The following is a 115,343-nucleotide window of genomic DNA, read 5'->3' on the forward strand; positions in this document are numbered from 1 at the left end:
GACATCGCCAGGACGACCGGTATTGGATTCGCCAAACATCAGCGTGTCACGAATTTCAGAGATGTTTTTACCTTCGCGTAGCAAAGAAAAATACCAGCTACCGTCCACCGTATCACCGTAGAGGCAAGCGCCAATCAGCTTGTCATCTTTAAGCACTAGTTTTTTGTAAACGCCACCTATCGGGTCGGACAAAATAATTTCTTCGGTATCTTTGCCACCCATAAATTCACCAGCAGAAAACAAATCAATGCCAGTGACTTTGAGTTTGGTAGAGGTGACGGACCCCTGATAACGACCAATGCCAAAGTTGGCTAAATGCGTCGCACATACTTTGGCCATTTCAAACAGAGGTGCAACTAAACCGTACACCGTACCGCGATGATTGACACATTCACCGACGGAATAAATCCTTGGATCGTAGGTTTGCATGGTGTCATTGACGATGATGCCCCGGTTGCAATAAATACCTGCGGATTCTGCTAATGCGGTGTTGGGGCGAATCCCAACTGCCATCACAATCAACTGTGCGGGAATTTCTAGACCATCCGAGAAGCGAATCGCTTTGGCGTGACCATGTTCGTCGCCGATAATCGCTTCTGTATTTTTTTCTAATAAGAAGTTGAGGCCGCGATCTTCCAGTGATTTTCTTAGCATGCCACCGGCGACTGGATCTAATTGTCTGTCCATCAACCAACCTGGCAAATGCACAACGGAGACATCCATGCCGCGCAACTTCAGACCATTCGCCGCTTCTAATCCCAGCAAGCCGCCGCCGATCACTACCGCATGTTGATGCTGGGTCGCCGCCTCTATCATGGTGTTAGTGTCGTGGATGTCACGATAGGCAATCACTCCTTTTAAATCTTTGCCCGGCACTGGCAACATAAATGGCGTGGAGCCAGTTGCCAGTAATAAGCGATCGTATTCGGTCTGAGTACCATCCTCGGCAATCACCAGACGTTTTACCCGATCAATCTTGACGATCTTTTTACCCAGATGCAGAGTGATATTGTTTTGCTCGTACCAGTCCACATCATTGAGCATGATGTCTTGTATCGTCTGTTCACCTGCCAGAACGGGGGACAATAATATCCGGTTGTAATTGGCATACGGCTCTGCGCCGAATACGGTAATGTCATACAGATCAGGTGCGATCTTCAGTAATTCTTCTAGGGTGCGGACGCCGGCCATACCGTTGCCTACCATCACCAACTTAAGCTTTTTCATTCATTACTCCTCAAATCACTGTCTGCCAGCGGACACAGAACATCTGTCTCTATGTCAGTTTTGTATTAGTTTTAAGCTGCATCTTTTGATGGATGCGATTGCCTGTGATACAAAAACTCCAACACGGCACTGCGATATTCGGCGTACTGCGGATTTTGCGATAGCTCTACCCGTTCGCGTGGCCGGTCTAATTTCACACTGAGAATTTCACCAATGGTCGCTGCCGGACCGTTGGTCATCATCACGATACGATCAGACAGCAAGACTGCCTCGTCCACATCATGCGTCACCATCACGACCGTGGATTGGGTTTTGGCGACAATCTTCAACAGTTCGTCTTGTAAGTGGGCGCGGGTGAGTGCATCGAGTGCGCCGAAAGGCTCATCCATCAGTAAAACTTTGGGCTCGATGGCGAGGGCGCGGGCGATACCGACGCGTTGCTTCATCCCGCCGGAGATTTCATTCGGACGCTTTTTTTCTGCATGGGTTAAACCAACCAGTGCCAGTGCTTGCATGGTGCGTTTTTGTAGTTTGGTTTTATTTTCGGCTGCGCCAAAAACCCGCTCGACTGCCAGATAAATATTTTCATAGCAGGTCAACCAAGGGAGCAAAGAATGGTTTTGAAATACCACCCCACGCTCTGGTGAAGGCCCAGAAATTTCTCTGTGTGCACAAAGCAAAGTACCGGATGTGGCGACAGTTAAACCAGCAATCAAATTGAGCAAAGTGGATTTACCGCAACCAGAGTGACCAATCAGGGTAATAAATTCGCCTTTGCGGACTTTGAGATTAATGTCACGCAGCGCATGGAAACTACCTTTTTTGGTATTGAACATCATCTCGACTTGATTAACTTCAATATATTTTTGATCGCCCGCAGGGTCTTTAGATTGTTCTTCTATCGTGAGGAGTTCGGATGCGGTCATGACGATACCTCTTCATAAGTGAAAGCACGAGCAATAGCGACTAAAATTTGTTCCAAAACCAAACCGACTAAACCAATCACAACAATCGCAATGATGATGTGGGGAACGTTGAGATTATTCCATTCATCCCAGACCCAGAATCCGATACCGACGCCGCCAGTCAACATCTCTGCTGCAACAATGACGAGCCAGGCAGTACCAATCGCAAGACGCACACCTGTCAACATATAGGGCAATACCGAGGGGAATAAAATCTTGGTGATAATCTTCCATTCAGATAAGTTAAGTACCCGCGCTACGTTCATATAATCTTGTGGTACTCGCTGTACACCAATCGCCGTGTTGATAATCATCGGCCAGATGGAGCAGATAAAAATAGACCAGATTGCAGCAGGGTCAGCCGACTTAAATACCAGCAAACCGATAGGCAACCATGCCAAAGGTGAGACCGGTTTTAACAAGCTGATGATAGGATTAAACATGCCCGATAAAAACCGGAATCGGCCGATCATAAAACCCAACGGTATGCCGACGACGGCCGCCAGACCAAAGCCTAGAGCGACGCGTTTGAGGGACGCATAAATATTCCAACCTATGCCTTGATCGTTTGGTCCGTTGCGATAAAACGGGTCTGAAAAAAGATGGATAGCCTCTTGCAAAGTGACCCATGGGGATGGGAAGGAGGTCGTTTTAAATGCGATGATTTCCCATACCAGCACTAAAAAACCAATACCAAGTAATGGTGGCAAAACACTGAGAAAAAATGGCCGCATGGAGCGTTGTTTTGAGGCCTTCTTTTCAGGTTTTTCTTTGCTCCCTGTATTTTCTATGCTCGGCATGGCGGTAACCTCTTTTACTTCATCAGCAAACTTTGCGGTGGATACTTGCTCTACGTTTGTCGTATCGCTCACAACACCATTAACGCCCTGGACCAGTGTGCTCATGACGACTCCTATGCTTTAATCTTGAACGCTGCGGCATAGGCTGCTGGATTTTTCCCATCCCATACAGTGCCGTCGATCAGCTTGCTACTACGCATCGCCTCTTTTGGCACACTGACTTTTGCCATCGCCGCCGCATCTTTATAAATATCGATACGATTCACTGCTTTGGCAACCGCCAGATAATCAGGATCGGTCTTCAGCAAACCCCAGCGTTTATGCTGCGTCAGGAACCACATGCCATCGGACAGATAAGGGAAATTGACCACGCCATCATTAAAAAATTTCATGTAGTTAGGATCGTCCCAGGTTTTGCCCAAACCATTTTGATAGCGACCTAAAATACGCTGATTGATCACATCGACTGAGGTGTTGACATAAGACTTATCTGCGATCGTTTCTGCCATCTTATTTTTGTTGGTCAGTGAGGCGTCGATCCAGCGACCAGCTTCTAGAATAGCGGCGGTCATCGCTCTGGCAGTATTCGGATTTTTTTGCACAAACTCAGCAGTGGTGCCCAACACTTTTTCTGGATGATCTTTCCAGATGTCTTGTGTGGTCGCAGCAGTGATGCCAATGCCATCCGCAATTGCGCGATGGTTCCATGGCTCGCCAACGCAATAGCCATCCATATTGCCGACACGCATATTGGCAACCATTTGCGGCGGCGGTACGGTGATGACTTTGGCATCCTTCATCGGATTGATGCCATAGGTCGCTAGCCAGTAATACAACCACATCGCATGCGTACCGGTCGGGAAAGTCTGCGCGAAGGTGTATTCGCGTTTATCCATTTGCATTAGCTTGGCGAGGCCGGGGCCATCAACTGCGCCTTTATCTGCCAGCTTTTTGGACAGGGTGATTGCCTGACCATTATTGTTTAAGGTCATGAGGACATTCATGTCTTTTTTGGTACCACTGACACCCATTTGCACGCCATAAATCAAGCCATACAAACAATGTGCCGCATCGAGTTCGCCATTGACTAATTTGTCACGTACGCTAGCCCAGGAGGATTCTTTGCTCGGTATGATTTTGATGCCGTATTTTTTATCAAAGCCCAGCACCGATGCCATGACCACCGAAGCGCAATCAGTAAGTGGGATGAAGCCAATACGGACTTCTTCTTTTTCCGGCTTGTCGGAACCTGCTGCCCACACACCGCCTGTCGATAAACCCATCATGCTAGCTCCTGCAAGTAAGCTGGCACTTTGCACAACGCTACGACGCTTGAGATTGATTGCCTGATCATCGTGACCGCCTTCATTATTGTCGGAATGAGTTATTGCGTCGCTACTTGCTTGCTTGATTGCCTGCTTTCGTACCTGCTTCGGTGTTTTGTGATTCGACATAATTGTGCTCCAGCATAAAAAATCGGGACAAAAAAAAGGCGCCTGACCAGCAAACTCAAAAGAGTTGCATGGAAAGACACCTTTGTCTGATACGAACCGACCGCCGTTAGCCTGATTCGCAATTGCGCCATCGTTGGCGCTTGCTATTCCTAATGCAAATGCCGTGCCATGGTTTTTTTCAGGATTTTTCTACATTTAAAGCGTTTAAAATATTCTTTTACCAATAAAAATTGATTTAAATTCGCTGACTGCACGTAAATGCGGCACTTAATTTGTGCGGCGCACTATTTTTGTACGCATCAAAATCAGCCCAGAAGATCGGCGACATCCAACATACGCTGCGCCAGATCGACCAGTTTCAGGTTTTTTTCCATCGCTTGCTTGCGCAGTTTTTGATACGCATCGTTCTCTGACAAATGGTAGCGCTCCATCAACAAACCTTTGGCGCGTTCGATGGTTTTGCGCTCTGCCAGCTTCGCCTTGGTATCCGACAGCTCGGAACGCAACTTTTGATCCGCATTGAAGCGCGCCATCGCAACATCCAGCACTGGCTTAATACGTTCGGCATGCAAGCCAGCGACGACATAGGCAGAAACGCCCGCTTCCATCGCGGCAGCCATATTGGATTGATTGCCGTCCTCGGTGAACAAGACGATGGGTCTGGGCGCGTCGCGGGTCGCCAGCACCATGTGTTCCAGCACATCGCGTGAGTCGGATTCTGCATCAATAATGATCATGTCGGGCTGTAACTGCGCGATGCGATCTATCATGTAGAAATCGCCTGGAATAGAGGCAATGATGTTATAGCCAGCTTGCAGTAAGCCAATGCGCAAGGCTCGTGAGCGCGCCAACTGCGCCTGTACCTGCGGGTCTTGCTCATCCTCATGCAAGACGACCGTGTTCACCACCACAATCTTGAGGCTGGGTGGGGTTGCACCAGAATCTGTAGGCTTACGGTTGGTCATCTGATCCCAATGCTTGCTGGTAGTATTGCTAGTAGTCGCTATAATTCTGGTCTTGCGCGAAATTGGCATGTTCTGTTGAACACACTTGTTGGGAACAGACATGCAAGAATCGCTCCACTCTGTTACAAATTACCAGAAAAAAATCTATGATCGTTCTTGGCATTGAATCTTCTTGTGACGAAACCGGTCTCGCTTTGTATGACACCGAGCACGGTTTATTGTCGCATGCCTTGCACTCACAAATTGCGATGCATCAAGAATACGGCGGTGTGGTGCCAGAGCTGGCATCGCGTGATCATATTCGTCGCGCCATTCCTTTGTTAGAAGAGGTGCTGAGTGATGCCGGGTTGTCACGTGACCAGATTGACGCGATTGCCTATACCCAAGGCCCTGGTCTGGCAGGTGCTTTATTAGTAGGCGCATCGGTTGCTTGCGGACTTGGCCTAGCCTTGGATAAGCCAGTCTTAGGTATACATCACCTTGAAGGACACCTGCTGTCGCCTCTATTGGCGAGTAAGCCGCCGGAATTTCCATTTATTGCTTTGCTGGTATCCGGTGGTCATACGCAATTGATGCGGGTAGATGGTGTAGGCCAGTATCAGTTATTGGGAGAAACGCTGGACGATGCCGCCGGCGAAGCTTTCGACAAATCTGCCAAGCTGCTTGGTTTAACTTATCCAGGCGGCCCTGCGATTTCGCGTTTAGCCGAATCTGGCGATCCATTGGCGTATAAATTCCCACGTCCGATGTTGCACTCCAAAGATTTAAACTTCAGTTTTTCCGGCTTGAAGACAGCCGTACTGACCGTCGTCAAAAATCACCCTAACTCGGTCAATGGATTGCTTGGTGATCAAGACAAAGCCAATATTGCACGTGGTTTTGTGGATGCTTTGGTGGATGTACTGGTAGCAAAATGCGTCACTGCGATGAAAGAGCATGGGATGAAACGGCTGGTGATTGCCGGCGGCGTCGGTGCTAACTCACAGCTACGCAGCGCACTCAATGCCGCCGCACAGAAAAAACGCTTTCAGGTTTTTTATCCAGAGCTGGAATTCTGTACCGACAACGGCGCGATGATCGCTTTTGCGGGTGCCATGAGGCTCAAAAAAAATCCCGCTCTGGCGCAGCGGGACTATAGTTTTAATGTACGGCCTCGATGGCCTTTGCATGGGCTGGCTGCGGCTTAATTCAGCTGGTTGCACTCAATCTGCCGAATGTATAAAGCATAGCCTTACTCAAAAATGGTTATTTGTAGATACCACAACCGATGATGACGTTTTCGTATTTTTCGACATACATCGACTTAGATTCTATTTGTTTACTAATAGGATTCAAGAATCGGTAGTCTTGCCATCCGCTGCCCTTTTTCTTAGCGATCTCAATCCTGTCCTTAATGAAGGATTTTCCATCTTCGTCCTTGAGTTCTATCATGTCTTTCCCGACCATTTTAGGATTCAAGTGCGCCAAATTTTTTCCCGCCATATCGTAGACGACGACATAGAGATCTTTGTCTGAATACTGCCCATCACGCTTATTGATTTCTGCAACGGTGGCGTCAACGCTGGTTTTTTTCATCGCTGCAATCACCTTTTGCACCATCGCTTTTGCTTCTGTTGCAGTACCATGCTCCGCAGCAGAGGCTGAGTTCAATAGTAGAAAAAAAGAGGCTGCAACTAAGGTGATTGTGGACGAAGCAAATTTCTTAATCATAGTATGTCTCCTGAATGAAAGAAAAAGCAAAAACTACAAATGGCTTAGGCTGCATTGTTAGTATGTCCTAGCTTTTTTATTATCAGACATATCAAGTGCAATGGCGAGGCAAACTTTTCGTCACAGCACGGAGATGACACATCAACAATCAGGCTTTGAAGAAATTTTCTGTGGCGAGATAGGATCAGGTCTTTTTACTACCTAGGCGACTTTCTTTACCGTTAATCAAATTCAGGATATTTTGATAGTGACGGTACACCAATAAAGCGCTCATCACTACAACAGCAGCAAGTTTGATATTCAAGCCAAACATCAAGAAACAATAAAACGGTGCAAACACTGAGGCAATTAAAGCCGCAAGGGACGAATACCGGAACGCAAACGCGATAATTACCCAGGTCGCCAAAGTCGCCAGACCCAACCAAGGATTCAGCGCCAGCAACACACCCAACGCTGTTGCCACACCTTTGCCACCGACAAATTTAAAAAATACCGGCCAAAGGTGTCCGATGAAAACCGCAATTGCGACCAGCGCAACCGCGTTATCATCCAATCCAAATGACGGCCCCAGTTTGATCGCCAACCAAACGGCTAACCAACCTTTAAATCCATCACCCAATAAAGTCAAAATTGCCGCGGCCTTATTACCGCTGCGCAGCACATTAGTAGCACCGGGATTTTTTGATCCATAAGTACGAGGATCAGCAAGCCCAAACGCATGACTGACAACCACCGCAAACGACACGGATCCGATAAGGTAAGCGGCAATCACCGCGAGCAAAGTAGGCATGCAATTCTTTCTTTTGTTCTATTTAAATTAAATATACTCAATACAGTATATTTTAACGTCCAATAATTATCTGGACAATATAGGGTATTTTTACTGATACTCCCCTAACATAGCTAATACAAGCTTTAATCCTCTAACGCGCATTGCACAGAAATCGCCTGCAACAACTCCACCAATAACTGCGGTGCAATTCCCACCAGATACCCGCGCCGGCCGCCGTTGATATAAATTTTTTCCAGCGTCAATATACCCTGCTCTACATACACAGGCATCTGCTTTTTTGTAGCAAATGGAGAAGTGCCTCCGACCAGATAGCCTGAATGCTTTTGCGCAATCTCTGGCTTACAGGGTTCAACTGACTTGCAGCCGATCTGACGCGCCAGATTTTTGGTCGATACCTTGCAGTCGCCATGCATAAGCACAATCAAAGGCTTAGCGGCGTCGTCTTGCATGACCAAGGTTTTGACGACCGCATGCTCATCAACACCCAATTCGCGTGCAGATACAGCGGTACCGCCATGCTCCTCATAGGCATAGGGGTGTTCAGAAAAAACCGCCTTGTGTTTGCGCAGGAACTGCGTGGCCTGCGTCTCGGATACGTGTTCTTTTTTTGCCAAAATAGTCTCTGTCTGTCATACCAAAATCAGAATTAAATTATATCTGGATGATGCTATTGCTCAACAATATTGCCACTAAGTTTATCCCCGTGGATGATGCAACGCATGCAGCTTCTTCAAACGCTCTTTCGCTACATGCGTATAAATTTGGGTAGTTGAGATATCCGAATGCCCCAGCAGCAATTGTACAACCCTCAAATCGGCGCCATGGTTGAGCAGATGGGTGGCGAATGCGTGACGTAAAGTGTGTGGGGATAAGGGTGCCAGTATGCCCGCTTGCGCTGCGTATTTTTTGATCAGTATCCAAAACATCTGGCGTGTCATTGCGCCACCGCGGGCGGTGACGAACAACGCATCGTCTACTTGCTCGTTAAGGATTTGGGCTCTGGCTTCGCTGAGATAACGTTCTATCCACAGTCTGGCGACTTCTCCAAATGGCACTAATCTGGTTTTATTGCCTTTGCCGGTGATGCGCAATACGCCGTCATTTAAGCTCACCTCGATAGATCGTAAGGACACCAGCTCTGTCACGCGCAAACCACAGGCATATAAGACTTCCAGCATCGTCCGGTCGCGCAAACCATAGGTGGTGCTATCGTCTGGCGCTTGCAACAAAGCAACTACCTGTGCCTCGCTTAAAGTATGTGGCAAACGGGTCGCTTGTTTAGCCGATTTAAGACGGGTACAGGGATTCGTGCTGACTAGATTTTGGCGAAACGCAAGTTGATAAAAACGTTTCAGAACAGTGACTCGGCGGTTGGCAGAAGTCGCCTTCGACACCATGTATTTCTGCGCGACATAGCTTGAAATATGATTGTCGTCTGCCTGGTACAAATGCTTTTGATGCTTACTGTATAACCACTCGGCAAAAAAACGCAGATCGCGTCGATAGGCTTCTAAAGAATTTTTCGCGAGACCATCTTCCAACCAGAGAGTGTCGCAAAACTGATCGATTTGTTCTTGTATTTGTGCAGGCAAAACGATAGCAACCGGGGGTTCAGTGGCCGATTCAACTTTTACCGTTCTCACTTCCACAAAGTCTCCTGAGTTGATTTGGTAAAGGTATCTGACACGCCCTCATGTGCCAGCAACCAGCGCTTTACACCCAGATGGAATCCTGTCTCATCATCATGGTGTGCAAAGCCTCCCAAACCACCTGCGGCAGTCACCCGATGGCATGGAATAATCAAAGGATACCAGTTCGCACCGCAAGCTTGTCCAACGGCGCGCGGTGCTGATTGGATATGTTTCGCAATCTGACCATAAGTTCTGATCTCACCACGTGGAATGCTTGATATTGCTTGCCAGACCTTAGTCTGAAACGGACTACCAACAGGTTTTAGGGGAAGATTAAATTTAAAATCGGCTTGTGCAAAATAACGGGTAATTTCCTGTGCGGCATTATCTGCGGTCTTATCGGTCGCCGATTTTTCTGCGAAGCGAGGTGGGAGATAGACCAGTTCGCAGATCATCTGCGACTCGGTACGAATGCCGATTGCGCCGAACGGAGCATGCACAATAGCGGAGAATAATCCGGTTTCTCTGTCGTCTTGCATCGTAATCCCAGGCAAAAAATAATCAAAAAGAAAAACAATTAGGCCAAAGAAAAAAGGCGCATCAGGGATGCGCCTTTAAAACATCTTTCGCGTTTCGGGCTGTTTAGCGCTAGCTCACTCTTTTAGCACTCAGCTTGTAGTAAAACGCGTGTCTCCTCAGTGTGTACGGCATGGATACCGTTTTTTGCACTACCGCCTTGTAAATTCGTTCTCTTTATTTTTTTTGATAACTTTTAATCTGCCAAGAATATAGCACTTAATTTGCACACATTCAAACCGAATTTAAAAAGAAGCTGCACAAAAATGGGGCGTTGTTGCATATAAGTATAAATACTGAGATTGCATAAAATTATGCTGGACATCACAAATTTATTCCTCTTCATTTTTCTAAAAACCGTATTAAGCAATGCTCAATACGGTTTTATCCAACATTTATTTGTACACAAGCTGCGGTAACCAAGTAGAAATTTGCGGCACGTAAGTAATTAACAATAAGAAACCAATCATCGTTAACAACCAAGGCATCACCGCTATCGTCAGCTCAGTAATCCCCATTTTGGTGATTCCAGATGCCACATAAAGATTAAGCCCGACCGGTGGATGACACATACCGACCTCCATATTCACCACCATAATGATGCCAAAATGAACTGGATCTATCCCTAATTTCGTAGCAACAGGGAATAAGATCGGTGCCATGATCAGCACAATCGACGATGGCTCCATCACATTACCCGCCATCAGCAACAGCACATTGACCACCAACAAGAAGCTGATCATGCCGAAACCTTTGTCCATGATCCATCCCGCCATCGCCTGCGGAATATTCTCACTAGTCATCAAAAATGAGAACAGTACTGCGTTAGTGATGATGTACAACAACATGGCAGACATAGCGGCAGAATCTAGCAACACTTTTGGCACCTTGGCCAGACTCATATCTTTGTACACAAAGACCGCTACGACAAACGTATACATAGCTGAGACGGCAGCCGCCTCGGTCGGCGTAAACATCCCGGTATAAATGCCGCCCATCACGATCACGATTAATAACAAACCCCATGCACTTTTACGGAAATAACCCCAACGTTCTTTCCAGCTGGCTTTTGGCATACGCGGATAATTATGCTTACGCGCCAAAAACCAAGTCGTCAATCCAAGACAAATTGCCAGTAACAATCCCGGAATTACTCCCGCCATAAATAATTGGCCGACCGAAGTATTGGTAGATACCGAGTACATCACCATCACAATCGACGGCGGGATCAAAATACCCAATGCGCCCGAGGTTGTGATGACACCAGCGCCAAAACCTTTTGGATAACCTTGTTTGACCATCGCAGGCAAAATAATGGAGCCGATCGCCACCACAGTGGCGGGGGAAGATCCAGATACCGCAGCAAACAAAGCGCAAGCCATCACACCCGCCAATGCCAGGCCACCATGCCAATGACCGACCATAGAGGCGGCAAAATTAATCATGCGCCGCGCTACCCCTCCATGAGTCAGGAAGTTACCCGCCAAAATAAAAAACGGGATCGCCATAATTTCAAACTTCTCGATTCCTGTAAAAAGCTTCAGCGCGACTGACTCAATCGGAACTGTGGTCATCGTGAACAAAAAGGTCAATACTGTTAAGCCCAAAGAAATCGAGATCGGCATTCCAGTCAACATAAGCACTAACAACAGGACGAAAATAATGGCGGCGTTCATGCTTTCACCTCTTCTTCCAAACCTTCAACATGCGAATGATCATGCTTCGGCAACTCACCTGTTTTCACGAAAGTCCATGCAACTTGTAAAAAACGAAATGACATGAGGGAAGAACCTAAGGGAATCGCCAAATAGACGATCCACATCGGCACCTCCAGATCGGATGAAGTTTGATCGGTGTGCGCCAGTGACCAGACAAATTTACTACCAAGTACAGCAACAATCGCAGTAAATAAAGCGCCAGACAATAATCCAAGAACGACAAACTTATTTCGCCAAGGCGTATTCATTTTGTTGATCAAGACATCAACGCCGACGTGAATACCTGTGCGGACTCCATATGCAGCACCAAATTTCGCCATCCAGACAAACATATAAATGGTCAGCTCTTGTGCCCAGCTAAGGTTAATTTTAATCAATGCGTCCTGCACAACCGGGATGGGGAAGCCGGACGCATAACGATGCAAGACCGCGATAAAAGTGATGAGCGTAGCGGCGCCCATCAGAAAGGCAATTAGCCATTCTTCTAAGTGATCTAAAAATTTCATAGTCCCTCTGAGGAGTGAGAGTAAAGAAAAAGGGCAATACCTGTCTGTAAAAAGTAGGGATTACAGATGCGCTAGACAAATACCTTAATGGCGGACTAACAGGTTCTATCTAGCTAAGGTAAGGGAATGATAAAAGTCAAAATATCCAACTGATCTCAAAGGCGATCTCAGAAAATTCAGTTGGTAATTTCAATGGCAATTTATTTGCCTTCGCCCGTCGACAATTTACGAATCGACGCAATTAACTCTTTACCAATCCTCGGTTCCATCTCCGTCTGCACTGGCAGTAAGGCTTTGCGCCACTCTGCTTTTTCTTGCGGTGTCAGCTCATAAATTGTGGTCTTACCCGTTTTGCGAATCGCATCTAATGCACGACCGTTTTCCTGATCGGCAATCGCGTTTGCATAGGCAGTCGCGCCTTTCATTGCAGAATCTAGCTCGGTACGGATATCTGCCGGCAAGCTATCCCAGAATTTTTTATTAACGATCACGGCATACCCAAGATAACCATGATTTGATACGGTTACATGCTTTTGTACTTCATGCATTTTTTGGGTGTACATATTGGATGGCGGATTTTCAGTGCCATCGACTACGCCAGTTTGTAAGGCTTGATAAACTTCAGAAAACGCCAGTACTTGTGGATTTGCACCCAAAGCACGCATCTGCGCATCTAATACTTTAGAGGACTGAATGCGCATCTTCAAACCCTTGAAATCAGCCGGCGCATGCAGCGGCTTATTGGCTGACATAATTTTAAAACCGTTATCCCAAAATGCCAGACCAGTGATCCCTTTTGGTTCTAATTTCTGTAACAGGCTTTTACCGATAGGGCCTTCGGTCACTTGATGCAATACATCTTTAAACGGAAAAATATACGGCAGATCAAACACCTCAAATTCTTTTACACCCAATGGACCGAATTTTGCCAGCGACGGTGCAAGCATTTGTACTGCGCCTAATTGCAGAGCTTCCAGTTCTTCTTTATCTTTGTACAAAGTACTGTTTGGATATAGCTCGACCTTGACACGGCCTTTGGTATTTTTTTCGGCAAGCTCTTTAAAACGTTCTGCTGCCTTGCCTTTTGGTGTATCACTGGCTACAACGTGACTAAATTTGATGACGATGGGGGTTTGTGCAAATGCGGCACCACTAACGACGGATGCCGTGAGCAAGCAGCACAATAGGGATGTGAGTTTCATGTTTGTCTCCTGATCATTGTTTTAAATATTTTTTGAAAAACTTTTTTAGTCCTGCGAGTATTCGCGGCAACATTAAACTATGCAACTGTGGTTAACCACAATGAGACAGGGCTGACAGGTAGCGACAACACCTAGTAAATTGAAATGCGTCAAAATTCATCGGAATACATCGGAATACATCGCAGTACGTCCTAAATAAGCGCGCGCAACTAAACCTAAGCCTAACCAGGCAAAGTAGACTACCGGACATGAAGACTTTTGTTAAACCTAGAGCGTGGCCCAATCAAAAATGGCGCTGGCTACTGCCTATCCTGCTGGTGAGTTTATTCGTCACTATTTTGATCTGGCTGCCATGGCAGGCGCAAAGAATGGAAACTAATGAGCGTCAAGAGCAACTGATTGCGGATACCTTGTGGGTAGAGCAAACGATACAGTTCCAATTGGGCAGGGATGAAGAAGTATTGCATCAGATCGGTACTGATATTAATGCTGGCAAATTGTCGCAAGCGCAAGCGCTTGATCGTTTCAGACACGTTATAAAAAGTAATAAAGAAATCAAAAGCATCATCTGGTTTGATAGTAAAGATCAGATCGTCATCTCGACATCAGATGTTGGCTTACCCGACAAGCGTAGCTTCATTTTTGAACATACGAAGTCTGGTCCGGCAGATGTTAAATTAGCCGTCGATGCCAAAACACGTTGCCTGCCACCGGTACAAGGTGCAGGGAAATCCGGCATGTCTACACTGAGTTGCCAGATTCCGATGATTGCAGAAAATCAAAGAACAGGTAGCTTGGTCGTGACCTATTTTCTATCAGGTATCTTAGATGAAATGGTGCCGTGGTGGTTTGCACAAGATAACGAAATTTCCTTAATTGATAGCGACGATAAAGTCTTTGCAAGACGCGCCGCTGGCGGCCCAGGAAAAAATGTCTACACCCATAATCGCCCGTTAGATTTACCAAACGTGACACTGATTTTGCGTACTAATAGTAATAAGAGTGAACCTAAATTACTCTCCAATTTATTGGTGCTGTCCGTCATCTTGCTGTCGTTTGGTCTGATCTGGAGTTTGCTAGCCCTATGGCGTGACATTAATCGTCGGCTAGCGGCAGAAGATGCTTTGCGCCAGCAAGTCGCGTTCAGAACAGCGATGGAAAACTCGCTCGTTACTGGCTTGCGCGCACGCGATATGGCGGGTCGACTTACTTACGTCAATCCTGCATTTTGCAAGATGGTGGAACATCCGGCAGAAGACATCGTCGGCAGATTGCCACCGATGCCGTATTGGGCACCAGAAGCGTTTGAAGAATATCGCCATCGTTTTACTCAATTGCTAGCAGGTACGGTGCCGTCAGAAGGATTTGAAACGATTTATCAACGCGCCAGTGGTGAGCGTTTTCCCGTGCTGATTTACGAGTCCCGGCTAGTGGATGAGAACGGTGTGCAGACCGGTTGGATGAGTTCTATTCTGGATATTTCTGAACTCAAACGTGCTCAGGAACTGACACGGCAACAACAAGAGATGCTGCACGCCAGTGCTCGCTTAGCGACTATGGGTGAAATCGCATCAATCCTTGCGCACGAGCTGAATCAGCCATTGGCAGCAATCTCCAGCTACACCACGGGCGCTATCAATTTGCTGCAATCGCCACAAGAGAATAATCAAAATAATCCGCAAATAAACTCAACGGCACCTGATCAGACGCCACTGCAATCACTGCTCTTAAGCGCATTAGAAAAAGCCAACGCGCAAGCACAACGTGCAGGTCACATCATCCATAGCGTGCACGATTTTGTGAAGAAACGAGAATCCAGCCGCGAGCCGGTCAGTATTGCCACGCTGTTGCAAAGCGTGATGCCACTGGTGGAATTACAAGCGCAAGCCTCGTATGTCAACATTCAGTACACCATCGCGGAGCCCTTGCCGATGGTGCAAGCGGATCGGATTTTGCTAGAGCAGGTCATACTCAATCTGACGCGAAATGCCATTGAGGCGATGGAGCATTCGCCACCTGAACGCAGTATTTTGCGCATCGTTGCGCGGACAGAACATGGCAATGACAAGCCTGATGTCAGCACTACCGATGTCACGAGTCACAGCACGAATCACGTCACGAACAACATCATTCATAACGTCACTCCGGGTCACTATATTGCGATAGAAGTGATCGATCAGGGTCATGGTATTTCTGCCGAAGTGGCGGCACAATTGTTTTCACCATTTTTCTCTACCAAGCCTAGCGGCATGGGTATGGGCTTAAAAATCTGCCGTACCGCGATCGAATTCCACGGCGGCGTGCTTAGCCATCATGACAATCCCGCTGGTGGTACTATCTTTAGATTTTTATTGCCCATTTAAAGAGAGCGTTCACGCTCCTCAATCGTCTACTGGAGACTGCATGCTTCATATTATCGATGACGAAGAAGTCATCAGAGATGCCCTGTCATGGTTAGCCCGCTCCAGAAATATTGTGGCGACCAGCTACGACAGTGCAGAAAAATTCTTGGCAGCGCTGGATCATCCCCTGCAATACGATCCGCAAGGCGACTGCATCTTGCTTGATGTGCGGATGCCGGGCATCAGCGGCACAACCTTATTTGACATGCTGACCGTACGCCAAGTGACCCGGCGCTTACCCGTCATATTTTTGACTGGGCATGGTGATGTGCCAATGGCGGTCGATACGCTGAAACGCGGTGCCTTCGATTTTTTTGAAAAACCGTTTAACGATAATAAGTTAATGGACAGAGTGCAGGAAGCTTTGGCGCAATCAAGAGAAGCTATCGCAGAAGCCGCCGTGCACGAACGCCTGGCAAGACTGTCCGCGCGCGAACGTGCAGTCCTGGATTTGATCTTGCTCGGAAAAATGAATAAAGTGATCGCCGACCAGTTAGGCATCAGCATGCGCACAGTCGAAGTCCACCGGGCGCATATTTTTGACAAAATGCAAGTCAAAACCGCGGTGGAATTAGCTGGCTTACTGAAATAAGCGACGCTCTTAATTTTGAAATAAGGGGAGTATGCTTAATTTTAGCCTGATTGACCAGTGATTATATGGACAACTAAAAATACACCACCCTAGTATTTAATAAATAGTCTTTAAGACTTATTTACTACGAACCAACTCAGAACTGACTGCAAACTAACTACCAACGTCAGTAGCATCAGCAGAGGCAAGCGCAATTCCATGCTGATACAAAGCCCAGCGGACATGCTCTCTGACCATCTCAGACGGATGCGTCAAGCGTGCTTGCAAAGCACTGACGATGGTCTTATCGCCACGTAAAGAATCGGCAGCATTACCCAAACCCACGGCCAGATTACGCAACCAGCGCTCATGCCCAATACGGCGGATCGCACTACCCTCCAGGTAGCGCATAAACTGCGGCTCAGTCCAGGCAAACAAGCTCACCATGCTGGCGCTGTCCAGACCATTTCTCACCTCAAAATCATCCACGCTCGCCTTTTGAGCAAACTTATTCCAGGGACAAAATAGCTGGCAGTCATCGCAACCATAAACACGATTGCCGATCAACGGGCGCAATTCCACTGGAATACTACCGTGCAGTTCTATCGTTAAATAAGAGATACAACGACGGGCATCTAATTCATATGGCGCGATAATCGCCTGGGTCGGACAAACACTGATGCAAGAGCTACATTGCCCGCAATGGTCACTGACCGGCGCATCCACCGGCAAAGGAATATCCACCAAAATCTCCCCCAGAAAAAACATCGATCCGGCTTCACGACTCAATAGCAAAGTGTGTTTTCCACGCCAGCCCATACCTGCTTTTTCTGCCAGAGCCACTTCCATCACGGGAGCAGAATCAGTAAACACGCGATAACCCAATGCCCCGATGCTGGCTTCAATCCGCTCCGCCAATTGCTGCAAACGATTACGCAATACTTTGTGATAATCACGGCCACGCGCATAGACCGAAATCACGGCGGTATCGGCACCATGGGATTTTTCTTTGACGCGCCAATCGCCGTCACCACTTTTGGGTAAATAATTCATGCGAGCAGAAATCACCCGCACCGTACCTGGCACCAGCTCAGCCGGGCGCGCGCGCTTCATGCCGTGCGATGCCATATACGCCATCTGGCCGTGATAACCGGCATCGAGCCAGGCTTGCAAACCCGGCTCGGCCTGCGACAAATCAACGTCGGCGATCCCCAACTCGGCAAAGCCCAGCTCTTTGCCCCAAGCTTTGATCTGATCTGCCAACGCAGACAAATCGGCTAAATCATGCATAAGTGAGACCCGGCGCGGTATGATGGCGACTGCACTGATGGTGACTGCGCTAATGGTAAATACAATGCGAGCCTGAGATAATGGTGGCAGGCAGCAAAGCCATCTGAATTAGAACTTACGCAAAATTGTCCCAGCAAGGCATAGCAATGTCGACAGCACTCTTGCACGACTAGGAGCTGCAACGTAGCGGGAGCAGCTTTGCGTAAATCCTGTGAATTGAAAAATTGAAATTTCATGTTTAGTCTTACAGCAAATGTCTCATTATAAAACGACCCTCGCGGATGAAGCCGCAACACAAGCTCTGGGCAAACGTCTGGCATTGCACCTGCAAGCCGGGCTGAGTATTTATTTACACGGTGATCTGGGTGCAGGTAAAACCGCCCTGACCCGCGCCATGCTGCATGCAGCAGGACATCAAGGCCATGTCAAAAGTCCTACCTATAACCTGGTCGAAACTTATACCGTGCAATTGCATGGGCAAGCGGTGAATATTCTGCATTTTGATCTGTATCGGATGACTAGCCCAGAAGAATTTTTAGAAGCTGGCTTCCGCGAAGAATTCAATGACAGCACAATTTGCATAGTCGAATGGCCAGAAAAAGCCGATGGCATCTTGCCACCCGCCGATTTGAACATCTTTTTAAGCGTCGCAGGCGAGGGGCGTAAGGTAGAATTGCAAGCCTTGTCTGACAAAGGTAATGCATGTTTAGCAAAATTGAATTTCGCTCCCAATCTGTAAGCCAAAATGATGCGCTATTAGACACAGCTGAGGGCGCAACTACTATAAGCGCAAATAAAGGCGTAAAAACCCGGCGCACCTTCCTCAAGGCGGGGAGCACACTACTCATTTCCATCGCCGTCCCCAGCCTTATCCCGAATATTGCTCAGGCAGCCCAAATTTTGGCAGTACGCGTCTGGCCTGCTGACGACTATACCCGCGTCACGCTGGAAAATGACAGCGACTTAAAGACCAGCCATTTCATCGTCAAAAATCCAGAGCGTCTGGTCGTAGATATTGAAGGGATAGAACTCAACCCTACCCTCAAAGAGTTAGTCGCAAAAATTCAATCTAACGACCCCTACATCAAACAAGTACGGGTAGGACAAAATCGCCCTAATGTCGTCAGGCTGGTGTTTGATCTGAAAGAAGAAGTCAATCCACAAGTATTTACGTTACAGCCCGTCGGCAATTACAAACATCGCTTAGTGTTTGATCTGTACCCATCCAACCCACCCGATCCTATCGCGGTAATGATAGAAAAAGGCAACTGGAACACTGAACTACCAAAAGATCTGACGCCATCTAAACCCGAAAGTCCGGGATTGAAACCTGAAATCAAGCCCGAACTAAAGTTTGGGAATAAACAAGAAAATAAAACTGATCCGGCAAACTCCGAAACAAATAAAGTACCAGAAAAAAATTCAGGTCTAACCCGTATGATCACGATCGCAATTGATCCGGGTCATGGTGGCGAGGACCCCGGTGCGATCGGGCGTGGCGGCAGTCGGGAAAAAGATGTCGTACTGTCGATTGCCAAGCGTTTAAAAGCAAAAATTGAGCAACAACCCAATATGCGCGTGATGCTGACACGCGATGCGGATTTTTTTGTGCCACTGAATATGCGGGTACAAAAAGCCCGCGCCGTGCAGGCCGATTTATTTATGTCCGTACATGCAGATGCGTTTGTTAATTCCAGCGCGCGCGGCTCCTCCGTATTTGCGCTATCAGAAAAAGGAGCCAGCTCCACTGCGGCACGCTGGATGGCAAACAAAGAAAATTCGGCAGATCTGATTGGCGGCGTGAATATTAAAACTCATGACAGACAACTGGCCAGCGTCTTATTGGACTTATCCACGACGGCGCAAATCAACGACAGTCTGAAGTTGGGTAAAGTCGTGCTGAATGAGATCAAAGGCATTAACGACTTACATAAAGGCTCGGTCGAACAGGCGGGCTTTGCGGTACTCAAAGCGCCAGACATCCCCAGCATTCTGATCGAGACAGCGTTTATCTCTAATCCGGAAGAAGAAGCTAAACTGACCGATGATGCTTATCAGGATCAAATGGCAGATGCGATTGTCAAAGGGATAAAAAAGTATTTTGCCAAGAACCCGCCGCTGGCGAAGAACAGATTGACTTAGTATTGGATTAGTTTTAAACGTCGGACTGAATTTAAGCTAAAGAAATTTAAGCTTAAGAATCGTCACTAACGGCAAGGATTTCAGCGTCCGAATCACAGCCAATCCCGGATGCAATCCAGCGTCGTATTACTCGCTGGATTATTTTTTCTGTCCCAGTTTGCCAACTCAGCGGTACGCATTTTAAAACGTATCTCAGCCAACGCAAATAATCCCTTGGCTGCACCAGCAAACCGCAGCGATAAATTTTCTCATTATCTTGCCACTGCAAAGCACGGCAAGCACCATGCCACTGCCATAAAAAAACCCTGGCCACTGGACAGGGTTCTGCTGCACAACACACACCACAACCATTACAAGCTTGACCCAGCGCCGGCTTAACCGGCGCTTGCTGCTTAAGCCAAATAGTGTGCTGCGCTTTATTCATTCACCTTAGCCGAGGTCAACTTAGCTAACCACTGAGAAATTACTTTTTCAAAAATCGCTTACCTAATTTCCAAAGAGCACCCAAAACAATAGGGAAAACAGCCGCACCAACACCGATTAATACAATCAAATTAAGGTGGTCACGGACAAAAGGAATATTCCCAAAAAAGTAACCGCTCAACACCACCGAGAACACCCAAAACAAAGCACCGATGACGTTATATATCTGAAATGTTCTGTGCGTCATGTCCGACACACCCGCCACAAATGGCGCAAACGTACGCACTAAGGGGATAAAGCGCGCCAGCACTACTGTTTTACCGCCATGCTTTTCATAAAATTCATGCGTTTTTTTGATGGCATTTCTATCTATCCACCGGAAATCTCGCTCTAACACTTTATGGCCGATTAAACTACCTATCCAATAATTTAATGAATTGCCACTGATCGATGCCGTGATGAGCAACACCATCAATAGCGCCAGATCCATGTCCCCGCGAGCACAGAAGGTGCCGGCAATAAACAGGAGCGAGTCGCCTGGCAAAAATGGAAAAATAACGAAGGCAGTTTCACAGAAAATAATCGCAAATAAAACCACATACACCAAGGTGCCATATTGCGCGATAAACAATCCTAATGATTTATCGACATGCAAAATCATGTCTAACAACTTTACAAAATCCATAAGTCTCCCGGGTAGAGGCGCAATCATACACCAACAGATCGCAGAATCTAGTACTTAGCACAGGTATAATCTGCGGATGAACGCGACACCAAATATATCCCCTGCATCACCCTCACCCCGCCCTATTTTGGCGCTACCCGATCAACTGATATCGCAAATCGCTGCGGGTGAAGTTGTGGAGCGACCATCGGCTGTGGTAAAAGAATTACTAGAAAACGCTCTGGATGCTGGCTCTACCAGCATCCAGATCCGCTTAGAAGAAGGCGGCGTCAAACGGATAGCGATTAGCGACAATGGACGCGGGATTCCCGCCGATCAATTGCCACTTGCAGTAGCACGCCATGCCACCTCAAAAATTGCCTCGTTAACCGATCTGGAGAATGTGGCAACCCTGGGGTTTCGCGGTGAGGCACTTGCCTCGATTGCCTCGGTCGCTTTGTTGACATTAACGACGCGCACAGCAGAAGCACCGCATGCCTGGCAAATTGAGAATGGCAAAATCTCACCCGCGTCTGGCGCGCAAGGGACGACTGTGGATGTGCAGGATTTGTATTACAACACGCCTGCGCGCCGCAAGTTTCTTAAATCTGAACAGACAGAATTTGGTCATTGCGCCGAGATCGTCCGCAGAATTGCGCTGGCATGTCCCGATGTGACATTTTCACTATCGCATAATGGCAAAGCCGTTGATCACTGGAACATCAGCGCGATTGATAAACGCAGTGCCCATATTCTTGGTGACGCTTTCGCCAATGCCCGACTGGCACTGGATGAGAGCGCTGGCCCTCTGCGCCTACACGGCTTTGCAGGTCTGCCGACAGCTTCCAAAGCCAGAGCTGATGCCCAATATTTTTATGTCAATGGCCGCTTTGTCCGCGATAAATTATTAACACATGCAGTACGCGCTGCGTATCAGGATGTATTGCACGGCGACCGCTACCCGTCTTATGTATTAGCGTTAGATTTAGACCCTGCACTTGTCGATGTCAACGTACATCCATCCAAAATTGAAGTCCGCTTCCGCGATGGCCGTGCTGTACATCAGTTTGTATTCCATGCGGTTAGTCGTGCATTGGCACAAACTTCGGCAACATCGTTTGGTACAGTGCCAGCCCCTGCCACTGCAATGGGATCAACCAATACCGGTAGCGGAAAAATCCCCTGGACGAGTGGCGAGCAAACATCATTTAGCCAACAATTTAGTCAGGAATTCAGCGCTAAGCCAAGAGAATTTAATGGCTACGCTTTTGAGTCACAAAACAATCCGCAAGGCGGCGTTGCACAGACAACGCAAAGCTATGGGGCGCTGTTTGCACGCGACCTCAATCCTATGGGCGATGCGCTCACGCAGACAAACGCTGCCAGCTTTGCGGGCAGCGAGTTACCCAATGATGAGCATCCGCTAGGCTTCGCATTAGCGCAGCTACATGGTGTTTATGTGCTGGCACAAAATAGCAAGGGTCTGGTGCTGGTGGACATGCATGCAGCACACGAGCGAATTTTGTACGAACAACTAAAAAATGCGCTGGATGAAAACAGCATGCCAGTACAACCGCTGCTCATCCCTATTACTTTTTATGCCGACGGGATTGAAGTCGGCACGGTGGAAGAGCATCAGGCAGTTTTACAATCACTGGGTTTTGATATCGCTGCGATCTCGCCAACCACCCTAGCCGTGCGTGCTGTGCCAGCGCTGCTCAAGAATGCTGACGCGCAATCACTGGCACGCGATGTATTACGTGAAGTCAGAGAATTTGGCGGATCACGAGTGCTAATTGACCGTCGCAACGAATTGCTCGGCACTCTGGCCTGCCACACCGCCGTGCGCGCCAATCGTAATCTGACGGTGATGGAAATGAATGCACTGCTACGCCAGATGGAACTCACTGAACGCGCCGATCAATGCAACCATGGTCGTCCAACCTGGGTACAGATGGGTTTGAATGACCTGGACAAAATGTTTTTGCGCGGTCAATAAAAAATGAACATAAGTTGAAAAATAAATTGAATAAAATAAATTGAACAGCCGCCCCAAAGTCATCGCCATCATGGGTCCAACTGCGTCTGGCAAAACTGCCGCCGCGCTGGAAATCGCACGCCATATTCCATCAGAAATTATCTCCGTCGATTCCGCATTGGTATTCCGCGAAATGGATATCGGCACAGCAAAACCAAGCGCAGCAGAACTCGCCTCCGCACCGCATCACCTGATCAACATCATCGATCCCAGCGAAGCCTACTCAGTCGCCCAATTTTTAACCGACACCAAACGTTTAGTAGAAGATATCCACGCACGAGGCAAATTACCGCTGCTAGTTGGCGGCACCATGATGTACTTCAAAGCACTGGTCAACGGCCTGGATGATCTGCCCGCGGCAAACCCGGCAATCCGCGCAGAACTGGATGCCGAAGCTGCACGCGACGGCACACCAGCATTGCACACACGGCTCGCCGCACTAGACCCGATTACCGCCGCCCGATTAAAACCAAACGATACACAACGCATCCAACGCGCACTAGAAATCATCGCACTGACCGGCCAGGCAATGTCCTCATTACTAGCGCTACAACCCAAAAGCGAAATGCCATTTGACATGCTATCGCTGTCGCTAGAACCCTCCGACCGGGCCGTTTTACATCAACGTATCGCCCGACGCTTCGACATCATGCTGGAGCAAGGCTTTTTGGACGAAGTCCGCACACTACGCCAGCGCGGCGACCTCAACCCAGACATGACATCCATGCGCTGCGTAGGTTACCGCCAAGCCTGGGAACATCTGGACGGCATCATCGACTACCCAGAACTACGCGAACGCGGCATCATCGCTACCCGCCAGTTAGCCAAACGCCAGCTCACCTGGCTAAGGTCAATTCCAGAACGCATTGTGATTGATTGTCTAGGACAAAATCCGACAGCAGCCATACTAGAGCAAGCAATTTCTTATCAAAATTCCTAATCTAAAAAGCAAAAGAGCCGCAGCAACTGCGGAAAATCAGATTTTAATATTGACACCCCCAAGTCGAAATGGCATAATTTCGGGCTTCTTGGTGATATAGCTCAGTTGGTTAGAGCACAGCACTCATAATGCTGGGGTCGGTGGTTCAAGTCCACCTATCACCACCAGATACACGTTCAAAGAGCTTCTTTAACGTCTTAAAACCCGCTTCTAGCCTTGTGCTGATGCGGGTTTTTTGTTTTCTGAGTGTTTTTAACGTCCTTTGACATCCAATTTGGGAATTGGATGCGTCAACTATTTGTACTATTTGTCCCAAACGAAGTCGGACACGCAGAATGCCAAAAATTTCAGGCAACAGGCAGCTAATAGCACACCAGCATCGCGCATGACCAAGCACGCTCTACCCAAGCAGACGACATACTGCAACACTTGGAGCAGCAAGAGTCCGAATACAAACTCTAGGGCAGCCTGAACGAACTGATAGGCTCCGCCGACGGTAAAAAAATCCGCAACTGCGCCCAACAAGTCAAGCTAGACGTATCGCTACGCCAACCGCCACCTCCACAAACTATCGCGCCGCTACCGTCTGCAACTGATCAACAACAAGCTTGCGCTGATGGTGATAGACCAAGACATGGGCGATGAACAACGCTGGGTCCATTTACTCTCCTGCGGCGAATCCTTGCTCGTCTCATTAGCGCTAGACCTAGCATCGTTATCCTCCAACCACGTCCGCGTCTATTCGCTATTCACAGAAGAAAGGTCTGGCAGCTTCGACGCAGCCACCCAGCCCGTAGCGATGGATATACTACATAGCCTACAAGCCATGGGCCGCAAAGTCGGAGTAATCTCCATGTGCAGGAGATGATTGAGAAGATCGCTACGTGGATTTTGGTGCAGAGAACGGTTAGGAGTATGAATCTGGTGAGCATTGGATAATGTATTTCTTAAAAATTATTTAAATATAGTTTTGTCATGTATAGTTCTTAGCAGAAAAATTCCTATTATCTAAAAACTGAAATGTCAGAACTTGGTGCTGTTTTCAAAAATAACTTTTAATAATTTAGAGGGTCTGAAGAAAATGGATGAAGACGCAAAAGAATTTGCCAAACGCAAAGAAATCTCGACAGTAGCTCTAAATATCAGGGAACACGACGAATCCAATAATCGCACTGATAGTGAGGACCGTACAGGGTATTCAAGGGATTACGCGAGAGTTTTGTATTCATCCTCTTTCAGACGATTGCAAGGAAAAATGCAATTGTTAGGTATTGACGAAACAAGATTCAATCGTAACCGCCTTACCCATAGTTTAGAAGTAGCGCAGATTGCACGTGGATTGGCTACCTCATTGAAGTTAAGTGAAACTATAGTTTCCGAGACCTGCGCTTTAATTCACGATATTGGCAATCCACCTTTTGGTCATTCGGGGGAACGGGTTTTAAATGATTTGACACAGAGCGTTGGTGGCTATGAAGGGAACGCACAAGCGTTCAGAATTATTCGATCTTTAGAAAAAAAACATCCAAATTGCGCTGGGCTAAATTTGACAATTCGAACGCTTTGGGGAACGGTAAAATATTTCAATTCTAGAGAACAGAACAAAAAAAAATTCCTTTATCCCGATGACTATAGCTATTTAAGCGCGAAGTTAAATGAGTTTAGTATTAGCGACAAGAAAAGCATCGATGCCGAAATAATGGATTTGGCAGATGAAATCGCTTATGCGGCTCATGATTTAGAAGATGCATTGAGTTCAAATTTGTTAGTAATTGGAGAATTAATTCATGAATTTTCTATCGATGATGATTTCAAAGACGCATCAGAAAAAATTAAACAAATAGTAAAAGAAGTTCAAAGAATTGCTGGTAACTCGAACCAACTGAGCACTTCGGAAGAGTACTCTATTGTCTTTAAAAAAGAACTTACTTCAAGAATTGTAAACGAGCTGATTCAAGATATTGGTTTGGTGGAAGAAGTGAATGGGAAAAGTGAACTTGGATATAAAAGTCTAGCGAAATTAGCAAAGGGATTAAAAAAACTTGTATTCAAAGTAGTTCTCCGAAAAAGACACATTCAGGAATATGAAAGCCGTGGAGAGAAAGTAATTCGTGGTCTTTTTGAAGTGTATTCCGATGAAAAATTCAATAAAAATTTGATGTTATTGCCACCGGAATTAAGAAAATTAGACGCAAAAAAAGAAAGAATTATTTGCGACTATATTTCGGGAATGATGGATCCGTTTGCGGCTCAAGAATACATAAAATATTTTGGCAGATCTAAATATGAATCACTTTATATTTAAAGATTAGGATATGGCGATTGAAAGAAAAAAGAATACTTATCGATCGAAACTAAGTAGGCGATATTTTTAATTTTTACTGAAACAATTTTAGAAGATTATTTTTTACGACGGGAAAGAAAAATATCTTCATTACCGCTCTTACTTTTTTTAAAATTTTTTGGAACTATCAGATGACATCACAACAATTAGCACTGATTCCACATGTTGAAGAGGGAGAAATTATCGCTCAACGTTCATCTGATGGCTATATTAGCGCGACTGCTTTATGTAAATCCGTCAATAAGCAATTTTCTCACTACAACTCGCTCAAATCGACGAAGGATTTTGTTCAAGAGCTATCAAAGCAAACGGGAATGCCAGAAACCCAATTAATCCATATTGTTAGTGGAGGGAATGCGCAGTTACAGGGCACGTGGGTTCATCCATACATAGCAATGAATTTAGCGCAATGGTTATCTGTAAAGTTTGCAGTCAAAGTAGCGCAATGGGTAACCGAGTGGCAACAGGGTAAAGCAAAAGTCGTTATGCCTGTCCATCTCGACAGGTATTTACAGAATCGTTCAAAAGTTCCATATACACATTTCTCTATGTTAAATGAGTTAACTTTGAATTTAATAGCACCACTAGAGCAAGCGGGATATACGTTACCCCAAGATATGGTTCCCGACATCTCTGAGGGGCGAATGTTCTGTAAATGGTTGAGGGACAATAAAGGGATTGAGCCAAACACGTTTCCAACTTATACACATTCATATCCTGATGGTCGGAATGTATCGGCTAAACTTTACCCTATTGAATTATATGAAGATTTTCGAGTACATTTCAATGAAATTTGGCTAATAAATCAAGCACCAAAATATTTTGCCGAGAGAGATATCAAAGCTCTCGGCTATGTGAAAACATTATTCCTGCCTGCGCCATAAATTCATCAAAAAAAACAATTAACGAGAACATCATCGCAATAAAAATAACCTTCTACCGATGCTGATCTTTTTTTTAAGCAATTGGAATAAAAATGGACATAGAAACCTCTAGTGCGATAAAGCTTTTTTTTCCTAATCCATCGTTATCACTTGTGTATTTCGAAGCTATCGCAAATGCATTAGATGCGGGTGCTACAGATATCCAGATTCTCATAGCGATTGAAGCATTTACCGCTTCCGACACATTGAGTATCCAGATAACAGACAACGGGAAAGGATTTACAGAAGAGAGTTTTGAGCGATTCAAAACGTTAATGAAACCCAAAGACACTTTCCATAAAGGGATTGGCAGACTTGTTTTTTTGAATTATTTCGAAAACGTTGCGGTTACAAGTGAGTGGGCCAATACTAGAAGAAGATTTATATTTAAGGAGCGCTTTGACGGAAAATCGGAAATTGAAAAACTAACTGATTCGCTTAAAGCAGAAAAAACTACCCTGCTATTCAAAAATTTCTCTAAAGATAAAGTTAAGTCTTACGATGATCTACGACCAGGAAGTCTGAAAGAAAAGATAGTCTCTCACTTCATGTTAACCCTCAATGATTTACGTGATAGGAATGTCAATTTCAAAATAGATATCAATCTTGAGACCAAAGAAAGTAACGCGCAAAAGGAGTTTTTTTCAAGCGCCATATCTATCTCCTCTGATGACCTTCCACAAATGAAACATAAGGTGATTTTTGACGAAACTATTGATGCGCACTCGAACATCGATATGCACTATTACATAAAGACGAACACTTCATCTGCGGCAAATTTACTAACAGCTGTGAGTATCGATGGTCGGACAATTCCCATAAGCCTCATACAATCTTCATCTATACCATATGGAAACTCAGCAGTTTTCATTTTTTCGTCAGACCTTTTCTGGGCGAGTGCGGACACCTCACGACAGCGGCTTATTCTCGCTGAAGGGCTTTCTGAAAGTGCGCTTTACTCAACGTTGCGCCGTGAAATTGGCACTGTCTTAGCTGAAAATATTCCGGAGATCGCAGAGAAAAACATGAAGACTGAAAAGAAATTTGAAGAGCAATTCCCTCACTTATTGGGTTATTTTGATGGCGCTTCAGTTGGCTTAATTGATGGCGAGGATGCGTTAAACAGCGCGCAACAAAGGTTCTTTAAAATTCAAAAAGAAATTTTGCAATGCGAAAACATGACGGACGTGATTTACGAAAAATCTTTGGATGCGTCAGCGCGAACGTTAACTGAATACATTCTTTATCGTGAAAAAATAATAGCTAAAATGAAGGCGATGTCTTCCGATAACACAGAAGCCGAAATTCACAATCTGATCGTTCCTCGTTGGGAAAATTTCCAACAAGATTCAATTATTAACGACGTATATCAGAATAACGCTTGGCTCCTTGACGACAAATTCATGACTTTTCGTACAATATTGAGTGAAGCGCGCATGGTTGAGGTCATTAATGCCATTCGGTTGGATGATGAGGGAATTTCTGGTGAAAATGGTAGGCCTGATATTGCGATGATTTTTTCCGCCGACCCACAGGATTCAAACCCTGTCGATGTCGTGGTTATCGAAATAAAAAAGAAAACTGATGATGAAAAAGAAAATCAGTATGCAATAAATCAACTGTTGGACCGTGCTTATAAACTTGCGGAACATTGCCCAAACATTCAAAGAATTTGGTACTACGCAGTTCTACAGATTAATGATTCCTTCGCAAGAAGCCTAAGGCAACAAAAGTGGGCTCCTCTTTTCTCAAAGGGTAAAGTCTACTATCAAGAATTTCCGACTGAGCGCCCCAATGGCACAATTGTCCCAACACCTATCTTTGCAATGTCGTTTGATGCAATTGTTTCCGATGCTCAATCGCGCAACCATACCTTCTTGGAAATTTTACGCTCAGGAATGAAGCAGCAGTCAAAACGTCTAAGCGAGATGACGGAACCTCATAAGGATTAATGAGCGCCCCCCTTGATCGGGAGCTACCACGTAAAGTCATCCGGGATCTGAAAGGCGGCATACGGATCATCCGCATCGATTTCGGTCGTCGTCTTCTTCACCCGCACCACCAGTGACGCATCGCGCTCGGCGATTTTGTCCGCGATGATACGGGGCAGTAATTCTGTTTTACCGTCCAGACACACGATCACCAGTCGGCCAGCGATCAAATGCGTCTGTACCTCTGCTGACACATAGATCTTATCGATCTTGGTACCGTGAGTGTAGTAATAAGCGATGTCGCCGGCGCCCTTGCTTTGGCGATTCTTTTGCACCAACTGCACAATTTGAGCAAAAACTGCTTTTTGGCTCGCGGCCGCATCGCGTTGGGCATTGAGTTCGCGAGCGCGTTCGGCATTTTTGCGCTGCACCTCAAGCGCGGCCAAACGCGCCTCATCTACGCTCCAGTTGCCAGTCCGGCGCTCGACCTTTTTCTGCTTGCTCTTTTCCTGGTGGACCAGTTTGGCTTTGTTTTTATCGACGAGTCCCGCTTTTAAAAATTGATCTTGTAACGACGCCATCATACAACTCCGAAAAATAAGTGCCCACGGTCCAAGGCAACGCTGCCGACCAATGGCAAGCCGCTAGCATAGCAAAATTTGCTGTGCTGCAAGGCCATAACCCGCAATAAATAGGGTGGACTTTCCCCTAATTACTTAGTAAAGCTATTTCCCCGTAGGTGTGACGTAATTTTCAAACAAAGTCATTTGGATGTGAATCTTATTTGTTGAAAATTACGTACATTAAGAGACTCGCTTTTTATTCAATCTTAGCAGGTGAATTTAAGCATTGTTACGGAACAACGGCAGTGCCTGTTTTGTCTGACGCATTCTTGTAAGCATTTTGATGTTTTGGTAAGGAACCAAAAAGCGGGTCAATCTGTTGCAGCGACCACACCAAAAATTTTCCGCAGATATACTATTTTTTAAATTTCTTTCGTAACCGCGCAGCGCGTTTAGAGAGGGCATCATATGAGCATTACTTTTAAAATTGGCGATATTGTCCAACTCCGTGATGGTGGGGAGTTGATGACGATTGAGGCTATTCTCGTGTCAAACAGCGTGCAATACTTACCAGATTAGGGGTGGAAACAGCGTCCAAAAGTTTCCACCCTAGTGTGTCACCATCCGGTGTTTTAGCCGGAGGTATCTGGAGTGATTTATATGGACATCATTTACGAAATAAGAAGACGTCATTCAGTACAGAAACAATCGATTTCTGCCATTGCGAGAGAAATGGGACTCTCCCGGCCGACCGTACGCAAACATCTCAATACCGTCGAACAGCCTAAATATCAGCGGCTGCTAACGGTTTCACCCCGCCTCGATGAATATAAAGACCAGCTAACCTCCTGGTTAGAAGAAGAATCCAAACTACCCCGATCACGGCGCCGAACAGCGCAACGGCTATTTGAGGGGCTACAGGAACTAGGTTACGGCGGGGCCTACGACAGCATTCAACGATTTGTAAAACAGTGGAAATCCAGCGCACATGGTCCAAAAATCACCGAAGCGTTTATTCCGTTGGTGTTTCTGCCAGCCGATGCCTGCCAGTTTGACTGGAGCCAGGAACAGGTGGAAATCGCTGGTATCGTGCAAACGATTAAAGTCGCCCATTTCCGGTTAGCCTATAGCCGCCAAATGTTTGTGGCCGCCTATCCCAGAGAAACGCAGGAAATGGTCTTTGATGCGCACATCCGGGCATTTACCTTCTTTGGCGGTGTGCCTGCCCGTCTGATTTACGATAATCTCAAGACCGTCGTCGACACCGTCTTTGTCGGTAAAGAACGTCAATTTAACCGGCGCTTTTTAACGCTGGCCAATCATTATCTGTTTGAACCAGTGGCCTGCACTCCTGCTTCTGGTTGGGAGAAAGGTCAGGTCGAGAATCAAGTTGGCAATGTACGGGAATGGCTGTTTACCCCGTTGGCCCGCTTTGCTTCCTTTGCGGATTTAAATGCGTGGCTCACAACCCGCTGCCAGGAATTAGCGCAACGTATGCACCCGACACAAAGTCAGCGCACCATTGCAGACTGTTATGCTGATGAGCAGCCTTTGCTTCGACCTGTCAGCGCGCACTTTGATGGCTATGTAGAAAAAATGATGCGTGCCTCGTCCACTTGTCTAGTGAAAGTAGACCGGAATAAGTACAGTGTGCCAGCGCGGTTTGCCGGGCAGGCGGTATCTGTTCGCACGACAGCAAATCTGGTGCGGGTCGTCGCACAGGGCGAAGTGATTGCCGCCCATGCCCGTCAATTCAGTCGTGACCAGTTGATTTGTGATCCCTGGCATTACCTGCCTGTTCTGGAGAAGAAGCCTGGCGCTTTACGGAATGGCGCACCATTCGTTGAATGGACATTACCCAGAGCGGTTGTGCAAGTACGCGACCGGATTCTGAAGCAACCGAAAGGAGACCGAGCCTTCGTAGAATTACTGATGCTTGCCGGTGAAGCAGGACTTGATGCGCTTACTGTGGCATGTGAGTTAACTCTGGAGGGCGGCGTCATCAGTGCGCCTATCGTGATGAATGAATTGCGCCGTCTCATTGCGCCGCATTTACCCGCGGCAGCAATCCAACTGCCAGACACCATTGCTTTGACGATGGAACCTCTGGCGAACTGCCACCGTTATGATTATTTGCTGGGAGCGGCCAATGTCCACTGACCACGCTACCAGTTTAAAAACACTGCAACTCTATGGGATGGCTTTGGCATGGAGTGAGCTGCAGGCAGAAAAGCCCAGGCAAGCACATCGACCTGAAAGCTGGATGGAGCGGTTAATCCATGCAGAACAAACCGATAGGCAACTCAAGAGCTTACGCTATCAACTCAAAACAGCACGCTTCCCGATTCACCGTGACTTAACTGGCATTAACTGGGCAGAGACTCCCTTATCGCAAACAGTGGTTGAGCAATTGGCGACCGCAGGATTTATGGAAACAGCGCACAACCTAATTCTGGTGGGTGGTACTGGCACCGGCAAGTCGCATTTGGCCACTGCCATCGGTGTCGCGGCAATCCATCATGGCAAGCGGGTGCGTTTCTTTAATGCGGTCGATCTGGTCAACCAGTTGGAACGAGAGAAGAGTCAGGGAAAGGTCGGCAATCTGGCGAAACAGCTCTGCCTGATGGACGCTGTCATTTTAGATGAGCTGGGATATTTGCCGTTTCCCGCTTCTGGAGGTGCATTGCTGTTCCATCTGATCAGCCATCTCTATGAAAAAACCTCGCTCATCATTACGACCAATTTGTCATTCGGCGAGTGGGTACAGGTCTTTGGTGATGCAAAAATGACTACCGCTTTGCTTGACCGTGTTACGCACCATTGCGACATCTTGGAAACCGGGAACGATTCTTACCGATTTAAGCACAGCAAAAATCGTTCTGAACAAGCCGATAAAGTGGAAAAATTTGGACGCTGACAGGTGGTAAATATTGGACGCTGTTTGACACTATTCTCGGCAATAAACATGATCAGGCTGAGTGTACTTGGGGAGCTGGCGCGCAGTCGCAACTGAAGGTATTTACGCTGGACTCACTTGTGCATGTGACGCCTGCCGATGCTCACAAATCCAATCAAGCCGTTTCAAGATATGAGGAAGGTTTAGACCCTAATGATCTGACGGTACAGCTATCTGAATTGTTGGTTGCGACTGCGGATACGTCGGATGAGTTGATTCATCACTCGGTTCAGGAAGTCTTAAAAATTGTGCTGGAAAAACTTAAGATGGATGTTGTGTTTGTGTCTGAATTTGTGGATGGCATGCGGGTGATACGACAAGTTGAATGTCGCGACAATGCGCCGATTTTGAGTGCCGGCCAAGCCGATCCTTTGGAGGCGACATGGTGCCAGCGGATTGTGGATGGACGCTTGCCACAAATTATTAATGACGCGCAGAAGCTAGCCCAAGAGATAGAAATACCGAAGACGCATCTGAAGATAGGCTCTTATCTTGCCACGCCGATTATTCTGTCTGATGGCAATGTATATGGCACATTTTGCTGCTTTAGCTCTAAGGCAGACGACAAATTGGTAGAGCGGGATTTGAAAAATCTGCAGCTGGCAGCGAAGTACGCGGCAGAAAAACTTCAGCTTAGCTAGCTTGAAAATTACCTGAAAACGCGATTAAAAATTAGAACAAAGAACAGAGTGGGGTCCGGTCAACTGGCGTGATTAAGGTGATCTACTCTGCTCCGATTGTCGCTAGCTACGAATGCCTTACCCGCGGCTAGCGACATAGTCGATTTACTTCACTTCAGTCACAAACTTGTCGGTTGGGCGACGGACTTTTTTCAGGTTAACTAACCAGTCTTTGTCTTCTTCGCGATAGCCCAACGGCAAAATCACAACGCTGCGCAGACCGTGTGCTTTGAGTCCAAGGATTTCGTCAACTGCGGCAGGGTCAAAACCTTCCATCGGTGTGCTGTCCACTTCTTCAAATGCGGCGGCGATCAGTGCTGATCCCAGACCGATATAGGCCTGACGTGCTGCATGTTGATAATTGACTTCGGCATCGCGTTTTGGGTAGGTGTTGAGCAGCATTTGGCGATAATTTTCCCAGCCTTCGTTTTTAAAATTACGAATATCGTTGGTCAGATCAAACATCATGTTGATGCGTTCTACAGTGTAGTTGTCCCATGCAGCGAACACTAACAGGTGTGAACAATCGGTGATCTGGCCTTGGTTCCAAGCGACTGGTTTGATTTTTTCACGGACTTCTGGATTGGTAACGACGAAGATTTCGTAAGGTTGCAAACCGCTGGAAGTCGCGGTCAGGCGCGCTGCTTCCAGAATGCGGTCAACTTTTTCTTGCGGAACCGCTTTGGCAGGGTTCATCTTTTTTGCGGCATAACGCCATTCCAGCTTTTGAATTAAATCGGACATGTGAATAACTTTCGGGTTGAGATTAATGTTTGCTAATAATGATTCTTAAGGGGCTCACTAAGAGCAAACAGAGTTTTAATGACTTGTTACTTTGCCTAGTGTAACCGTGATCGAAATTAGCTGCACTGGCGTACTATTGTTCAGCTTATGGACATTCGACGGGCATTGTTTGATCCGTCATCGACACGATGATGGAGATAGCCATTGCCCATTTATTCGCTGCGACCAAACGTCTGACTGATATGGGTCATCGCTGGCATTTGACAAGGCTCTGCGCCCGGTTTATCTGAATCCGCCCGGCTTAGTTGAAAGCGCGTGGGAATTCCCTCGCAGGGATAATACATAAGCTAATGCATAAGCCATAAAATATACTCTGGGCATGTATATTTAAGTTGTCCATATACTTACTGGACAATAAGCCATATTTTAAAAAAATAAGGGGGAGTATATTGATTTAATATCTAACTAAGCAAGTAGATCGTAAGGATTTACCTGCCCGATATCACCGTTTTAAACGATAACGTCTATGGATTTAACTTGGGTAAGGACGCCATCAGATCGGCAAAACGCTGGCCCTGAATCATGATGTGACCTCTGAGCAACTCTGCTGTTAAATCGCCATTGCCAGCGAGAATCGCCTGCACCACGCCGTCGTGCTCAGAAAACGATGCGCCGACCCTGTCCCTCACCCGCAATTGCAAACGCCGGTAATGTCGCAGGCGACGGTGTAGTGCGAGTGCTTGCTCAGCCAGAAAAGCGTTGTGACTGCCTTTGTAGATAATCTGATGGAAGGTTTCGTTGCAATAGAAATAATCGTCAGAGTTTTGCGCCAGGCTGGCGTCCTTGCATGCCTGATGTGCTGCCAGCAGATTCTGATGCTCTGCTTCGGTCATGCGTCTGGCGGCGAGTCTGCCGCACATTGCCTCAAACTCGGCCATGACTTCAAACATTTCTACCAATTGCTGCGGCCCTAGTTCTGCCACGACCGCGCCGCGCCTGGGGCGAATAACGACGATCCCCATTGATGCGAGCTGAATCAGGGTTTCTCTGATCGGCGTGCGTGATACGCCAAACTGCGTCGCTAGCTCGGTCTCATCCAGATGCTGCCCAGGAAGCAGCGTCCCTACAGCGATCATTTCTTCAATCGATTCGCGTAAGGATTCCGAGCGATTTTTATTATCGGCCTTATCAATGAGCTTATCGCTGCTTTTGTTACCGATTTTATTAATAGTGTCGACGATAGACAAACGGTTTCCTTAGTAGATTTTTTCTCATTATAAAAAACAATTTGTACTTGCATTGCATTTATTAAGTATATATCTTGTATACATAAAAAGAAACCTTGCATGCAAATAGATCAAAAATCATTGTAATGCTTTTACCTTTACTATCCAGCAGGAGACAGAATGTCCACATTATCCAAACGCAGAGCCGTCCTCGGTGCTATGGCATCCATTGCCGCCAGCCCGCTACTTTCTATGCAAACAGCCTGGGCGCAAACGTCCACTTTAAAAATATCGCATCAGTTCCCTGGCGGCACAGTGACTGAGGGCGATTTTAGAGATCGTTTATGCCGCATGTTTGCAGCTGAAGTCGAAAAACGCTCGAAAGGTAGCCTGAAGTTTGAGATTTATCCTGGATCGTCCCTAATGAAAACCAATGCCCAGTTCTCTTCCATGCGCAAAGGCGCATTGGATTTGTCGCTGGTGCCGCTGTCCTATGCTGGTGGAGAAGTCCCTGAGGTCAATATCGGACTAATGCCTGGTCTGGTGACTTCGTATGAGCAGGGCTACGGCTGGAAAAACGCCGATGTCGGTAAAGAGTTAAATCGCATTTTGCTGGACAAAGGCATTGTTGTGGTTAGCTGGATCTGGCAAGCGGGCGGCGTTGCCTCCCGTGGTAAACCGATTATCGATCCAGATGATGCGAAGGGAATGAAGATACGCGGAGGCTCCCGCGAGATGGATTTGATTTTGAAAGCAGCCGGTGCGGCGGTGGTGTCCCTGCCCTCCAATGAGATCTATGCCGCGATGCAAACCGGTGCGATGGATGCGGCACTGACCTCGTCCACTTCATTGATTTCGTTTCGCTTAGAAGAGGTATCTAAAGCATTGACCACAGGCCGTGCAGGTGCTTACTGGTTTATGTTTGAGCCGCTGATGATGTCGAAAGCTATCTTTGACAAACTCAGCAAAGAACAGCAAACGACGATCATGGCAGTCGGCGCAGAGATGGAAGCCTTTGCCCGTAAATCTGCGCAGCTAGATGATTCGCTGGTCGCTGCGGTGTACCAAAAAGCAGGCGCAAAAGTGGCTGATCTCAACCCCGCTGCTTTAAAGAAATGGCAATCAATCGCTCGCACGACGGCGTGGAAAGATTATGGCGAGAAAAATGAGAACTGCGCCAAATTGCTGAAGTTGGCGGAGAAAACTCTATGAGCCACGGCTTTGAGTTGGAGCCTGCCAAAGGAACGGCAGTGCCGGATAATAAGATCGTTGCGGGCATATCTTGGGCAATGGATAAATTCAATATGTTGCTCATGAATTTATCCTTGCTAGCATTGGTATTAACTGCCTGCGTACTGACCTATTCGGTGGTCAGCCGGTATTTTTTTAACGCACCGACCGATTGGCAGGATGAAGCATCGGTGTTCATGCTGGTCGGTGTTACTTTTTTCTGTACCGCTTATGTACAGTCATTTCGCGGACATATCGGGATTGAAGCGCTGTCTTCATTGCTTCCAGCGCGGGTCAATGCATTTCGTATGTTGTTAGTGGATGTATTGTCGTTTTTGTTTTGCTTGTTCTTCTCATGGAAATCCTGGACCTTATGGCATGAAGCCTTTGTCGATGGCCAGACCACCACCTCTACTTTTGCACCGCCGCTATGGATACCTTACGGCATGATGGCGTTTGGTATGAGCTTACTGACGTTACAGATTTTTGTGCAGGTATTAGCGCGAGTGACTAACGCATCGCCAGCAAAACGGAGCGACACATGAGCCCGCTAACATTAGGCGCTTTATATGGCGCAGTGACGCTGGTCGTGATGTTCTCTGGCATGCCGATTGCATTTGCGCTAGGCATCGTCGCTACCAGTTTTATGTATTTTTTTATGCCTTCAACCTCGCTCGATACCGTGACCCAAAACGTGTATGAAGAAATGGCATCCATCACCTTATTGTCGATCCCGCTATTCATCTTAAAAGGTGCGGCCATCGGCAAGTCCCCGGCAGGTAAAGACCTCTATTCCGCAATCCATACCTGGTTGCACAAAGTACCTGGCGGTCTTGGCATTGCCAACGTAGTGGCGTGCGCTCTGTTTGCAGCGATGGCGGGTTCTTCACCTGCAACCTGCTCTGCGATTGGTTCAGCAGGCATCCCTGAAATGCGCAGACGTGGTTATTCGCCTGGCTTTGCAGCAGGAATCATTGCAGCAGGTGGCACCTTAGGTATTTTATTACCGCCATCAATCACGATGATTTTGTATGCGGTCGCCGCTGAACAATCTTTGGGCCGCTTGTTTTTAGCAGGCGTCGGTCCTGGTGTGTTGCTGGTATTTTTATTTGCTGGTTATGCCGTGTATCGGGCACGCAAAGAATATCGTATGGCATTAGCGGTATTCAATCAGACCGGGACGGAATCTGCCTATCTTGAAAAAGAGCATTTCACGCTGGCGCAAAAAGTAGAAATGCTGCCACGTGTATTGCCCTTCGTTATTTTGCTGATTGGTGTGATGGTTGCGCTGTACGGCGGCTTTGCGACACCGTCAGAAACCGCAGGTCTAGGCGCGTTGTTGGCGCTGGCTTTAATCGCCATTGTGTACGGTGTGTGGCGACCAAAAGATTTGCGTCCGATTCTGACATCAACCGTCAAAGAATCCACCATGCTGCTACTGATCATTGGCATGTCCTTACTCTATTCCTATGTGATGAGCTATTTACATATCAGCCAGTCTGCGGCGCAATGGGTTGTTGATATGCATTTATCAAAATGGGTGTTACTGGCGGTGATACTCACGATGGTGATTGTGTTTGGCTTTTTCTTACCGCCGGTATCGATTATTTTGATGACCGCTCCGATTATTTTGCCTCCGCTTAAAGCAGCAGGTTTTGATCTGATCTGGTTTGGGATTGTCATGACGGTGGTGATGGAAATGGGACTAATCCATCCACCGGTCGGATTGAATATTTTTGTGATTAAGAACATCGCACCGGACATTCCGTTGAAGGACGTAATCTGGGGCGTGATGCCGTTTGTCGCGCTGATGTTTCTGGCAGTGCTGTTGTTATGCTTGTTTCCAGGGATTTCAACGGGCTTGCCTACCATGATTATGGGAGCGAAATGAGTCAATTTTCTGATGCTCATATAAACGAACGATCAAGTGCGCGACCCACTGTGTGGAACAGCTTACAAAACAATCGACGTCAACGTCTGCAGCGCGCCAAGTCGTCCTTAGCTGAAGCCTTAAACGGCAAAGTTTTACCGGCTTCGCGTATCGCTGATTTACTGCATCAGGTATTGGAATGCGGTGATCGGGTCTGCCTTGAGGGAAACAATCAGAAACAAGCTGACTTTTTAGGCAAAGCGCTGGCAACACTTGATCCTACAAAAATCAATCAACTCCACATGCTGCAGTCCGTCATTGCCTTGCCTGAGCATCTGGATGTATTCGACCGTGGTATTGCATCAAAGTTGGACTTTTCTTTTTCAGGCCCACAGGCCGGACGAGTCGCCAAACTGGTCAGTTCAGGCAAGTTAAACATCGGTGCGATCCATACTTATCTCGAATTATTTGGTCGCTACTTTATCGACCTGACACCGCGCGTCTGTCTGATCGCAGCGGAGGCGGCAGATCGTCACGGTAATTTGTACACGGGACCCAATACAGAAGATACACCCGCCATCGTCGAGGCTACCGCATTTAAAAATGGCATCGTGATTGTGCAAGTGAATCAGATTGTCGATGTACTGCCGCGAGTGGATATTCCAGGCGACTGGGTTGATTTTGTCGTGCAAGCACCTAATCCATATTACATAGAACCTTTATTCACACGTGACCCGGCGCAGATTTCAGAGATACAAGTCCTGATGGCGATGATGGCGATCAAAGGTATCTACGCCGAGTATGGTGTACAAAGACTCAATCACGGTATCGGCTTCGATACTGCCGCCATCGAATTATTGTTACCAACCTATGCAGAGTCGTTGGGACTCAAAGGCAAAATCGGACGTCATTGGGCACTCAATCCCCACCCTGCTTTGATCCCTGCGATTGAGGCTGGCTTTGTCGAGTCTGTCTATTCGTTTGGGTCGGAACTAGGCATGGAAGACTATATCCGCGCCCGGCCCGATGTGTTCTTTGTCGGACCTGACGGCTCCATGCGCAGTAATCGCGCCCTTTGCCAGGCAGCGGGACAATATGCCTGCGATATGTTCATCGGTTCGACTTTGCAAATTGATTTACAAGGCAATTCCTCCACCGCGACCTTGGGACGAATCGCGGGCTTTGGCGGTGCGCCGAATATGGGCGCGGATGCACGTGGCAGACGACACGCCAGCCCAGCATGGTTAAAAGCCGGACAGCAAGCGCGGGAAGGGAAAAATCTGATCCCGCGCGGACAAAAATTAGTGGTGCAAATTGTCGAAACCTTTCGCGAACATATGCAACCCGCCTTCGTCGAAAAACTCGATGCATGGGAACTGGCGGAACAAGCCAAGATGGCGATTCCACCTGTCATGATTTATGGCGATGACGTGACACATATTTTGACGGAAGAAGGCATCGCCAATCTCTTATTGTGCCGCACGGATGAAGAGCGCGAACAGGCGATCCGTGGTGTGGCAGGTTATACCGCCGTTGGCATCGCACGCGACAAGCGTATGGTAGAAAATTTACACGATCGCGGCATCATTCAGCGTGCCGAGGATATTGGTATTGATAAACGTCAGGCCACCCGTAGTTTGCTCGCCGCCAAATCGATGAAAGATCTAGTACGCGCCTCTGGCGGTTTGTATAACCCACCAAAGCGTTTTAGAAATTGGTAGGCGGATAGTAGAAAAGAATAATAGAAGTGAATAGCTGAGAAGAAAGCCGCAATGGAAACCTTAAATTATCGATTCGAACATGGCAACCGTCATTTAAATAATCCAGCTGAACTGGTAGGCGTTGTCAGCTCCGGCAATCTGGAGGTGCTGATTGAAAGCATTCCACAAAACGGTGCCTGCACAATCGAAATCAAAACAGCCGCCACCGGTTTTGGTGCAATCTGGCAAGCGGTTATGCAAGATTTCCATAACCGCTGGCAGCTTACCGAAACCCGCATCACAATTAACGATATGGGCGCGACGCCTGCGGTCGTGAGTCTGCGCCTGGATCAAGCGGTTGAGACTATGCTGGGAAAAACTGCTGGAGAAGCCTCATGAGTTATCTGGAATCCAATGCGCGTGAACGAGTGCATGCCTTATTTGATGCGAATAGTTTTGAAGAGTTTTTACCGCCTTCGGCACGTGTCATCAGCCCCCATTTAGGACAACTCAACGCTCCCGTGTCCTTCGATGACGGAGTGGTGATTGGTAGCGCAAAACTGGCAGGAAAAATCGTCTTTGTCGCTACACAAGAAGGTGGCTTTATGGGTGGTGCAGTAGGTGAAGTCCATGGCGCCAAACTCGTCGGGATGTTACGTCGTGCCGTTGCAGAGCATGCGCATGCAGTCGTGTTATTGCTTGAATCAGGTGGAGTACGTTTGCATGAGGCCAATGCGGGTCTAATCGCTGTATCAGAAGTCATGCGGGCGGTGTTGGATACGCGTGCCGCTGGCGTCCCGGTAGTCGTATTAATCGGCGGCTCGAATGGTTGTTTTGGCGGCATGGGCATCGTTGCCCGCTGTGCAAATATCATCGTCATGTCAGAAGAAGCACGTCTTGCGATGTCCGGTCCGGAAGTGATTGAAACAGCCAATGGGGTAGAAGAATTTGATTCGCGTGACAGAGCGCTGGTATGGCGCACGACAGGTGGTAAGCATCGATTTTTATTAGGTGATTGTCAGATGATCGTTGCTGATTCTGTCCCAGCATTCCGCGATGCTGCGATTGCGGCAATCGATACTTGCAACCAGCAAGAGGTCGCGTTGTCATTGACGGCGTTAGAGCAAGAGCAACACTTACTGACACAACGTATCAGTCAATTTGGTACGCTGACTGACCCGGTAGATATCTGGAAAAAACTCGGCGTCCCAGAACCAGAATTGCTACCGCTATTAGAGGTGGATCAGTTCATTACAACGGTTGATCATCTACGTTTGGGAGTGCGGTAATGGTGCAGCCTGTCAATCCCGTAACGAATTTAACTACGCCAACATTACATTGGCAAACGATCGCAACTAAGCTATTTCCGCTCGGCCATTCGATTACAGAACTAGATCATTTCTTATCTGGTAGCGCCCAGACCAGCATCGGCACTATCGCTGTCGTCGGCACTTGCGAGCACGAACCAATTGGTGTTGAAATCGCGCTGGCACAGGCCCACTTTATTCTCAATACGGTACGCGAACATCCGCAGCGTCCGATCTTGATTATGGTCGATACGCAAGGACAACGCTTACGTCATCGCGATGAGATGTTGGGAATTAATAGCTACATGGCACATTTAGGAAAATGCGTCGATCTGGCCCGGCGTCAAGGCCATCCCATCCTTGGTCTGGTGTACGACCAAGCTTTGTCAGGAGGATTTATCACCAGCGGTTTGATGGCGGACGCTTGTTATGCTTTGCCGGATTCCACAATCCGGGTCATGGGCTTGCCCGCTATGGCGAGGATCACTAAAGTGCCGGAAGAACGATTGATTGCACTCGCCAGTAGCAATCCGGTTTTTGCACCAGGTCCAGAAAATTATTTACGTATGGGTGGTATTGAGGCGATCTGGCAAGATGATTTATCTACTCAATTAGAACTGGCGTTACAAGAACAAGTGGATGGTAATCGAGGCGGCGATCAGCGTAGTGGTTTAGGGTTGGCACGCGGCGGCCGTAAGCTGGCGCAGCCTGTGATTGATGCGATACTCGCCGGCAAAAATAGTCTGGCATCATGATGTCACGGCATGATCTGGTCTGGCTATCTGATCTGGGCTGGCAGCAGCTTATTGACCAGCTTAGTGGTCAACGTAGTAGTCAGCTTATTGTTCAACCGAGTATGACTGCGACCGACGATCAGCTAGAAGCCATCAAGCTTTGGCAAAACCAAGACTGGCCATTGGTCGTTAGGCGTGCTGATGCTGATATCGGTGTCAACACGGATCAAATCTGCTTAGGGCTAGCTATGCCACCGCATCCGTTAACTGGTGAGAAAAGACGAATCGCTTTGCGTTGCGCCGTCACAGATATCAAAAAAACGACACCAGCACTGCCGTTATCATCCGTCATCGGCGCTGCGCCTGGCGAATGGCAGCAAGGCTTAGCCAAGCTAGCCTTGCAAGCAAATAATTTACGCCTTCATGTCTTCGGATCACTCGCTTTACAAACACTGACCAAGCAGATTTATCTCACTACGACATCAGATATTGATGTCTTGTTTTATCCTGACAATATCGAGCAATTGCAGACTGGATTATTGCTATTGTCAGAATCTGCCAAAATCCTGCCGCTCGACGGAGAAATTATTTTTCCGGGCGACCGCGCCGTATCATGGAAAGAATGGCTTAGCGCATTGGACCGGCAAGCACATGTATTGGTAAAAGAAATGCATACGGTACGGTTAGCGTCCACGGCCTCATTACTAAGCAGTCTGGGAAAAAAGTCATGCGTCAAATCAGTATAGAGATAGTGCCGAAGATGCCGGCATTGATGTCGCAAGCGTATCGCGACGACGCTGAGAAAATCAGTGTTGATGTTGCTCACCGAGACTTTGCGGCATTACTTGCGCGCCTAGCTGTACGCTGTTTGTACACAGAATTATCGCTATACCCCAAACCGGGCTTAGTGTCGTTGATAGATAACGGCAGTCATCAGGATATGAACGCCAGCACCTTTATGCGCAGCCTATTTTCTTTACGTGGCTACTATAAAGAAATTAGCTTAGCAGGTATGACTGGGGCGTCTTTTAATTCACTAAAAAAGCTGGGCATATCTGCCGAAAAAAAGATGATGCTCGCCACCGCCGGAATCAACACCCATCGTGGCGCAATCTTTAGCCTAGGCTTACTTTGCGCCGCTATCGGGCATGCTAAAGTTCAACGACAGTCACTATCACCAGCCAGTATCCGCCACACTTTATTAACATGCTGGGGTGATGAATTGCGGACGCACATGCAAGTTCCGTTTGGCAAATTAGGTTCTCCCTCTAACGGAGTTAAGGTTGGTGCACTACACGGTGCAAGTGGTGCCCGTGAAGAGGCGGCCCTTGGTTTGCCATCGGTATTTGAAATTGGCATACCCGCATTACAAGCGACTCTCGCTGCCGGGCGGAGTATGTACCATGCAAAAATTGATGCCCTGTTCGCCTTAATGGCGTATATCAGCGACACCAACGTCTACCACCGTGGCGGTGCAGAAGGTGCGGCCATCGTCAAACATCAGGCGCAACATTTTATAGCTCAAGGTGGAACCGCTCATCCAGATTGGTATGAACATGCCCTAGCTTGTCATCGTATATTCATCGCTAAAAAATTATCCCCCGGAGGCGCTGCGGATTTGCTTGCTGCGAGCTGCCTGGTGCATGCAATAAGTTCCGATGCAATCACTGCTAATACAATGAGTGCTAACGATAATGAGAACAAATTAGGACTTACGCAAAATTGTTGCTGCAAGACGCAGCGACAAAGAAATTACTTAAGTACGGCTAGTCGCTGCAACGCCGCTGAGGCAGTTTTGGGTAAGTCGAAAAAATGACGGATCGGCTGCTCATTCTGTGCTCGGGGCAAGGTAATCAGACATCGGCGATGTTTGATCTGGCGCGCACAAACGACAAGGCCCGAGCCTTGATCGACAGCTTTGATCTTCCCTTTGATGCCATCGAATCGACGCCGCAGCTCTTATTTGCTAACCGTATCGCGCAGCCGATGATTGTTGCCAGCGCTATCAGTATTTGGGAAGCGATCAAACAGCGCATACCTGCACCGAGTCTGGTTGCCGGTTACAGCATAGGCGAGCTAGCAGCGTACAGCGTAGCGGGCATGCTCGGCGCTAAACAAGCGGTGGACTTAGCGAGAACCCGAGCGAGCTTAATGGATACCTGTCTGGCAGAATCGCCGCAACAGACTCTGGCAGCGATCAGCGGTTTATCAGTTGAGCGAATTCAGCAGTTGATTCATCCATTCGATTTTGATCTAGCCATCGTTACTGGCGAAGATAGCTGCATTGTAGGAGGACAACAATCGGCATTACCGTCGATCTGCCAGGCAGTAAAAGCAGCGGGCGGAAAAATACAGTCATTACCTGTTGATATCGCATCCCACACATCCAAGATGGTACATGCGGTTTCTCCTTTTTTCACTGCGCTACAAGACACCAATTTTAAGCTAGCTAGCTGTCCCGTCTTATCCGGTATAGAAGCTATTCCCATCACAGACAAAACAATCGCCATCACGCATTTATCACGTCAGTTAGCAGAACCTATCCAATGGAGTGATTGCATGGATGCCTGTGCTGAAGCTGGCGTAACCGTCGCGCTAGAATTAGGACCCGGCTCTGCTTTATCACGCATGCTACAAACACGGCATCCACAGATTGCATGCCGCTCGGTCGCTGATTTCCGTAGTATCGATGGCATCGTCACATGGTTAAAGCGTCAGTTTGATTGAGAGCCTATTCGAACAAGAAACGTAAAATAAGTCATGCATTTCAAACGGAAATTTCACCCAAAAAGTAAGCTACTAATCCACCCACCGTCTGAGGAGACAACATGAAAAATAAAATTGCATCCGGTATCACATCCGGCATAGCAGCAGGCTTAATTGCCAGCGCAGCATACGCGACCGACCGTCTGCCAACGATCCCGCCAGATCAATACACACAGGAACAAAAACAAGCGGCCGAAGATTTTTTAGCCACCCGCAAAGTACCTGTTTTTGGTCCATTTGAGCCATTAATGCACAGCCCGCAAGTCATGACGCAAGCACGGGCTATGGGCGACTATTTGCGCTATCACTCTGCAATCGGCAATACCTTAAGTGAGCTGGCAATCCTGATCACCGCACGCGAATGGACGCAAGATTTTGAATGGTATGTCCATTATCCAATCGCGTTAAAAGCTGGCATCAAACCAGCTATCGCCGATGCAATCGCCGACGGTATCCGTCCGGTGGGCATGAGCGAGGACGAGGAAATCGTCTACGACTTCTCGACTGAACTACACAAAAACAAGCGCGTCTCCGACCGCACTTTCCAGCGTGCAGATAAACGATTCGGTAAAAAGGGTGTGGTCGATCTGACCGGAATTAACTCTTACTATGCCTTGCTAGCGATGCAAATGAATGTCGCACAATATCAAATACCGAAGGATGCAAAACGTTTGACCCGTTTCCCTGAATGATATTTTGGCCGATACCAGATGCCATAGGTGCGATTGCGCGATGCGATCGCACCTGTTAGGACTCGGCAAATAATCAGGCTAATGTCAAAGTGGTAGGCATAAAAAATTACAGACGCCCGAAAGCGTCTGCATTAGTCAAAATCAATATACTCCCTCATAAACTATAGAAATATGCCTTATTGTCCAATGGTTATATGGACAATAAAATATACTAATCAGGAGTATATATACAATCGCTATACATAAAAGATCATCAACGAGGCGACGACAAATAGATTTCGCCGCCCATTGATCGTATCAGGCATGGCCGTGATCGCCGCCGCCGAGGTAAGCTGCTTTGACTGCCGGATCGTTCTTCAAGCTCTCAGCCGGGCCGTGTACCGAGATTCTGCCGTTCTCTAAAACGTAGCCATAATCTGCCACGTTTAATGCGGCAGCAGCAAATTGTTCTACTAGCAGCATGGTGACGCCCTGCTCTTTTAGCCGCAGAATAATTCTGAAAACTTCATCCACCAGAATCGGCGCTAAGCCCATTGATGGTTCATCAAGCAAAATCACTTCTGGATTCAACATCACTGCACGCGCCATGGCGAGCATTTGTTGTTCTCCTCCGGACAAAGTCCCAGCGAGTTGGTGCTGACGTTCTTTGAGGCGAGGGAATAACTCCAGCGCTTTTTCCAGATCAGCTGCGACGTCGCCGCGAGGTCGTGAGCGGGTGAAGCGTGGGAATGCACCTAACAATAAATTGTCTGTCACGCTCATGGTGGAGAAAACCCGCCGTCCTTCTGGCGAATGTGCCAGCCCTGCACGTGCAATTTTGTGCGACTCCAGACCAGTAACATCTTTACCGGCCAGTTTGACGCTGCCCGTTTTAGGTTTAAGCATGCCAGAGATGGCGCGCATGGTCGTTGTTTTGCCAGCGCCATTGGAGCCAATCAGTGTAACGACTTTGCCTTTAGGTACTTCCAGAGAAATGCCATGCAGCACTTGCACCTTGCCATAGCCAGCGTGTAAATCAGTGATAGATAACATATCAGTTCCTTGTCTGCTAACTATGGCTAACAGTAGATGAAGTCGATTCCGAAGAATTCTCGATGGCGGTTTCTGGCGATGCTTCATCACCGATAGATCCGCCAAGATAAGCCTCGATCACTTTTGGATCGGCCTGTACTTCGGCTGGCTTGCCTTCTGCAATCTTCTGACCAAAATCAAGTACGGTGACGGTATCGCAAATCGACATCACTACATCCATGTGATGCTCGATCAGGACAATCGTGATTCCGTGCTGGCGAATTTTTCGGATGATGGCGATCAGCTCTTTGATATCGGGTGCAGTCAAGCCAGCGGCTGGTTCATCAAGCAATAACAATTGCGGGTTGAGTCCCAGCGCACGACCAATTTCCAGCATACGTTGTTTGCCGTATGGCAGGTTACGCGCCTCTTCCACACTTAAATCAGCCAAGCCCATAAATTGTAAAATCGCTGCAGCACGGGTTCTGGCGTCTTGTTCTTCCCGGCGATATCGAGGCGTATTCAGCATCACATCCAGCACATTACTTTTGAATGTGTGATGCAAACCTACCAGAATATTTTCGGTCGCCGTCATCTCAACAAACAATTGCACATTCTGAAAAGTTCTTGCAACACCGCCTAAAGCAATCTCGGAAGGTGTCGTACCTGAGATGACTTTGCCGTTAAATTCCACATTGCCATCGGTCGGTTTATAAATGCCCGTCAAGACATTCATCATCGTACTTTTGCCGGAGCCATTGGGTCCGATCAGACCGTGTACCGTGCCTTTGGTGATATTGAGATCCACTTGATTTAAGGCTTTTAAGCCACCGAACTGCATCAACACTTGTTTGGCTTTTAGCAGATGACCGCTGATCGCCGCACTATTATCGACCAAGCTCCAAGCTTTGCTCTCATCGGCGGCAACCACGTTTTGATCAGCAGATACCGAGCGGGTACCGACCAGTCCGCGTAAAAATCCGATGATGCCATCCTGCAGGTAATACACCACAAACAAAGTCATCAAACCAAAAATCGTCAGACGCCAGTCGGTAATATTTTCTAAGCGGTAGGAGAATATCGCCATGCCTATCGTCGCAACCAACGGCACGATGATATTACGGATGGTGGTACGCTTTTTCATCAACAAGAAAGCACTCGCGACAACGCCAATCACCGCAGCGGCAGTGGCGATCTTGCGGAACAGATCAATATCCGCCAACAAGCTTGGCAACATCACGACGATCAGTGCGCCTAACAAAGCACCACTGCGGGTTTTGCGGCCGCCCATAATAATGGCCAGCAAAAACATGATCGTGAGTTCAAAGTTGTAGGTATTTGGCGAGATATATTCTTCTGAATAAGAATACAAACTCCCTGCCAGACCCGCCAATGCCGCACTAATCACGAAGGCATAGACTTTGTAGCGATACACCGATACGCCCATGCAATCTGATGCAATCGGACTGTCACGCAAGGCCTGAAATGCGCGACCTAAATGCGACTTTAATATCCGGTGTACGACGATGAGGGACAAGACCATCATCACCGCGACCAGATAAAAGAAACCGACTTCGCTGATCTTGGTACCGAAGAACATCGGCTTAGCAACTTTCAAACCCATCGGCCCCTCTGTCAGGAAGGTCATCTCATTAATCAGAATCTGGATAATCGTGCCGAAGGCCAAGGTCACCATCGCCAAATATGGTCCGGTCACACGTAATGCTGGCAGTGCCAACAAGGCACCAAACAAGGCCGTCACGGCAATACTGGCAGGCATGGCGAGTAAGAATGGCAAGCCGAACTTAAAATACAGCACACCCGTGGTGTACGAACCAATACCAAATAAACCGGCATGACCGAGCGACACCTGACCGGTATATCCGACCACAATATCCAGACCAAACAATAAGATCGCATAGATCAAAATCGTTTCTGCCAAATGTATGTAATAAGGGTTATGCGCAACAATCGGGAAGACCGCTAGCGCCACAAGTCCAACGATAGAAATCAATAAGGTCTTCTTATCTGTAATCAAACTCATGATCAGACCTTCTTAATCGCAGTTTTGCCAAACAAACCGGCTGGCTTAATTGCTAATACCAAGAGTAACAAAACCAGACCTGGGACTTCTTTGTAACCTGTAGAGATATAGAAGCCCGTCAGCGTTTCAGCCACGCCCAAGATCAGGCCACCGACAATCGCACCCATGCCGGAAGTCAGGCCACCGATAATCGCCACGGAGAAGGCTTTTAAACCCAGCGCCGTACCCATAGTGGCACCCGTCAAAGTTAATGGCGCGACCAGCACGCCTGCAAACGCTGCAGTGGCTGACGACAACGCATAAGAAAATGTAATCACCATGCTGGTATTGATACCCATCAGACCAGCAGCGTCACGATCATTGGATGTGGCGACAACTGCTTTACCATAAATCGATTTGCGATTGAATAATTCGACCGCCAGCATCATCGCCAAAGCACCAAGCACAACCACGATTTGCATTGGTTGAATGTTTGCGCCAAATACCTGGAACGGTGTTGCGGACAAAGGCGTAGGGAAAGTCAGATCATCTTTGCCCCAGATATTTTCGGCGACGTTTTTAAAAATAATCGCGAGTGCAATGGTGGACATGATCCAGCCGAATTCTGATTTAATTTTAATCGCGGGGCGGACACCAATCCACTCCACGACCATACCTTGCAAAGCGCCAAACGCAATCACGATGGGGATCATCAACCAGTAGTTGAGATACGGCCCGCCGTGAATATTGCCGACCAGACTGAGGCCAACCAAAGCGCCGAGCATCAGCGCTTCACCCTGACCAAAATTGAGTGTGCCGGACGTGGCAAAAGTAAGTTGATAGCCGAACGCAATGACGGCGTAAATCATGCCCAGCGCAATACCGCTGAACACTAATTGAAGGACAATATCCATGATAATCCTGAGCGCAAAACGCTAGTGAAGAATAAGAAACATCCCACGATCTGTAAGGTGTACGAATCGTGGGATGTTAGATTTTATAGACAGAAGCGAGACCTGAATGCTTATTGAACTTGTACGATGTGACCTTCTTTGACAGCGCCCATGACTGGCATACCCGCCTTGATGGCTTCGTGATCAGTTTTGGTAAATGGCTTGTCGTAAGTCGTGACCAGACCATCGACTTTAACTTGCAGATTTTCTAAAGCCTCACGTACTTTGGAACCATCCGTCGTACCAGCTTGCTTGATCGCGGCAGCTAACAAGTAAATGGAATCGTAGCCCTGTGCTGCGGATACAGGAGATGGAATACGACCACCTGGCGGGTTGTAGGCTTTGACATAAGCATCGATAAATGCTTTACGTTTTGGCGTATTTGGCTGCTGAATAAAGGTTTGCGGCATCATGACGCCTTCACCATTTTTACCCGCGTTGTCGATGAAATTACCCATAGACAGTGTCCAGCTGCCGATCATTGGTACTTTCCAGTTCAGCTTTTCCATCCCATTGGCAATTTGTGCCAGCTCTGGACCAATACCGTAAGTCAAAATCGCTTGTGCGCCGGCTTGCTTGGCTTTTAACAACTGTGCTGTCATGTCCACATCTTTGATGTTGAACTTTTCAACCGCAACTGGCTTCAGGCCCTTTTTGTCCAGGGTTTTTTCTAAGTCCTCACGACCTAACTGACCGTAGTTAGTAGAATCAGCCAGAATTGCCAGTTTGGTCAGCTTGCGCTTAGTCACAGCCTCGTCAACGATCATGGCAGACTGGATCGTATCGTAAGCCGCGTTGCGGAAGATATAGTTTTCTGGCTGATCAGCAAACTGCTTGGTCACCACACTACCCGTTGCCACATTATTCATGACCGGTATTTTGGCTTCTTGGTAGAAGCGTTGTGCAGCAAGGGCGACGCCAGTGTTCGCAAAGCCGACTGTGGATACGACTTTTTCTTTATTAATCAATTCTTGCGCGACTTGCACACCGCGCTCATTTTTAGCCTCATCATCACGTTCTACGATCTGAAATTGACGACCCAACACACCACCGCTGGCATTGATCTCAGCCACGGCGAGTTTGACGCCATCACGCATAGACACGCCCATCGGTGCAGAACCACCGGTGAAGGGACCGGATACACCGATTTTGATTGGGTCAGCAGCGATTGCTGACAATGACAAACTTGTAAGGGCTGCCGCAACAGCAATTGTGATGATTTTCTTGAATTTGTATGACATGTCGTCCTCCGTTTATATTGTTTTAGTGCTGTGATCAGCACTTACTTTGGTCCATCTAGTACTTATTTTAGTACTTCTAATTTACAGCAGAAAAGCCAAACTAAAAAAACTATTTACTGCAAAAAAAACCACTTGCGAGCAATGTAAACCATGTTATCCACGATCAGCGATCTGAAAAAAATGCATCAGGTTTGGACTAAATTTAAACTAATTCAAAGCGATACAACTACCGTGATCATAGACAAAGCTAGTTTAAGTGAACAATTTTTAGCAAAAAGATTTTGGCATAGAGAAATTTAATCCAAAGTGAAAAGAAATTAAAGAGTTGGTGAAAAATTTGCATGCATAAATCTGTCAACTACGCATTACTACTTATAAACATGATGTTATTTCGCTGTATCGCGCATTAATACCGAAACGCTATTAAGTGATGCTGAAATCACGCGGCAATTGAGCAGTAATTCAGCTGCAATTCGGCCGCAACGAAGCCGCAATAAAACTGAAAGATTGCTGATTTTTTGGTCACTTTTTATGCTCTGGCCTCTAAAAAATTATTTCCATCCTTGGTGCCATAAATTACTGTCGGTCAGTTCTCGCCAGGCCAGCCTGATGACATTCTTGGAGTACACCGCCTCTAGCTCAATCAATTCTACCGGCGCATTGGACAAACCGGAATGGTCCAAATCATCAGACAAAACTAATTTGGTCACCATGAAATGCTTTTCTTTATTACGTGGCGATACCGCAGTCCATTTACTGAGTAATAATTTTTTTGGGCTCAGACGACGAACCGGCTGCGTCATTTTTTTAGACGCCTCAACAATATTCTCGTTGGCGTTTAAATGAGTGGCGGTCATCGCGCTATTTTCCTGTTGATTTTTCATTCCATCATCCGGCTTGTGTGGGAGTTACGATAAGTTGACGATGAGTTCATCTCCATTATGATAAATTGCCTGTAAAACAAATTACCTATCAATAGGAGACACGTACATGCAATCAATGCACAAGAACATTAGAGTACTCGCATTCGACATATTCGGCACGGTGGTCGATTGGCATGGCAGCATCGTCAAAGAAATGCAGCGGATCGCACCGCAAGTTGATGGTGATCGCTTTGCCTTAGCCTGGCGGTCTGGCTATGTTCCGGCGATGCAAAAAGTCATGTCAGGTGTCTTACCGTGGATGAAAATTGATGCTCTGCACCGTTTGATTCTGGACGATATCTTGCCGCAGTTTGGGCTGGATCATTTAGATGAATCACAACGGCAAGACCTGAACAAAATCTGGCACAAATTAGACCCGTGGCCAGAGTGCGTTGCAGCTCTGAGTCAGTTGAAATCGCGCTATACGATTTGTACTTTATCCAACGGCAATGTGAGCTTGCTGACCAATATGGCGAAGCATGGCGGCTTGCCTTGGGATTGTATTTTGTCGGCAGAAATTTTTAAGAAATACAAACCAGACCCGGCAACCTATCTGGGCGTGGCAGAATTGTTTGACGTGGCACCCGCGCAAGTGATGTTAGTCGCCGCACACCAGAGTGATCTGGCGGCGGCGCGTGCCTCTGGATTACAGACCGCGTTTATAGAAAGACCGATGGAGTACGGTGCTAAGCAATCCAATGATATTTCGCCGGTTGCGGAAAATACCTTTCATGCCACAGACCTACTCCATCTGGCAGATCAGTTACTCGATCATTGAGAGATGCCTAACTGATGTAAGACAAATCCGTACTCTTCTGCAGTCTCATGCTGGCGCACAAAGCGGCCTGATTTTCCGCCGTGCCCTGCTTCCATATTGACTTTGAATAGCAGCGGGTTTTGATCGGTTTTTGCTGCACGTAATTTCGCTACCCATTTAGTCGGCTCGTAATATTGCACTTGCGAGTCGTACAGACCCGTAGTGACCAATAAAGGCGGATAATTTTTATGCGCTATGTTGTCGTAAGGTGAGTAAGACAGCATGTAATCATATGAGGTCTTTTGCTTAGGATTGCCCCACTCATCAAACTCGTTGGTGGTGAGTGGAATACTTTCGTCCAGCATCGTCGTGACCACATCGACAAACGGCACATGCGCAATCATTCCGGCATATTTCTCACCTGCCATATTCGCCACCGCCCCCATTAGCAAGCCACCTGCACTGCCTCCCATCGCAAACACTTTATTTTTGGCGGCATATTGCTGGCTGACTAAATAATCGGTTACGTCAATAAAGTCCGTAAACGTGTTTTTCTTTTTGAGTAGCTTACCGTTCTCATACCAGTCGCGCCCCATCTCCTGACCACCACGGATATGCGCTATCGCGTAGACAAATCCACGATCCAACAAAGAAATTACACCCGGGCGAAATACGGGATCAGTCGATGCGCCATAAGAGCCATAGGCATATTGGTACAAAGGCGCAGTGCCGTCTTTTTTAAACCCTTTGCGGTAGACCAATGAGACCGGAATAGACGTACCGTCTTTTGCAGTTGCCCAAACGCGCTCAGTGACGTAGTCTGATTTTTTGAATCCACCAAGAACTGGCTGCTCTTTCAACAGTTTGCGTACACCGGTTTTCATATTCACTGCATAGACACTGGCAGGTGTCGTCAGTGAGCTATAACTGTAGCGCAGCTCGTCCGTATTTTGTTCTGCATTGATGCCAAAACTCTCGGCATACGCAGGCTCATCTGACTTGATAAAAGTTGATTTACCTGATGCGCCCCAAGGCATGATGCGGATACGCAATAAACCTTCCGAACGTTCATTGATGGCGATATAGTTTTTAAACAGGGCAAAATTCTGGATGAATACCGCCTTGTTATGTGGCACCAGTTCTTGCCATTTACTGCGATCACCGATTTGATCGTCGGCCACCGACATCAGACGATAATTAGGTGCTTGCCAGTCGGTAGAAATAATCCAGCGACCATTGATATGGTCTGCATTATATTTAACGCCAGTGGTACGTGCAGCCATGACGACAGGTGCTGCGTCTGGATTTTTTGCATCGATAATCCGGGTTTCAGTGGTCTCTGTACTGCGCAGTTCTATCGCAATATAACGATCATCGCCGGTACTGCCTATGCCCATGTAATAGCTGTGATCTTCTTCGGTATAGACCACCACATCTTTGCTGACATCAGTACCGATCACATGTTTTTTAACCCTTGTGGTCAACAGCGTGACCGGATCATTTTCGATATAAAACACGGTCTTATTATCCGCCGCCCAGGCGACTTGCGGAGCGAGGCCGGTGATTTGATCCGGGAGCTTTTTACCGGTTTTCAGATCGATAAATTTTAAAGTGTACTGACGGCGACCACTGTCATCTTCCAGATACGCCAATAGTTGCTCGTTGCTGCTGACGGCCCGCTGGCCGATATCGAAGTAACTCTTTTTCTCTGCCTCCAGATTGCCGTCAATCATGATCTGCTCGGCACCGCCAGCGGCTGGTTTGCGCGCAAAAATCGGATATTCGCCACCTTTGGCAAAGCGCGTGTAGTACTGATAATGTCCTTTTTTGAAAGGCACTGTGCTGTCATCTTGCTTAATGCGGCCAACGATCTCTTGGTACAACTTTTCAGTTAAGCCTTGATATGCCGCTGACTGGCTGGTGAAGTAAGCATTTTCTGCGGCGAGATACGCCAGCACATCTGGCGACTCCCGCTTATCGTCGCGTATCCAATAATAGGGGTCAGTACGCGAGCCGTTTGGTGACTCAACCTGATACGGACGTTGCGCAGCAACTGGTGGTGTCGTAGTTTGCATAGTCGAAGGTGTTAAGGATACTGAGGGCGGCGCTGCCGGTGCCGGGGTGGTTGCAAAAGAAACGGGCATCAATACAAACGCAGAGAGCGATACGGCCGCAGCACGGTAGTACATCGGAGCAAAACAACGGGAAACAAGACCACGAAAAACAAGACGACGGGAAGCAAGACGACGCATGGTAAAACCTCGATGGAAGTTGGATCAAGATTAGTCAAAATGAGCACGGCGAGAAAGCCGGACACTGCTCAAGAAATACAGCAAGTATATTAACAAGAAGTCAAAGAATAAGCGTGTTTAAGCCAGATTTATCAAACAAACGTAGCCGCAGACTAATCAAATACGTCAATGGTTTTGGTACTAAGTTTGACCAAAACAGCACTAACTAATCAATATACTCCCCCTAATTTTTTAGAAATATGCCTTGTTGCCCAACGATTATCTGGACAACTAAGATATACCTGCAGGGAGTATTATTTATTAAAGATGGAATTCACCGTCGCTATTGCAGCGGCAAATGTAGCGATGAATATAGCCATGACCGTCGCAGTGAATGATAGCGATTGGTCATTTCAGAGAAAGGTGGATTAGCGGCTGTGCGACGTTAGTCTAGCTAATGGTGATGCACTAGCACTTGCTTTGCTACCGATGGCATCACCACGCCCCCCGCGTGGCGAAATTGCTTTCTTCACCAGGACAGAACTGGTTTCGTCCAATCGTTCATTGGCTTCACCGCCCAGCAAGCTGCCGCCGTCCGGATTGCGGCGCATCGCAACGCCGACTGCCAGCATATCAATCACCAGCAAATGCAAAATCCGGCTGACCATCGGCAAATGCGTAGAAACGTCTTCAACATGATCGACAATCAAAGCGACATCTGCTTTGCGCACCAGCGGCGATTGGCTGGCTGCAATGGCAATGACGGTCGCACCGCGCTCATGCGCTTTTTCTGCGACCTCTAATAACTCCGGCAAACGTCCGCTGCTGCTGCTGATAACGACGACATCGCCCGCCTTGAGCACGCTGGCCGCCAGCAATTGCAAGCGCGAATCGGTCTGGGCAACACAGGGAATCCCTAAGCGCAGAAATTTAAACTGCGCATCTTGCGCCACCACACCGTAATGACCAATCGCATAAAACTCGACCCGGTTTGCATGGACGATCATTTCAATCGCGCGGTCTATCATGTCGCGATTCAACTGGCTACGTACTTGCAAAATGGCGGACGCGGTATTACCCAGTACTTTGGCACCCAACTCTAAGGCGGAATCATCATTGGTCACCTGCACATGTGTGACTGGCACGGTACCGGTCAAACCGGAGGCAAGGCGTAACTTAAAATCAGATAAACCCTCGCAACCCAGCGAGCGACAAAACCGGATCACCGTCGGCTGACTGACATCGGCAGCACGGGCAATTTCTGCAATCGGATCATTCAGGACTGAACGTGGATGCGCTAATACATGCTCTGCAACGCGTAATTCTGCAGGCGACAACTCATCCCGCGCACGACGGATTTGACCCAAAATGGCAGAACCGGGGTCTGCTTTCAACGTACGTAATTGCGCATCTAAAATGGCGGAGGCACCGATAAACGTCGCCTGCTCAGCCGTGATGACATAAGTGGGAATCGATCCGACATAGCGACTGAATCGCCCTTTTTCTTCGAAGCGGGAACGAAAACGCGACGCATCAAAATAACTTCCCAGTCGCGGCACTATCCCCCCGCCGATATAGATGCCGCCAAATGCGCCCAGCGTCACGGCCAAGTTGGCCGCCGCTGTACCAAGCAGAGCGCAAAATACATCTAGCGTATCCATGCAAACCGCATCGGTTTTATCCAACGCACGTTGCGTAATATCAGGTGCCGCCAGCGCCAGCGGCGCTACGCCTGCCAGATCGGCCAACGCACGATAAATCAGCTCCAATCCAGGACCAGACACCAGGCGCTCGAAAGATACGTGTTCGTACTGCTTCCAGACATAGCGCAACACGGCAATTTCACGCTCATCTCGCGGCGCAAAACTGGTGTGTCCGCCTTCAGACCCGAGCGAAATCCAACCATCTCCGGACGGAATCAAACCAGATACGCCCAAGCCACTGCCTGGCCCTAGCAAACCGATCACACTTTTCTGCACTGGCTCGCCATCGCCAATCTGACGCACATCACTTGCATCCAGTCGGGGCAATGCCATTGCCAGAGCGGTAAAGTCATTCACAATGACCAGTGTGTCTAAACCCAATCTCAAGCGCATTTCTTCAATCGAAAATTGCCAGTGATAATTGGTCATACTGACTTGATCGCCATCCACCGGATTGGCAATCGCTACGGCAGCATGTTCTACATGAATAGCCGGATTCGTTGCCACAACAGTTGCAAGATACGCTGATACGGTTGCCTGAAAATCAGGGTAATCAGCGCAGCGCAAAGAGTTGATATGTTGAAAATCGCCCTTTGCCATCTCCAGCGCAAAACGGGCATAGGTTCCGCCAATATCGGCGATTAAGCGTGGACTATCGAAAGCTTGCACGAATGGCTGCATGAGATCTCTTTATTATTTATTGTGAGCCCGCCTAACCTAAATTGAGGCAAGCACTAGTGATTCTGAATCTAATCTTATTATTGTAGTCCGGTGCGCTTGCAAACGATAGTTGTTGGCGTGTAGTAGCGATATTTGACGATAAGAATACTGAAAAGCAACAAAATCGAACGATATCTGTAGCTAAGCTACAAATATAAAATGCAAGCAGTTTTCATAACTGACCATCGCTTCACTCTACAATCGTTTTTTTGCAGTAATACCTATTTTGACAAACTAGCTAAAATTTCATTAAAGCATAACAAATGCATAACGAGCTGCTTAGTTTAAAACTTTTCTTTCAACTTCTTGCGATTTTTTTGTAGTTTTGCTACATTACGCCAACATTCAGCTTTTTGTGACCTCTTTTTCTCTAGTGTGATGACTTCAACTTCAAACAATAAACTCTCTGATAATCATTTCCCTTGGCTGGTCGCGGACATTGGTGGCAGCAATGCGCGTTTTGGCTGGATAGCAAATAAAGATGCCAGGGTTGAGCATGTGCGTACTCTGCCCGTCAAAGATTATGCCGATCCTATCGCAGCAACCAAAGCGTATTTGAGTTTGATCGCCAATAAGCTGGATGAGGATTATCAGCCACCACGCTGTGCTGCATTTGCCGTCGCCACTGCGGTAGCCAGCGACAGAGTTGCGTTCACCAATAGTCACTGGAGTTTTTCTCAAGCGGCTGTTAAAGCAGCATTGCAACTAGATAGCTTTCTGGTGCTGAATGACTTTGAAGCTCTGGCGCTGTCCTTGCCGCGACTGAAACCTTCTCAATTAAAAACTAACGGAGCGCTACCTACCCAACATGGCACATTGGCGGTGATCGGGCCGGGTACGGGTTTGGGTGTGGCCAGTGTCGTGGAGACGAAAAGCGGTTGGGTTGCCATACCTGGCGAAGGCGGCCACGTCACATTAGCAGCGGTCGATGAATTTGAAAGCGCGGTATTACACCATGTCCGCCAGCAGTATCCGCATGTCTCAGCAGAACGCTTATTGTCGGGCATAGGCTTGCCTGTATTGCATAGTGCCGTTGGCAAAGTGATGCAGATCGAGTCAGTACATACTACTTCTGAAGCGATCGTAGAACATGGACTGTCTGGCGGCGATATTGTTTGCAGCAAAACCTTAGCCGTGTTCTGCGCCATGTTGGGCGGTTTCGCCGGTAACGTGGCCTTGATACTCGGCGCACGCGGCGGCGTGTATATCGGCGGCGGCATCGTACCGCGCCTGGGTGATTATTTCTTTACCTCGGATTTTCGTGAGCGCTTTGAAGCAAAAGGTCGTTTGCGTGGCTATCTCGAAGGTATTCCTACCGTATTAATTATTGATACGCTAGCAGCATTGAGCGGCGCTGCCATGGCGATTGAGCAGCATATTGAATAATGCACTTTAGGAAATCAAAGTACCTCCACAAACACCACCGCAGTCCGCGCCGGAATAGTAAATTCTCCTGATGCCGCAACATATTTAGCAGACGCCGCCGGGCGCGGATCGGCTGCTGACTTGTTGCTCTGCACCGGATGTAATTGATATGTCTTGCCGGCCTGCTCCGAGATCACCAGTGGTTGTGATTCCTTGCTGACGTTAATGAAATACATCAGCGATTTAAATCCTGAATCAGGATAACCAACACCATCAATATGCGCCGCAATCACCGCAGGATTTTGTCCTGATCCGGTATTATAAAAATGCAGGCGCTGCCGGATGTCTGCCGCTGTCCGCAACCGGAATAAAGAAGAGCTGGCACGTATCCGCAGCAAATCACGGAACATATCGCGTGCCATCGCAATATTCTTTGGATCAGGTTTGATCGCAATATTTGAGAGTAGAGGACGGATCAATGAATAATCGACCGCATTATCGGGTTTAGGTGGTAGGCCAGTACCAAAATAATTATCGGTATAAGTCCAGTCCAGGCGGTTAAACCAGTCACCCGATTCAAAAGTATTTTTGTCCATCGATTTAGATCGCAGCGTATCGATTCCAGCATGGAAGTAAGCGATGCCTTGACTAAATGCGTTGATTGCCGCGCCCAACATCTGTACCCGCACTCTGTCGTCTTTACTGGTAGTGAGCGGTAATTTATAGACGTTGATATCAAACAGAGTCTGGTTATCATGGTTCTCAATATAATTCACGACTTCACTAGGCTGACTGACATATCCGGCTGGCTGATCGCCGTAGGGAATCTGCTCCAGACGCAGAGTCGTATCACGTCGCGTCAGCATCGTATAGTCACGAATTGACCCCGCTAGTCCGACCCGCACCATGTCCGCTGCCTCCATTAAATCTGTCGCAGTGACACGATGTTCAGGTTCAGAATTGAATGCGGAATTAATAGCGTTTGGATCAATAAATAAACCATTGATATAACCTTGCTTGCGAATCAAATTACCACCAGACTCAGATGATCCGCCGCCGCGAATTGCGTCACGGGCGCGATCACTAAATGTGGCAATACCCGAACCATTTAATGACAGTTGCGACGCCTGTATAAAGCGGGCAGCGTTTGCAACCTCACCAAAATTCCAACCCTCGCCTATCAGTTGTACGTCATGCCCCACGCTGGCGAGTAGTTTTGCTTTGAGTTGTTCCATGACTGCACGCGGTTGATGTGCCATCAAATCAAACCGGAATGAGTCGATCTTATACGCATTTGCCCACTGCACTACGGTATCAACCATGAGCTTGCCCATCATCCTGTTTTCAGTCGCAGTATTATCACAACAGGTTGATTGCTCGACTGCACCACGCTCGTTTAAGCGGTGGTAATAACCCGGAACAATTCTGTCCAACACAGACTTTTCTTTTTGCCCGGATGCATAAGTATGGTTATAGACCACATCCATACCGACGCGTAAGCCCGCTTGGTGCAAGGCCAGAACCATATTGCGCAATTCAAGAATACGCACAGCGCCATCAGCTGCGTCTGTCGCATAACTCCCCTCAGGTGCGCCGTAATGCGTCGGGTCGTAACCCCAGTTAAAACAATCCTCGGCTGCATGCGCCGTGACTGCGGCTTGAGGTATCTCACTGGCAGGATCAGTCGCATTAAATTCAATCTTCGGGGTGACACAATTCTTTTCAGGGACACTACCAAAATCAAAAACTGGCAACAAATGAATATCGGTCAGCCCCGCTTGCGCCAACGCTTTTAAGTGACGCATACCATTGGAATTAGTCTCAGTAAACGCCATGTACTTACCACGATATTGTTTGCTGACTGAGGCATCGTTGATGGAGAAGTCACGCACATGTAATTCATACACCACCATATCAGTCTGCGCCGATATTTTTTTTGTTACCGCCTGGGTTCTCCATCCGGCTGGCTGCAATTGAGATGCTGCCAGATCAGCGATATAGCTGCGCTTGGAATCGGTGGTCAAACTGATGGAATAAGGATCGGTCACACGATTCCGCACCAAGCCAACATGAGGCACGATCACATCCACAAGATAGCGGTAATATTGTCCGGAGAGATTCGATGCGATCGCTGTGTTCCAAGCACCTGTTTTTGCATCGAACTGCATAGCGTCTACACGACGTGCGTTACCCGCTCCGCTGCCGTATGTGCAGACCCAGACACGTTGTGCCGTCGGCGCCCATAAAGAAAACCTCGTTTGAGTCTTCATGCGACTAGTACTTTTAGTCAAACTCACACCAAGTGAGGTCAGCTCGCTTGCCGGTGCATACAGGTCATCCAGTGCCCCTGCCAATTGCAGCGAGCTTGCAGCGATCACGATGCCATCAGCATTCTCTTGTACCAGAAATACTTGCTGTGTCTGCAAAGCCGCGATTTTGCCAAGATCATCTACGTTGACTGCCAGCACTACTCCCTCAGCAAGGTATTTAAAGCGGGTAGCAAGAGGCTCCGGCAAAGCGGCATCAGCGACTGACAAACTGAGCGCACCATCCGCGCTCGTCACTTTTGCGCCAATGCTCGCCGTCAATCGCGCTGTAGCGGAATAAACCAGTTTGAAATGACCAGAAGTAGAGTTAACTCCCGGCCACGCTATCAACTGACGATTCAACCAGACCGCACGCGCCTCGTTTGTGGCAGCACTGGCGTCAATGCTAGCAGGACGTAAAACCGTCTGAAACTGCTGGCTATTGCAGTCGTCTAATGTGGGATTTATTCTTTGAGGTGGTGCGGCTAGATTTACGCTGACAGCGGCAAAGGCGTCTTGAATCACACCAAAGCTACTAAAAAAAATCAGACAGGTGCATAAGCAAGCAGCTATACAAGTCTGCGCAAAGCGTCCAACATCATTTGACTTTTTTATCATTTTTGAGGTGCATGATTATGGCTAAATTAATTAAAATAAGGGGAGTATTAGCAATTTTATACATTAATGTCCAGACTTTACCTGGACAATTTAAAATACTGTATCCCAGTATATAAATTAAAATAAGGATGAAAGAAATGATCTGCCAACTCCCTCGTCCGATGGCGAGAGAGAGTTTTTATCTTCTGCTAAGTTCTGGCAATACCAAACCAGGCACCGTATGCGGGCAAGCGCACGAAGCTTCCAGCAACATCGCCCGGCAATCCATGCCCTGCTAATGCATCAAAATTAGCGGCCACCGGCAAAGTAAATTCAACCGCATCCCCTCCCAAATTAAACACAGCCAATATCTGAGGGGAATCAGGCAATGTCCGGCCCAAAACCAATACAGGTTCAGGCGCATCAAAAAATGTAATCTCGCCGCGAGTCAGTTGCGGGAGCTGTTTTCGCCAGCGAATGATGTTACGGGTAAAGTTCAGTGCCGAAGCGGGGTCAGATTCCTGTTCAGACGCAGCAACAGCCAGATGTTCTGCTGGCACGGGTAACCACGGAGTGCCCGTCGTAAAACCCGCGTGTGCCTCGGCTTTGTTCCAAGGCATAGGCGTGCGGCAGCCGTCACGACCTTTGGCTTCTGGCCAGAAGGTAATCCCTACCGGATCGCGTAATGACTCAAAGGGAACATCGGCCTCTGTCAATGCCAGCTCATCACCTTGGTAAAGACATGGCGTACCTTTTAAGGCTAGTTGCATGGCAAGGACAACTTTGGCAAAAGCGGGCGTTGCTTGCGTACCACCCCAGCGCGTCATGACACGTGCAACATCATGATTACCGACCGACCACGACGCACCACCGCCAACCACGCGTGCTTCAAATTCTTCTACCTGAGAGCGGATATAACGTGCAGATTTTTCTGTAGTCAGTAAATTAAAGCTGTATGCCATCTGTAATTTGTCGTTGTCGGCGGTATAGGCCGCCATTACACCCAACGCGTCATCAGAGCCAATCTCACCAATCGAGATGGCACCATACTCATTTAATAAGGTACGGACTTTTTGAAAGAAGGCGAGATTTTCTGGCTGCGTATTATCATAAATATGTGCCTGCATTCCATACGGATTGGAGGCCGCTACACTAATCGTATTTTGCTTGGCCGCCGGTGGATTGCTGCGCAATTGCTGATCATGGAAATGGAAGATACAAGCGTCCATACGAAAACCATCAACACCGCGCTCCAGCCAGAAGCGCATATTGTCCAGATGCGCTTGCTGCACCGCCGGCTGGTGGAAGTTCATATCTGGCTGACTAGTTAAAAAATTATGCAGATAATATTGCAGACGACGCGTATCCCATTGCCATGCAGAGCCACCGAAAATCGAGAGCCAATTGTTCGGTGGTGTACCGTCGGCCTGCGGGTCTGCCCAGACATACCAGTCCGCTTTTGGATTAGTACGGTTCTTGCGACTTTCAGTAAACCAAGGGTGATTTTCTGCCGTATGTGACAGTACCTGGTCAATCATAATCTTCAGACCCAGCGCATGTGCACGCTGCACCAATTGATCGAAATCAGCCAGAGTACCGAACAAGGGATCAACATCGCAATAGTCCGCTACGTCATAACCAAAGTCCTTCATCGGCGAAGTGAAGAAAGGAGAAATCCAGACAATATCAACACCCAGACTGGCGATGTAATCTAGCTTGGCAGTAATGCCGGGTAAGTCACCGACACCGTCGCCATTGGTATCCAAAAAGCTGCGTGGATAGACCTGATAAATGATAGCCTCGCGCCACCACTCAGTATTTGTTGCAGAGATCGTGGCTAGCGGAATGTCGCGCTTGGTTGTTGCAGTCATGTTGAAATCATTCATAAAACAGGTGGTGGTCGCTGCACTATTCAACAACTTTTGTAACAGCTTTATTTAAGTCTGACTTATTAAGTCTGGCTTCTTACGTCTGACTTCTTAAATAGCAGCGGCTTAACTATGGCGGCAATCTCTTACCGTATCGCCCGGCAAAAGTATCGGCTGCCACAGCACTTGTAATTCTTCTGGCGGCGTTCCATCTAATAAGGACATCAACATTTCTATCATGCGGCTACCTGCCTGATCAGGATTTGGCTGATCTATTGTGGTGACGTTATAGCCCGCCAGGGAATCTTCCATCTTGCTCCAGACGATGATCGATATATCGGTACCAATCTGAATACCCGCATCCAGCAAAGCGCGTACGGCGCCCACGCCAGACATCTGGTTATCGACGATGACCGCGGTTGGTAGTAAGGGGCTGGCAAGTATTTGTTGCATCGCCTGATACCCTCGGCGTCTGTCGTTACTATCGCCGACCAGATGCGCGGGATTCGGTTGTAAGCCCGCCTTTTGTATTGCCTCGATAAAGCTGTTGTAACGTTGACGGGCAAAGTTCATTTCTAAAGGCGCACTGATCAGGCCAACACGCTGGTGTCCATACGAGAGCAAATACTGAACAGCAGTCTGCATACCAGACTCATTGTCATAATCAAACCAGGCGTGCGGCTCATTGACTTGTGTGCGTCCATGCGCGACGAATGGCAAGCCGTGACCGGTTAAGTAAGCAATCCGCTCATCATATAAACGGGTACGGGAAACGATCAAACCATCGACCCGACGTTCTTGCACCATACGCTGGTAGGCACGCAACTCATTCGCAGGCGAAACCGGCGCAATGATCAAATCCATTTGTCTGGACTCCAGCGCGGACGACATCCCGTCGACGATAGACATAAACATAGGATCGCCTAAATCGTTCGGCAGCAAAGGATGAATCATGCCCACTACATTAGTGCGCCCGACTGCCAGACTCCGCGCCATCGGATTGGGGCGATATCCCGCTGCATTGGCTGCCGCCATCACACGCTGTCGGGTCTTCTCGCTAACCTCTGGGTAGCCGTTCAGAGCGCGGCTCACCGTAGTTTCGGAAATACCCAGATTTTTAGCGAGGCTTTTAAGATTCATTGGTGTCGGTTACTTCAAAAATGAGACTACTTTTAAACTTGCTAAAGCTTACTTATTCGCTTACTTATTCGCTTACTTATTCGCTTACTTATTTGCTAATTTCTGTGCCAAATTAGCTGATGATTTAGCTGACGGCTTTTTATTTCAATTGATCTGCACTACGACGGTCTGCTCTGTTCTTGCTGGTATGTTGACCAAGACTGATAATTGTTTTTTTACCGGATTCCATTTAAATGGCGAAGGTCGGTTTTTTACCTTGACCCAGTTCGGCGCAGCAGCAATGTTATGCATGATCAATTCAATTTTTCTGTCAACAGTCTGATAATTGAAACCCGTTTCCGTCTTCAGCTGTACCGTGATTTTTTGGTGATTATTGTCTACAGCGGTATCGCCAGAAAACTGTAAAAGTTGATATCGACCTTTCTCGAAAGCGGCGGATGTCAAACCATCATCGTCATACAATTGACCGCGACTATGCGGTACAGATGAATCGTAGTAATAATGCAGATCAAGTTCTTTAGTCGAATAATCTCTGGTGGTTTGGACCAACTTTGCCATAGGGATAAAGGCACCTGCTCTGACAAATACGGGGATGTGCTCAGGCACAATCGCAACTGATCCAGTACTACCAGCGACATATTTTTGATCAGTATAAAAATCAAACCAGTGATTGGTCGCAGGAAAACGAATCGTCTGCTCTTTGACAGCGGCTTTGAGTACGGGCGACACAAAAAAATCATGCCCCCATAAATAACGATCAGATACGCCGCGCATCTCCGGATTGTCCGGCTCTTCATACAACATGGGTCGCATCAGCGGTAAGCCACTCTGATTATTTTCAAACGCTAGCGTGTAGTTATACGGCAGCATACGATAACGTAGTTCGATCGCCGCCTTTGCTAGAGCCTTTGCGGATGTGCTTCTTAAAACCGGTTCTGCGGCGACTTCTTCTTGGGCATGTGGACGAAAAATCGGCTGGAATACGCCGTACTGCAACCAGCGCGTGTACAGCTCATCATCTAAATTGGCACCCGCGAATCCGCCTAAGTCTGAATGCATATATGCCAAACCTTGCATCCCCATTTGCAGCGCAATCTCCGGCTGACTCTGCAAGCCACCCCAAGTACGGTTCACGTCGCCCGACCAGGGGATCATGCCAAACCGTTGCGAGCCGGAGTAGCCAGAACGCATCAAAATAAAGGGACGCTCTTCCGGAAATTCTTTTTGATATCCCTCTGCGATCAACCTAGCCCAATCGTGTCCATAAATATTATGTAGCTGATCTGCCGAGCCCGTCTTATGTTGCAGGTCAGATGGATGCACTTCGGGCTCACCTAAATCACCCCACCAACCCGCAACGCCGTCCTTTTTTAAATTCTTATAAATCGACCAAAACCAGTCCTTTGCTTTAGGATCAAAAATGTCGATTAACCCTGTATGTCCAAAATAAAAATCATAGACAAATGGCGCACCATTTTTATCCGTTGCCAGAATTTTCTTTTCTACCGCCTCATCCCACTTGCTAGAGCTAGTTAAGATAAACGGTTCCGTAATCAGTATCGTTTTTATGCCTTTTTTAGCAAAGTCAACAATCATCGCTTGAGGATGCGGGAAGTTATCTCTATCAAATTCGAGATTTCCCATGGTGCCTTTGATGTCTTTACCAAACCAGTACAAATCAAAAATGATCGCATCCAGTGGAATTTTTTCAGCCGAAAATTGATCGACGATTTTGCGTGCTTCTGCTTCGCTGTGGTAACCGAAGCGACTAGCGAAGTTGCCGAACGCCCAGCGTGGCGGCAACGGTTGCTTGCCCGTCAAACTGGTGTAGCTACCAATAATATCGTCCCAGCTATCGCCAGCAATAATCTGATATGTTTTTCTGCCGCTGATGGTTTCATAAGCGAGTACATTCTCTTTTTTACTATCCAGATCTAGATAGCCAATCGGCGCATTATCAAAATGAATACCATATCGTTTAGACGAAAATACCAGAGGAATAGAAAAATTCATCTGGTTAGAACGATCCTCATAACCGTAATGCGCCTTGTTATAGAGCGGCAGACGATTGCCACGGCGGTTCATCCCTAACGCACGCGCACCTGCGCCGTACAGCGCTTCCGTTGCATCCAGATTAAAGTCGAGTACTTCAGAGGTATCTTGTTTGCTGTAACCATTTTTTTCAGAAATCAGTTGATTGCCTTTGTAGGCGTAACTGATTTGAAAAGGTGATTTGGTGATGTGTACCACCATACCAGTCAGACTGAAGCCAACACCGGAGCCGACAGCATAATCGACAGCAACGTCTGTATTGCTAATGCTGGTTTTAATCATGGCGGGTGACAACACAACTGCATGTGACCCTGAGATAAAACTTTGTCCTTTGGGGATAAACGTGGTTTCTATAATCTTGTCTGAATAAGGCTTGATCTGATAAAGACCATCGTTGGTCGTCAGTTCTAAGTAACTACCTTTATCAGCAACGGCCTCAAGTACTCTTCCCCTGTTTTGAGCAAAAGCTGGCTGCGTTAGTTGTATCGCTAGAACAACTAAGGCAGCTACTGCGCAGAATACAGCGTTGCCAATGATTGGGCGTTTTAGTTGATTTTTCATATCAGTTTCCATCCGATCTAGCAGGCGGATGTACATCCTTACCAATCAGCACCATATTATTCTTGCTATCAAACTTCACCATGCCATTAACGACGATGGCACTATGTCCTGAGTAATAGTCTTTCAACTTTTCCCCATCAAGAAAAACGCCCGTAACGGGAATTGCAACACTCTCACCAATCGGTAAATCGAGCGCTACTACCACTTTGTCGTTGATGCCATCATGCTGATAAATCCGTTTAAAAATATACGGTCTATCTGATATTTTTTGATGGACGCCAGCGCCCACTGCGACATGCGCTTGGCGGAACAATCCCAGCTTGCTCCAATGCTGATATACATCTGCGATGTTGTAATGAAATCTCGATTTTTTTTGCGCCAGCTCATCCCAGTTCATCATGGATCGCAAACTGGCATCCCCTTGCGCACCAGCGACTGATAAAGAGCGGGCAGTTTCGTCACCGTAATAAATTTGTGCGGCACCGGGACTCAGTAATAGTCGGGTACCCGCATCAAACGGATCGTTGCGTTCCCGGTCAAACGGACTTAAATCGTCATGCGAACTAACATAGTTGAGGACGGAATATCCGTGTAAAGGACTATCCGGCATATTGAGTTTTTCTGAATACTCGCTAAACAAGACGTCGATATTTTTTTTTGCATCGCTCTTAAAGCCGAAGTTGATAATGCTATCAAAACCATTCTGATAAAAATTCACCTGGCTGCCACCGTCCATAGTGAATTGCTGTCCACTGGCGATGGAGTAGCCATACACTTCCGCCGTCATAAAAAAAGGATCGTCACCTAATTTTTTATCAGGATTGTCCCGTTTCCAATCCTCATACGCGGCGCTGGCTACTTGTTTTAGCTCTTTCCAGACACCGGGTTCTACATGCTTGACTGTATCGGCGCGAAAACCGTCGATACCATATTTTCTGACCCAATCGGCATGCCATTTCATCAGGTAATAGCGTGGTGCGCGAGGGAAGCCCGTATGTTTGAAAAACGAATCCAACTCGCTGACTTGCTGCTCGTAGCGTCCTTCAGATTTCCACTTGGCGACTAAGGCTGGTGGTAACGCTACATTGGCATTACTGTCGGTACGAAAATCTGGTAAATTTTTAACCAATACGCAATTGACGGTAGTTGCTACATCTTTATAAGTACAAACTGGCGAGGTGCGCACCCAGTCATTGGGCCATTGAGGATCTACCTCGGTGACTGGGCCGGTGTGATTCATCACTACATCGAGCAGTATACGGATTCCATTAGCGTGAGCGGTATCAACCAACTGACGCATGTCGGCTTCTGTACCCCAGTTAGCATCTACCTTAGTAAAGTCACGCGCCCAGTAACCGTGGAAACCGTAAGACAAGCCAGTACCTTCATCAGTCGCACCGTGAATTTGCTCGACAGGCGGTGTGATCCAGATGACGTTGACGCCTAAGTTTTTAAAATAGCCTTGCTTGATTTTTTCTGTAATGCCTGCCAGATCACCACCTGCAAATCCGCGTAACTTTGCTGCATCATTTTTGCGTCCATAGGCAAGATCATTAGTCGGGTTCGCGTTATAAAACCGATCCGTTAGCAAGAAATATATAGTAGCGTTATTCCATACGAATGCTGCTTTTTTCGATGTTTGCGGCAACTGTTCTTTTGTCGTGGCTGACATGTCTGCCGCGTAGGCAAGGCTGTCAAAAACATTGACAAAAAATAGTGCCAGAGAAAATACGATAGCAAAAAAATTCATGCCAATTCTACTCAGAAAGAATGTCACTACGACTGTTCTGCAACGTCTTTAACAAACATAGTCAATATGCCTGCGAGGATCATGCAAAAGCCACCTAGCATCAGAACTTTGACTGATTGATAATTGAACAAATGCTTCAACATCGCGCCCAATACAAAGCCAGCTACAATTTGCGGAATCACGACAAAAAAGTTAAACAAACCCATGTAATAACCCATGCGATTAGCAGGCAAAGCGCCAGCCAGAATGGCATAAGGCATCGTCAATACGCTTGCCCAGGCAATCCCTACGCCGACCATAGGCAACAACAACATTTGTTTGGAACTAATAAGAAAGATGCTGACCAGACTGACGCCACCTATCGTCAGGCAGATCATATGAACGAATTTACGACTGGTCATACGCGACAGGATCGGTAAGATAAAAGCAGCTATCGCGGATACGCCGCCATATACACCAAACATAATGCCAACCCAGTTACCACCCTCTTGATAAGCAGCAGATTGAGCATCGGTACTATGGAATACGATTTCGGCAATCGATGGTGTAGTGTAGACCCACATAGAAAACAAAGCGACCCAAGTAAAAAACTGCACCCATGCCAGCTGCACCATGGTTTTTGGCATCTTGAGAAAGCCGCCCAAAATTTCTGCAACAGCTCTTGCAAAACCTTGACTATTTTTACGTTCCTGGCGAAATTTTTCTAAATCAGTTGGCGGTATTTCTTTCGTCGTAAATACAGTCCACATCACCGACAACGCAAAGATAGCGCCGCCAAAATAGAAGGAATAACGCACCGTATCCGGTATTGCCCCATCAATCGGAACATTGCTGACGCCGAGATAATTGGTTAGCAAACTTGGCAACAGGGAGGCAATCACACCGCCGCATCCGATCAAAAAAGTCTGCATCGCAAAACCCGCCGTTTGCTGCGAAGGATTGAGTTTGTCACCGACAAAAGCGCGGAATGGCTCCATCGAAATATTGATCGCAGAATCCATCATCCACAGAACAGCAATCGCCATCCATAACATGCTGGAGTTAGGCATCAGAAACATCGCGACCGATGCTAGTAAAGCACCGACAAAGAAAAATGGACGACGACGCCCCCAGAATGGATGCCAGGTATTATCACTGAGATAGCCTATCACCGGCTGTACTAGCAAACCCGTGATCGGTGCGGCAAGCCAGAACAAGGCGAGATCATCCGCGTTAGCACCTAAGGTAGAAAAAATCCGGCTGGTATTGGTGTTTTGTAAGGCAAAGCCGAATTGAATGCCGAAGAAACCAAAACTCATATTCCATAACTGCCAGAACGAAAGCCTAGGCTTGTTTGTCGATGATTGCATGCTTGCTTGTTCCTGGTTTTTTTAAGTAACGTCCAACAGAGTAACGAGATTAAGACTGATGCAAAATTATTCGCGCAGTTGGTATTAAATTGCTGCTGGAATAATTTAGCCTAAGTCCTAAAAACAAGTCCCCGCAGCTTGGAGTCTGCGAGGACTGTTTTAATATTACTTAAAACTTGTAGCTGGCACCCAACAACATGATACGTCCGTATTTTGCATACTCTAATTGACGATCTTTGCTATTTGCATAGGTTTCATATGCTGCATTGGTCAGGTTATTGACTTGCAACATGATGCCCAGACCTTTGTATGGACCGTCTTCAAACGCGTAACCAATCTGGAAGTCAGTGACATTATCACCAACGACATAACGCAATTGACGATCACCGGCAAAGTTACCGATCTCACCAACGTAGTCAGAGCGACGACGTTGACCGATACGGGCTGAGAAACCTTTTTTCTCATAGTAAAGCGTGAGATTAGTGACATTCTTAGATAGGCCAGGCAATTGAATTTTGCCAATAGTATCGTTCACTTGAGGAATATTAATCGAGCTGTCAGTGATTGTCGTACTAGCAGTGACACCAAATCCATCAAGCGCTGAGGAGATCAGATTCAACGGTGCTGATGCTGACAATTCCAGACCTTTGAGCGAACCACCTTGGCCGTTGTAAGGAGAATTGTATTGACCAAAATTAGATATCGCTATGGTTCCCGGTGTGAACTGGGAGAAGTCGCGAGTTTGCGAGTAATCATAAATATAGCTCTTCAAGTCTTTATAGAAAAAGGCTGCGGCGAAATAAGCTTTAGTACCGAAATACTTTTCATATGAAATATCTAATGCAGTAGCGCGCCATGGTTCTAGTTTGGCATTACCTCCGCTACCGCTAGGCAATCGGGTAGAGGCATCCACTTTAAAATCAAAGCCAGAATTTAACTGATCCAGACGCGGGCGTGCAACCTGCTTTGCCAATGCAAAACGCAAAGTTTGCTGGTTAGGCAAACCAAATACCAGATTCATACTTGGCAGCACGTCGGTATAAGTTTTTCCGTCGGTATATGGATGAGCAGCCCCACTAGGATCGGAATACAGCGATGCCGATGACTGGTCAGTATTGATCACTTGTACGCCGATATTGCCACGGAGCGAAACACCACCGAGTTGAGAGTCAATATTACCCTTAACAAAAGAGGTCGTGATTTTCTCAGTGACATCCCATGCACGTGAAATGGTATTGCCGTTATTGGTCAAGTTGTAGGTAATTGGGTCAAAGTATTTCGCGATGACACCAGGTACATTCCAGGAAGGAACAATGCCGCTACCAGCAAAACCAAGATTGACCGGGGCATACAACAAATCGCTAGAAATAGTTGGACTACCGCTAGCGGTCAGCGCACCACTTGGTTGACGTTTAGTTTTTGTACGATCACTACGATTGACACCCACATCTACATTGTCAAAAACATTGTCGAGCATCGCTGGCACCGGCATTGTTGCAACCATTTTAAAGCTCTTTAAAACGTCTTTAAGATGTGGTGCGTAGGTACTGCCGTAGCCATAAATCGAGTTACCGGTATACAGCTGAGTCGGATCACTATAATTTAACTTACCCGACAAGGTAGCAAAACTGCCTGGTACCCAGCCAACTGTCAGGGCTGGGTCATTGAGTGGTCCGCCAGATGGATTTCTCAGTTGTAAATTGTTTTCAAGATACAGCTCATCACGCTTAGCTTCAGAGTAATTAACGTCTGCTAATAACGACCATTTGTCGAAAGTAAATTTATTACCCCAGCCAGCAGTATGGATAGAATCTTCGCGGTTATTGTATTGTCCGCGTACCAGTGGGTATGCTCCGGTTGCAACGCCACCGAGCAAAGTATTGTTAACCACATTGACCGAACTGTAATTAAATCCTTGTGGATTGTTGCTACCGTTATAGCCACCTAAGTTGGCTTCAAATTGATTATTGGTATCAACTTGTTTAAAAGTAGAACTGAATATATCCAGCGTACTTCTCCACATTTTTGACGGACGATATTCCAATACACCGATGATGCCAGTGCGCTTTAAGGTACCGCTCTTCGCCAGTGATTTGACACCCGCAGTAACGAATGTGCCGGGAGGAACGCCAGAGACAGAACTTTGACTAAACGGCTCATAAGTACCAGTCTCATTATCCAACACCGGTGACTCCAGATCTGCAATACCGATGGCAATACCAATCGTACGATCGGCAAATTGATCGATGTAACTTGCGCTGATGCGATGGCCAGTATCTTTAATATTAGCAATCGATCCCATGGAATTTTTCTCGCCACGAGCATTTAAAGAAATTGTACGAGTAGAAAAATCCAGCGGACGCACTGTTTGCAAATCGATCGTACCGGACAAACCCTGTCCTACTAGACCAGCGTCTGGGGTTTTGTACACAGTCACGCCGCTCAGCAATTCAGAAGGGTATTGATCAAATTCAACACTGCGGTTGTCGCCGGTGCTAACTTGCTCGCGGCCATTCAGCAATGTAGTAGCAAAATCCGGAGATAAACCGCGAACGCTGATGACCTGGGCACGACCTGCAACACGTTGCGCGGCCAAGCCAGGCAAACGGGCAATGGATTCAGCAATACTGGTGTCTGGCAACTTGCCTATGTCTTCAGCAGAAATTGCTTCGACGATGGAATTAGAATTTTTCTTTACTGAAATCGCATCCTCAATACCCTTACGGATACCGGTGACAACAACCACATTACCGTCGTCTGCTTTGGTAGCAGCGGTAGCAGCTGGGGTGCCAGCTTGTTGCGCATAGACCGCAGTGGATGTGGATAGCAGCAATGCACAAGCTGCAGCGATAGGGGTTACGTTAAATACGAAGCGATTGAAGGCAACACTCCCGCCTCGCTTTTTTTGAAAGCTAGTCATTACTCGTCTCCTTGGTTTTTTATTATAAAACTACGATTCCAACAGCAAAATCTTGGCAGCTCAAACGCTCTAATTAAAATCCGGAATTTGATGCCCCGAACGTGATTCTGTACTAATACTAAATTACATGTCAAATAAAATAATTGATATTTCGTCGAATATATTGCGCTAAGAATGAAAATATCACTCTTAACCGTTGCTAATCACCCACAAGCCCAGCAACTTTATGTAGTCATACTACATAAATAATTAAAAATTCCTGTTTTTTATCAAAGCGCATTGAATATTAACAACAAAAAATCCAAAGCGCATTGGATATTTATTTCTTGCCTGCAATGGATTTTGAAGAAATCACAATAATTCCTGCGAATCACAAACGGGTAGAATCAGGCGTTTATATAAATCTTAAAAGCCATGGCTCGCCTGACACTCCATTTCCCAGAAGATCAGTACTACTACTCCACCCTGCTTACAGTACGCGTAACCGACATCAATAGCGCAAACCATCTTGGCAACGATTCGATGATTTCCATGATCTCTGAGGCAAGAGCCAGATTTATGTTTGAATTTGGGATTGGCGAAACCAAAGGCGTCGGCCCGGGCACCATCATCACCGACCTGGCGACCACCTATAAATCTGAAGCGCACGCACGCGATCAGTTATTGTTTGAAGTTGGCGTCATGGATTTCAACAAATACGGCGGCGACATCACTTTCCGCATCACCCGCCCCAGCGACCAGCGTCTGATTGCGATGGCAAAATCAGGATTTATTTTTTATGACTATGCCAAAGCAGAAGTCACCAGCATGCCGGAGTATGTAAGGGAGAAATTTCCAAAAGTGAATTGGCTGGCTTGATTATTCGTAGTCAGCTTCAATCAACATAAGCAGAAAATAGTATTAGGACGAATTGAATAAAGATATACCCTATGCAGTATATTTTGATTGTCCATAGAAAAATTGGACGTCTACGGTTTTTTATCAAAAAAGTAGGGGAGTATATCTAATCACGCCTCTTACAAAGCAGGCAGTCATCAAACGACTTACCGCATTCTCGCTGTACAAATTGAATAGCAAATTAAAGGAATTCCATGCTGATCGACTTTTCATCTATAGCACCAAGACTCGCTTATTTTTGGATGGGCTCTACCATTACGCCGCGTCCGGTTGCATGGGTTTCTTCTAAAGGGAAAAATGGCCTGACGAATCTCGCGCCGTTTAGTTTTTTTCAGATGATTACGGCATCGCCGCCGACCTTGATGATTTCACCTTTGGTCAATAGCGACGGCAGTATGAAAGACACCGTACGCAATATTCAGGAGACTGGCGAATTTGTCGTCAACCTGGTGTCATTCCCCATGGTGCAATTGATGAACGAAACCTCATTTGGTTACGACGCAGAAACCAGTGAGTTTGAACAATGCAATGTGAAGTCATTGCCGTCACAATTTATTGGCGTACCCAGAGTGGACGGCGCGCCGGTCAGTTTTGAATGCAGACTGGCAAAGCTGATGCCCTACCCAGAACATGCGCCAACTTGCTATGTGGTCTTTGGTGAAGTCGTCGCAGCACATGTGGATGACAGTATTGTCACCGCAGATGGCCAAATTGATCCGGTCAAATTAGACCTGGTGTCGCGCATGGGTGCGGACTGGTATGGCAGGACGAACGCGACAGAAAATTTTACGCTGGCACGCCCGGCTGGCTGGGCCAAATAAAAACCTAAGGAATAATCCTAGAAACGGCAGTTGACCGCTTGTCAGTGTAAATAAGTTGTTGATTAAATTGACTCACGTCCGTGTTTTCACCATCACCGTTTTGGTGAGAACGCTACGAATCTGATCGCACACTTTTTCGGCTCCCCAGCTGCGTTGCTCCTCGTTGCAACGTGAAGCTTGCGCCTCGTCTCGCCTTGCTGGGAAACCGAAAAAATGCACACTCAGACTCGTCCAACTGCCGTTTCTAGGATAATTCAGTTTGGTGCACGGGTAGAAATGGATGTCACCAACGCGCCAAAGAATAATTCATCGATTTTGAAAGCCTCTTTAATCCGCTGCTGCCCTTCTTTATCATTGGGTAATTGCAGCACGACGGTTAAGTATTTTGGCTGAGTTGTGGGTTCCGATGGACTGGATAATTGAGGCGAGCTGACCTTGGCAGATTGGCTTGATGCAAAACTGCCTGGCGCCGTCATCTCTGCAATGACGTCCTCTTTATCTTGCACATCTTCTAATAACAAGCTCAGAGCATGTTCAATCTCTGAGATAGAAACGACCACAGTCGTATGCGGCTCTGGCCATTTTTTGTAGCCGCCGCTACCGATCGCGGATCCACCAGTACAGACATACTCTGTCTCAGAAATTTTCTCGTAATGAAACGGTGCCCAGCCTGCACTATCAGAGCCAGCATCAGCATCAGCGCTATGTTTTCGCACTGCTGCCATTTCTATCGCTTGTCCATAAGTGCCTGCATTGGCAATCATGCCGACGGGTAGAAAAGCGGCGCTATCGTTGGTGTTTTCTTTGTAGGTCATTATGTGCTCCAAAATTCTTTTTTAAGTACGCATCTTACAAATGATGGCACACTTGCTAAGTATGGTGACTACTATATTCATGGTGCCAAACTAAGCCAATTTTCAAAACAAATAAATCTCGCAATATGCCTACACATGATCAACTTCTTGCTATTGCGTTTAAAGCAGAACTGGCAAAAAGCCAGCGCTTAGCAAAAGCCAACTTCGCTGAATCAAAAAGTCTGGAACAGGCGCAAGAGCACGCTTTAGAAAAAATCCTGTTCAACATTGCAGGTGAAAAAGGCTTAGAAAATCTCATCGCTGCACGATTATTAGAGCAGGAAAAAATTCGTGCTCGCCATATCGTACGTCAACAACTACAGGCTGAAAAATTAGCCCAACACAAGAAAAGTAATGCGCAAAGTAATAAGCAAAGCAACTGCGCTGTCAACGGACTGGGTGCTGACACCTGGCAGGCCTATTTTGATGGTTCAGCACATCCCAATCCGGGCAAAATTGGTATCGGTGGCGTCGTAGTCAGCCCATCAGGAATAAAGATAGAAATCAGCCGGGCGATGGGCTACGGTGATAGTAACGAGGCAGAGTTCTATGCGCTAAACGCAGTATTAGCATGCGCGTTAGAACAGCGCCCTGCCAAACTTGTTGTGTTTGGAGACAGCCGCACGGTGATAGACAGCGTCAACGCCGACCACACCCACAGCAAGAAAAACATCGTGCACTTGCCTGCATGTTCAACACTGCAAGAGCAGTGCGAACAAGCCAAGCAACTGATAGCGAAATTTACTGATATTCGTTTGATCTGGATTCCCCGCAAAAAAAATGCAGAAGCCGATGCGCTGTCACAAAACGCAGTGACACTATTTTAAAGGTCGCGGCTATGGAATAAGGAATTGAATTCAAACTCAAATCAGAATTGCGCTTTTTTCCGTGACATAAAATACGCCGCCAGTAGACTCAAGATGATGAGAGCAAGAATACCTGCATTGCCCCAACGCACATACGGCGTCAGGCCGCTGGTACCTTGTACTTTGGCACGCAAGATGTCTTTGGTTAAAGGCTTTAACTGAGCAGTCACAATCCCCTGTGCATCAATCACCGCCGTGGCACCGGTGTTGGTAGAACGCAGCATGGGCCGCCCGGTTTCTAGCACCCGCATTTGCGATATCTGCAAATGCTGCGGGATAGAAATCGAATCACCGTACCAGGCAATATTAGATACATTTAATAATATGGATGGGCTATGCGACGCTGCTGACAATTGGTGTGCGATTTCCTCACCAAACAAATCTTCATAACAAATATTGGGCAACACCCATTGATCTTTTACCTGCATGGCTTCTTGCAAAACATTGCCAGCAAAAAAATCACCCAGCGGAATCTGCATCAGATTCACAAACCATTTAAAACCAAACGGAACAAATTCACCAAACGGCACCAGATGATGTTTGTCATAACGATAGCCGCGTACCGCATGCTGGCGCGACAAGCCTAAAACGCTATTGGTGTATTTATCGCCGCCGTCATAGACCCCCAAACCAATCACCAGATGACTGTCAGTGTTTTGTGTAAAAGCATTTAACGTCGGCAAATAATCCGGTGGTAATTGGCTAGACAATACCGGTAAGGCGGTCTCTGGTGTCGCTACCAAATCGGCTGGCGCAGTCAATATCATGTCGTGATACAAGCGCAGCGAATCATTCACATGTTCCGGATCAAATTTGATATCTTGCGCTACATTACCTTGTAATAAACTGACGCTGATCTGGTTACCGGATGGCTGCGTCCATGCCACGACTCGCAGACCGATGCCGACTAAAAATAGGCAGGCAACGCCAGCAAGCAATACAGGCCACCAGGATTTTTTAAGCATAAATAAAACCACGGCGCCTGCGATTAAAGCATTCAACCATCCCAATCCATACACGCCCAAGACGGCAGCATAGCCAGCCAAGGGGCTCGCGGTATGTGCGTAGCCCGACACCAGCCACGGGAAGCCGGTAAATATCCAGCCGCGTAGCAACTCCGACAAACTCCAAAGCGATGGCAGCACGAATAGCAAGGATGCGACCAATGATAGCTGCCAACGCTTGCGTAGGTAATGAGCCAGCGACAAGGCCAGACCGGCGTACAAAGCCAAATAAGCGGCAAACAAAGCGACTGCCGCCAATGCCAGCAACCACGGCATACCGCCCGCATCAGTCATCGCCACCATCAACCAGCGCACACCCCAAAACATCCAGGAAAAACTATATGCCCAACCCAGCATCCACTGGCGTCGCAAAGTCCATGTACTGGCGGAATAGCTCAAACAAAAAATCATTGAGAGACTGATGATCTGAAGTGGCCACAAATGATAGGGAGCAAAAGAGAATACGTTCAAACCACCTGCCAGCAAAGCCAGCAAGATGGATGAACGAAATGGAGGGGAATGAAATGAAAACAAGATCAGAGAATCTGCAAATGAGTACGAGCTGGGCGACAGAAAACAATTCTATGGATCCAACGATGAACGATGGATTCAATCATCATCAGTCTGCACCAAAGACCGTTTTTCGACTAACAACATCTGCACCTGACGGGCATCGGCGCGCAAGACTTCAAAATGCAGATTGCCAATATTAAATTCTTCGCCCTTATGCGGCACGCGCTCCAGATGATTGGTGACCAAGCCGCCGATGGTATCGACTACTTTGTCTGAAAAATCGGTACCCAGCGCGGTATTAAACTGTTCAATCTCGGTCAAGCCTTTCACACGCCAGCGCACGCCGTCGCCGTTATTATCGAGGACGATGATATTGTCTTCTTCTTCATTGAAGTCATACTCGTCTTCAATATCGCCGACAATTTGCTCCAGCACATCCTCAATCGTAATCAGACCTGCAACGCCACCGTATTCATCCACCACCATTGCCATGTGATTGCGATTAGCGCGAAAATCCCGCAACAAAATATTCAGGCGCTTGGATTCCGGGATATACACCACCGGACGCAACATCACCCGGACATCAAAAGACTCTTCTGCGTAGTACCGCAACAAATCTTTTGCCAATAGCACACCAACCACTTTATCTCTATCGCCTTCCACCGCAGGGAAGCGGGAATGCGCCGTCGATAAGACTTCGGGCATCCATTCTGCTATCGGTTTAGAAATATCAATCACGTCCATCTGGGAACGCGGCACCATGATGTCGCGTGCAGCTAGATCAGACACCTGGAACACACCTTCGATCATTGCCAGTGCATCGGCATCAATCAGATTACGTTCTTGCGCGTCATGCAGAACTTCCAGCAATTCAGCGCGGTTCTCAGGTTCGGGGGAAATCAGTGCGGTCAAACGTTCAAATAATGACCTGTGGGGTTTAACGTCAGATGGTCTGACGCTACTAGAGTGCTCTTGCATAGTGGGCTTAAAGCCGTTGTTTCAATACTATAGGATACAGCAAATATAGATCAGTCCCAAACTTCGATGCCAGTTCAGACCAAATTTAAGCCTGATTTTTAGCTCTTTTTTGTATCAAGAATATCATAAAGTAGCGACATCATCTGAAGCGACGTGTAGTTTCTCTGACAATCAATTCCAACTTGGGCAGCTCTACATCCACTTTTTTACCACTGATCAGCCCGAGTAAAGTGGTCGTTGCCAGTAATCCCATGTCATACAAAGGCTGATGTATCGTCGTCAACGGCGGTGTAGTGTAAAGCGAGCCGGGCAAATCATCGAAGCCGATCAGGGAGATATCATCCGGCACCCGTATCCCTTTGCGGTACAAGCTAAGCCGTACACCATAGGCAATCTGGTCATTCGCGGCGAACACAGCGCTAAACTGCTGCTGAGTATCAAACAGACGATTGACTGCCACTAAACCGCTGGCCTCATGGAAATCGCCTTCAACCACCAGGTTCGCATCAAATTCCAGATTGGCGCTTTTGAGTGCGCGCTGGTATCCGAGCAACCGTTCGCTGGCATCAGAGTTATCGGCAGGGCCAGTGACGAAGGCAATGCGGCGATGTCCTAACTCAATTAAATGGCGCACAGCAAGGTAGGCACCGTTTTCATTGTCTAGCTTAAATCCAATCGCCGTCTCGCTTTGCAATGCGCGCCCCGTCGCGACGATGGGCTTTTGATGTGAAAAATGCAGCACATCTTTATCCGCAATATGCCCTGACAGCAAAATAATCCCATCCACTTTGCGCGCCAGCAATAACTTAATCCGGGCTGCCTCTTCTTGCGCATCCCAATGCCCACTGACGATCACGGAGGCATAACCAGTTCCTTTTAAACCATCATCAACACCGCGTAAGGTCTCATCAAAAAACGGACTGGAAATATCTTGTACGACGATACCGATCGTCATCGAGCGACCGCTTTTAAGGCTTTGTGCCAGTTGGTTTGGCTCAAAGTGCATCTGCTCAATGGCGGTTTCTACTGCTTTACGTTTATCTGCAGAGACTTTGGCAGTGCCATTCAGAATCCGTGACACCGTGCTGGGCGAAACGCCCGCCTGACGCGCCACATCCATCAAAGTCACGGGATTATTGCTTGAAGCATTGTTATCCGAATCGGTATTGATTTGTTTCTCGACCACGTGTGCCTTCTCAACTATGCGAATTGACGATGAATTAACGATGAATTAATGATGAATATCTAGGTAAGCCTGTGAAAAGCTTTTCGTAGCGAGAATAACATGGATTATTCAAGGTTTTATGAATTGATCAACTCATCACAAATAAAACCATCTTCCCCATCCGTTCCCCTCTGACCGCAGCTTCAAGATGAAAGCTTTCACTGCAGTTCAGCGCCCTCCAAAAAACGCAATGAAAATAAAGATTGTTGATTGACAGGCGATATCCTCAATGTTAAATTCTAAGCACTCGTGAAAACGATTTCAAACAAAAGAAATAGATGAGACCCACACATGCAAAATCACGACTCAGCAACAGAATTTTCTCCCGCATTTACCTGGGGTGTGGCAACCAGCGCCTACCAAATTGAAGGTGCTGCCGCCGTTGACGGACGCGGGCCCTCTATCTGGGACACCTTTACCCATACACCGGGCAAGATCATCGATGGCAGTACCGGCGACGTCGCTTGTGACCATTATCATCGCTATGCCGAAGACATCGACATCATCGCCTCGCTCAATGTCAGCGCATATCGCTTCTCTATCTCTTGGTCACGTGTGCAGCCTTTGGGCTATGGCGCATGGAATGAAAAAGGCTTTGAGTTTTATTCCAATCTGATCGCCAGACTGGCCGAGAAAAATATTCTGGCGCATGTGACTTTGTATCACTGGGATTTACCGCAAGGTTTGCAAGATCAGGGCGGCTGGCTCCGTCGTGACACCCCTGCCCGTTTTGCTGACTATGCGGCAGAAGTAGCGCGTCGCTTTGGCAACCGGGTAGCCACCATCGCTACTCATAATGAACCTTGGTGTACTGCTAATCTGGGTTTTGGTAATGGGCAGTTTGCGCCCGGCATTGCAGATACCGCTACATCAATTCAGGTTTCTCATCACCTATTGTTATCGCATGGATGGGCGATGAAAGCGATGCGTCAAGCTCTGCAAAAGATCGGTAGTTCCGCAAAATTAGGTATCGTTTTAAACCAATGGACGGCCATGCCAGCAACCGGCTCAGCCGCCGATATAGCCGAGGCAGAATGGGAATACGCTCGCTCGGTGCAATGGTTTATGGATCCGATTTTTAAAGGTCGGTACCCGCAAAAAGCGCTTGATCGCATGGACATGAGCAAGTTTGACGTGCACGCTAATGACATGGCAGACATTCAGCAAGCCATCGATTTTTTAGGTGTCAATTATTATTTCCGTTCTTTTATCAGTACGGATAATCCGCCTAAAAAACCGGAAGGAAAATTAGGTTTTACCGACATGGGATGGGAAATTTATCCTGATGGTCTGACTGACTTGCTATTACAACTAAACGAAGAATATAAAGACTTACCACCAATTTATATTACTGAAAACGGGATGGCCGTTGCTGATCAAATAGTTGATGGGAAAATTCATGACCAAGCACGCATAGACTACGTTCGCTTGCATCTGAACGCCTTGCAAAAAGCGATAGCGCAAGGTGTCAATGTCCAAGGGTATTTTTACTGGAGTTTGCTGGATAACTTTGAGTGGAACTCCGGCTACGCCAAGCGTTTTGGCTTGGTGTATGTAGACTACGACACACAAGAGCGAACGCTCAAAGACAGCGCACTTTGGTATCGCGATTTTGTAGGGACTCAGCGTTTATCCCGAGCTGAATAAAGTCTAGCGGCCGGTGAAAAAATCTTCGCTAAACGCTTAGTTTTAAAAAATTAAATAGGCAAAGAAAAACTAATTTCTTTGCCTATTTTTATGATGTATATGTTCAACCGTATTTGGATAAAGTCATACAGATATTGACGCTATCAATTTCATTACGTTACCCGAAAAATCAATGCCTTCATTTTTTGCAGTTGAGGCGCCACCATCGGTACCGTCAGCATAGTACTGGCAACAGCCATCATCAACAGCGCGGTGAACGTTTCGCTGGTAATGATTTGTTTATCCAGTAATACATTCGCAAAAATAATCATAATCAGCGCTTTGGTTTGCAATAACCAGCCTATGATCGATGCCTCACCTTTTTCCCATTGAAGGATTTTTCCGGCAATGTGAATGCCTGCCAGCTTGCCCGTTACCGATGCCAGCAGCAATAAGCCTGCTGCGATAAATACGGTCGTTCCACCGAGCTGCCAGTTAGTCCGTAAGCCGGTACTCAAGAAAAATACCGGCATCATAATCATCAATACAAAATGACGCAGCTTATCCATGTCGGCCTGATCAAACCAGTCACTATCCATCACCATGCCCGCCAAAAACGCGCCGACCATAAAATGCAAACCAGACCAGTCGGCAAAATAAGCACACACCGCCAGCCAGATAAAGGCAACATACCAGCGATCACTCTCTGGTAGCTTGCGCATCAAACGGCGGAATAGATAGCTCGCCAACGCAAATCCAGCTAAAAATAAAACTTGCCGCCCGACTCTCGTCCAGTCCAACAAAATCAATGCCAGCACGCCCCAGATCGCGACATCATCCAGGCTGGCATAACGCAAAATTCGTTGCCCGATGGGCTGTCGTAAGATTGCCAGTTTTTCCATCAGCAAAATCAAAATAGGTAATGCCGTCACTGCGCAAGCCATGCCTATGCCAAGGACAAATTGCCAGGTAGTGGCTTTAGTTCCCATCCAGCCTTGGCTCAGATTGAGTAAACAGACTGCAGCGACACAGCCGAACAATAGCGGCATACCAAGTGCAAGCCCGGAAGTTATCGCGCTCTCTCGTTTGTAACGCCACATTTTTTTAAGATCTAACTCAACGCCAGCAATCATCACAAATACCATCACCGCCCACCAGGCAATTCCGTTCAGCGCAGAGGTCACCTGCGGGTTAAATACAAATTGATAATAGTCGGGGAAAGCTGCACCCAATACGCCTGGCCCCAAGATGATGCCGGTGATGATCTGCACTACGACTAAGGGCGCCCAATAATCAGTTCTGCCCACGCGCCAGATCAGGTAAGGTACGGTAAAAATAATCGCCATTGCGATCAAAAAAATTTCAGTCACGCTCATGATTTTATTATCGTCATATTGGGGGAAGAGCAGCACAAATTACATCGACAACAGAATGAAATATTGGATCAAAGATGGGATCAAAGATGGGATCAAATACTGCTTCAAAATTACGCTTTAAGTTAAAGTCAGTTAAGGGATATTTAGCAGAGTAATTAAATATACTCCCCATTATTTTTTAACAATATGCCTTGTTGTCCAATGATTATATGGACGACTAATATATACATACCATGAGTATATATATCAACATGACATATTTAGATTAAATATTGTTGATTCTTTTGTTAGTAACGCATTGCTTTTTTATGTCATTCCGGCATGGTCTCAGCCGGAATCCCGTGTCGCTATCCTGATAATCAGCATTATCGTTTTCAAGTCAGGGAAATGACTCAACAACCGTCGTTGGATTCCGGCTAAAACCATACCGGAATGACGCCCTGCCCCTTTTGAATATGGATACGACGACAGCACTTTAGTCAGGCGAGTTACTACTACGGAGTTGGGACAATCTCGCGTAAGTTTTAAATAAAAAAACCCTCATCCTTGGTGAAGAACGAGGGCATTGAACTACCAGAGGTAGCAAGACGAACTAAAAAATTTAAAACTCTACGCCAGCGTTAATACCAAAAGTACGTGGTGGCAGATATTGCGATTGCCACACACCGCCAAAGCTATTTTGCGCACTGGTTTTGATGTTGGAATTTTCTACGTTACGAACGAAGGCATCAAAGTACCAAGCCTTGCCTGATGCGTAACGCAAACCCAAATCAGTTCTTGTGTAGGATTTTTGTTTATCGCCATCACCGAGATTAAATACACTAAGCCAGCTTGCGGTCTCGTAATGCATGCTGATGCGCGGCGTCAAGGTAGCACCATTTACCATGTTAAACGTATGTTGATACTGAGCTTGCGCAGAGAACTTAGGCGCATGCGGCATCTCATTACCGGTCACATCTAAACAGTTGCTGATACCCGGGACAGCACAGACAGGCAAAACGTAATCGTTACTGCCGCCGATTAAGTGTCCCAGCTCAGTACGGGTGATTGCAAGAGATAACTGGACTTTATCGGCGGGGGTCAACCTAGCGGCGATTTCAGATTCAAAGCCATAAATCTTGGCGCCATCGGCGTTGGATGTCACTAGAGAATGGCTGCCATCTGGGTTGGTTACTGGCGCGCTGAATTGGAAACCCTTAAAGTTTTCATAGAACAGCGCATTATTCATCTTGACCGTGCCGCCTAAGAAAGTGCTCTTGGAGCCCAGCTCATAATTGGTCAAAGTCTCAGCGCCGTATGGTTTACCACCGTCTTGCAGACCGCCTGATTTATAGCCAGTAGAAATGCTGGCATAGACCATGTTGTTGCGATCAATGTCATAACCAACTCGTGCTAGGGCGGTGGTTTTATTGCCGCTAAAAGTACCATCGTTTTGACTAGGGACACCAAAACCAGAACCAGGCGCCGCTGGATTCACACTTGGGTTCACCGGAATTTGCGGTGCGCCATCATACGCCCAGCCATAACCGCGACCGCCAACGTTAGTACGGTAGTCTGCGGTGTAACGGATACCGCCCGTCAGGTGCAAACTATCGTTCACATTCCAGGTCGCCTGACCAAAAGCAGCTTTCGATTCAACTGTTTCTTTTGGTTGAATAAACGAACCCTGCCAGCCAACCGTGCCTTGTTGCGTACCGTTAAAGATAGGAATATCAAAGCGGATATCGTTGGTTTCTGCGGCGTAGTACAACCCTAATAACCAGTCGACGTCTTTTTTACCGACGGATTGCAATTCGACTTCGTGGCTGTAATTCACATAGTGCGACGATACGGTATTGTCGGCCTGATAGGTCGCACCAGTGTTGAAGCTGGTCGGTACACTGGCACCGCCATCCTGATCAAAGGTCGATGATCCGCTGAAGCGTGAGTACCCTGCAATATAGGCCAAGGACATGCTGTCGCCAATCGCATAATCCAGACGACTGCGGAACGAATCTGTATCGCGGTGGACGGACGGCGCCGTATCAATCAATGCAGACCAAAAATCCTGACCCGGACGCGGAGTTTGCATCAGATTCATGTTTGGCGTACCGCGATCCATGTATTTTTCGTAAGAGACATCCCACTTCAGATTAGGCGTCAGCTTCCACAACAAGCTCAGGCGCGCAGCGGTCTGATCTTGTGCACCGTATTTTTTAGCAGAACCATTTTGAATAAACAAATTGGAATTGATCGGCTGGAACGTGCTCAACGTTCCGCCACCAGCAATATAGGCAGCTTGTTGGCTGGCTAAAGGAGGATTCGGCGCATTCTGATAATCAACATAACCATCATGCTGCTCATGCACTACTGCTACCCGCAAGGCCATCGTGTCGTTGAGTGGAATATTAAAAGCACCGCGCACGCCGAAACGATTGTAGCTGCCAACACCAGTTTCAAAATTGCCTGAATGGTCGCCCAGCACTGGCTTGACCGTCTGCATATTCACTGCACCAACGGAGGAGTTACGCCCCCACAAAGTACCTTGTGGACCGCGCAATACTTCAATCGCATCCAGATCAAACAGCAACGAGGTTGCGCCTTCCGGGCGTGGTGAGTAAATGCCATTCACAAAAGTAGCGACTTCTGGATCGGCGTATTCTGTCTTGGCACTATCGTTACCAACACCGCGCAAGGTCATGGTGATGACACCGTGATCGCCCTGCGTAGTCGCCTGGAAGCCAGGTACCAGATTGACGACATCTTGTATCGTTTGTACATGCGCATCATCGAGTGCAGCAGCGTTGATCGCCGTAATCGCTACCGGCGTGCGCTGCAAGGACGTAGCGCGCTTGGTACCTGTGACAATAACCTCTGCAATCGCAGCAGAATCTGCTGCCGGAGCAACTGGGGCAACGGGCTGCGCAACTTGCGCGTGAGCAGAGTTAATGCCCGCTAGCAAGGTGAGAACAGCTAAATGGATAGGTGAGCCCGAGATTTTTCGGGACGTGGGGGTACGGATTTTCATATGTCTCCTGTGCTAGGTTCATTTCATCTGCATGAATGCGATGATGTTAGAATTATGTTTTGAAACCGATTTCATATTTTGAAACCGATTTCATAATAGCGATTATTTAATATCAAAGTCAATTAAAAAAACCAAATCATTTGTTTTCAATGTGCGATTGTTGCCTTTTGTGATGTTGCTGCTAAACAATTACAAGACTTGATAATTACCTCCACCTTCCAACTCTTAGGCTACGTCATGAACCCGATCAAACAAGTTTTAATCGTAGGCGGCGGTACCGCTGGCTGGTTAACTGCGGCATTTCTCGCCAAATCTGTTGGTGCTACCTCGGGTGAGAGCGTACAAATCACGCTGGTGGAATCCAAAGAAATCGGCATTATCGGCGTCGGCGAAGGCACCTTCCCCTCGATACGCGGCACGCTGGCAGCGATTGGTATTGATGAAGCGCGGTTTGTACGGGAATGCAACGCGACCTTTAAACAAGGTATTAAATTTGTAGATTGGGTACGGCCACAAGGTGCAGCAGGCATCGATCATTATTTTCATCCATTCAGCTTACCCAGCCAGCGTGCTGGCGGTCCCGAATTACTACCCTACTGGTTGCAAGGTGCCGCAGGTGCGGGAGTACCTTTTGCCGAAGCGGCGACCATGCAAAAGCGTGTCGCTGATGCCTCGCATGCACCTAAGCGTATGGACGACGGCGACTTTTTAGGTCCGATGAATTATGCCTATCACTTCGACGCGGGACGCTTTGCCACTCTGCTGTGCGAGCACGGAAAATCGCTGGGAGTAAAACATATCCTGGCCAATGTTGAGCAGGTCGAACTGAACGCTAATGGCGCCATTAGCGCCATCGTCACACAAGAGGCTGGCAGGCTAACAGCCGACCTGTATATCGACTGCACAGGCTTCAGAGCCAGGCTGATCGGCGAGGCTTTAGGCTCACCATTTCATAAGGTAGATGATGTCCTGTTTGCCGATCGCGCGCTGGCAGTGCAAGTGCCTTATCCACAAGCCGATACAGCAATCCCCTCCTATACAATTTCTACCGCCAAAGAGGCAGGCTGGATCTGGGACATCGGCTTACAACAGCGCCGCGGTGTTGGCTATGTGTACTCCAGCCGCCATACCGACGATACCCGAGCAGAACAAGTATTGCGTAACTACATCGGCGCAGGGAACGAGAATTTGACACCAAGATCACTCAAACTCAATGTCGGTTATCGAGAAGCACAGTGGGTAAAAAACTGTGTCGCAGTCGGCTTGTCAGGCGGATTTTTAGAACCTCTGGAGGCCTCAGGCATTGGCCTGGTCGAAACCGCCGCCTATCTGGTCAGTTACCTGTTCCCGTTCAACGGCGACCTGGAGCCCGTCGCTAAATTATTCAATCACCAAATGAAAGAACGCTACGAACGCGTGGTCGATTTTGTCAAAATGCACTACTGCCTGAGCCAGCGCACCGACAGCACATTCTGGACGGATAACACCAATTCCGCATCAATCCCCGACACGCTAAAAGAAAAACTCGCAATGTGGCGCTGTCGCCCGCCCCACCGCCTGGACTTTATCATCGACCTCGAAATGTACCCACCATCCAGCTGGCAATACGTGCTGTATGGAATGGAATTTCAGACCAAACTCAATGCCAACGCAGCCTCTTACCCACGCTTTGAAGAAGCAAAAAAAGAGTTCCAGATGATCGCCCAGATGTCACAACGCGCACTGGCAAACCTGCCACCGCACCGCACACTGATAGGACATTTATGTGAGAAGGATTATATGACTGCGTCGAAAGCGGCGGTGAAGCAAGTAGGTTGATTTAGCTGGTGTGAAAGCGCTACCTGCCAAAGATCGTAGGTGCGATTAGCGCAGCGTAATCGCACGCATGTCGATGTTAGTCAAGATATTGAAAGTAGATTCATGTTGATACGATTGCGCAATCGCAGCTACGTCAGGTATGAAAACACAGAAAATTATTTAATATCTGAAAGTACTTGCGATTACGAATTTATAGAGATGACGGACTGAAACCAACAATTCCTCAGTTTTGACTATCCTGAAAATCGTGTTAATGTTGAGCAAGCGTTGGTGGCGATACACGTACCTGGCTGCATACAGAATTTAGATATTTTACGCCCAAAAATTTCAGAGTCATTATATATACTCCCATAATTTTTATTATAAATCGGCCTTTTGTCCATTAAAAAATTGGACATCTTAAATATACCCGGAAGGAGTATATTTAAAATCCGCTGTGTGAAACGGCTACGCGCCAACCAAATCTCATCACGCAACATCCATCACCTGCCCGTTATTACCGGGCTAGATGATGGATCGGACATCATTTCTCAACAAGCTTATTTCAACTTAGGCACTCACCATTTATTTCAAATTTTGCTTCAGCTCGTCACCGGCTTGTAGCATCGCTGAGCGGACTGCGGGTACTTTACTGAGGACATTGAGAAGGCCAAAATCATGGATCATCCCTTTGTAGCGTACGGTAGTGACAGCAACACCAGCGGCGTCGAGCTTGCGGCCATAAGCTTCGCCTTCATCGCGCAGTACGTCGAACTCGGCGGTCTGGATCAGGGTTGGCGGCAAGCCTTTTAATTGCTCGGTGCTGGCACGTAATGGTGATGCATAGATTTCTTTACGTTTAGCGGCGTCAGTGGTGTAGTTATCCCAGAACCATTTCATCATATTGCGGGTGAGGAAATGACCATCGGCAAATTGCTGGTACGAGCCGTTATCAAAATCAGCATCCGTCACCGGCCATAGCAGCACTTGTGCGCGTAACTTTGGTGCGGCGTTTTCTTTTGCCATCAGGCTGACCACAGTAGCCATATTGCCACCGACGCTATTGCCTGCAACGGCAAGGCGCGTGCCATCGACATTGATCTCTCTACCGTGTTCGGCAACCCATTTGGTCGCGGCATAGGCTTGATTGATGGCGACGCCGTAACCGACTTCTGGCGATGGTGTGTAGTTGACGAAGACTGCTACTGCGCCAGAGTTGGTGACCAGATCACGCACCAAGCGCTCGTGAGTAGGAAAATCGCCCAACACCCAGCCACCGCCGTGGAAGAACATAAATGCTGGTAAAGTTTTTTTGACACCCGCTGGTCGGACGATAGTAAGTTTGAGATCAACGCCGTCGACTTTAATGATCTTCTCGGATACATCAGCCGCTGGCAAAGTTAGTTTGACACCAGCTTGCGCACCGATCAGTACAGCACGGGCATCGGCAACAGATAATTGCTCCAGAGGCTTGCCACCGCCAGCCTCTAGTGCTTGCAGAAATCCTTGGGTCGTCGTCTCGACACCAGGGCTGCCAGCGGCGTAGGCGCTACCGATAGCAAGATTGATCACACTAGCAGCGAGGACAGTTTTTAAGTTAGTCATAGTAATTTCCTTTAAAGTAAATGCAGTGATGGACTGCGCAATGTTTTTAAGTACGATCTCTGGCACCCTTTATATACATCCGGCGGCCAGTCGCCGGTGTAATTTGTCACTAGCTGACGATGCTGCTCAGCCTTCTTTGATTTAAATTTTCAGTAATTAAATAGCGCACTATTTAATTACTTCGATTTCATTTTTATGGCCACGCTTATTTCTCATTGTGTAGCGGGCGATTTTTACTTACTCCCTTTGATTGAATGCTATTACCATTTTTATTTAATACACTATTAAATAGTGCACTATCTAAATAATATTGGAATGGGATTTGAGTTACACCATCAGCGCATCGAGTATTTCTTCCGGTTGATTCTGCGGCACCTCGATCAGCGGATACAACTCATACAGTCGCAACGTGTTACTAAGCAGTCTTCATAATCGATGCCCGCAATGCGAGTATCTGATCCTTTAAATTCTTTACCTCATCGGTAGAACATTCCGTCGCACACAAGACCGATACTGGTAAATCGGCTGCAGCTTTACGCAAATCATTGCCTGCTTTGGTGAGCGAGATAATCACCTGGCGCTCATCACTGGCAGCACGCACACGGGTAAGTAGCTCTTGCGCTTCCATCCGTTTTAGTAAAGGGGTCAACGTCGCCGAATCTAGTACTAACTTCTGACCGATATCATTCACGGTCTGCTCATCCTGCTCCCACAACACCATTAACACCAGATACTGTGAGTAGGTAATACCTAGTTTTTTCAGCAGCTTGCGATATAACTTGCTCATTGCTAGGGACGTTGAGTACAAAGCAAAACACAACTGATCACCGAGTTGAGGTGTCTGGTTAGCGTTGTCAGTGGTGGTAGCGGCTGGCGATTTCATGTTTTGAATAATATATAGCACGCTATTTAATTGCAAGCTATTTTTATCTTTTTCTGAGAAGATGGTGGCGGACGTAAGGACTTTTCATCTAGCTTGCATATTCAAAACTCGCAGATATGCGTCTAAGAATACCAAGATGATTACACATACTCCCTTAATATTTTTAAAAAATAGTCATCTAAACCAGATAACACATGGACACTTTAAATATACATATTAGGAGTATTTGCGATAGACAACAAATGTCGTTCATTACGATTACTTCGGCGCCCCCTCAGGAGCGGGAGTCAATATATCGTCGTCACTGGTCCAGGCGGGTGTGGTAATGGCATAAAACTCCAGTGCCTCACCTTTGCTTGCACGGATAGAGCGCACAACACTGGGCGGGATGATGATGAACGAGCCGGGGCGCACTGCGTGTGCCGTAGTCCCTGTCCAGACCTCGCCATGACCCTTGAGAATAAAGAACGATTCCTCGCCCACTTTGTTGTGACTCCATGCGCTGGCGCGACCCGGTTCCAAGTGGAATAACGCAACGCTACCCTGATCCGTCTTGGCGCCCGGCATCGCACTGCGGCCAGTGAGTTCTTTTAATTGCACTCCCGGCGAAACGGTAATCAATGGGATGTCGTCTGGATGGAAAACGGTTTGGGCATGGGTGCTTGTCATGATCGGAAGTAGCGCAAAGAGTAGGTGGGAAAGTTTCATTGGTGTCGACGGAGACGAATTGGCTGGAGAGTCAAGAATACACGGGAGGGCAGAAGTTCAACAAGCGTAAGGCGAATTTTAGGTGCTAAATCATGTCAAAACTTATCTATTACATCAGAAATCGTAGGTGAGATTAGCGCAGGGCAACTGCACGCGATCGCATACATGTGAACTCCGGTCGAGGCATTGGAAGTGGAAGTCGCCTTCACCCAATGGCAAAAGCTAGACTAAAGGGAAATATCAGAATCCGTAACTTTGCCTGGCATCTCAGTAAATAAATGCGCGATTACTCTTTGCTAATCGCGCCTACGGGTGCTTGTTAAACACCCCTTACTCGGTACTACTCATCACTAACTAAGCCAACGCGCACTGCTCATTACCTCTGTAAAAAACTCTTTGAGCGCATGTGCTGACATGCCGTAGGGATCAAATTCGGCAGTTGGGGAATACTTTAGGAACAAGGCTGTGTTTTCTGTGGTCGATGCAATCAAGCCCATATTCCAGCTTGTAAACTGGCGTTGAGTAATTTCCTCCAGGGACAGGACCTCTGGCTTGGTGTGACGTTTGTCTCGCAAAATGTGGTGGTAAACCGCGTTGACTGCGGAGCGCTCACCTTCCAGGCATTGCAAAAAGATGCCGTTGGATAAATTCAGTGCTCCGGTCACCGCTAGTTTCTGATTGTTGCGGCGGGAACTTGCCAAAATATCTTTTACATCTGCGGGGCCAAGGTTAACTGCGCGGCTCGCGTAAATCAGACGAATCATCATAATCAGACACTTTCAAAAATATAGTAAGAACACAAAAAATAAGCTTTCTGAACAGACATTGGGCTAATTCAGTATTGGATTTCATTTTAATGATTTTAGATTTGCTGGTGCCGCTGGTGACGGGATGGAATGTCAACACACCGGTACACGCGTCTCCATGATTAGAGGCAAGGGTCTTCCCCTCTGCTAACAACAGGAGCTTTAATACGTCACTGAGTACCAGAAAAATCCTCAAACAAAGTCAAAGATCATGCTATTCTGCTTTCTTGAAAAGGATTTCATAAATTTTGACTGGCGTAATTTGTGCCTGAATTCCGCTTAAAAATCTGGCAATAAAATAGTTTGCGGCAAAGACTGCAAACAAAAAAGTATCCTAAGGACGAGACTATGCAAAACACCCTTCCCGACGCCCTGCCTGGTGGCACGGCAATACCTCCTGCTGCGCATACGCCTGCAGAAAAAACCGCCCACACTCGGGTGAAACGCTCCCCGTTATTCTGGGTGCCTACCGGTTATTTCACGATGGCCTTGACGTATATGACGCTCACTAGCGTGACCGCCATCATGTTTAAGAATATGGGCATGGACAACGGTAAAGCGGCGGAATACGCCAGCTACCTGATTCTGGCGTACACCATCAAGCCGCTATTCGCGCCGTTTGTGGAGATGTATAAAACCAAGAAGTTTTTTGTGATCTGCACCCAGATTGCGGTGGCGCTTGGTTTTTTTGGTGTGGCGATCGTAATGTCCTTGCCTAGTTATATGGCGATTTTGATGGTGTTGTTCTGGATCATTTCATTTTTAGGCGCCACGCAAGATATTGCCTCGGATGGTGTGTATGTCACCTCGCTCGACAGCAAAACCCAATCACTGTATTGCGGCATACAGGGACTAAGCTGGAACATCGGCCCCATTATCGCATCCGGCGGCCTGGTCTATCTAAGTGGAAAATTGCATGCCGATGTGTTCCATCATGACCCAAAAGTATTCGGACCAGAATGGGTAGATGCCTGGCGAATCATTTTTTTCATCGTAGCAGGCGTGACTATTCTGATGGCGTTCTGGCATATGCGCGTAATGCCTGACGGCGCCAAAGCAGAGAACACACCAACCAACGCCCGTGCTGCGATGCATATTATGTGGGATTCGTTTGTCACATTTTTCCAAAAGCGCGATGTCTGGTTGATGATCGCGTTTGCTTTTCTATTCCGCCTGAGTATCGGCTTTCTGGAAAAAATCGGCCCCTTCTTTATGGTCGATCCGATTGCTAAAGGCGGCTTGGGTTTATCCAATGAGCTGCTGGGGATTATTTATGGCACCTATGGATTGATCGCTGTGCTGCTGGGTTCTGTACTTGGCGGAATTTTTCTGGCACGCCGTGGCTTACAGCCTTCTTTATTTATCTTGTGCTGCGCAGTGAATATCCCTAACGTGACATTTTTGCTGATGAGCCTGTATCAGCCAAGCAGCCTGCTAGCGATTACCGCCGGTGTGGCAATTGAAAAATTCTTTTTTGGATTTGGCTCAGTCGGCTTCATGATTTATTTAATGCAGCAACTGGCTCCGGGCAAATACACCACAACGCACTACGCTTTTGGTACCGGCTTAATGGGTTTGTGCATGCTGGTGACTGGCGTTATCAGCGGTCACTTACAACAGTTGTTGGGCTACACCAGCTACTTTACGTTTGTGATGATCGCGACAATCCCCTCGTTTCTGGTGTGCTGGTTTGCGCCCTTCCATCAAAAGGAAAAGACTGACTAGAACGCAGCGAATCCAGGCAATCCAAGCACTTTGCCTGACGACTCACAGAACTAGGTAGACATACTGCTTGACATCCATTTGTTCGACTGGCGATACTGCGTTGCTGCGACAAGTGCTCTAAATCTCAATTATCCATTGAGATCTTCGATCACTAAAAATAAAACGGCCCAGCAATGACTGAGGCCGTTTTGTTGTCCATCACCATAAAACTAAAAAATGGAGAAATGCATGAGTCAAACAATAGAAGAAACCCACACGCCGACAGACCCGGCAAAAATGCCAAAGCAAATTCCCTACATCATCGCCAGCGAGGGCTGCGAGCGCTTCAGCTTTTATGGCATGCGCAATATTCTCACCCCATTTTTGATCACGAGTTTATTGTTGTCGATGCCAGAAGCGATGCGCAAAGATATGGCAAAAGAAGTATTCCATACCTTTGTGATTGGCGTGTATTTTTTTCCTTTGCTGGGCGGTTGGCTGGCAGATCGGTTTTTCGGTAAGTACAACAGTGTGTTCTGGCTGAGTCTGGTGTATTGCGCGGGGCATGCTTGTCTGGCGGTTTTTGACGATAACCGCAACGGCTTTTACACCGGATTGTTTTTAATCGCGCTAGGCTCAGGCGGGATTAAACCATTAGTTGCGTCGTTTGTGGGTGACCAGTTTGATCGCAGCAATAAACATCTGGCGCAAAAAGTGTTTGATGGCTTTTACTGGATTATCAATTTCGGCTCATTCTTTGCGTCGCTTCTGATGCCGATATTTCTGAAGCAGTTTGGTGCCAGCGTGGCGTTCGGCATTCCGGGTATCTTGATGTTGATTGCTACGATCATCTTCTGGTCGGCACGTAAGCGCTATATACATGTGCCTCCCGTAGCGAAAAATCCTGACTCCTTTTTAAACGTAGTCCGCACTGCGTTGATGAGCGCAGCACCAGGACAAAGTCGTAATGGCCTCATCCTCGCAGCGCTGGGTGGCGTGCTCGCGGTTGGTGGTTTATTGATGACACCCAATATCGGCATCGTTGCAGCATTATGTTTAGGCTTGGTGCTGGTGCTGGGCTTTGGCGGGCTGGGCGCCTGGATACAACTGGATCGTGCACGTGGCGTACATCCTGATGAAGCCGTAGATGGAGTGCGCTCCGTATTACGTTTGCTGGTGGTGTTTGCTTTGGTAACGCCGTTTTGGTCGCTGTTTGATCAAAAGGCATCGACCTGGATTTTGCAAGCTGATCAGATGACCAAGCCAGACTGGTTTCAATCAGCGCAGATGCAAGCCCTAAATCCTATGCTGGTGATGTTATTAATTCCGTTTAACAATCTGATCCTGTATCCGATTCTAAAACGTATGGGTATTGAGCTGACTGCGCTACGCCGCATGGGATTAGGGATCGCTTTCTCAGGGCTTGCGTGGATCGTCGTTGGTCTGATGCAAGTGGCGATTGATGGTGGCAATCCTTTGTCGATCACCTGGCAAATCTTGCCTTATGCTTTGCTAACGTTTGGCGAAGTATTGGTGTCGGCAACTGGCTTGGAATTTGCCTACAGCCAGGCACCGCTGGCGATGAAAGGTGTGATCATGAGCTTTTGGAATTTGTCCGTTACCATCGGCAACTTATGGGTACTGTTAGCCAATTCCAGCGTCAAGAGTGAAGCAGTCACTACGCAAATTCAAAGCACAGGGATGAGTGTGACTGCGTTCCAAATGTTCTTCTTTGCTGGCTTTGCATTATTAGCAGCGCTGGCATTTGCGCTGTATGCGAAAAGCTATTTGCTAGTCAGTCATTATCGAAAAGCGGTGTGACATTGCATCTGACTTGACCGCAAATAAGCTACATGTAAGCTAGAGATATACTCCCTCTCCCGCCTGCGGGCGAGGGGAGTTAAATGCTGGGGCTTTTTAGTTGTGGATGAGATAGTCAGAGATCATTCAAAAATGCGTTTAAATCAATATACTCCCCACTATTTTCTTAAAAATAGGCTCATCGTCCAATTAATACCTGGACAATTAAATATACATAGTGGGAGTATGATTTAATCTCGAATAAAGACAAGACTAGATTCAGCGTTCAGAAATAGCGACAACCGCCTACAACCTAGGATTACAAATACGGATTTGGCCAACCCAAGTCAGCCAGAATCTCGATCTCTAAGGCTTCCATCTCTTCTGCTTCTTCGTCGGTCTCGTGGTCATAACCCTGGGCGTGTAAAACGCCATGGACGACCAGATGAACCGCATGTTCTTCTACCGATTTTTTTTGCTGCTGTGCTTCACTCAGCAAGACATCTGTGCAAAAAATGATGTCTGCCTGCGTTACTTCGGCGTCTTCATCTTCGGTGTAAGCAAAGGTCAGTACGTTAGTCGCATAGTCTTTGCCGCGATAATCACGATTTAAGGTCTGGCCTTCTTCTGCATCCACAAATCGTAAAGTCAATTCTGCGGGAGCAAACAGCGCCGCCTGTATCGCTTTGCGTAACAGAGGCCGCGGTAGATTTTCTTTTAAGCGAGGATCAGGATATTGAACGGATAAACTGAGTTTGTGTTTTGCTGCCATTATTTTTTACGTCCGTGCGCCGAACTCAACGGCGTTGCTTGTTTTAAAGTGCCGAGATCGGCGTTATGTGCATTGGCTGTTTCATAGGCATCGACAATTCTGCCCACCAAGGGGTGACGCACCACGTCGGCACTGGTGAAGCGGGCGAAGCCGATGCCCCGGACTTCATTGAGTACCTGACATGCATCAACCAAACCGCTACGCTGACCGCGTTGTAAATCAATCTGTGTGACATCGCCGGTAACTACGGCTTTACTACCAAAGCCAATACGGGTCAAAAACATTTTCATTTGCTCTGGCGTCGTATTTTGCGCTTCATCCAGAATAATGAAAGCGTGATTTAAAGTGCGACCACGCATGTAAGCCAACGGCGCAATTTCTATCGACTGTTTTTCAAACATCTTTTGCGTGCGATCAAAACCAAGCAAGTCGTACAGCGCATCGTATAAAGGTCGCAGATAAGGATCAACTTTTTGTGCCAGATCGCCCGGCAAAAATCCGAGGCGCTCACCTGCTTCGACCGCAGGACGCGTCAAGACGATACGCTTGACCGCATCGCGCTCCAGAGCATCTACCGCGCAGGCAACTGCCAAGTAAGTTTTGCCGGTACCGGCAGGACCTATGCCAAATGTGATGTCGTGCTCAACAATTGCTTTGAGGTAGAGATTTTGATGTGGTGTACGTCCACGCAAATCTGCCCGGCGAGTTTTGAGGATAGGTCCTTCTGCCGCTGCATCTAAGTCAAACTCAGCGTCACCATCCACACCGTCCGTATCGACTAAAGGCGCAACGACTTTAACGATTTTCTTCGCCGCGCTGGCTTTCGTGGCCTTGCCCACAGGGGCGGCAATGTCAGGATTGTTCGCCAACTTAGCCTTGGCATTATTGGTTGCCCGTTGCTCGACCAAGGCTAATTGCACTTCATCGATAGAGATGATTTTTTTTGCTTTGGTATAAAAATGCTCAAGGATGTCCAGCGCATTTTGCGCATTGTGACCACTAACGACAAACTTATCACCACGCCGGAAAATACTGACATCTAAAGCGGCCGAAATCTGCCGCATGTTTTCATCCAAAGGCCCGCACAAATGCGCCAATCGGGTGTTGTCCATCGGCTGCGGCATGAAGTGCAAAACAGGAACAGGCATTTTTGGTTTCATCAATAGGTTGTTGGATCGGTTGTTGAAGTGATGCTTAGACTCATTCTGATCTTACGTTAATCGAATTATTTAACCCTGCTGGCTCAGTTGACTTCCAACAATTCGGAAATCAATTCACCGCGCAAAGAGTAATTGTAGGACTCCGTAATTCTGGTATTCACTAGCTGCCCGATCAGGCTTGCTGGCCCGGCGAAGTTGACTACACGGTTGTTCTCAGAACGGCCTTGCAATTCATTCGGATCCTTAACCGATGGACCCTCAACCAGAATGCGCTGCACTGTACCGATCATTGCGTTACTGTATTTTTTGGTATTGCTGTCGATCACTGCTTGTAGATGTTGCAGGCGTTTTAATTTAAGCTCATGCGGCGTATCGTCAGCCAAACTCGCTGCAGGCGTACCCGGGCGTTTGCTGAAAATAAAGCTAAAGCTATTATCGAAACCGATGTCGTCAATCAACTTCATCAAGGCATCAAAATCTTCTTGCGTCTCGCCGGGGAAGCCAACGATAAAATCAGACGAAACAGAAATATCAGGACGCACCGCACGCAGGCGGCGCAGAACTGACTTGTATTCAATCGCTGTGTAGCCGCGTTTCATCGCGGACAAGATGCGATCCGAGCCATGCTGTGCCGGCAAGAAAACATGATTCGCAATTTTAGGAATCTTGGCAAATGCATCGATCAGGCGCTGGTTAAATTCTTTAGGATGGCTGGTGACAAAACGAATACGTTCAATCTGCGGGAACTCGGCAATATATTCCAGCAACAGCGCAAAGTCGGCGATTTCGCCATCGTCCATTTTGCCGCGATACGCATTGACGTTTTGGCCCAGCAGCGAAATCTCTTTGACGCCCTGCTCTGCCAGCCCGGCAACTTCTGCCAGAACATCGTTGAATGGACGCGAGACTTCTTCACCACGCGTGTAAGGTACAACGCAGTAACTGCAATACTTACTGCAACCTTCCATGATCGATACAAACGCCGTCGCGCCTTCTACTTTCGCAGGCGGCAAATGATCGAACTTTTCAATTTCAGGAAAACTGATATCGACTTGCGAACGTCCGCTGGTACGACGATCATTCAGCAATTGTGGCAAACGATGCAAAGTTTGCGGACCAAATACCACATCAACATAAGGCGCACGCTTGATAATCGCCGCACCTTCTTGCGAGGCGACGCAGCCACCGACACCGATAATCAGATCAGGCTTGTTGCGCTTAAGTTCACGCAAACGACCCAGATCAGAAAACACTTTTTCAGAGGCTTTTTCACGCACGCTGCATGTGTTGAGCAGAATGACATCGGCATCTTCTGCTTTATCAGTTTTGATCATACCCTCGGAGGCATGGAGCACATCGTTCATCTTGTCCGAGTCATACTCGTTCATCTGACAACCGAAGGTTTTAATAAATACTTTTTTTGGCATGACGGTTTGATTCTTCTTAATATTACTTATTTAGTTTTGTTTTAGTTTTGCTTTGGGGAGCTTCTAAAAACCTCTTAATCGAGATGCAGCGCTAGGCGCAAAACATAGCAATACGTCGGTATTGCGAGGCTTTGCAACAACGCGATGCGCTCGGGTAAGAGGTTTTTAGAAATCCCATTAGTTTTGTTTTAGTTGTTTGCTTATATCCACATTCGCTTCTTGCACAGTCAAAATCCAGATACGCTCTATCTCACCATACTCATTCGCAAGATAGTTAATCTTTAAGGTGGCGTTCGGCAAAGTAGCGGGCAATACCAGCAAACCTAGTTCGTTAAAAATACGGGTAGAAGGCCGGGTAACTTGAACCTTGCCATCAATCACAATGTCCGGATAAGCAGAGGCAGTTAATACGCCACGCTTGGTACCAATTGGAAAAGTGCGCGGATCGGCATGCGCCACACTCAAAACCAAGCTTAAACTACCCAATAACATCATTGCGCAACAACGTCGCAGCAGGGAAAATACAGGCATTCTCAACATAGGATTAGCTCTTCCAAAATAGACAAACAAATCAACAACTTATGCAAATTCTGCAAGGTCGTTTGCAGGGTCTTTTGAGGGCGCAAGTTTAACACATGCGGGCTGAACCGCTTGTTAGGCCAGACAAGAACTTTTTAGCTGGTTTTATTATGAGCTTACAAATAAGCAAACGCTTCTTATTCCGGGCTGAAATATATGTTTTTAGAATTTATAGTTTGATGACTGAGTGAATAAACCGTAAGCCTGATGCCATCTCTGACTATTTTACTGGTTTGGGAACCTTCCTCTGCTCATTTATACTTACCAAGTAATTTCAGTTAGATTGTATTGTGCTAACGTATTTTTAATGGCAGCCGACTTGAGCTTAATCGTATTAAGATCATCATTGCATTTTAGCCAACCAGTGATGAGGAAGATGAGAGATTTGCAGCTTAGCAAAAATAAACACATCAGAATGCCATTGCCGTGGACCAGCTTTTGCTAAACTATATCGTTTGAATTTGCTGCAATTCTGTCGAGAAAATTGAATTTCTCTAAAAATATTTTTATCAATCGCATCAAAGATGATTTTCGAGATTCTCAAAAACTCCATATGTGTAAATCTGAGTTTAACTAAATAAACTTTCGTTTTTTAATTATCAAATAGTCTGTGAATTACCCATGAAAATATTTAGCTGGTTTGACGCTACTGAAGAAAAACAATTTGGCCAAATATTGGCGGAAGCTTTAATTGAGCGGACTCCTGTTGAAAGCGCAGTTGGCAAAATTCTAAATAAAAAACACGAAGCGATGCTAAATAAACTCAGTCAACTTGTGATCGAATTTAAACAAGACCGTAAAATGAACACGTATAAAAAAGCTGCCTTAGGAAATACCTTCAAATGGGAGCTGATTAAAAAGGGGTACGACAGAGAGTATGTTGATCAATTAACAAATTGGATTATCTTAAAGTTGTAATGCTTCTTTTATTTCTATTTTCAATATGGCAGTAAGAATGAATACTAATTAAATCGAAATTTATAGAAAAAACTTAAAAATATGTTCACTTGGCTAAAAAAAATTCTTACTCCACCAGTGCCAAGTAAGGATTTAGATCCGCAAATTTCAATTATAAAAAATCAAATTCCTGATGTTCGTCCTCCAGAAGTGGAAAAAACTCATAAAGAAATAGCTAATGCCTTATTAGACGCAGGGAATTTGGCGGAAGCTGAAATACATTACCAAAAAGCCATAAAGCAAAATAAAGCGGATACAAATGCATATGTGATGCTCGGTTATGTATTAAAAGAGCAAGGTAAAAGTTATGCAGCGGCACAACAACTCGAAATAGCGCTGCAATTATCGCCAGAGGACTTTGATGCCCACTACATGCTCGCATCGATGGCCAGCATCGCTGGGAGGAGGCAAGAAGCGATTCAAAGATATGAAAAAGTCATAGATTTGAAACCACAGTTCCAGCTGGCATACCGGGAATACAGTTATTTAATGGCTCAAACTGGAGATCTTGAGAAGGCGCAAAGTATTGTTGATTTAGCGCTCACTCATATCCCAGATGAAGCTGATTTTTATTTAATTAAAGGCGATATATTTATACGTCAGCACCTTGTTGACTCTGCTATTTTGGCATATCAAAAAGCAATTTCTATACGCTCAGACTTCAGTCAAGCTTATCTGCAATTAAGTCTCGCATTTGAATCTAAAGGAAAATTAACCGATGCTTTTGAAAATGCGGACAAAGCGACTTCATTAAATCCAGAAAACTTAGCGGCCTTAGTTACACGCGGCAATATGTTAATGTTACTTGAGCGAGGAAATGAGGCTTTGGCTAGCTTTAAAGCAGCTCTAAAAATAAAGCACGATTGTGTCGAGGCATTAGTGAATAGTGGCATTTTATTGCAATTGCAACATCAAAATTCAGAGGCTTTAAAATATTACCAGCTAGCATTAGATGCCCAGCCTAATTTAGCGATCGTTTGGCATAACAAAAGCGTCATAGAGTTCGATCATGGTCATTTAGATATGGCGATGAAAGACGTAGAATGCTCACTTGAGATTGATCCCAGATTTTGTGATGCAGTTCATCATAAGGGATTAATTCTTACCGCTCTAGGCCGTTATTACGAGGCGCTTTCTCAGTTTGCGAAGGCTTTACAGATAGATTCTCAGCACTTGTTGACGTTTTTTAACCGGGCAAAAACATATCAAAAACTTGAGATGCACGAAGAAGCTTTGCTTGATTTTGCTGAGGCCATACGCATTCAACCTGATTTTGCTAAGGCTCACTTTGACGAAAGCTTTAGTCGCCTGGTGCTAGGCGATTTCCTGAAAGGATGGGCAAAATACGAATGGCGCTGGAAATGCTCGCCATTCGTGGAAGGAAAGCGACATTTTATTGTGCCTTTATGGCTAGGTGAGCAACCGTTAAAAAATAAAACCATTTTGCTTTATGGTGAACAAGGGTTAGGCGATACGATTAATTTTGTGCGTTATGTCACATTAGTAGCGAAATTGGGCGCGCGCGTGATACTCGAAGTGCAGGCATCATTAAAAACTTTACTCAAAAATTTCGATGGAGCCGCAGAAGTATTTGCTCAAGGTGAAGTGCTGCCGTCTTTTGATTACCATTGTCCGCTTCCAAGTTTACCTTGTGCCTTTAATACAGCTTTAGAAACGATTCCGGTACAAGAAAAATATTTTGATATTGATGAAATCGCACCCGATGCAGCAACACGCTGGCAACTTAAAGTTGGTCAGTCAACAGATAAAAAGGTAGGCATAGTATGGTCAGGCAATCGAGATCACCAAAACGATAAAAATCGATCCATCCCTTTTTCAGAGTTTTCAAAAATCATTGTAGAGAACGTACAGTTTTTTAGTCTTCAAAAGGAAGTTAGATCACGAGATCAGACGGCTCTAGATCAGCAGACTTCGGTCAAGCAATGGGGTGGTGAATTAACAGATTTTGTGGAAACTGCGGCGCTCATTTCAAAACTGGATTTGGTTATTGCTGTCGATACTTCGGTCGCACATCTTGCAGCATCGCTTGGAAAACCTGTATGGCTACTTGTCCCGTTTAATCCTGATTGGCGCTGGATGCATAACAGATCAGACAGCCCATGGTATAAAACCGTAACCCTATTTCGACAAAAGGAAACTGGAAACTGGAATGATGTTCTTGAAGAAATCGCCATGAGATTGGCCTCAATTTAAATTAAAGTCCTCGTCTCAAAAATGTATTTTTCTATACTGTAATAGCTCAGACAGGACTAATCGATATATGTCACTCCATATTTATGGACACTGATTAGATAATTAATTAAGGAGCAAAATAAAACTACTAGTTTGATGCATAGATTAGTTGGCATACGGAGCAGAATGGGCGTGAGCAATCTAATGAAAAATACCGGATAATGCCCAAAATAAATCTGGAAACCCAATGCATACTCGCTCCCCCCGCGCTGCTAAGCGCGAATTTGATACCCCCCACTTTCGTCAGGCTTTGTCGCAGTTTGCGACTGGCGTGACGGTGATTACGACTCGTCTGGCAGACGGGACTTATTTGGGTCTGACAGCCAGTTCCTTCAATTCTGTCTCACTCGATCCGCCGCTGGTGTTGTGGAGTCTGGCAAATACGTCAAGTAGCATGGACGCTTTTAGCGGCAATTCTCACTATGTTGTGAATATTTTGTCATCCGAACAGGCTTGGGTTGCAGAACAATTTGCCAGTCGTAAAAAAGATCGGTTTGAGGGGGTAGATTATCGTTTGTCTCGCACCGGTCATCCTATTTTAGTTGGTGCATCTGCTTGGTTTGAGTGTCATAATCGCAGCCGCTATCCAGAAGGTGACCATGTGATTTTTGTCGGCGAAGTAGAGCATTGTGAATTTACTCCGCAAGCCCCGCTCATTTATCATTCTGGTCAATTTTTGCCGCCGCAATCCACACCGTAGCGATAGCATAACTACGGCAACCATACTGATACTGCCAAGTAAATGATGCCTCAACTGACTGATCTGATCGGCTATATTGCCGCCAGCATGACGACAACTGCCTTTATTCCCCAAGCATGGATGACCTGGCGTCGCAAGCGTGCTGACGGTGTGTCACTGGGCATGTACATCATCCTGGTAGGTGGGATTGCCATGTGGCTGGCGTACGGCCTGATGCTGAACGCGCTACCGATCATCATTGCCAATTTTATTACTCTGGTGTTGGCAATATTTATTCTAGTGATGAAGCTGCTGTACAAATAGTCGCTAAGGTTTCTGTAAAACCGCGACTTAGTTCGCTTAGTTCGCTCAATTAGTGAGCAGCTTTTGTAGTACGTCACGCGAATCAAACGCAGCACGTCGCAAGCGATCGTTAACGCCTTGCCAGGCGTGATCATCCGGTAGCATTTCAACCAAAATCACATCGGCATGCGCGGCATCCAGTTCGCGCAAACCAGCATACAGATCATGCGCATACACTGACGGATCAGCAACGATCACTTTTAATGCCTGCACGTTTTGCTGAACATGTTCCTGGTAACGCATGACCGCCACTTTTTTGCCGCTATCCAGCAATTGCTGTATGGTCGATTCCAGCGTGTCTTCTGCGATTAAAACAACCGGCGTGTTTGGAGCGTAGTGCGCATCCAAGGTACCCGATGCTCTTGGTGCGGTGATATCAGGCGCGGATGGCTGTATTCCTAATACGCGTGCCAGTTCGGCGGCAGAGATGTGGCCGGGTCGCAATAATACTGGTCCGTGGGTTTCCAATCTCGTTAAATCCAAAATTGTTGACTCTATACCGACATCACTCTGACCACCGTCTAGCACTGCTGTGATCATCTGGTTCGCAAGCTCGGCTGGAAATTCATCTCGAACATGCTGCGCTGTGGTCGGACTAACATGTCCAAATTTATTTGCCGATGGCGCTGCGATACCACCTTTACCATTTTTAAACGCGCGTAACAACTGCTGTGCAACCGGATGTGAAGGGCAACGTAATCCTATTGAATCCTGACCGCCAGATACGGCGCCTGGGATATGCGCGGCACGCGTCAAAATTAAGGTCAATGGTCCCGGCCAAAATGCGGCAATCAGCCGATGTGCCTCGGCCGGAATATCGGCAGCCCAATACTGAATATCGGCCTCCGGCGCCAGATGTACGATCACAGGATGATTGGCAGGACGGCCTTTGGCTGCATAAATGGCAGCAACAGCGGACGGATTCTCTGCATCAGCACCAAGTCCGTACACGGTTTCAGTCGGAAACGCGACTAACTGCCCCGATTCCAACTGGCGGGCGGCAGATTGTATTGAGGCGTCAAACGTATTGTGCTTTGTTGACATCGTCAAACTATTCTCGCTATTCATCGTAATTTGGTCTTAAACTCGTCTGACATTAGTTCGCGATGCCAAGAATGTCGCAAGCAAGTGCCAGCGTCGCTTGTGCGTCCGCCAACTTGGGGGCAATAAAGGTGACGTGCCCCATTTTGCGTGCGCGTCGCGCTTCAGATTTGCCATATAAATGCAAATGCGTACCCGGCAAAGCGAGTAGCTTGTCCCAAGCAGGTTCGCGTGGACTGACAGCTTCACCTTCAAACCAAACGTCACCTAAAATATTTAGCATCACCGCTGGCGAATGCTGACGTACGTCAGCTAATGGCAACTGTGCCAGCGCCCTGACCTGCTGCTCAAACTGACTGGTAACACAGGCGTTGATGGTGTAGTGGCCGCTATTGTGGGGACGTGGTGCCATTTCATTGACGACCAGGGATCCGTCCTGCAATACAAAAAATTCGATGCATAAAACGCCGACGTAGGCTAATTGAGCAATGATATCCAGCGCCGCCTTTTGCGCCATCTTCGCGACGCCATCCGTGACATTTGGGCTAGGGACCGTGGTGGTGAACAAGATTCCATCGCGATGGACGTTTTCCGCAATCGGATACACCACGGCTTGACCATCAACACCGCGCGCGACTAACAACGATACTTCGTATGCAAGCGGCAGCATTTTTTCTAACACGCAGAGCTGGCCGTTCATACCGGCGACGGCTTCCACTAACTCATCGCGGTTACGGACTCTGACCTGTCCTTTGCCGTCGTAACCCATGCGTACCGTTTTTAAAATACCGGGCAACAGATCTTCACTGATCAGAGCGACGTCATTCTGATTCTCGATACGTGCATGTGGAGCCGGAAATACACCGGTGTGCATGGCACAGCGGGTGAAAAAATCTTTCTCTTGCAAGCGATCTTGTGCAACCGAAACACAAGCGCCAGAAGGAGCAACGAAGCCGTCTTGCGCCAGCATCGTCAAACTATTGGCCGGGACGTTTTCAAATTCGGTCGTTACTGCACGAGTCAGTTTGCGTAACGCGGCCAAACCAGCGGCGTCATCATAAGCGGCTTGGATATGGTGCTCAGCGACTTGCCCGGCTGGACAACCCGCTTCTGGCTCTAATACGGCGACCTGATAGCCCATGGTTTGTGCAGCATGCGCAAACATGCGCCCGAGTTGCCCACCGCCTAAAATGCCGAGACAGCTTTGCTCAGTATTCGGTAACAGGGGATGGCGCGGAGTTGTTTGAGTATCGATAGTCATGATGTTAGGCAAATATAAAACGTAATCTAAAACGGAGTCTAAAACGAAATTTGAAAATTAAACTTATGCCGGTGACGCGCGCAAAAACAGTACATACTCAGCAAATAAGTTTGCGCGACTGGCGGAGCAACGAAGATTGATCAAACACATCATGAGCCACGGCGCTTTATAATGAAACAGCGCAGAAAAACATATACTCCCCGCAAAATTTACAAAATATGGCCAATTGTCCAATGATTCTCTAGACGATTAAAAATACACCATAGGAGTATTATTTTAAGTCGCTAGAACGCTTGCTAGTTTCATCGTCTGCGCAGCAGCAAATTCAGCATCTGTTTCGATCTTTCTGCGCCTGTACCCAGCTTAATTCCCGCATGCGCTGGAATGGCGAATCCTGTAATTTTGCGTCGCGTATTTGTATTGAGTTTCACTGGGAATAACCGTGGGCGAATCAAATACACGCTCATGCGAACTCATACAACTACACTAATCCGGCAACACCATGTCACGCGCTACTTGTGTTTGCTTCAGGCGAAAATCCATCAATTTTTGTGCCAAACCTTCGTCGGTTGTCGCCAGCATAGCAATCGCTGCCAGTGCCGCATTGGCAGCACCCGCCTCGCCAATCGCAAACGTCGCTACCGGAATCCCTTTTGGCATTTGCACAATCGAGAGCAAAGAATCTTCACCGCGCAGATATTTGGATGGCACTGGCACACCCAGCACTGGAACGATGGTTTTTGCTGCGATCATCCCTGGCAAATGTGCCGCACCGCCAGCACCGGCGATGATGGCACGCAGTCCGCGCGTTCTGGCAGTTTCTGCATAGGCAAACATCTCATCCGGCATGCGATGCGCAGAGACGACCTGCGCTTCATAAGGGATGCCAAACTCTTTCAGAACAGCGACGGCATGTTGCATCACATCCCAATCGGAGGAAGAGCCCATGACGATACCGATGATCGGCGATATCAACAATGATTGCGATGGTGACTCGTTACTTGCTTGATTCATGATTAGGCCTTCAGCGTTTCGCCAGTCAGACGTTCTAATGCCTCACGATACTTTGCGGCGGTCTTGGCAATCACTTCTTCTGGCAGGGCTGGCGCTGGCGCTGTCTTTTTCCAACTCGTAATCGTTTCCAGGTAGTCGCGCACAAATTGCTTGTCAAATGACGGTGGTGATATTCCTGTTGCGTAAGAATCTGCTGGCCAGAAACGGGACGAATCTGCGGTCAAAACTTCATCCATCAGATGCAACACGCCACTGTCGTCCAGACCAAATTCAAACTTGGTATCCGCAATGATGATGCCACGAGTAGCAGCATATTCTGCGGCCTCGGTGTACAACTGAATACTGATGTCGCGGATTTTTGCAGCGAGTTCTTTACCAATCAGTTCTTCTGTTTTGGCATAGCTGATGTTCTCATCGTGCTCACCCATTTCTGCTTTTGCTGCTGGGGTAAAAATCGGTGCTGGCAACTTTGCTGCCTGTGGCAAACCGGCTGGCAAGGTGATGCCGCAAATTGCACCGGTATCCTGATAATCTTTCCATCCAGAACCGATAATGTAGCCGCGCACGACCGCTTCTACCATGATCGGTTTCAGGCGTTTTGCCACGACCGCACGACCGCGCACTTGCTCCACTTCTTCAGCAGCGACAACACTTTCCGGCGCAATACCCGTCAAATGATTTGGCACGATATGTCCGAGTTTTTCAAACCAGAAATTAGCCATCTGATTGAGTACGCGACCTTTTTCAGGAATCGGTTCATTCATGATCACATCAAACGCGGACAAACGATCGCTAGTGACGATCAGGAGTTTGTCGTCGCCGACGGCGTAGTTGTCACGGACTTTCCCGCGGCCTAGCAGCGGCAAGGAATGCAGAGTGGAATTGATTTGCGTCGTCATAATATTTACTTTTTAAAAGTACGCAGGGCGCACTGTGCGCCCCGTCTTTTTCAAATTAATTTACTGATTTGCTGCACTGATTTTGCTCAATGTAGTTACCGGCTTATTTAACCAACTGAGCCAGGCTACCTTTTTTGTATTGTTCAGCAATTTTTTCCAAAGGCATAGGCTTGATCTTTGCTGCCTGACCTTCGCAGCCAAATGACAAATAACGTGCTTTGCAGACCAGTTTAGCGGCTTCGCGTGCTGGCTTGAGGTAGTCGCGCGGATCAAATTTACCTGGATTTTCAAACAAATAACGACGGATTGCGCCGGTCATTGCTAAACGGATGTCGGTATCAATATTGATTTTACGCACGCCATGCTGAATACCGATCACGATTTCTTCTACTGGTACGCCGTAGGTTTCTTTCATATCGCCACCGAACTGGCGAATTTCTTCCAGCAGTTCTTGTGGCACTGAAGAGGAGCCGTGCATTACCAGGTGGGTATTTGGAATGCGCGCGTGGATTTCTTTGATACGGTCAATTGCCAGAATGTCGCCAGTAGGCTTACGTGAAAATTTGTATGCACCGTGTGAGGTACCGATTGCAATTGCCAATGCGTCGCATTGTGTTTGCTTGACGAAATCAGCAGCCTGATCGACGTCGGTCAGCAATTGTTCACGAGTCATTTTACCGTCGGCTCCGTGGCCATCTTCTTTGTCGCCCATCATGGTTTCCAGTGAACCGAGTACGCCCAGTTCTGCTTCTACCGTGACGCCAATTGAGTGCGAGAATTTGACGACTTCACGCGAGACTTCGACGTTATATTCGTAGCTGGCAACGCTCTTGCCGTCTTCCATCAATGAACCGTCCATCATCACCGATGTAAAGCCCGATTTAATCGCTGCCATACAAATCGCTGGCGACTGGCCATGATCTTGATGCATCACTACCGGGATGTGCGGATACGCTTCTACCGCAGCTTCGATCAGATGGCGCAGAAAAGCTTCGCCAGCATATTTGCGCGCACCGGCGGAGGCTTGCATAATGACGGGCGCGCCGACTTCATCAGCTGCTTGCATGATGGCAGTGACTTGCTCCAGATTATTGACATTAAATGCTGGTAAGCCGTAGCCATTTTCAGCGGCGTGGTCCAACAATTGGCGCATAGATACGAGTGGCATAATTTACTCCAGAGTACGATTAAAAATCTTGAATTAAAAATATAGAATTAAAAACCTCGAACTAAAAACCTCAATGCCGCATTAAAAAATCATTCAAGCTGACAGAGAATTAATTCGAGAATTAATGATCTCCGACTTTGACGATTTTCAGTGCATTGGTTCCGCCAACCTGTCCCATAGGCTCGCCCCAGGTAACAACGATCATGTCACCTTTGGTGACGATACCGTTTTGCAGCAAGATGGTTTCTGCCGATTTCAAAACGGCTTCACGGTCGCTTGAATGCGGCAAGGTATAGGTTTCTACATTGCGATATAAAGCTACCTTGCGCTGAGTCGCGATACTCGGCGTCAGTGCAAATAAAGGAATATCAATATTGTGACGACTCATCCACAGCGCGGTGGAGCCGGATTCAGTCAGCGCCACAATCGCTTTTACACGCAAGTGATATGCCGTGAATAAAGCACCGTAAGCGATGGACTGATCAATCCGGGTAAAGGTCTGATTCAAAAAATCTGCATCCAGTTTGCACTCCTGGAATTTTTCCGCCTCGACACAAATCGCTGCCATTGCCTCGACTGTTTCCACCGGATATTTACCAGATGCGGTCTCTGCCGAAGTCATCACAGCATCTGTGCCATCTAGCACTGCGTTAGCCACGTCAGATACCTCTGCCCGCGTTGGAACCGCGTTAAAAATCATCGACTCCATCATCTGGGTTGCGGTGATGGCTAATTTATTTGACGCACGCGCCATTTTGATCATGCGTTTTTGCAAGGCAGGCACAGCTGCATTGCCTACTTCTACCGCCAGATCACCACGCGCTACCATGATACCGTCGGAGGAATCAAGAATTTCCTGCAATAACGGGATCGCTTCTGCGCGTTCAATCTTGGCGATCATCATTGGCTTGTGACCATATGCCTCGCCAGCGATATTGGATAACTGGCGCGCCATTTCCATATCAGTCGCGTTTTTAGGAAAGGACACGGCAATATAGTCTGCCTGGAACGACATCGCGGTCTTAATATCTTCCATATCTTTGGCAGTCAAAGCAGGGGCAGTTAAACCACCGCCCTGGCGATTGATACCTTTGTTATTGGATAGCTCACCGCCGATTTTAGTAATCGTGTGAATTTCATTACCAATAATTTTATCGACGATTAAAACGATCAGACCATCATTGAGCAACAATACGTCGCCTGGCTTGACGTCACGTGGCAAAGCTTTGTAATCGAGACCAACGCGCTCTTGGTTACCCATGCCACAATCGGCATCCAAAATAAACTTGTCGCCGTTAGCGATCTCAATTTTGCTGTTTTCAAACTTACCGATACGGATTTTGGGACCTTGCAAATCAGCCATGATGGCGATCTCACGACCGCACTCTGCCGCGGCCTGGCGCACCAGAGTCGCGCGATCAATGTGATCTTGCGCCTTGCCATGCGAAAAATTCAGACGTACTACATTGACACCCGCTTGCAGCATGCGCTTGAGTGTCGCCAAATCACTGGAAGCTGGGCCTATCGTTGCAACAATCTTGGTTCCGCGTGCCATCTGGTCTCCTGATATTGATATCGGTTTTTAGTTTTTTACCTTGCCTTACAACTTGATCATCTTGCTTAATTTGATTACTTTGCTGCTCGTTGCAATAAAATATCGACCGCTGGCAAGGTTTTACCTTCCAAAAATTCCAGGAAAGCACCGCCGCCAGTAGAGATATAACCAATTTTGTCGGTGATCTGATATTTTGCAATCGCGGCCAAAGTGTCGCCACCGCCAGCGATGGAAAATCCCTTAGAGTCTGCAATCGCCTGTGCCAGCACTTTGGTGCCGTTACCAAACTGATCAAACTCAAATACGCCGACCGGACCGTTCCACACGATGGTGCCAGCTTGTCTGATTTGCGCCGCCAGTAAGGCAGAAGTGACTGGACCAATATCCAGAATCATGTCATCCGCTTCAACCTCATGGACTGACTTAACGGTAGCAACAGCCGTTGGAGAAAATTCTTTAGCGCAAACAACATCGGTAGGAATAGGCACCGATGCGCCGCGTTTTGCCATCATATCGATAATGGCTTTGGCTTCATCCACCAGATCCGCTTCTGCCAGTGATTTGCCGATCTTTAAACCAGCTGCCAGCATAAACGTATTCGCAATGCCGCCACCGACGATCAGGTTGTCAACTTTGTCCGCCAGCGATTTGAGTATCGTGAGTTTGCTAGAGACTTTAGAACCCGCGACGATTGCCACCAGAGGACGTGCAGGATGACCAAGCGCTTTGCCCAATGCGTCGAGCTCAGCAGACAACAACGGGCCTGCGCAAGCGACTTTGGCGTATTTGGCGATACCGTGTGTCGTGGCTTCTGCGCGATGGGCAGTGCCGAACGCGTCATTCACATAGATATCGCATAAGGCGGCCATTTTTTGCGCCAGCGCATCGTCGTTCTTTTTTTCGCCTTTATTGACGCGGCAATTTTCTAGTAAAACAACTTCTCCTGCTGCAACATCCACGCCGTCTACCCAATTTTGTTTCAGCTCGACAGCCACACCCAGCAGCTCGGATAAACGCACGGCAACCGGCGCCAGACTGTCAGCAGGTTTAAACTCGCCTTCCGTCGGACGTCCTAAATGCGAGGTCACCATCACTGCTGCACCGGCTTTTAAGGCTTGTTGTATCGCAGGAACCGAGGCGCGGATGCGCGTGTCTTCCGTGATATTGCCATGATCGTCCTGCGGCACATTGAGATCTGCCCGAATAAATACACGTTTGCCCTGGAGTTGATTGGCGGCGATCAGGTCGCTGAGTCGATTAAATTGCATGGAGTTGGCGAATGAAAGAGGTGGGAGAAAAATCTAAGTCCCGTATTCTACCAAACACCCGTCGCCGACTACACCGTTTTTAGCTGGAATTAGTGCACTTTATTGCAAATTTGCAATTAAATAGGGATTACGCAAAATTGTCGCTGCAACGCGGCTGGGGCATTTTTGCGTAAGCCCTATTAAAATCACAAGCCCAATCGGACATAGGTGTACACCGCCATCCCAAAGAAAATGGTCAACAGCATATTTCGCTTAACCAGAAAGAAACCACCTGCGGCGATGGCAGCGATTAATTTAGGGTTATCGAGCGCAATCGATAACTGGCCGTTGCTAAGCAACACATCCGGCACAATGATCGCTGCCAAGGCGCAGGCAGGCGCATAACGTAAGGCCTCTTGTACCCGTTTTGGCAAATTAATGTGATGCCCGACCAGCCAAAACGTACTGCGGGCAATAAAAGTCGCAACAGCCAATGCAAAAATAACCAGCCAGATTTCAAGGTCGCTCATCGTTTTTCCTCGTTGGTGGCAACAGATTGCGCGGCGGCACTGGGCTGAATTTCAGCCTTAATGTCAGTCTTGGTATCAGTCTCAGCATCAGTTTTATGTAATGATTCCAGCCACTCTTCCACCACCATGGCGGTGATCATTCCCACAATGACGGCGATCAGCAGCCCCAGCTTGTAAGGAAAATTAACGCTTACCAAGGCAACCACACTAGCCACGACCACACCTGCCAGGGCAGCCTTATTCATCACCAGCGGTAACATAACGCACAGGATTGCCAGCGTACCGGCAAAGCCCAAACCCCAACTCATCGGTACCTGGCTACCCAGTAAAATACCGATCAGCGACCCGATTTGCCATGCCGACCAGTTTGGCATGATCAGGCCCTTTAGATAGGCAAGCTTGTTTTCAAGTGTCACCACTGATTGCTCAGACGATACTTCTTCCTGAACATCAGAATGGGGAAAGCGCAGCATAAAAAATGCCACCGACACGTCACCGGAAAAATAACCCAGATAAGCGCGCACCCGTAAAGGCAAGCTAGAAAAATGCGGTGCCAGAATCGCAGAAAAAATCACAAATCGCAGATTAACGACCAAGGCCGTGGCGAAAATAACCCAGATGGGTGCATGCACAGCGATCAAAGGCAAAGACGCGAGTTGCGCAGAACCGGCAAACACCAGCAGCGTCATGCCAATAGCTTGTGGCACGGTCAAACCCGCTTTGATCATGGCAACGCCTACCACCAAACCCCATGCACCAATCCCAAACAAACTGGGCACGCCGATTTTAAGTCCCTCGCGGAAGGCGTGTTGCTTAGATTGAAAACTCATGGAGGACTTTGAAAAATCAGAAAAGGTGCTCATTTTAACGACGATAGCCAATCAATGCTGACAGCAATCGCTAAATCACTTCCGCCATCGAAGGGGAAACTTCTAAAAACCGCAAGGCACAGACGCCGCAATCCGTTAAAATCATGGGACTTTGTATAGTTTGTATATTTAAAAGACTTGCATAAAATTGTCCCAGTAAGGCGCAGCGACAAAGAAAGTACTTTAGTACCCTAAGTAACTAAAACCCGTCGCTGCAACGCAGCTGGAGCATTTTTGTGTAGGTCTTACCTCAGGAGAAATTTATGTCTGCAACCACATCCCCAACCAAAACCCCAGCCGCTGTCGTCGAACTACAAGCCAAGGATTTACCGGCGCACTGCCCAAATCCGGCGATGCCCTTATGGTCTTCCCACCCACGGGTTTATCTGGATTTATCCCATGGCGGCTCAGCGACTTGCTCTTATTGCGGCACCCAATATAAATTAGCGCCGGGCACTGTTTTAAAAGCGCATTAATATGGAAAATCAGGGAGTATAGGCATTGATAGCTCAATACTCCATAGAATGATTGGACAATACGACATTGTTTCCGTATACCCCAACCCAGTATAATTCATCATCCTCGCCGACAACCTCAAACAGAATCCATCATGCCAGCTAAAAAGCAATTGAACGGAAGTGCCGACGAGATTGAAAGCGCCTTTTATGACGCAATCAGTCGCGCTGATCTGGATGCCTTGATGGCATTGTGGGCGGAGGATGAGGAAATCGTCTGCATCCATCCCGGTGGTCCCAGATTGATCGGGCATGCGGCAATACGCACATCTTGGGAAGCGATTTTTGAGCGCGGCAGCGTGCACATCCGTCCAGCCCAGTTGCATGCCTCGCACAATATGCTGACAGCGGTACACAATATTATCGAGAACGTGCAGCAACATAACGACGTTGCGCCGGACGTGCATATTTTAGCCACCAACGTGTATGTCAAAACCCCGCGTGGCTGGCGGATTACGGCACACCATGCCTCGGTTGCCTCGGGAAAAGCACCTTTAGATTTGTTTAAAGCAAGCGTGCTGCATTAAAGGGAACATCAAATTTTTGTATCAGTCAGGCTAAACCTAAACACATGAAGTACAACGCTCCAAAATGGCTGCCGTCCGGCCACTTACAAACCATCTACCCTGCCCTGTATATCAGCAAACCCAAAGTCGATTTCCGGCGCGAGCGCTGGGACACGCCTGATGGTGATTTTATCGATGTGGACTTTGTTGACGGTCAGGCCGGACAGCCGTTTGTCGTGCTGTTCCATGGCCTCGAAGGCTCGAGCGACAGCCACTATGCACGGGCGCTGATGGCACTGATTAAAGAACGGGGCTGGTCTGGCGCGGTGCCGCATTTTCGCGGCTGCTCTGGCGAATTAAATCAAGCGCCGCGCTTTTATCACTCTGGCGATGCGCAAGAAATTGCCTGGGTAATTCAACGTCTGCAAGCAGCCTATAGCACGCAACATCCCGGTGGTAAATTCTACGCCGCCGGTGTCTCGCTAGGCGGTAACGCCTTGCTGCGCTGGCTGGGCGAATCACCGGATCAGGCGGCAATTGTCGATGCTGCTGTGTCGATCTCGGCACCATTGGATCTGGCGCAAGGCGGCGCGTCTTTATCCAGCGGTTTTAATATGCTGTACACGCGGATGTTTTTAAAAACGCTGAAGCCAAAGTGTCTGAAAAAACTGGACCAGTTTCCAGGCTTATTCAATCGCAACGCGCTGCTTGCTGCTAAAAATTTATATGAATTCGATAATGTCGTCACGGCGCCTCTGCATGGTTATCTGGATACCGATGACTACTGGAATCGCGCCAGCGCCAAACATGTATTGCCGGATATCCGTGTACCGACACTAGTGATGAATGCGCTGAATGACCCGTTTTTACCTGGTCACCATTTACCGCACAAGGCCTCATCACATGTTACGCTGGACTACCCTAA

Annotated in this window: 96 protein-coding genes and 1 tRNA gene (2 of these 97 cut by a window edge); 42 read left to right on the forward strand and 55 right to left on the reverse strand. The window is 47.4% G+C overall.

Going from position 1 to position 115,343, the window contains the following annotated elements; genetic code table 11:
* From nirB to RGU72_RS11975, 5 genes are all read right to left on the reverse strand, one after another.
* Positions 1–1,227, reverse strand: partial view of a nitrite reductase large subunit NirB gene (gene nirB / locus RGU72_RS11955; protein ID WP_322119943.1) — the 5' portion only. 1,215 nt of this gene lie to the left of the window's left edge; the window shows 1,227 of its 2,442 coding nt (coding positions 1–1,227); its start codon is at positions 1,225–1,227; its stop codon lies off the left edge, out of view.
* A 71-nt stretch (positions 1,228–1,298) separates the two neighbouring features.
* Positions 1,299–2,066 (reverse strand): ABC transporter ATP-binding protein, encoded by a 768-nt coding sequence (locus RGU72_RS11960; protein WP_416200163.1) that lies wholly within the window; start codon positions 2,064–2,066, stop codon positions 1,299–1,301.
* 83 nt (positions 2,067–2,149) lie between these two features.
* Positions 2,150–3,097 (reverse strand): nitrate ABC transporter permease, encoded by a 948-nt coding sequence (gene ntrB, locus RGU72_RS11965; RefSeq protein WP_416200122.1) that lies wholly within the window; start codon positions 3,095–3,097, stop codon positions 2,150–2,152.
* A gap of 8 nt (positions 3,098–3,105) precedes the next feature.
* The gene (locus RGU72_RS11970) at positions 3,106–4,278 is read right to left on the reverse strand and encodes a CmpA/NrtA family ABC transporter substrate-binding protein (protein WP_416200164.1); all 1,173 of its coding nucleotides are present in this window, start codon (positions 4,276–4,278) and stop codon (positions 3,106–3,108) included.
* A gap of 473 nt (positions 4,279–4,751) precedes the next feature.
* Positions 4,752–5,411 carry an ANTAR domain-containing response regulator gene (locus RGU72_RS11975; protein WP_322121629.1) on the reverse strand — a complete coding sequence of 220 codons (660 nt, stop codon included), beginning with the start codon at positions 5,409–5,411 and terminating at the stop codon, positions 4,752–4,754.
* A gap of 146 nt (positions 5,412–5,557) precedes the next feature.
* On the opposite strand from RGU72_RS11975, the gene tsaD reads away from it, so the two are divergent.
* Complete coding sequence (gene tsaD, locus RGU72_RS11980; RefSeq protein WP_322119946.1) at positions 5,558–6,598, forward strand: tRNA (adenosine(37)-N6)-threonylcarbamoyltransferase complex transferase subunit TsaD; 1,041 nt, start codon at positions 5,558–5,560, stop codon at positions 6,596–6,598.
* 58 nt (positions 6,599–6,656) lie between these two features.
* On the opposite strand, the gene RGU72_RS11985 is transcribed toward tsaD, so the two are convergent.
* From RGU72_RS11985 to RGU72_RS12020, 8 genes are all read right to left on the reverse strand, one after another.
* Entirely contained in the window at positions 6,657–7,121 is a 465-nt protein-coding gene (locus tag RGU72_RS11985; RefSeq protein ID WP_322119947.1) for a cache domain-containing protein, read from the reverse strand.
* Between the two features lie 184 nt (positions 7,122–7,305).
* The gene (plsY, locus tag RGU72_RS11990) at positions 7,306–7,911 is read right to left on the reverse strand and encodes a glycerol-3-phosphate 1-O-acyltransferase PlsY (RefSeq protein ID WP_322119948.1); all 606 of its coding nucleotides are present in this window, start codon (positions 7,909–7,911) and stop codon (positions 7,306–7,308) included.
* 125 nt (positions 7,912–8,036) lie between these two features.
* The gene (ybaK, locus tag RGU72_RS11995; protein WP_322119949.1) at positions 8,037–8,528 is read right to left on the reverse strand and encodes a Cys-tRNA(Pro) deacylase; all 492 of its coding nucleotides are present in this window, start codon (positions 8,526–8,528) and stop codon (positions 8,037–8,039) included.
* 81 nt (positions 8,529–8,609) lie between these two features.
* Positions 8,610–9,512 carry a site-specific tyrosine recombinase XerD gene (xerD, locus tag RGU72_RS12000; protein ID WP_322121630.1) on the reverse strand — a complete coding sequence of 301 codons (903 nt, stop codon included), beginning with the start codon at positions 9,510–9,512 and terminating at the stop codon, positions 8,610–8,612.
* A 41-nt stretch (positions 9,513–9,553) separates the two neighbouring features.
* Positions 9,554–10,084 carry a methylated-DNA--[protein]-cysteine S-methyltransferase gene (locus tag RGU72_RS12005; protein ID WP_322119950.1) on the reverse strand — a complete coding sequence of 177 codons (531 nt, stop codon included), beginning with the start codon at positions 10,082–10,084 and terminating at the stop codon, positions 9,554–9,556.
* A 432-nt stretch (positions 10,085–10,516) separates the two neighbouring features.
* Positions 10,517–11,797 (reverse strand): TRAP transporter large permease subunit, encoded by a 1,281-nt coding sequence (locus tag RGU72_RS12010; protein ID WP_322119951.1) that lies wholly within the window; start codon positions 11,795–11,797, stop codon positions 10,517–10,519.
* Positions 11,794–12,345, reverse strand: a complete 552-nt coding sequence (locus RGU72_RS12015; protein WP_322119952.1) for a TRAP transporter small permease — start codon at positions 12,343–12,345, stop codon at positions 11,794–11,796. The genes RGU72_RS12010 and RGU72_RS12015 overlap by 4 nt, the downstream gene beginning before the upstream one ends.
* A 200-nt stretch (positions 12,346–12,545) precedes the next feature.
* The gene (locus tag RGU72_RS12020) at positions 12,546–13,547 is read right to left on the reverse strand and encodes a TRAP transporter substrate-binding protein (protein ID WP_322119953.1); all 1,002 of its coding nucleotides are present in this window, start codon (positions 13,545–13,547) and stop codon (positions 12,546–12,548) included.
* 248 nt (positions 13,548–13,795) lie between these two features.
* Here RGU72_RS12020 and RGU72_RS12025 point away from each other — a divergent pair, with 248 nt between their 5' ends.
* Entirely contained in the window at positions 13,796–15,910 is a 2,115-nt protein-coding gene (locus RGU72_RS12025; protein ID WP_322119954.1) for a PAS domain S-box protein, read from the forward strand.
* A 40-nt stretch (positions 15,911–15,950) separates the two neighbouring features.
* On the forward strand, positions 15,951–16,541 hold the full coding sequence (locus RGU72_RS12030; RefSeq protein WP_322119955.1) for a response regulator transcription factor: 591 nt from the start codon (positions 15,951–15,953) through the stop codon (positions 16,539–16,541).
* A gap of 153 nt (positions 16,542–16,694) precedes the next feature.
* On the opposite strand, the gene queG is transcribed toward RGU72_RS12030, so the two are convergent.
* The gene (queG, locus tag RGU72_RS12035) at positions 16,695–17,810 is read right to left on the reverse strand and encodes a tRNA epoxyqueuosine(34) reductase QueG (protein ID WP_322119956.1); all 1,116 of its coding nucleotides are present in this window, start codon (positions 17,808–17,810) and stop codon (positions 16,695–16,697) included.
* Positions 17,811–18,063: 253 nt separating this feature from the next.
* Between queG and tsaE the strand changes: the two genes are divergently transcribed.
* The 3 genes from tsaE to RGU72_RS12050 all read left to right on the forward strand — a co-directional run bounded on the left by tsaE (position 18,064) and on the right by RGU72_RS12050 (position 20,330).
* On the forward strand, positions 18,064–18,549 hold the full coding sequence (gene tsaE / locus RGU72_RS12040; protein WP_322119957.1) for a tRNA (adenosine(37)-N6)-threonylcarbamoyltransferase complex ATPase subunit type 1 TsaE: 486 nt from the start codon (positions 18,064–18,066) through the stop codon (positions 18,547–18,549).
* Positions 18,513–19,952, forward strand: a complete 1,440-nt coding sequence (locus RGU72_RS12045) for an N-acetylmuramoyl-L-alanine amidase (protein WP_322119958.1) — start codon at positions 18,513–18,515, stop codon at positions 19,950–19,952. Before tsaE ends, RGU72_RS12045 begins: the two co-directional genes overlap by 37 nt.
* Positions 19,953–20,060: 108 nt before the next feature.
* Entirely contained in the window at positions 20,061–20,330 is a 270-nt protein-coding gene (locus RGU72_RS12050) for a hypothetical protein (RefSeq protein ID WP_322119959.1), read from the forward strand.
* An 85-nt stretch (positions 20,331–20,415) separates the two neighbouring features.
* On the opposite strand, the gene RGU72_RS12055 is transcribed toward RGU72_RS12050, so the two are convergent.
* Entirely contained in the window at positions 20,416–21,060 is a 645-nt protein-coding gene (locus RGU72_RS12055; protein WP_322119960.1) for a VTT domain-containing protein, read from the reverse strand.
* A gap of 76 nt (positions 21,061–21,136) precedes the next feature.
* Between RGU72_RS12055 and mutL the strand changes: the two genes are divergently transcribed.
* From mutL to RGU72_RS12085, 6 genes are all read left to right on the forward strand, one after another.
* Positions 21,137–23,038: a DNA mismatch repair endonuclease MutL gene (gene mutL / locus RGU72_RS12060; protein ID WP_322119961.1), complete on the forward strand. Its 1,902-nt coding sequence runs from the start codon at positions 21,137–21,139 to the stop codon at positions 23,036–23,038.
* Between the two features lie 40 nt (positions 23,039–23,078).
* On the forward strand, positions 23,079–24,017 hold the full coding sequence (gene miaA / locus RGU72_RS12065) for a tRNA (adenosine(37)-N6)-dimethylallyltransferase MiaA (RefSeq protein WP_322119962.1): 939 nt from the start codon (positions 23,079–23,081) through the stop codon (positions 24,015–24,017).
* Positions 24,018–24,107: 90 nt separating this feature from the next.
* Positions 24,108–24,184: transfer RNA gene (locus RGU72_RS12070), tRNA-Met, on the forward strand.
* A 914-nt stretch (positions 24,185–25,098) separates the two neighbouring features.
* Positions 25,099–26,322, forward strand: coding sequence for a dGTP triphosphohydrolase (gene dgt / locus RGU72_RS12075; RefSeq protein WP_322119963.1), 1,224 nt, complete (start codon positions 25,099–25,101; stop codon positions 26,320–26,322).
* A gap of 170 nt (positions 26,323–26,492) precedes the next feature.
* A complete protein-coding gene (locus RGU72_RS12080) occupies positions 26,493–27,245 on the forward strand; it encodes a KilA-N domain-containing protein (RefSeq protein WP_322119964.1) in 753 nt (250 codons plus the stop codon).
* A gap of 92 nt (positions 27,246–27,337) precedes the next feature.
* Positions 27,338–29,236 carry an ATP-binding protein gene (locus RGU72_RS12085; protein WP_322119965.1) on the forward strand — a complete coding sequence of 633 codons (1,899 nt, stop codon included), beginning with the start codon at positions 27,338–27,340 and terminating at the stop codon, positions 29,234–29,236.
* 23 nt (positions 29,237–29,259) lie between these two features.
* On the opposite strand, the gene RGU72_RS12090 is transcribed toward RGU72_RS12085, so the two are convergent.
* Entirely contained in the window at positions 29,260–29,796 is a 537-nt protein-coding gene (locus RGU72_RS12090) for a DUF2058 domain-containing protein (RefSeq protein ID WP_322119966.1), read from the reverse strand.
* Between the two features lie 642 nt (positions 29,797–30,438).
* Between RGU72_RS12090 and istA the strand changes: the two genes are divergently transcribed.
* The 3 genes from istA (at position 30,439) to RGU72_RS12105 (ending at position 33,375) form a co-directional block, all read left to right on the forward strand.
* Complete coding sequence (gene istA, locus RGU72_RS12095) at positions 30,439–31,938, forward strand: IS21 family transposase (RefSeq protein WP_322118417.1); 1,500 nt, start codon at positions 30,439–30,441, stop codon at positions 31,936–31,938.
* Entirely contained in the window at positions 31,928–32,695 is a 768-nt protein-coding gene (gene istB / locus RGU72_RS12100; RefSeq protein WP_322118371.1) for an IS21-like element helper ATPase IstB, read from the forward strand. The genes istA and istB overlap by 11 nt, the downstream gene beginning before the upstream one ends.
* Before the next feature lie 119 nt (positions 32,696–32,814).
* Positions 32,815–33,375 (forward strand): GAF domain-containing protein, encoded by a 561-nt coding sequence (locus tag RGU72_RS12105; RefSeq protein WP_322119967.1) that lies wholly within the window; start codon positions 32,815–32,817, stop codon positions 33,373–33,375.
* Between the two features lie 144 nt (positions 33,376–33,519).
* Here the strand turns inward: RGU72_RS12105 and RGU72_RS12110 are convergent, their stop codons facing one another.
* Positions 33,520–34,158 (reverse strand): NAD(P)H-dependent oxidoreductase, encoded by a 639-nt coding sequence (locus RGU72_RS12110; RefSeq protein WP_322119968.1) that lies wholly within the window; start codon positions 34,156–34,158, stop codon positions 33,520–33,522.
* A 524-nt stretch (positions 34,159–34,682) separates the two neighbouring features.
* A complete protein-coding gene (locus RGU72_RS12115) occupies positions 34,683–35,351 on the reverse strand; it encodes a GntR family transcriptional regulator (RefSeq protein ID WP_322121631.1) in 669 nt (222 codons plus the stop codon).
* 213 nt (positions 35,352–35,564) lie between these two features.
* On the opposite strand from RGU72_RS12115, the gene dctP reads away from it, so the two are divergent.
* From dctP to RGU72_RS12170, 11 genes are all read left to right on the forward strand, one after another.
* Positions 35,565–36,596, forward strand: a complete 1,032-nt coding sequence (gene dctP, locus RGU72_RS12120) for a TRAP transporter substrate-binding protein DctP (RefSeq protein WP_322119969.1) — start codon at positions 35,565–35,567, stop codon at positions 36,594–36,596.
* Entirely contained in the window at positions 36,593–37,159 is a 567-nt protein-coding gene (locus RGU72_RS12125; protein WP_322119970.1) for a TRAP transporter small permease, read from the forward strand. The genes dctP and RGU72_RS12125 overlap by 4 nt, the downstream gene beginning before the upstream one ends.
* Complete coding sequence (locus tag RGU72_RS12130) at positions 37,156–38,505, forward strand: TRAP transporter large permease (RefSeq protein ID WP_322119971.1); 1,350 nt, start codon at positions 37,156–37,158, stop codon at positions 38,503–38,505. Before RGU72_RS12125 ends, RGU72_RS12130 begins: the two co-directional genes overlap by 4 nt.
* The gene (gene mdcA, locus RGU72_RS12135) at positions 38,502–40,205 is read left to right on the forward strand and encodes a malonate decarboxylase subunit alpha (RefSeq protein ID WP_322119972.1); all 1,704 of its coding nucleotides are present in this window, start codon (positions 38,502–38,504) and stop codon (positions 40,203–40,205) included. The genes RGU72_RS12130 and mdcA overlap by 4 nt, the downstream gene beginning before the upstream one ends.
* Before the next feature lie 51 nt (positions 40,206–40,256).
* The gene (mdcC, locus tag RGU72_RS12140; protein ID WP_322119973.1) at positions 40,257–40,583 is read left to right on the forward strand and encodes a malonate decarboxylase acyl carrier protein; all 327 of its coding nucleotides are present in this window, start codon (positions 40,257–40,259) and stop codon (positions 40,581–40,583) included.
* Positions 40,580–41,473, forward strand: a complete 894-nt coding sequence (locus tag RGU72_RS12145) for a biotin-independent malonate decarboxylase subunit beta (RefSeq protein WP_322119974.1) — start codon at positions 40,580–40,582, stop codon at positions 41,471–41,473. Before mdcC ends, RGU72_RS12145 begins: the two co-directional genes overlap by 4 nt.
* Positions 41,473–42,246, forward strand: a complete 774-nt coding sequence (locus RGU72_RS12150) for a biotin-independent malonate decarboxylase subunit gamma (RefSeq protein ID WP_322119975.1) — start codon at positions 41,473–41,475, stop codon at positions 42,244–42,246. Before RGU72_RS12145 ends, RGU72_RS12150 begins: the two co-directional genes overlap by 1 nt.
* Positions 42,246–42,971 (forward strand): malonate decarboxylase holo-[acyl-carrier-protein] synthase, encoded by a 726-nt coding sequence (gene mdcG / locus RGU72_RS12155; protein ID WP_322119976.1) that lies wholly within the window; start codon positions 42,246–42,248, stop codon positions 42,969–42,971. The genes RGU72_RS12150 and mdcG overlap by 1 nt, the downstream gene beginning before the upstream one ends.
* Positions 42,953–44,041, forward strand: a complete 1,089-nt coding sequence (gene mdcB / locus RGU72_RS12160; protein ID WP_322119977.1) for a triphosphoribosyl-dephospho-CoA synthase MdcB — start codon at positions 42,953–42,955, stop codon at positions 44,039–44,041. The genes mdcG and mdcB overlap by 19 nt, the downstream gene beginning before the upstream one ends.
* Positions 44,038–44,952 (forward strand): ACP S-malonyltransferase, encoded by a 915-nt coding sequence (locus tag RGU72_RS12165; RefSeq protein WP_322119978.1) that lies wholly within the window; start codon positions 44,038–44,040, stop codon positions 44,950–44,952. The genes mdcB and RGU72_RS12165 overlap by 4 nt, the downstream gene beginning before the upstream one ends.
* 101 nt (positions 44,953–45,053) lie before the next feature.
* A complete protein-coding gene (locus tag RGU72_RS12170) occupies positions 45,054–45,683 on the forward strand; it encodes a carboxymuconolactone decarboxylase family protein (protein WP_322119979.1) in 630 nt (209 codons plus the stop codon).
* Positions 45,684–45,980: 297 nt separating this feature from the next.
* Here RGU72_RS12170 and RGU72_RS12175 read toward each other — a convergent pair whose 3' ends face one another.
* From RGU72_RS12175 to RGU72_RS12195, 5 genes are all read right to left on the reverse strand, one after another.
* Entirely contained in the window at positions 45,981–46,715 is a 735-nt protein-coding gene (locus RGU72_RS12175) for an ABC transporter ATP-binding protein (RefSeq protein ID WP_322119980.1), read from the reverse strand.
* 16 nt (positions 46,716–46,731) lie between these two features.
* Positions 46,732–48,738, reverse strand: coding sequence for a branched-chain amino acid ABC transporter ATP-binding protein/permease (locus RGU72_RS12180; protein ID WP_322119981.1), 2,007 nt, complete (start codon positions 48,736–48,738; stop codon positions 46,732–46,734).
* A 2-nt stretch (positions 48,739–48,740) separates the two neighbouring features.
* On the reverse strand, positions 48,741–49,631 hold the full coding sequence (locus RGU72_RS12185) for a branched-chain amino acid ABC transporter permease (RefSeq protein WP_322119982.1): 891 nt from the start codon (positions 49,629–49,631) through the stop codon (positions 48,741–48,743).
* 110 nt (positions 49,632–49,741) lie between these two features.
* Entirely contained in the window at positions 49,742–50,911 is a 1,170-nt protein-coding gene (locus RGU72_RS12190; protein ID WP_322119983.1) for an ABC transporter substrate-binding protein, read from the reverse strand.
* A 551-nt stretch (positions 50,912–51,462) separates the two neighbouring features.
* Complete coding sequence (locus tag RGU72_RS12195; RefSeq protein ID WP_322119984.1) at positions 51,463–51,795, reverse strand: TIGR02450 family Trp-rich protein; 333 nt, start codon at positions 51,793–51,795, stop codon at positions 51,463–51,465.
* Positions 51,796–51,901: 106 nt separating this feature from the next.
* Here RGU72_RS12195 and RGU72_RS12200 point away from each other — a divergent pair, with 106 nt between their 5' ends.
* Entirely contained in the window at positions 51,902–52,612 is a 711-nt protein-coding gene (locus RGU72_RS12200) for a haloacid dehalogenase type II (protein ID WP_322119985.1), read from the forward strand.
* Here RGU72_RS12200 and RGU72_RS12205 read toward each other — a convergent pair.
* Both RGU72_RS12205 and RGU72_RS12210 read right to left on the reverse strand, forming a co-directional pair.
* On the reverse strand, positions 52,606–54,843 hold the full coding sequence (locus RGU72_RS12205) for a S9 family peptidase (RefSeq protein ID WP_322119986.1): 2,238 nt from the start codon (positions 54,841–54,843) through the stop codon (positions 52,606–52,608). The genes RGU72_RS12200 and RGU72_RS12205 overlap by 7 nt on opposite strands.
* A gap of 407 nt (positions 54,844–55,250) precedes the next feature.
* The gene (locus RGU72_RS12210; protein WP_322119987.1) at positions 55,251–57,206 is read right to left on the reverse strand and encodes a glucokinase; all 1,956 of its coding nucleotides are present in this window, start codon (positions 57,204–57,206) and stop codon (positions 55,251–55,253) included.
* A gap of 417 nt (positions 57,207–57,623) precedes the next feature.
* On the opposite strand from RGU72_RS12210, the gene glk reads away from it, so the two are divergent.
* The gene (gene glk, locus RGU72_RS12215; protein WP_322119988.1) at positions 57,624–58,631 is read left to right on the forward strand and encodes a glucokinase; all 1,008 of its coding nucleotides are present in this window, start codon (positions 57,624–57,626) and stop codon (positions 58,629–58,631) included.
* Positions 58,632–58,645: 14 nt separating this feature from the next.
* Here the strand turns inward: glk and pulA are convergent, their stop codons facing one another.
* The 7 genes from pulA to RGU72_RS12250 form a co-directional block, all read right to left on the reverse strand.
* Positions 58,646–61,534: a pullulanase-type alpha-1,6-glucosidase gene (gene pulA, locus RGU72_RS12220; protein WP_322119989.1), complete on the reverse strand. Its 2,889-nt coding sequence runs from the start codon at positions 61,532–61,534 to the stop codon at positions 58,646–58,648.
* Between the two features lie 188 nt (positions 61,535–61,722).
* Entirely contained in the window at positions 61,723–63,384 is a 1,662-nt protein-coding gene (locus tag RGU72_RS12225; RefSeq protein ID WP_322119990.1) for an alpha-amylase family glycosyl hydrolase, read from the reverse strand.
* 123 nt (positions 63,385–63,507) lie between these two features.
* Entirely contained in the window at positions 63,508–64,521 is a 1,014-nt protein-coding gene (locus tag RGU72_RS12230) for a substrate-binding domain-containing protein (protein ID WP_322119991.1), read from the reverse strand.
* A 144-nt stretch (positions 64,522–64,665) separates the two neighbouring features.
* Positions 64,666–67,134 carry a TIM-barrel domain-containing protein gene (locus tag RGU72_RS12235; RefSeq protein ID WP_322119992.1) on the reverse strand — a complete coding sequence of 823 codons (2,469 nt, stop codon included), beginning with the start codon at positions 67,132–67,134 and terminating at the stop codon, positions 64,666–64,668.
* A 1-nt stretch (position 67,135) separates the two neighbouring features.
* The gene (locus RGU72_RS12240; protein ID WP_322119993.1) at positions 67,136–68,884 is read right to left on the reverse strand and encodes an alpha-amylase family glycosyl hydrolase; all 1,749 of its coding nucleotides are present in this window, start codon (positions 68,882–68,884) and stop codon (positions 67,136–67,138) included.
* A 26-nt stretch (positions 68,885–68,910) separates the two neighbouring features.
* Positions 68,911–70,233: an MFS transporter gene (locus RGU72_RS12245; protein ID WP_322119994.1), complete on the reverse strand. Its 1,323-nt coding sequence runs from the start codon at positions 70,231–70,233 to the stop codon at positions 68,911–68,913.
* A 169-nt stretch (positions 70,234–70,402) separates the two neighbouring features.
* Complete coding sequence (locus RGU72_RS12250; protein WP_322119995.1) at positions 70,403–73,153, reverse strand: TonB-dependent receptor; 2,751 nt, start codon at positions 73,151–73,153, stop codon at positions 70,403–70,405.
* Between the two features lie 414 nt (positions 73,154–73,567).
* On the opposite strand from RGU72_RS12250, the gene RGU72_RS12255 reads away from it, so the two are divergent.
* Positions 73,568–74,011 (forward strand): thioesterase family protein, encoded by a 444-nt coding sequence (locus RGU72_RS12255; RefSeq protein ID WP_322119996.1) that lies wholly within the window; start codon positions 73,568–73,570, stop codon positions 74,009–74,011.
* A gap of 233 nt (positions 74,012–74,244) precedes the next feature.
* The gene (locus RGU72_RS12260; RefSeq protein ID WP_322119997.1) at positions 74,245–74,871 is read left to right on the forward strand and encodes a flavin reductase family protein; all 627 of its coding nucleotides are present in this window, start codon (positions 74,245–74,247) and stop codon (positions 74,869–74,871) included.
* A gap of 254 nt (positions 74,872–75,125) precedes the next feature.
* Here RGU72_RS12260 and RGU72_RS12265 read toward each other — a convergent pair whose 3' ends face one another.
* On the reverse strand, positions 75,126–75,686 hold the full coding sequence (locus tag RGU72_RS12265) for a hypothetical protein (protein WP_322119998.1): 561 nt from the start codon (positions 75,684–75,686) through the stop codon (positions 75,126–75,128).
* A 125-nt stretch (positions 75,687–75,811) separates the two neighbouring features.
* Here RGU72_RS12265 and RGU72_RS12270 point away from each other — a divergent pair, with 125 nt between their 5' ends.
* Complete coding sequence (locus tag RGU72_RS12270; RefSeq protein ID WP_322119999.1) at positions 75,812–76,552, forward strand: ribonuclease HI family protein; 741 nt, start codon at positions 75,812–75,814, stop codon at positions 76,550–76,552.
* A 41-nt stretch (positions 76,553–76,593) separates the two neighbouring features.
* On the opposite strand, the gene lnt is transcribed toward RGU72_RS12270, so the two are convergent.
* From lnt to RGU72_RS12285, 3 genes are all read right to left on the reverse strand, one after another.
* On the reverse strand, positions 76,594–78,129 hold the full coding sequence (lnt, locus tag RGU72_RS12275; RefSeq protein WP_322120000.1) for an apolipoprotein N-acyltransferase: 1,536 nt from the start codon (positions 78,127–78,129) through the stop codon (positions 76,594–76,596).
* A 75-nt stretch (positions 78,130–78,204) separates the two neighbouring features.
* A complete protein-coding gene (locus tag RGU72_RS12280; protein WP_322120001.1) occupies positions 78,205–79,086 on the reverse strand; it encodes an HlyC/CorC family transporter in 882 nt (293 codons plus the stop codon).
* A gap of 139 nt (positions 79,087–79,225) precedes the next feature.
* Positions 79,226–80,272 (reverse strand): LacI family DNA-binding transcriptional regulator, encoded by a 1,047-nt coding sequence (locus tag RGU72_RS12285; protein ID WP_322120002.1) that lies wholly within the window; start codon positions 80,270–80,272, stop codon positions 79,226–79,228.
* Positions 80,273–80,602: 330 nt separating this feature from the next.
* Between RGU72_RS12285 and RGU72_RS12290 the strand changes: the two genes are divergently transcribed.
* The gene (locus RGU72_RS12290; RefSeq protein ID WP_322120003.1) at positions 80,603–81,958 is read left to right on the forward strand and encodes a GH1 family beta-glucosidase; all 1,356 of its coding nucleotides are present in this window, start codon (positions 80,603–80,605) and stop codon (positions 81,956–81,958) included.
* 152 nt (positions 81,959–82,110) lie between these two features.
* On the opposite strand, the gene RGU72_RS12295 is transcribed toward RGU72_RS12290, so the two are convergent.
* Both RGU72_RS12295 and RGU72_RS12300 read right to left on the reverse strand, forming a co-directional pair.
* Positions 82,111–83,313 (reverse strand): cation:proton antiporter, encoded by a 1,203-nt coding sequence (locus RGU72_RS12295; RefSeq protein ID WP_322120004.1) that lies wholly within the window; start codon positions 83,311–83,313, stop codon positions 82,111–82,113.
* Between the two features lie 601 nt (positions 83,314–83,914).
* Entirely contained in the window at positions 83,915–86,320 is a 2,406-nt protein-coding gene (locus RGU72_RS12300) for a TonB-dependent receptor (RefSeq protein ID WP_322120005.1), read from the reverse strand.
* Positions 86,321–86,557: 237 nt separating this feature from the next.
* Between RGU72_RS12300 and RGU72_RS12305 the strand changes: the two genes are divergently transcribed.
* A complete protein-coding gene (locus tag RGU72_RS12305) occupies positions 86,558–88,138 on the forward strand; it encodes a tryptophan halogenase family protein (protein ID WP_322120006.1) in 1,581 nt (526 codons plus the stop codon).
* Between the two features lie 564 nt (positions 88,139–88,702).
* On the opposite strand, the gene RGU72_RS12310 is transcribed toward RGU72_RS12305, so the two are convergent.
* The 4 genes from RGU72_RS12310 to RGU72_RS12325 all read right to left on the reverse strand — a co-directional run bounded on the left by RGU72_RS12310 (position 88,703) and on the right by RGU72_RS12325 (position 92,080).
* The gene (locus RGU72_RS12310; protein ID WP_322120007.1) at positions 88,703–89,722 is read right to left on the reverse strand and encodes an alpha/beta hydrolase; all 1,020 of its coding nucleotides are present in this window, start codon (positions 89,720–89,722) and stop codon (positions 88,703–88,705) included.
* A 415-nt stretch (positions 89,723–90,137) separates the two neighbouring features.
* Positions 90,138–90,605: a MarR family transcriptional regulator gene (locus RGU72_RS12315; protein ID WP_322120008.1), complete on the reverse strand. Its 468-nt coding sequence runs from the start codon at positions 90,603–90,605 to the stop codon at positions 90,138–90,140.
* 258 nt (positions 90,606–90,863) lie between these two features.
* Positions 90,864–91,274, reverse strand: coding sequence for a cupin domain-containing protein (locus RGU72_RS12320; RefSeq protein WP_322120009.1), 411 nt, complete (start codon positions 91,272–91,274; stop codon positions 90,864–90,866).
* 389 nt (positions 91,275–91,663) lie between these two features.
* Entirely contained in the window at positions 91,664–92,080 is a 417-nt protein-coding gene (locus RGU72_RS12325; RefSeq protein ID WP_322120010.1) for a BLUF domain-containing protein, read from the reverse strand.
* A 522-nt stretch (positions 92,081–92,602) separates the two neighbouring features.
* On the opposite strand from RGU72_RS12325, the gene RGU72_RS12330 reads away from it, so the two are divergent.
* Both RGU72_RS12330 and RGU72_RS12335 read left to right on the forward strand, forming a co-directional pair.
* Positions 92,603–93,844 (forward strand): MFS transporter, encoded by a 1,242-nt coding sequence (locus RGU72_RS12330; RefSeq protein WP_322121632.1) that lies wholly within the window; start codon positions 92,603–92,605, stop codon positions 93,842–93,844.
* A 228-nt stretch (positions 93,845–94,072) separates the two neighbouring features.
* The gene (locus RGU72_RS12335; protein WP_322120011.1) at positions 94,073–95,644 is read left to right on the forward strand and encodes an oligopeptide:H+ symporter; all 1,572 of its coding nucleotides are present in this window, start codon (positions 94,073–94,075) and stop codon (positions 95,642–95,644) included.
* Positions 95,645–95,942: 298 nt separating this feature from the next.
* On the opposite strand, the gene ybeY is transcribed toward RGU72_RS12335, so the two are convergent.
* The 4 genes from ybeY to RGU72_RS12355 form a co-directional block, all read right to left on the reverse strand.
* Positions 95,943–96,395, reverse strand: coding sequence for an rRNA maturation RNase YbeY (gene ybeY / locus RGU72_RS12340; protein ID WP_322120012.1), 453 nt, complete (start codon positions 96,393–96,395; stop codon positions 95,943–95,945).
* On the reverse strand, positions 96,395–97,555 hold the full coding sequence (locus tag RGU72_RS12345; RefSeq protein WP_322120013.1) for a PhoH family protein: 1,161 nt from the start codon (positions 97,553–97,555) through the stop codon (positions 96,395–96,397). The genes ybeY and RGU72_RS12345 overlap by 1 nt, the downstream gene beginning before the upstream one ends.
* An 83-nt stretch (positions 97,556–97,638) precedes the next feature.
* On the reverse strand, positions 97,639–98,982 hold the full coding sequence (gene miaB, locus RGU72_RS12350; protein ID WP_322120014.1) for a tRNA (N6-isopentenyl adenosine(37)-C2)-methylthiotransferase MiaB: 1,344 nt from the start codon (positions 98,980–98,982) through the stop codon (positions 97,639–97,641).
* 177 nt (positions 98,983–99,159) lie between these two features.
* Positions 99,160–99,522 (reverse strand): hypothetical protein, encoded by a 363-nt coding sequence (locus RGU72_RS12355; protein WP_322120015.1) that lies wholly within the window; start codon positions 99,520–99,522, stop codon positions 99,160–99,162.
* Positions 99,523–100,182: 660 nt separating this feature from the next.
* On the opposite strand from RGU72_RS12355, the gene RGU72_RS12360 reads away from it, so the two are divergent.
* From RGU72_RS12360 to RGU72_RS12375, 4 genes are all read left to right on the forward strand, one after another.
* The gene (locus RGU72_RS12360) at positions 100,183–100,479 is read left to right on the forward strand and encodes a hypothetical protein (protein ID WP_322120016.1); all 297 of its coding nucleotides are present in this window, start codon (positions 100,183–100,185) and stop codon (positions 100,477–100,479) included.
* A gap of 81 nt (positions 100,480–100,560) precedes the next feature.
* A complete protein-coding gene (locus tag RGU72_RS12365; protein WP_322120017.1) occupies positions 100,561–102,732 on the forward strand; it encodes a tetratricopeptide repeat protein in 2,172 nt (723 codons plus the stop codon).
* Between the two features lie 226 nt (positions 102,733–102,958).
* Positions 102,959–103,471, forward strand: a complete 513-nt coding sequence (locus RGU72_RS12370; RefSeq protein ID WP_322120018.1) for a flavin reductase family protein — start codon at positions 102,959–102,961, stop codon at positions 103,469–103,471.
* Between the two features lie 45 nt (positions 103,472–103,516).
* Positions 103,517–103,774 (forward strand): SemiSWEET transporter, encoded by a 258-nt coding sequence (locus tag RGU72_RS12375; RefSeq protein ID WP_322120019.1) that lies wholly within the window; start codon positions 103,517–103,519, stop codon positions 103,772–103,774.
* A gap of 45 nt (positions 103,775–103,819) precedes the next feature.
* Here RGU72_RS12375 and RGU72_RS12380 read toward each other — a convergent pair whose 3' ends face one another.
* The 9 genes from RGU72_RS12380 to RGU72_RS12420 all read right to left on the reverse strand — a co-directional run bounded on the left by RGU72_RS12380 (position 103,820) and on the right by RGU72_RS12420 (position 113,358).
* On the reverse strand, positions 103,820–104,857 hold the full coding sequence (locus RGU72_RS12380; RefSeq protein WP_322120020.1) for an L-threonylcarbamoyladenylate synthase: 1,038 nt from the start codon (positions 104,855–104,857) through the stop codon (positions 103,820–103,822).
* A 52-nt stretch (positions 104,858–104,909) separates the two neighbouring features.
* Positions 104,910–106,115 carry a 5-(carboxyamino)imidazole ribonucleotide synthase gene (locus RGU72_RS12385; protein ID WP_322120021.1) on the reverse strand — a complete coding sequence of 402 codons (1,206 nt, stop codon included), beginning with the start codon at positions 106,113–106,115 and terminating at the stop codon, positions 104,910–104,912.
* Between the two features lie 486 nt (positions 106,116–106,601).
* The gene (gene purE / locus RGU72_RS12390) at positions 106,602–107,129 is read right to left on the reverse strand and encodes a 5-(carboxyamino)imidazole ribonucleotide mutase (protein ID WP_322120022.1); all 528 of its coding nucleotides are present in this window, start codon (positions 107,127–107,129) and stop codon (positions 106,602–106,604) included.
* A gap of 2 nt (positions 107,130–107,131) precedes the next feature.
* Positions 107,132–108,028 carry a phosphoribosylaminoimidazolesuccinocarboxamide synthase gene (locus RGU72_RS12395; protein ID WP_322120023.1) on the reverse strand — a complete coding sequence of 299 codons (897 nt, stop codon included), beginning with the start codon at positions 108,026–108,028 and terminating at the stop codon, positions 107,132–107,134.
* Between the two features lie 103 nt (positions 108,029–108,131).
* Positions 108,132–109,196: a class II fructose-bisphosphate aldolase gene (gene fba / locus RGU72_RS12400; protein ID WP_322120024.1), complete on the reverse strand. Its 1,065-nt coding sequence runs from the start codon at positions 109,194–109,196 to the stop codon at positions 108,132–108,134.
* Positions 109,197–109,317: 121 nt separating this feature from the next.
* Positions 109,318–110,751, reverse strand: a complete 1,434-nt coding sequence (pyk, locus tag RGU72_RS12405; RefSeq protein WP_322120025.1) for a pyruvate kinase — start codon at positions 110,749–110,751, stop codon at positions 109,318–109,320.
* A gap of 74 nt (positions 110,752–110,825) precedes the next feature.
* Positions 110,826–112,019, reverse strand: coding sequence for a phosphoglycerate kinase (locus RGU72_RS12410; protein WP_322120026.1), 1,194 nt, complete (start codon positions 112,017–112,019; stop codon positions 110,826–110,828).
* A 185-nt stretch (positions 112,020–112,204) separates the two neighbouring features.
* Positions 112,205–112,528: an AzlD domain-containing protein gene (locus RGU72_RS12415; protein ID WP_322120027.1), complete on the reverse strand. Its 324-nt coding sequence runs from the start codon at positions 112,526–112,528 to the stop codon at positions 112,205–112,207.
* Positions 112,525–113,358, reverse strand: a complete 834-nt coding sequence (locus tag RGU72_RS12420) for an AzlC family ABC transporter permease (protein ID WP_322120028.1) — start codon at positions 113,356–113,358, stop codon at positions 112,525–112,527. Before RGU72_RS12420 ends, RGU72_RS12415 begins: the two co-directional genes overlap by 4 nt.
* 302 nt (positions 113,359–113,660) lie before the next feature.
* Between RGU72_RS12420 and RGU72_RS12425 the strand changes: the two genes are divergently transcribed.
* From RGU72_RS12425 to RGU72_RS12435, 3 genes are all read left to right on the forward strand, one after another.
* The gene (locus tag RGU72_RS12425; protein WP_322120029.1) at positions 113,661–113,873 is read left to right on the forward strand and encodes a zinc-finger domain-containing protein; all 213 of its coding nucleotides are present in this window, start codon (positions 113,661–113,663) and stop codon (positions 113,871–113,873) included.
* A gap of 134 nt (positions 113,874–114,007) precedes the next feature.
* Positions 114,008–114,439, forward strand: a complete 432-nt coding sequence (locus tag RGU72_RS12430; protein WP_322120030.1) for a nuclear transport factor 2 family protein — start codon at positions 114,008–114,010, stop codon at positions 114,437–114,439.
* Between the two features lie 44 nt (positions 114,440–114,483).
* On the forward strand, positions 114,484–115,343 hold the 5' portion of the coding sequence (locus RGU72_RS12435) for a YheT family hydrolase (protein WP_322120031.1). It continues 97 nt past the right edge of the window; 860 of the gene's 957 nt are visible here — the first part of the coding sequence; the start codon lies at positions 114,484–114,486; the stop codon falls past the right edge of the window.

The organism is Undibacterium sp. 5I1 (assembly GCF_034314085.1).
In the GTDB taxonomy this organism is placed as follows: Bacteria; Pseudomonadota; Gammaproteobacteria; order Burkholderiales; family Burkholderiaceae_D; genus Undibacterium.

What these genes read in the sequence shown, in the direction of transcription:
- RGU72_RS12150 (WP_322119975.1), top strand. Translation starts at nt 41,473, where the DNA reads ATGGTGCAGCCTGTCAATCCCGTAACGAATTTAACTACGCCAACATTA.
- RGU72_RS12240 (WP_322119993.1), bottom strand. Translation starts at nt 68,884, where the DNA reads ATGAATTTTTTTGCTATCGTATTTTCTCTGGCACTATTTTTTGTCAAT.
- RGU72_RS12330 (WP_322121632.1), top strand. Translation starts at nt 92,603, where the DNA reads ATGGCCTTGACGTATATGACGCTCACTAGCGTGACCGCCATCATGTTT.
- RGU72_RS12025 (WP_322119954.1), top strand. Translation starts at nt 13,796, where the DNA reads ATGAAGACTTTTGTTAAACCTAGAGCGTGGCCCAATCAAAAATGGCGC.
- ybeY (WP_322120012.1), bottom strand. Translation starts at nt 96,395, where the DNA reads ATGGCAGCAAAACACAAACTCAGTTTATCCGTTCAATATCCTGATCCT.
- RGU72_RS12315 (WP_322120008.1), bottom strand. Translation starts at nt 90,605, where the DNA reads ATGAAATCGCCAGCCGCTACCACCACTGACAACGCTAACCAGACACCT.
- RGU72_RS12270 (WP_322119999.1), top strand. Translation starts at nt 75,812, where the DNA reads ATGCCTACACATGATCAACTTCTTGCTATTGCGTTTAAAGCAGAACTG.
- RGU72_RS12165 (WP_322119978.1), top strand. Translation starts at nt 44,038, where the DNA reads ATGACGGATCGGCTGCTCATTCTGTGCTCGGGGCAAGGTAATCAGACA.
- RGU72_RS12050 (WP_322119959.1), top strand. Translation starts at nt 20,061, where the DNA reads ATGCAATCCAGCGTCGTATTACTCGCTGGATTATTTTTTCTGTCCCAG.
- RGU72_RS12300 (WP_322120005.1), bottom strand. Translation starts at nt 86,320, where the DNA reads ATGAAAATCCGTACCCCCACGTCCCGAAAAATCTCGGGCTCACCTATC.
- RGU72_RS12395 (WP_322120023.1), bottom strand. Translation starts at nt 108,028, where the DNA reads ATGACGACGCAAATCAATTCCACTCTGCATTCCTTGCCGCTGCTAGGC.
- mdcA (WP_322119972.1), top strand. Translation starts at nt 38,502, where the DNA reads ATGAGTCAATTTTCTGATGCTCATATAAACGAACGATCAAGTGCGCGA.
- RGU72_RS12190 (WP_322119983.1), bottom strand. Translation starts at nt 50,911, where the DNA reads ATGTCATACAAATTCAAGAAAATCATCACAATTGCTGTTGCGGCAGCC.
- RGU72_RS12325 (WP_322120010.1), bottom strand. Translation starts at nt 92,080, where the DNA reads ATGATGATTCGTCTGATTTACGCGAGCCGCGCAGTTAACCTTGGCCCC.
- purE (WP_322120022.1), bottom strand. Translation starts at nt 107,129, where the DNA reads ATGAATCAAGCAAGTAACGAGTCACCATCGCAATCATTGTTGATATCG.
- RGU72_RS12030 (WP_322119955.1), top strand. Translation starts at nt 15,951, where the DNA reads ATGCTTCATATTATCGATGACGAAGAAGTCATCAGAGATGCCCTGTCA.
- RGU72_RS11975 (WP_322121629.1), bottom strand. Translation starts at nt 5,411, where the DNA reads ATGACCAACCGTAAGCCTACAGATTCTGGTGCAACCCCACCCAGCCTC.
- RGU72_RS12055 (WP_322119960.1), bottom strand. Translation starts at nt 21,060, where the DNA reads ATGGATTTTGTAAAGTTGTTAGACATGATTTTGCATGTCGATAAATCA.
- RGU72_RS12380 (WP_322120020.1), bottom strand. Translation starts at nt 104,857, where the DNA reads ATGTCAACAAAGCACAATACGTTTGACGCCTCAATACAATCTGCCGCC.
- mdcG (WP_322119976.1), top strand. Translation starts at nt 42,246, where the DNA reads ATGTCACGGCATGATCTGGTCTGGCTATCTGATCTGGGCTGGCAGCAG.
- RGU72_RS12200 (WP_322119985.1), top strand. Translation starts at nt 51,902, where the DNA reads ATGCAATCAATGCACAAGAACATTAGAGTACTCGCATTCGACATATTC.
- RGU72_RS12230 (WP_322119991.1), bottom strand. Translation starts at nt 64,521, where the DNA reads ATGAATCTTAAAAGCCTCGCTAAAAATCTGGGTATTTCCGAAACTACG.
- RGU72_RS12430 (WP_322120030.1), top strand. Translation starts at nt 114,008, where the DNA reads ATGCCAGCTAAAAAGCAATTGAACGGAAGTGCCGACGAGATTGAAAGC.
- RGU72_RS12250 (WP_322119995.1), bottom strand. Translation starts at nt 73,153, where the DNA reads ATGACTAGCTTTCAAAAAAAGCGAGGCGGGAGTGTTGCCTTCAATCGC.
- RGU72_RS12085 (WP_322119965.1), top strand. Translation starts at nt 27,338, where the DNA reads ATGGACATAGAAACCTCTAGTGCGATAAAGCTTTTTTTTCCTAATCCA.
- ntrB (WP_416200122.1), bottom strand. Translation starts at nt 3,097, where the DNA reads ATGAGCACACTGGTCCAGGGCGTTAATGGTGTTGTGAGCGATACGACA.
- plsY (WP_322119948.1), bottom strand. Translation starts at nt 7,911, where the DNA reads ATGCCTACTTTGCTCGCGGTGATTGCCGCTTACCTTATCGGATCCGTG.
- RGU72_RS12080 (WP_322119964.1), top strand. Translation starts at nt 26,493, where the DNA reads ATGACATCACAACAATTAGCACTGATTCCACATGTTGAAGAGGGAGAA.
- RGU72_RS12125 (WP_322119970.1), top strand. Translation starts at nt 36,593, where the DNA reads ATGAGCCACGGCTTTGAGTTGGAGCCTGCCAAAGGAACGGCAGTGCCG.
- RGU72_RS12320 (WP_322120009.1), bottom strand. Translation starts at nt 91,274, where the DNA reads ATGACAAGCACCCATGCCCAAACCGTTTTCCATCCAGACGACATCCCA.
- RGU72_RS12015 (WP_322119952.1), bottom strand. Translation starts at nt 12,345, where the DNA reads ATGAAATTTTTAGATCACTTAGAAGAATGGCTAATTGCCTTTCTGATG.
- RGU72_RS12245 (WP_322119994.1), bottom strand. Translation starts at nt 70,233, where the DNA reads ATGCAATCATCGACAAACAAGCCTAGGCTTTCGTTCTGGCAGTTATGG.
- RGU72_RS12005 (WP_322119950.1), bottom strand. Translation starts at nt 10,084, where the DNA reads ATGCAAGACGACAGAGAAACCGGATTATTCTCCGCTATTGTGCATGCT.
- RGU72_RS12020 (WP_322119953.1), bottom strand. Translation starts at nt 13,547, where the DNA reads ATGAAACTCACATCCCTATTGTGCTGCTTGCTCACGGCATCCGTCGTT.
- pulA (WP_322119989.1), bottom strand. Translation starts at nt 61,534, where the DNA reads ATGATAAAAAAGTCAAATGATGTTGGACGCTTTGCGCAGACTTGTATA.
- RGU72_RS12290 (WP_322120003.1), top strand. Translation starts at nt 80,603, where the DNA reads ATGCAAAATCACGACTCAGCAACAGAATTTTCTCCCGCATTTACCTGG.
- RGU72_RS11960 (WP_416200163.1), bottom strand. Translation starts at nt 2,066, where the DNA reads ATGATGTTCAATACCAAAAAAGGTAGTTTCCATGCGCTGCGTGACATT.
- RGU72_RS12235 (WP_322119992.1), bottom strand. Translation starts at nt 67,134, where the DNA reads ATGAAAAATCAACTAAAACGCCCAATCATTGGCAACGCTGTATTCTGC.
- RGU72_RS12170 (WP_322119979.1), top strand. Translation starts at nt 45,054, where the DNA reads ATGAAAAATAAAATTGCATCCGGTATCACATCCGGCATAGCAGCAGGC.
- tsaD (WP_322119946.1), top strand. Translation starts at nt 5,558, where the DNA reads ATGATCGTTCTTGGCATTGAATCTTCTTGTGACGAAACCGGTCTCGCT.
- RGU72_RS12410 (WP_322120026.1), bottom strand. Translation starts at nt 112,019, where the DNA reads ATGCAATTTAATCGACTCAGCGACCTGATCGCCGCCAATCAACTCCAG.
- tsaE (WP_322119957.1), top strand. Translation starts at nt 18,064, where the DNA reads ATGTCTCATTATAAAACGACCCTCGCGGATGAAGCCGCAACACAAGCT.
- RGU72_RS12385 (WP_322120021.1), bottom strand. Translation starts at nt 106,115, where the DNA reads ATGACTATCGATACTCAAACAACTCCGCGCCATCCCCTGTTACCGAAT.
- RGU72_RS12360 (WP_322120016.1), top strand. Translation starts at nt 100,183, where the DNA reads ATGAAAATATTTAGCTGGTTTGACGCTACTGAAGAAAAACAATTTGGC.
- istB (WP_322118371.1), top strand. Translation starts at nt 31,928, where the DNA reads ATGTCCACTGACCACGCTACCAGTTTAAAAACACTGCAACTCTATGGG.
- pyk (WP_322120025.1), bottom strand. Translation starts at nt 110,751, where the DNA reads ATGGCACGCGGAACCAAGATTGTTGCAACGATAGGCCCAGCTTCCAGT.
- RGU72_RS12345 (WP_322120013.1), bottom strand. Translation starts at nt 97,555, where the DNA reads ATGAAACCAAAAATGCCTGTTCCTGTTTTGCACTTCATGCCGCAGCCG.
- RGU72_RS12175 (WP_322119980.1), bottom strand. Translation starts at nt 46,715, where the DNA reads ATGTTATCTATCACTGATTTACACGCTGGCTATGGCAAGGTGCAAGTG.
- RGU72_RS12090 (WP_322119966.1), bottom strand. Translation starts at nt 29,796, where the DNA reads ATGGCGTCGTTACAAGATCAATTTTTAAAAGCGGGACTCGTCGATAAA.
- RGU72_RS12265 (WP_322119998.1), bottom strand. Translation starts at nt 75,686, where the DNA reads ATGACCTACAAAGAAAACACCAACGATAGCGCCGCTTTTCTACCCGTC.
- RGU72_RS12375 (WP_322120019.1), top strand. Translation starts at nt 103,517, where the DNA reads ATGCCTCAACTGACTGATCTGATCGGCTATATTGCCGCCAGCATGACG.
- mdcC (WP_322119973.1), top strand. Translation starts at nt 40,257, where the DNA reads ATGGAAACCTTAAATTATCGATTCGAACATGGCAACCGTCATTTAAAT.
- RGU72_RS12010 (WP_322119951.1), bottom strand. Translation starts at nt 11,797, where the DNA reads ATGAACGCCGCCATTATTTTCGTCCTGTTGTTAGTGCTTATGTTGACT.
- mdcB (WP_322119977.1), top strand. Translation starts at nt 42,953, where the DNA reads ATGCGTCAAATCAGTATAGAGATAGTGCCGAAGATGCCGGCATTGATG.
- glk (WP_322119988.1), top strand. Translation starts at nt 57,624, where the DNA reads ATGACTTCAACTTCAAACAATAAACTCTCTGATAATCATTTCCCTTGG.
- fba (WP_322120024.1), bottom strand. Translation starts at nt 109,196, where the DNA reads ATGCCACTCGTATCTATGCGCCAATTGTTGGACCACGCCGCTGAAAAT.
- RGU72_RS12045 (WP_322119958.1), top strand. Translation starts at nt 18,513, where the DNA reads ATGTTTAGCAAAATTGAATTTCGCTCCCAATCTGTAAGCCAAAATGAT.
- RGU72_RS12130 (WP_322119971.1), top strand. Translation starts at nt 37,156, where the DNA reads ATGAGCCCGCTAACATTAGGCGCTTTATATGGCGCAGTGACGCTGGTC.
- RGU72_RS12420 (WP_322120028.1), bottom strand. Translation starts at nt 113,358, where the DNA reads ATGAGTTTTCAATCTAAGCAACACGCCTTCCGCGAGGGACTTAAAATC.
- RGU72_RS12305 (WP_322120006.1), top strand. Translation starts at nt 86,558, where the DNA reads ATGAACCCGATCAAACAAGTTTTAATCGTAGGCGGCGGTACCGCTGGC.
- RGU72_RS12185 (WP_322119982.1), bottom strand. Translation starts at nt 49,631, where the DNA reads ATGGATATTGTCCTTCAATTAGTGTTCAGCGGTATTGCGCTGGGCATG.
- RGU72_RS12295 (WP_322120004.1), bottom strand. Translation starts at nt 83,313, where the DNA reads ATGAGCGTGACTGAAATTTTTTTGATCGCAATGGCGATTATTTTTACC.
- RGU72_RS12310 (WP_322120007.1), bottom strand. Translation starts at nt 89,722, where the DNA reads ATGACTAACTTAAAAACTGTCCTCGCTGCTAGTGTGATCAATCTTGCT.
- RGU72_RS11985 (WP_322119947.1), bottom strand. Translation starts at nt 7,121, where the DNA reads ATGATTAAGAAATTTGCTTCGTCCACAATCACCTTAGTTGCAGCCTCT.
- RGU72_RS12370 (WP_322120018.1), top strand. Translation starts at nt 102,959, where the DNA reads ATGCATACTCGCTCCCCCCGCGCTGCTAAGCGCGAATTTGATACCCCC.
- istA (WP_322118417.1), top strand. Translation starts at nt 30,439, where the DNA reads ATGGACATCATTTACGAAATAAGAAGACGTCATTCAGTACAGAAACAA.
- RGU72_RS12260 (WP_322119997.1), top strand. Translation starts at nt 74,245, where the DNA reads ATGCTGATCGACTTTTCATCTATAGCACCAAGACTCGCTTATTTTTGG.
- miaB (WP_322120014.1), bottom strand. Translation starts at nt 98,982, where the DNA reads ATGCCAAAAAAAGTATTTATTAAAACCTTCGGTTGTCAGATGAACGAG.
- RGU72_RS12110 (WP_322119968.1), bottom strand. Translation starts at nt 34,158, where the DNA reads ATGTCCGATTTAATTCAAAAGCTGGAATGGCGTTATGCCGCAAAAAAG.
- RGU72_RS12195 (WP_322119984.1), bottom strand. Translation starts at nt 51,795, where the DNA reads ATGAAAAATCAACAGGAAAATAGCGCGATGACCGCCACTCATTTAAAC.
- RGU72_RS12205 (WP_322119986.1), bottom strand. Translation starts at nt 54,843, where the DNA reads ATGCGTCGTCTTGCTTCCCGTCGTCTTGTTTTTCGTGGTCTTGTTTCC.
- RGU72_RS12355 (WP_322120015.1), bottom strand. Translation starts at nt 99,522, where the DNA reads ATGTTGAGAATGCCTGTATTTTCCCTGCTGCGACGTTGTTGCGCAATG.
- RGU72_RS12180 (WP_322119981.1), bottom strand. Translation starts at nt 48,738, where the DNA reads ATGAGTTTGATTACAGATAAGAAGACCTTATTGATTTCTATCGTTGGA.
- RGU72_RS11970 (WP_416200164.1), bottom strand. Translation starts at nt 4,278, where the DNA reads ATGATGGGTTTATCGACAGGCGGTGTGTGGGCAGCAGGTTCCGACAAG.
- RGU72_RS12255 (WP_322119996.1), top strand. Translation starts at nt 73,568, where the DNA reads ATGGCTCGCCTGACACTCCATTTCCCAGAAGATCAGTACTACTACTCC.
- RGU72_RS12335 (WP_322120011.1), top strand. Translation starts at nt 94,073, where the DNA reads ATGAGTCAAACAATAGAAGAAACCCACACGCCGACAGACCCGGCAAAA.
- RGU72_RS12225 (WP_322119990.1), bottom strand. Translation starts at nt 63,384, where the DNA reads ATGACTGCAACAACCAAGCGCGACATTCCGCTAGCCACGATCTCTGCA.
- RGU72_RS12210 (WP_322119987.1), bottom strand. Translation starts at nt 57,206, where the DNA reads ATGCAGCCATTCGTGCAAGCTTTCGATAGTCCACGCTTAATCGCCGAT.
- RGU72_RS12365 (WP_322120017.1), top strand. Translation starts at nt 100,561, where the DNA reads ATGTTCACTTGGCTAAAAAAAATTCTTACTCCACCAGTGCCAAGTAAG.
- RGU72_RS12280 (WP_322120001.1), bottom strand. Translation starts at nt 79,086, where the DNA reads ATGCAAGAGCACTCTAGTAGCGTCAGACCATCTGACGTTAAACCCCAC.
- RGU72_RS12425 (WP_322120029.1), top strand. Translation starts at nt 113,661, where the DNA reads ATGTCTGCAACCACATCCCCAACCAAAACCCCAGCCGCTGTCGTCGAA.
- mutL (WP_322119961.1), top strand. Translation starts at nt 21,137, where the DNA reads ATGAACGCGACACCAAATATATCCCCTGCATCACCCTCACCCCGCCCT.
- RGU72_RS12145 (WP_322119974.1), top strand. Translation starts at nt 40,580, where the DNA reads ATGAGTTATCTGGAATCCAATGCGCGTGAACGAGTGCATGCCTTATTT.
- dctP (WP_322119969.1), top strand. Translation starts at nt 35,565, where the DNA reads ATGTCCACATTATCCAAACGCAGAGCCGTCCTCGGTGCTATGGCATCC.
- queG (WP_322119956.1), bottom strand. Translation starts at nt 17,810, where the DNA reads ATGCATGATTTAGCCGATTTGTCTGCGTTGGCAGATCAGATCAAAGCT.
- dgt (WP_322119963.1), top strand. Translation starts at nt 25,099, where the DNA reads ATGGATGAAGACGCAAAAGAATTTGCCAAACGCAAAGAAATCTCGACA.
- RGU72_RS12415 (WP_322120027.1), bottom strand. Translation starts at nt 112,528, where the DNA reads ATGAGCGACCTTGAAATCTGGCTGGTTATTTTTGCATTGGCTGTTGCG.